We start from the raw sequence: 115,343 nt of genomic DNA on the forward strand, positions 1-115,343 counted from the left end.
CCGTTGAGAATTTCATCGGCATCCAAAATCCCGTCGTTGTCATCATCAAGATCTACACTATCAGCAAGGCCATCGCCATCAGTATCTACACAAATCATAGTGGTATTATCAATGACAGCACTATAACCCGTACCATTATATCCAGCACCAACAACCAAACCATCAGCGTCTACTGAAGGCGTCCCGTTGCCATAGACTCCATCATCAAAACCATCGGTCCCAACACTGTTATAATACTCATCAGCATCTGAACAGCCATCACCGTCGGAATCTAAATCCAGGTAGTCTGGAACGGTGTCAAGATCTGTATCTGTGGCTGTACAGGTTTGAAGTACAGAATTTCTTATCCATACCCGATGAATGGTACTTCGGCTTGGGTTGTTAGGGAAATCATCAACCTCCCAGCGCGACCCTCTTCCTCTAATACCCCAATGGTAATTCCCTGTTCTATAAAAGGGAAATTCAGTTAGTGCAAGGTCCCCCCTGTTAATGTCACCGTTATTGGTAGCCAAAGGAATATTAGCAGTATGACCCGTAAGAGCCGTGAAGTTGGCCGCTATAGTTGAAGATAGATTTCCTGTACCCGTTGCTGCATAAGACAAGCCCTGATCTGTTTTAAAATGTATAATTCTGCTATGACCACTGGTCTCGGCATAAAACCGCAACTCATCTGCACCCGTTAAATTTGCGGTTCTGGCATTGCCGGCATGACCCCATTTGGTTAGGTGTAAAGACTCATCATTACCCAGAACGGCACTGCTGGTTATGGGTAAATTTGCATTAGCAGGTATAACATTTAAATCAGGATTTGTACCCCCCTCATGAACATATTGTAAGATGAGCACCCAACCCCCTCCTTCTGAAGCGTCGATATCGGCCTGGAAAAGGCCACTCCCTAAATTGAAGTAATACCTCCCTGTCGGAAAATTATTTGCTAATGCTAAATCTGTAATGGGTTTATTTTCAGTTCCATTGACGCAGGCGCCTTCATCGGCATCAGAAATACCATCATTGTCGGCATCTAAGTCCTCACTATCCAAAACACCATCCCCGTCGGTATCTGTATCACAAATAATTTCATAATCTCCCAGGAGTTCTGTACAGGCTGTATTATTGGCATTTCTCATGGAAACGCTGTATGTACCCGGAGCCAAGCCGGTAAAATTGGGGCTGGTCTGCCAGGTGCCGCTATTTAGCCTGTACTCGAAATCATCGGCTCCGCTAGGATTTGTCACGTTAATCTCCCCTGTGTTTGTACTGCACAAAGGACGGACAACCTCAACAGCAGCAAACACACTGCAGGGCTCTTGGGTTACTTCCAGTCGTGGACGATTGCCTGCAGTTGCAGCATCATCAGAGTATATACTGAACCATGAATTTTGTGTAACCTGTGGAACCAAAATAAGCCCATAATTTGGATGAGTTCCATCTAACCATTCCTGTGCTAAAGTTGTAATGTCTATATTAAAAACTGTCCCCGCACCATTCGCATCGTTTCCTGTTGCAGAGCCATAGACAGTACCGGCATAATCTCCTCCAGGAGTTGTCCAGGCTTCGTTTCCTGTGGAGTTCCAGGTTAAGCCACCTACATTGTCAAAACAGCCAGACCCTTCAGTCCAGGCTTTGGTAACCCTATAAACATTGAAAGGTATATCTCCATTAGCTCCCTCATTCCCTTGAACCAATCTTAAATTAGCAGAAGTGATATTATAGTAGGTATCAAGAGAGCTTAAATCAAACTCGATAAAAGTGTTTTCTTGAAAAGTATCCCACGCATCAATATAGGTAAGATTACACCCTCCTTGATTATTATTTACTCCATCTTCATAATTGGATGTAACTTTTGTGGAAGTAATATTGGTTTGAGCATAAGCACCAAAACTATGCTGCAAAAGGAACAGCACTAGCAGAAATTCCAGCCTTTTTTTAATAAATTCTACGCGCATACCGAAATATCAAATCATAAATTATGATTAATATTTAAAATTAAGAATAGAAAAAATAAAGTGATTCGAATAATTGCTGTAGATTATTTTAGATTGCTAAAAAACAGAGGTTTACATAAAAAAAAACGCTCAAAAACCTGTTTTTTAACTTTTCAAGCTTTAAACGCTAAGCCTCAGAAAGAGAATACATTAGAATAAATCCTTATTTTACTGAGGGTGCTAAATAAGAAATAATTCAGAAGCTTAAGGCTTGACGACTTCACCGCCTTTCATGACAAAAATGACCTGGGTGAGGGTTGAAATATCCTGGATTGGATTTTTTTCAACAGCGATAATATCGGCAATTTTACCTGCTTCAATCGATCCGTATACGTCCTCTACCTTAAGCAATTGGGCGGGAACCACTGTTGCAGACTGTATCGCTTCCATAGGAGGCATACCCACTTCTACCATATACCCAAACTCTTTAGCGTTGTTTCCATGCTTAAACACGCCGGCATCGGTTCCAAACAAAATATTGACTCCTTTTTTATAGGCTTTTGCAAAGGTGTTTTGAATTTTAGGGCCAATCGCCTTGGCTTTAGGAACTACCAGTGCCGGATAATAGCCTTCGATTTCAGCTAACTCGGCAACGCTCTTCCCCGCCGTGATCGTAGGCACAAGGTAGGCATCGTGTTTTATCATCAGTTCCATGGTCTCGTCAGACATCAGTGTTCCATGTTCAATGGTCCTTATTCCTGCTTTGACGGCTCGCTGCATGCCTTCATCACCGTGCGCATGCGCAGCGGTGAGCATACCATAATCATTTGCTGTTTCTACAATAGCCCGTATTTCGTCCTCGAAAAACTGTGGATTTTGACCGCTCTTAGCGACACTCAACACGCCTCCGGTGGCGGTAATTTTAATCACATCCGAACCATTTTTGTATCGCTGTCTTACCGCTTCTCTGGCTTCGGCTGTTCCATTGATCACTCCTTCGGCAGGGCCAGGCGTACCCATCAAATCGGCCTTATATCCATTGGTAGGATCGGCATGACCTCCCGTTGTTGCGATAGATTTACCTGCAGAATAAATCCGCGGCCCCATCACTAAACCTTTATCAATCGCATCCCTTAAACTGGTGTTGACTCCGGTTCCTCCCAGATCTCTCACCGAGGTAAACCCCGCCAGCAAGGTAGTCTTGGCGTGAACTTGCGCTTCGTAAGCCACATCAGCCTCATTGAGTGTGAAGGGTTTGATGTAATTGTCTTTAGAGGTTTCAGATTCCAGATGCACATGCATATCGAACAGGCCCGGAAGAACTGTTGCATTTCTGAGATCTATTAATACTGCGTATTCCGGTAGGTCTGTAAAACCGTCTTTAACCTCAACAATACGATCGTTTTCTACAATGATGGTTTTTTTGGAGACCACCTCTCCTTTTTTAACATCCACCAAATTTCCACAGTAAATAAAGGTTTGCTGGGCTGAAAGCGTTAGTGTCCATACTAACAGGACAAGGGATAGTAATGATTTCATAGGGTTTTATATTTTGATTAAAAATAGGAAATTTTATGAATGAAAGGACTTGAGAAGCAGATATAAAAATTGACATGCTTTCTCTTGATTATTTATAAAACACATCCTGCAAAATCTGTTGAAGCAGAATCTTTTCAAAAAAAAGAGGTTACCTGATGTAACCTCTTTTTTATTTATTGAAAAAACTTTATTCTGCCTAGGCAAAATCTTTGATGGTTTTGACGTGGTCTAGAGCTGCCTGCAAACTGCTGCGGTGTTTTTCAAGTACTGTTCTGGTAGAGGCAGGAAGATCCACTTCTTTTAAAATTTCATTATAATCTTCAAGAGCCTTCTTTTCACCTCTGATGGCTTCTTTCAGCACCGCTTCATCACTATTGCTCGAAAAAGTAGATTTAAGGTTCATCCAGACGCGATGCGCATCGCCTTTGATACTTGTCCCCTTATCCGGCTTTTCACCAAAAGATCTGATTTCTTCTTTAATCTCATGTCCGAAATCGTATCTGTCGGTAGCGCGTTCCTTAAAGAAATTTTTAAGGTCGCTGTTTTTTACGTTGTCTTTGGCAGCTATGTAACCAGCCTCAGCATCGTAATTTTTCTCTAATAGTTCGTTGAGTTTATTGGACACTTTTTCTGTATACTTCATCATTTATATTTTAATTAGTTTATCCATAATATAAAACTGAAATGCCTTATTTCTTCAAGGATTAACAACTTTTAACCCTGGGATTAATAGTATTTTAGCGGATGTTAAAACGCTGTACGTTCAAATTATAGAGGCATGAAGGCTCTGACAAAGTAGTTTTTTAAAGATTTTAGGACCTTCAGCCTGTATCTGATATAAAAATGCCAGGGTAATCTTTTTTCTAACTCATCAGTCTGTTTTAAATATGAAAATCAAATTTTATTTCACACCAACCTGCCTGTGCGTAACTTCTCAGACAGGCTTATCAAAAAAATAGACTAAGCCAGGCAAATTTTTGATAATCATTTGTATAAAGATGTGTTTACTTCGGAAAAAGCTTAGCGGTCTTAGCGTGAAAAAACAGATGCAAAAGGCTGATGATAACTCATTTGTATCCAGTAGCTGACTATTGTTTGATACTGAATACATACACTTGTTTTAATACATTTAAAAAAAAACCTCAATTCATGTATTGAACGCTGATGGTTGAATTCTTATCCAATTTGAATTTACATTTAGAAAAATTTGGACGACCTAAGGAGGTCATGTTGGAAGCCCCCACAGGCTCTTGAGGAAATCCGAAAAAATTGGTATCCATCTCGGTATTTCCATTTAAATCCTGAAAGACTGAAACAGCATACTCCCCTTGATCCAAATTCTCAAAAGTGAATTCGGCCTGGGAACCAAAGTCTTTAATTTGTGCTGTTCTCACTGCTTTTTCTTCATCACTGGGATATCCGTCCGCTTTGTCATGCAGAGACATATAGATGATTCCTTTACTTTTCTCAATATCTTCAATAACGACCTTAAGATTGAATTTTTGAGCCGATCCTGAAAAACTTGTCATTAGCGCTATCATACTAATTAAAACTATTCGCATGCTTATTTTTTATAATTGAAGATAAGCAATTCGAGCCTAAACTAAGATGATAAAACATAAAATTTCACGAGCTTCTTAAATAATCCTTACCGAATGATTTTATGGATGACTGAGAATCCAATACTTAAGGCTTATCTCAGCCTGAACTTCATTTAAGATTAGACAAATCATGTCGGATTACGGTATGGTATAAAAACTTTAAGCGATAACTTTTTAATTTAGAGCCAACCAATTAACCTATTCCCTATGAAAATTCTATTCTTAATTCTTCTCGTCTACTTCTCAAAACTTACCACACATTTATCAGCGCCCACTTAGCTAAGATCTGCGCCTTTAAAAAAGTTTCAAATAAATTATATCGATTAAACTATAGATTTAAAAACGTTTAAGTTTCTTATTTACAGTCCGCTATTGAAAACATACAGACTCATATAAGCGATAGACACTCTTACTATGTCTATAGTGTATCGGAGCACAAAGCCTCAAAATAATAAAAATTCAAAGCTCAATTCATACATGAATATTCTAGAAAAGATTATCAGGGTATTGATTTATGCCTTTTTGGTATTATCTATATACTTAATTATACACAACTTATTTGTTTACGGAGTACCTGCCGACTAATAAGCTATCGCTTCAAGCATATGAATAACAGTCTACTACTTCCTCTCAAACTAAACACTTAACCTCATGAAGATTTAATAAAACCAAAAGACAAGCTGCTATGAAAAAAATCAAATTATTAATCCTGTTGTCAATTCTGACTCACGGAACACTTTATTCACAATGGGAAACAAAGTATCATGTTAACGATTTTGGAGATCAAACCTGCAAAACTTATGAGACTTTTGTAGTCACCGGCACATTTACAAATTCAGCAAATACAAATCGGGATGCTGCTTTTGCGTTTATCAAAGATGGAAAAAGCTTAATTATAAAAGTTTATGAATACGGTTCTAATTTAGCTACATCCTTAGACCATAGCTTTGAAGAGGTCAAAATAAAACTCCCCGGAGGCAAAATTCTAAAGCTTGACAGTGTCCCATTTACTAAACAGGGCAGCTTATGCTTTAAAGATCAAAATTTCACTGAGGCCATATCGGCCTTGTCAAATTCAGGCCCATATACGATAGTGTTTGACAGAACCACCGACTATTCAACTAGCAGTTATAAGGTAAAGTTTGATTTATAAAAACAGTCTCAGCAGGTTTTTAAATATCCACTTAACCTGCTTCGGAATCGAACAGGATATGACTATCGTCCATAAACAGAGCTGACTTCATTATACAGACCCTAAGGCTAAGAACGAGTGTAAGCCAGGAAGCCAAGGTTTGAAACCATTTCTATTTGCTCCCTTTCAACTCCGATAGTTATCGGGAGAGCGAACTTTCTCTATATTTATGAAGTAATTTTATGCGCATTTCAGGATAGGTTCTCAAGTTCTGAATATATATACTTTAGTTTGATCTTTTTAATATGTTTTTCTAAAGCTGGGCCTTGACTTTTGGTTTCACATTTAAGGTTTAAGTACAATTCCCGGTCTTTCGCTTTAGAAGTGAATTTAGGAGAGTTCTTTACCTAAGCTTCCCACTCCTGTGTTTATCTTTTTGAAGGTGCATTTTTTAAAATGTAACACTTAGCTTTCCTCTGATATAAAATGGAATGCCTGGTGTAAAATGTATTTCTTCGGAAGAAATCGATTCATTGGATAAACGACTTTCAGTTGCGAACTGGGTTTCATTCCATTCGGTATTTAGCAGATTCTCTACAATGATTCCAAAAGACCAATTCTTCCGATTGTAATTAATATTCAAATCGGTAACAAAATAGCCCTCTGCCACAATAGAGTTGTCTTCATTAGCAGGCCTGTCACTGACAAAGCGATAAGTGAGCCCGCCGGAATAATTTCCTAAGCCATTGACGATAATCCCTCCAGAGGAAGTAAGGTCGGGTGCCAATGGAATAAAGTCTTGCCCGTCGGGTTGCTCCAGGCTTCTGGCATAGGTATAGTTGATATCGCTATATAAATATAACCAATCCCATGCCTGGTAGCGCGCCCCCAACTCTAAACCGAGTCGGTTGGTTTTCCCGCTTGGTTCAACGATTCCTGCATCCCCAACATACACGAATTCCTGCTCCAGAAACAAACTCCAGAGGCTTGCATTTAGGGCTAACTTATCTGTCGGTTTTATAATAGTCCCTAAGTCCACTCCATAAGCTGCAGGAAGTATGGACTTTCCCTTATTGGCGACTACAACTCTGGCATCATTAGAGTGAAATCCGATTCCCGATTTAAGAAAAAGCTTCCAGTTTCCATTTACCGAGTAGATTGTATTCAACTTCGGACTAAATGCAAATTTTGATTCACTTTGATTATCATAGGTTTCGCTTAGCTTGTTTAAATAATCGAATTTAAAATAATCCAGTCTGAGTGCCGGATTGAGGGTCCATTTCCCCTTTTTAAGTTGGGTGTTTAAAAAAGCATAGGCATTTACCTCGTCTACATCCCCTAATGAAATTTGATCTAGGGTCGTTTTTCGGTTTAATGTACTTGACAACTCTACATCGTCTACATCATCATAGCGAAACCCGATCCCGGAAGCATAGTCGAACTCGATGTCGTTTCCTAGATCAATATTCTTTTTTTCAAAAACACTTTCAGCACCAACTAGGACACGATTTTCCTTTTGTCGTATTTGGTCACCATTTACAGGATCTTCCAGAAAAAAAGTGAAGTTGGAATAGAGTTCAAAATTATATTGAGAGATAAAAGCCTTTGATTTTACTACACTATTGTCATCCATCCTTTTTTTGTGATTGAAAAGAAGGTTGGATCTGCTTGTTTTACCCCCTTCTGTATCGTCAATTGCTCCAAACCTTCCAATTAAACCCCGGTCAATGGCACGCTGCGGCACCTGCCCCGAGGCATCCCATTTGCTTTGGAAATGTGAGGTGGTAACTGTTAATTCCTGATTCCCCCTTAAATTGTAATGATACCTTCCCATCATATTTATACGGTTGAAATTTTGAGGAGAGTCAAATGGACCATCAGATAGAGAAAATTCGGAGGCTACATAAGCAGTATTAGTATCGGATTCCAGGAGCTTAAACATACCTACAAATCTTTTGGTATTGAACTGCCCTGCCTCCACGGAGATCAGATTTTTATTTAGGCTTTTTTTTAGTTGAAGGTCAATATAACCTGCAGTATTGAAATTTCCTTTATCCGAATAATAGGGGCCTTTCCCAAAATCGAGGTTTTTAATGGTTTCAGGGATAACAAAATGCAAATCTGCATAACCTTGTCCATGGGCGTGTGAAACCATATTTACAGGCATTCCCTCTACGCTTATAGCCACATCGGTTCCATGATCTACATCAAAACCACGCAGGAAGATCTGTTCTGCTTTTCCACCACCCGCATGCTGCCCAATGATCAAACCCGGCACCTTCCGGAGTATTTCCTGTGATGATTTCACGGGATTGATTTGTGTATCAACAGCTACCAATTGGCTGAGCGCATTTACTTCAGATACTAAAATTATTTGTTCCAGAGATATACTCAACTCTTGCATCTCTGTTACTATTTTTTTGTTCAAATTATCAGGAGTGATTATTAAAAGTTTGGTTTTATATCCCAGGCTTGAAAAATAGATGGAGTCTTCTGCTGATGTTTTAGGCAAAGAAAAGGAACCCGTGGCATCAGTTCGACAATATTTTCCCGTTACCTTATTAAAAACAGCTACATATTCCAAAGGCTCATCACTTGAATTGGTTACTGTGCCTTCCAGACTCTGGGCAAGAATAGCCGTTGTAAAAAGCATTAAAAATGCTGTAAAATAATAGTTCATAGTTAAAGATTTCATGGGTTAGCATTCCCCCTTTTTAAGAGAAGCTGATATATTTATTTTTGAGATTTGAACATATCCATGGATATCCAAGTTGGATGTAAGCTTAGAAAAATTTTAAAACTGACATAGGTGAGTCAAATCCATCTTGAATTCATCGGCTGCATACGTCAGCCTAAATAAAATGATATGTCTTAGGTGAAATTGCTCTGGGGAGGTGGGATTGTAATATCAGGCTCATGGCCTTTTGTGAAGAAAAAGTAATCACGCATTTTTTTGTCGTTGTAGACTAAGGCCCATGGCGAAAAATGGATAGTATGATAGAGAATATGTTTATCTATTTTATTTTCAAAAATTTGTTTTTCCTTACCATCTTTTGAAGAATCATAATTAAAAATCAAATTGAAGAGTGAAATTACACCGTGTGTGTGATCATCGATTTCTTCCTTGTGATGATCCTCGGCCTCTGCTAAAGGATTCAAAACTAAAAAATCATGATCCTCTGAATGATGGATTTTCTTTTCATTAGATTTTTCAGCATGGTGATCTTCAATAACAAATTGATGTGATAGTTTATGAAGAAGACTGTTGAATTCTGAACATAACGGAGAAAACAGGTATAATAGAGACATTACAACCAACAGGTTGCGAATAAAAAATGATGGTTTATAATGTGCTGTCCTCAAGTATTAGTTTGAATTAAATAAAATTTAGTACTTTAGAATATCTACGTAATAAAAGTCCAAGAGGTTTTGGAATGCTGAAAATGATAGTGATGTGTATGTGTTTTTCCGCTCAATAGTATTTATAATACGTTATATAGCTTGAGGGTATAGAGGACAGTTTTCGGAAGTTCTTTTGTCTTGCTTTGATTCAATTTTATGAGATGCTGATGAATTACATCTTAGACTTAGCTATTTCTTAATTTGTCTGAGGAAGTAATTAAATAGAATTGGGGAAAACCAAAGAGCCTCTCCTATCAATTGTATAGCTTCATTATAGAACGATTCTAACCTGTTTTATAAACAGGAGCACCAATATTGGACGCAAATGAAAGTTTTTAAAAGACAGTTTAGGGACGTTTAAAATGTAGAATTTTTCCTGTATGGACTCACTACACTATTTGCATAAACACAAGATTTAGTCTTGATCCCTTTATTCTCCCCCCTCAACCCCGATAGTTATCGTTAGAGCGAACTTTGGACCCTCTGATTAGTCCCGTAGTTACGGAATAACCAACTGAGCCAGTTTCCCCTTAGGTGCAAAATCCGGGTCTTTAAGCTTAATCCGTAAGCCTCTGCTTTTTTTGCCTCTTGATGGATTTTTCAACTGCTTCTGCTTCAGCTTGGGATGAACCCCTTTCAAAGACCGCAGTCAATACCCAAGGCCTGTATTTGGATGTGAACTTATTAAAAGGTGAAGAATTATGTTTGTTCAAACGCTTCCAGGGATCTTGAGATGACCCGCTGTAGTACTTGTCAAAACGTTTTTAATAAAGGATGTAGACGTAAAACATAATCAAAACAAAAAAGCCCGATACTTTCGTATCAGGCTTTGTTTGCTCCCCTTCAAAGACTCGAACTTTGGACCCTCTGATTAACAGTCAGATGCTCTAACCAACTGAGCTAAAGGGGAATTTATAGGTTGTAAAGAACTCTCGTGTTTTGCGGTTGCAAATATAAACCAATATTTAGTTTCACAAAATATTTTCTTGAAAAAATATTAATTTTTAATCGCCCGTCAGCCAGCGGTAAACATCATTCCCATTAGCAAACAGCACCAAGGCTATAAGTATAAAGAAACCAATCATTTGGGCATATTCCATCACTTTTTCGTTAGGCTTACGACCGGAAATCATCTCGTAAAGCAGGAACATCACATGCCCTCCGTCCAGGGCCGGAATAGGTAGAATATTCATAAAAGCAAGAATGATAGAAATAAAGGCGGTTGTTGTCCAGAAGGCTTTCCAGTCCCAGGCCTCAGGAAACAAACCTCCTATAGCGCCAAAGCCCCCAACCTGCGAGGCTCCTTTTTTGGTAAACACGTATTTGAACTGAGCCGCGTAATCGTGGAGCGTCCAGTAGGCAAAATCAAATCCTGCCCCTATGCTCTCTCCGAAACTGTAGTCTCTGGTCAAAATATCATCAGCCGAAATAGCTGAAGTGAACACGCCAATATTACCCTCTTCATTTGTTGTGATATCTACCTTGCCAAAACCTTCTCCGTTGAGCTCTTTATCAAGACCCGGGTTAGCTTCTGCCGTAGAATCATAAGTTAAAGAGATGGTCTCTCCCTGGCTAGCCTCTACCTTCTGTCTGAATTCGTGCCAGTAGTTCACCTTTTCACCATTGACCGAGGTGATTAAATCTCCTTGTTTTAATCCGGCTTTGGCGGCCGGGGAATCTGCCAGCACGCTGTCGATTATCGGTTGTTTCACCGGGGAAAAGGGCTGCAGAATTCCCGACTGAAACAATTGCTGACCGATATCTTCGGGCAGGGAAATCGTTTCTTTAGTTCCGGTAGGATGCTGTACTTCTACGGTATTGACATTTCTCAGTAAAAGGTATTTATTGATATCGATCTGGCTTTGTAAAGGTTCACCATCAACACTCAAAATTTTATCGCCGTCCATAAAACCATAATCCTTCATCACCTCAGCGGTCTCTAGACCGTCATCAAATACCTCTGGAGATAAATAATTCTCCCCATATACAAAAAGCACCATCATGTAAATCAGGAAACCAAGCACAACATTCACGGTCACCCCACCAAGCATAATGATAAGCCTCTGCCAGGCCGGTTTGCTTCTAAACTCCCAGGGCTCAGGAGGTTTGGACATCTGTTCCCGGTCCATACTCTCATCGATCATGCCCGAAATTTTGACATAGCCCCCAAGGGGCAACCAGCCAATACCGTAGACAGTATCTCCTATTTTCTTTTTGAAAAGTGAAAACTTAACATCAAAAAACAAGTAGAATTTTTCAACCCGGGTATTGAAAAGTTTGGCCGGTATGAAGTGACCAAGCTCGTGTAACACAATAAGTATAGACAAACTCAAAAGGAGCTGAAGAGCTTTTATAAAAAATGGATCCATTAATCTGTAATTTTCAATCGCAAAAGTAATCTTTTATCGGTGCATAAAAAATTTTTCATGAGCAACTGCCCAGACTTAACAAATAATTGTAACCCATGACACAACACCGCATCTGCATTCGGCTTATTTTTGCAGTATAACAATTCAAAATGCTCAGGTTTTTCGCTAAATATAAATTTTTCTTCGTCGTGATGCTCATCCTCTCGGCCATCATCATCACGCTTATCTACAGGCAGTTAAAACCCACGCCCCAGCTCCCCGTTTATCAACCCAGCATGGTTACAGCTGAACTCGTGGATACCACCGTTCAATACATTAGAAAATACCACAAAGTGGATGATTTTAAGCTGGTGAATCAGAATGGCGACACGATTACCCAAAAGGATTACGAGGATAAAATCTACGTGGCCGATTTCTTTTTTACCACCTGTCAGAGCATTTGCATAGACATGGCCAAAAGCATGCAGACCCTGCAAACCGAATTTAAAAATGACGAGGAGGTGAAGTTGCTGTCCCACTCGGTCACACCAAACATAGACGACGTTCCTCAGCTCAAATCCTATGCTTTGGAAAAAGGAGTCATCGACAGCAAATGGAACCTGGTCACGGGCGACAAACAGCAGATTTATAACCTGGCTCGTAAAGAGTACCTGGCTTCCAAATCTGAAGGTGACGGCGGTCCTTATGATCTCATCCATACCGAAAATTTTGTGCTGGTAGACAAGGAAAAACGCATCCGGGGCTTCTACGATGGTACCAATCCCCAGGAAATCGAAGACCTGATCAGGGATATTGACATCCTAAAGCTTGAGTACCTCCCGGAAGAATAATATTTTTCTATTTTGACCTGCCTATCCTAGATAAACAGGCAGGAATTGCCACTAAAAAATTAGTGGGTTGACGGCTTTGAGCTTTTAGGGCTTAGCATTAACTAAAAGTGAACACCTGTTGTCGAGAAAGATTCACTCCTAAACTGGAGATCTCTGACAGGACGTAAAAAAAATAAAAGTTCACACCTAAACTAGATATCGTAAGGCTTAAAGCTAATGTATGTAAATCTCCCAGCGTTCCTTGGAAGGCTGGATAAGAATAACTCTTAAAAGCACCTCATTTTTATTTAAAAGTAAAACTGTTCATTTTGGGGTATTTCAAATTACCCCTCCCCTCGGGGGAGGTTAGGAGTGGAAATAAAACAGCCTTTTAATCACCGCTTCCAAATCGATGAGCATGATACTAAACACGCCCAGGATAAGAATAAATTTGAGGAGGTTGTGCAGGAGGAGGTAGTGGATTTTTTGCCTGGAACTCCAGAGTTGAAACAGAAATATAAGGAGTAAAACAACACAGAGGAGAAAGTAATAATCCATATAGCCTGAGTCGAAATAAAGCACTAAAATAAGAGCTGGAATGATGGTGGAAATGACCAGAACTGAGATGAGTCGCTTGGTGAATTTGACGCTGTACTTAACAGGTATCGTTGAATAATCTAAAGTAAAATCGCCTTTGAGGTTTTCGAGATCTTTGACGAGCTCCCGTATAAGAATGATGAAGAATAAGAAAATGGCATGCACAAAAATAACCGCTTCAAAATTTCTGTAATAGACGAAAATGATGAAAAAAGGCAAGATGGCCACCAGGCCGGCCGTAAGGGTTCCCAGAAAAGGATAGCGCTTCAACTTATGAGAATACAGCCACAGCACAAAAATGTAAAAGGAAAAGAATAAGACGGCTTTAAAACTCACATAACTGGCAATGATGACGCTCAAGAAATTGAGCGTAAAATAGACACCCAGTTTGGTCTTTTGACTGACGTAATTATCCAGCAAAGTTTTTTGAGGCCTGTTGATCAGGTCTTTTTCAGAATCGTAGAAGTTATTGATAAGGTAGCCCGAAGCAATGGCCAGTGCTGTAGAAAGGATAATTAAAAAAAGATTGGGATCCAAAACCACTTGCCGCACGGGCAAAGGATGAGCCATAATAAAAATAGAAGCTAAATATTGCGCAATTACAATGACCAAAATATTGTAACCGCGTATCACGGAGAACAAACTCAAAAATTTGAGCCAAAGGCGTTTGTTCTCTCGGGACATGACTTAGTTTTTTTTTTAAAACGTGTAAACCACTTCCAATTTATGATCTTTCAAAGCTGCTTTGGCCTTTTCAAAATCCTGGGTAAAGCCTAAGATATAGCCTCCACCTCCAGAGCCACAAAGTTTGAGATAGTAATCGTTGGTTTCAATTCCTTTTCTCCACAGTTCGTGAAACTGCTTGGGAATCATAGGCTTAAAATTATCCAGAACCACGTTGGATAAATGCTTGATATTTCCAAAAAGCGTTTTGAAATCTCCTTCCAAAAAGTTCTCTACGCAGGCATCTGTATGTTTTACAAACTTGTCTTTGATGATATTCCTGAAGCCTTCCTGCTTCATATTATCCATAAAAATCTGAACCATCGGTGCTGTTTCACCTACTATGCCACTGTCCAGTAAAAAGACAGCTCCGTTACCGTTTTGAATTTGAGAAGGCAGGCCAGCCGGCTCTATATTATTTTTGGAATTGATAAGAATTGGTAAGCTTAAATAACTATTCAGTGGATCTAAACCGGAAGATTTACCGTGAAAGAAAGACTCCATTTTAGAAAAAATGGTTTTTAGCTTGAGAAGTTTATCCTTGGACAGATTCTCTAAAACCGTAATTCTATCGAAAGCATACTTATCGTAAATCGCCGCGACCAGGGCACCGCTACTTCCTACACCATAGCCTTGCGGAATACTGCTGTCGAAATACATGCCCTTGTCAAGATCTGCATTCAGAGAGTCCAGATCGAAACGCACCGGAGTACGCTTTTCTGTGTTGAGTTTGCCTAAATAAGAAGAAAATCGCTTTAATTCTGAATTGGATTTGACAGCCTTTTCATCGGGTTGTTCATCCACTTTCAAAGCTCCGTTGTAGAAATTGTAAGGAATAGATAAACCTTTGGAATCTTTGATGATACCGTATTCTCCAAACAATAAAATCTTTGAATAAAAAAGAGGTCCTTTCATAAGCCTTAATTTAGGATAAAATTAATCAACTATGCAAATATTACTGATTATTAGGAGATAAACCATCACTTTTAAGAAAAGATATCAGTCCACACATAAAACTTTGACGAAAATAAAGCATTTTGTTTGATTTTTATACGAGAATTTAAAACAAAAAATTAAAATTGAATCTGGTCATGAATCGCTTTTTTCCCCTGACAAAACTGAAGCAGATGTTCCTCGATAAAGACCCTCACTTTGGTTTCTGAAGCCTGTGGATATAAAATATGCACATTGGCTCCGGCATCCAGCGTAAAGCCGACCGGCACCTTTTCAGAGGCTCTGAACTTCCACAGCTTATGGATAACCTCCAACGTCTGGGGCTGCATCAGGATAAAGTAAGGCGAACTGGTCATCATCATGGCATGCAGGGACAAAGCTTCGGACTCCACTAGGGCAAAAAACGCTTCATAGTTTCCTGAAGCCAGGATGGGTTTCAGTTTGGTGATATTTTTATCAGCCTGCTGAAAGCGCTGTTCGGCAAAGGGGTGACCATGCATCAAATTATGGCCCACACTACTGCTCACTTGCTTTTGACCTTCATCAATCAGCAAAATAGAATCTCTGAAATTTCTGAAATTGTGATGAACCTCATCGGGATAATCGATGCCATAAAAGCCTGAACTGCCCTGGATGTCCTTATGTTTTCCCCAGACCACAAGCTTACCTCCGGTACTTCTGCAGGCGCTACCCGACCCCAGTCTTGCTAAAAAAGAGGCTTTCTGAGCTTGTAATTCAGCGGTCATAGCTGGCTTAACGGAAGCCTCCATAGCTACAAAGCACTTGGCCAGCGCGGCCATTCCGCTGGCAGATGAAGCTATACCGCTGCTGTGCGGAAAAGTATTCCGGGTATGGATTTCAAACTGAAAAGACTTCAAAAATGGAGTGTAAACTTCAATTCGCCTTAGAAAGGTTTCGATTTTAGATTTAAAAGAAGGCTTGGGTTCCTTGTCTAAGAACACTTCAAAATGAAACTGATCCACAGCTTCGATACGTTTTTTTAAAATGACCTCGGTGTACGTCTTGCACTGCTCTAAGGTGAAACTAATGGAGGTATTTTTGGGCAGCTGTTCCCCGTATTTTCCCCAGTATTTCACCAGGGCAATATTGCTTGGCGCTTCAGATGTATAGGTATTGAGGTCTGGTAAAAGCTGTGGCGTTTGGTATGTAAAATCGTTTGGATTCATTGTGCTCTTGATTTTCAACAAATATAAGGAAAGCCAAATGTTCTGCTATGGATTGTAGATATTGAAAAATATTAATAATTTGCTAGACAGAAAGAAGCTTATGAAACACGCTACCGTTTTAAAAATAATTATAGCCATAGTGATTTGCCTGGGATTTGGATTCGTGGGGTCTATGGCTACTCAAACCAGCGTTGACACCTGGTATACCACCCTGGAAAAACCGAGTTTCAATCCTCCCAGCTGGGTCTTCGGACCTGTCTGGACGCTGCTTTACATCCTGATGGGTGTGGCGGCTGGGATTGTATGGAGCAGGGGGTTTCATCATGTTTGGGTGAAAACCGCCCTGTATCACTTCGGGTTTCAACTGGTCTTTAATGCGTCCTGGTCTGTTGCTTTTTTCGGATATCAGTCGCCTTTGGCCGGACTTTTTATGATCTGCGCGCTTATCATTTTAGTCCTGATCACTTACAAATGGTTTAAAATTGTCAATAATCTGGCCGCTTACTTACTGATTCCTTATATCCTCTGGATCCTTTTTGCTGCGGTGCTCAACTTTGAAATCTGGAGGCTTAATTGAATTTTATATAGTTCCTAAAGCATAGAGCTGTTCCAGGTTTGGGGATTGACTACCCCCTGCTGGCTCCAGAGTGATTCCGAAACCTTCCGATTCTGGAATATTTTGCAATCTAAACAACTGCTCTTCAGGCGAATTGGCTTCCTCCAAAACCCCAATACTGTTTGGCGTTAACGGCTCGAAGGTGAGTGACCAGGCCTGGTAAACCATGCCTTCCGGCGCCTCCGGCAATCGGCTGATGTCTAATATCAATTCATTGGATTCATCGTCATAAAAAGCAGCAACAGCAGAATTGGGAGCGTTGATTTGATTTCCCGGAAGTATCAGCTTTCGCGTTCCAGGTCTGGACATTTTTTCCAGCAAGTCTTCCAGATTTTGCATTTTCTGACTTTTAACAAGCATTTCGGTTTCCTGCACTTCCTTTTGTGTTGAAACCATCTGGAGTTCTTCCTGCAGATCCTGATTCAGTTTCAACAGCCATAAAATCCCTCCCAGGAGTAAAATAGCTGCAGCCCAGCCAAAGTAAGAATAGTTGGACGTGATGATTTTAACTTTAGGTTTTGTCTGAGCTACCTTCTGATTTATGTTCTGAAGCACTTCTCTTTTGACTGACGGATTTACGCCCGCAGAAGTCGCTTTAGAAAGCTTCAGAAGTGAAGATTCTATGGCGCTGACTTCTGCCTGAAGCTCAGGGTCCTTGGCAACATCTTTGGCCACCTGGGCCTGATCCTTGTCTGAGAGCGTCCCGTACACATAAAGTTCGAGCACTCCGGATTCTATATAGTCTTTAGTCGTCATATTATTCTAATGTTTCTCTTAATGAATTCAAGCAGGTTCTGTTTCTGGATTTTACCGTTCCCAAAGGAATTTTTAAAGTTTCTGAGGCTTCTTTTTGTGTATATCCCTTAAAAAACAACAAATCGATTAATTTCGTACACATGGGTTTTAGTTGATCTACAAACTTTCTAATGCCATACCCATCACTTATGCTGTCCAGATCTTTATCATCTTTTATAAAAAATGAAAAATCATCAAAATCTGAATTTTTACGCTTGTTCTTATACGCTTTAGACCTCACTTTATCGATGGCTGCATTCCTAGAAATATTCAATAGCCAGGTGAAAAAACGGCCTTTATCGCTGGAATACGATTCAGATTTGTCCCAGACTTTTATAAACACATCCTGAAGCACTTCTTCGGACATTTCGATATCATTGACTATGGTATTGATAATTCCGAGAATGTTTTCAGAATACATATCATAAATCTGAGAAAAAGCAACTTCGTTTTTTTGCTTTAACTGTAAAATAAGTTCATCTGGCTGCATTGATAAATTTTTCCCTAAATCTACTTATTTTAATTCATTTCACAAATCTCACTTTAAAAAAAGGGAATTGCGATGTAAAATAAATCACAATTCCCAATCTATCAACAAAAACAAACTAAACCCATCTCGATAAAAATCTTATGCACAGTTATTTACGTAATTGTTTAGGATAGGGTTTATTTTTTTCTGAAATAAAATTCAGCATCAAACGACTAGTCCCAAAACAAACTATAAATGTATTTTCGCAGCCTATGACCAGGATAAGAGTAATTATACCCGCAATTAACGAAGAAGGCTCTATTGCCAGGGTTATCCGTGATATACCTTCATTTGTTTCTGAAGTTATTGTCGTGGACAATCAATCGACAGACCACACCGCCCAGGAAGCACAAAAAGCTGGAGCAACTTTGCTTTACGAACCTAAAATGGGCTACGGATATGCCTGTTTAAAGGGGCTTGCCTACCTCAGGGAATTGAAGGAACCCACGGAGATTGTCGTTTTTCTGGACGGGGATTACAGTGATTATCCCGAAGAAATGGACAAAATTGTAGCGCCCATTATTAAGGATGACATGGACTTAGTCATTGGAGCCAGGGTAAAATCTAAACGGGAACCAGGATCTATGACGGTTCCTCAGATTTTTGGAAATTGGCTGGCTACCACCTTGATGCGCTTATTTTTTAATTCTAAGTTTACAGATCTTGGACCATTTAGAGCCATTAAATATAAAAAGCTTTTAGCTTTGAACATGGAAGACAAAACCTATGGCTGGACCGTTGAAATGCAATTGAAAGCCCTAAGGCAAAAGTTGACCTATACAGAAGTTGATATAAAGTATAGAAACAGAATTGGAGAATCTAAAGTTTCAGGCACTGTCAAAGGGTCTGTCATGGCCGGAGTGAAAATATTGGGCTGGATTTTTAAATATACATTTAAATGATTTTTGAATACATCATCGTCGGGCTTTATACGCTAGCCCTTTTTCTGATTTTGGTGTACAGTTTGCTGCAATTACAGCTTGTACTTCATTACCAAAAAGCAAAAAAGAAATCGCCTCAAGTCCTGAAGGAACCCGCCGAATGGCCTAAAGTCACCGTTCAGCTTCCCTTATACAACGAACAGTATGTGGTGAAACGCCTGCTGAACAAAATCGCTCAGCTGGATTATCCAGCTTCGAAACTGGAAATTCAGGTTTTAGACGATTCTACAGATGCCTCTAGAGCCCATACAGAACAACTGACTCAGGCATTGATCCAGCAAGGGGTTAATGCCAAATACATGCATAGAACCAACCGGGAAAACTTCAAAGCCGGAGCGCTCAAAGAGGGCTTGAAAACTGCAGAAGGCGAGTTTATCGCTGTTTTTGATGCTGACTTTTTACCTCGGCGAGACTGGTTAAAGAAAACGATTCCCCACTTCAGCAAGCCTGACATCGGCGTGGTACAAACCCGCTGGGGACATGTCAATAGAAATTATAGCCTTCTTACCAAAATACAGGCTTTTGCCTTAGATTTTCACTTTTTGATTGAACAGGTGGGCCGCTCATTCGGTGGTCATTTCATCAATTTCAACGGGACCGCTGGTGTCTGGAGAAAAACCTGTATTAAAGATGCCGGAAATTGGCAGGGAGACACCCTGACGGAAGATCTGGACCTGAGTTATCGGGCCCAGCTCAAAGGCTGGAAATTCACCTACCTCAAAGAGGTGGTTACACCCGCAGAACTTCCTGTGGTTCTGAGTGCGGCAAGATCCCAGCAATTTCGCTGGAATAAAGGGGCAGCAGAAAATTTCAGAAAAAATTTTAGAACCGTTTACAAGAGCAAAGCCATAACTGCAACTTCTAAGCTTCATAGCTTTTTTCATCTGTTAAATTCAAGTATGTTTCTGCTGATTTTGTTAGTTGCTGTATTGAGTATTCCCATACTTTACATCAAATTTCAACAGGAATCCTGGGATTTAATTTTTTACATACTGGCGGCGATGGGTGTAAGCACCCTGCTTTTCATCTATGGCTACTGGATAAGTTACCGAGAAATTCATGGTGGTGGTTTTGTTTCCTTTTTAAAATTCACCGGATTATTTCTCGCTTTTTTCTCCATTGCCATGGGCTTATCGGTCCATAATAGCTGGGCCATTTTGGAAGGACATTTCAATAAAAAATCAGCCTTTATTCGGACTCCAAAATTTGATATTTCTTCAAGTACAGATACCTGGAAAGGGAAGACTTACATAAACAAAAAACTTTCGGTTCTCAATAGCATTGAAATTCTATTATTTGGTTACTTTATATATGGCCTTTACAGCGCTTATCTTACTCAGGATTTTGGACTGGTCATCTTCCATGCGATGCTTGTATTTGGTTTCGGATTTATCTCCTTTAAAACTTTATTTTCTAAAGCCTGATGAACCTTAAAGCCTGGCATTTTTGGATGAAATCAGCAAGTATACTCCTGCTGTGTTTTATTTATTACGTCATAGGTTATGAACTGGAGCGTTCTCAATTCTGGCTGCTTTTTTCATTGTACTCTGCGGCCTTTGGACTTTCCATTTACCTTTATAGAAGCGGAATTCGCCTGAAGTTTTTAATAGGCCTGAGCTTCTTATTCAAGCTTATCTTCTTGGTTTCCATTCCAGAATTATCCCAGGATTTTTATCGGTTTATCTGGGACGGCATGCTCAACAGCCTGGGCTTAAACCCGTATCTGCATTTACCTAGTGAAATCGTAAAGAGCGATGCTGTGAATGCTGAATCTTTATCGCCTATGCTTTATGAAAACATGGGAAGCCTCAGTGCAAACAATTATTCCACCTACCCCCCGATAGCGCAATTGATTTACAGCTTGACTTATGATCTGGCAGGTGCAAATCTGCTTTTAAACGTCATGTATCTAAGGCTTTTTCACCTGCTTGCAGAACTGGGACTGGTGTATTTCAGCCTAAAGATTTTGAAAAAAATCAACCTCCCTCAAAAGCAAATCCTCTTTTTTATTATGAATCCCCTGGTAATTTTAGAGTTGAGCTTTAGCCTTCATTTTGAAGGGGTTATGCTTTTGTTTCTCGCTCTGAGTTTATACTACCTGTACGCTTGCAAAATCTACATCTCTGCTTTGGGATTTGCAGCAGCTGTAGCTTCCAAACTGCTGCCACTGATGTTCTTGCCCCTCCTGTTTCCCTATCTCAACAAGAGATTGAAACTTTTAAACAGACCTCAACTCTTAACCTATCTTAAGTTTACAGGGGTTTCCCTTTTGAGTTTAATCTTAGCTTACAGCTTTCTCTGGGACTCAGACCTGCTTTTCAAAAACTCCAGAACCCTGGCACTTTACTTTACTTCTTTTGAATTTAATGCTAGTTTTTATTACCTCTTACGATGGATCGGTTTTCAGTGGAGTGGCTATAATATGATAGGACTGTTTGGTAAAATCTTACCTGTAATCACGCTGGCGCTCATTCTCTTTCTTAGTCTGAGACATAAAAAAATCAATTTTAAAACCCTTGTATACTCGATGCTTTTTATAGCCACAGCTTATTATTTACTGTCTACCACAGTGCACCCCTGGTATATCACCTTACCCTTGTTTTTGAGTATGTTTACCCCATTTAAATATATGCTGTTGTGGAGTTGGCTTGTGTTTCTAAGCTATTCAGCTTATAAAATTGAAGGCGTTGAGGAGAACCATTGGCTGATAGGTTTGCAATATGCAGCAGTGGTTGCACTCATGCTATATGAAGGACTTAAAAACAGAAGCTTATTTAGTAGAATTAGATTTCTTGCTTAAAATAAAGTAAACACCAAGGCATATGCCTAAGACCAGGACAAGCCATAATTGATCGTTTATAGGGACGTCTTCAACATTTGGGTCACCTCCGGGAGGTCCGGGTACTTGAGCTAAAACCGAAGCAACATTTAAAATAAGTATTAAAAAAAGAAAAATAGTTTTTTTCACTGCCATAAAAGACTCTCAATCGAGTTTAACTTGTTTGTAAAATTAAGGATTAAAAGGGATTAGTCTTTATTTCTATACATAATTGTACAAACTAAATCGGTACAAAAATATGAAAAAAAATTAATTTCAATTAAATCAATGGTATTTAAGTATTTAGACCTTGTTTTTCAATACTTAAAGTGCAGTTCTTAAGACATAAGATTCTTGAAATTTACCTTAAAATCGGTTCAAACTTTAAAAGCCAAATCCTGATTCTCTTTTTTTTAGAACACCTTATCATGATTAAAAGGCTAATCTACTTAAAAACAATTACCTAATCGTGTATGTTTATCATACCCCCTTTCACTTGATTTTTTATAAAAATAGCAATAATTATATTTTAATAGCAATATTTATGATTTTTTTGCGTGTAATTATTGCAGATAAGCCCAGAGTTTACTAAAAACTCATTATAAACCAGGTTAACTCAAGTCTTCATCTCAAAAGGCCTGAGCTCATTTGGTTGACTATACCAGGCATGTTTATGCCTAATTTCCTTTTATACTGTACCATAAGGCAGGCAGCAATTTTCGGGCATCACCGGTATCCTTTGGCACTTCCGTAATTTTTAACCGGTTATTTCTCTCCTCCAGATGATATGAAAACGCAAATTTTTTGGCATCCGGATCCAGACTGATCAATCCAAAACGAAGATCGTTTAAATAGAGTTCTCCTTGTTGTTGTGAAATGGTATACCAGCCGTTAGTGATATCTATCAGTCTCTTTAGGTTAGTGTATGTCCTTAAATGATCGATTTTGTCATGCTGTTTGGGGTAAATTCTAAAATCGATAGGTTGGGTATCCAAAATAGAATATTCACCGATGAGAAAAGCATCCTCTGTTTTTACATTGGCAGACCACAAGATAGTGTTGAAAGGCGAGGGTTTGGTTTCTATTTCAGAATAAGCAATGCCTTGCTGCTGCAAGGCCTCTTCAAATTTTTTGAAAGTAACGCCTTTCATGACCAATGCGAACACGAGGTAACTCGAGCTCAAAATTAGTCCCAGCCTGTTCAGTTTTTGGCGATTTACAGAAGTTCTTGAATATCTTGAGGCTGTAATAAGACAAACCAAAAAAGGCAGCGTATATAGGGGGTCAATGACAAAAACAGACTTGAAGGCAATTCTCAAATCCAAAGGCCATAGCAACTGAGTCCCCCAGGTAGTAAAGCAATCCAAAAGGGGGTGCGTGAATAAGCTCCAGAACATTAACCTGGACCAGTCTTTCCAGGTAGCCTGCTGATGAATTCTGGAAATAAGAAAACCAAAAAGGGGGGCAGCCAAAAGGGAAAAGACCAGGGAATGTGTAAATCCTCTATGAATCTCTAAAGCTGTCACTGTACTGTAAAAATTCCCTACAATCACGTCTAAATCCGGAATTGTCCCTGCTACAGCACCATAAATCATGGCTTTATTACCCGCTTTTCGTCCCAAGACGACTTCACCTACTGCCGCACCCAGAACAATCTGCGATAGAGAATCCATTAGGCAATTACAAATTGAATCGTTTCCTTATGCAGCTGTTTTAATAAAACCGTTTTGTCTTTTTCAATGCGTTTAATCGCTTCATCGTCATAATGTCTGATGGTAAACAAAGACACTCCTTTTTGATGATCGACTTTGAATTTTGCCTTTAGAATTTCGATGAGTTTATCGACATTCTTGAATTTATTATCCACACATACGGAAAAACTAATCGCCGAATTCTGAATTAAATCCACTTTGATCTGATGTTTGTGAAAAAGGGCAAAAACTTCACTGATATTTTCCTCTACAAAGAATGAAAAGTCTAAAGTGGATAAGGATAAAAACACCAGGTCTTTTTTAACGATATAACAGGGTAAAAGCGGATTCAGGAGTTTCCCCTTCCCTACTTTCGTGCCCTGGTCTTTCGGATTGTAAAAGGACTTGACAAACAAAGGAATCTCTTTTTGCTGTAAAGGCTGCAAAGTTTTGGGGTGAATCACAGAAGCCCCATAGAAAGCCAGTTCGATAGCTTCTTCGTAGGAGATTTGTTCCAAGAGGCTGGTGTTTTCAAAGACGTTTGGATCCCCATTGAGTACCCCCGGCACATCTTTCCAGATGGTTACATTTTCTGCATTGAGGCAATAGGCGAAAATGCCCGCCGTATAATCGGAGCCTTCACGACCCAGGGTCGTTGTGAAATTATTGGAATCTGAACCGATAAAGCCCTGCGTAATACTCAGTTCCTCTTCATTGATATGATTCACTATTTTTTGTTGCGTGTTTTCCCAGTTCACCTCAGCATCTCTGTAAGTGCTGTCGGTATCCACCAGGTTTCTGCAGTCATGCCACACATTTTCAATACTCACAGACTTGAGGTAATAACTTACGATACTCGTACTGATGAGTTCCCCAAAACCAACCACCTGATCGTAGACAAAATCGTAGTTTGGAGATTTGTTTCTATCGAAAAAGATAGATAGCTCATCAAAGAAATAATTGGTTTTGGTATATGCCGGGTGGGCTGTACTATCGAACAATTCGCTTAAAATAGCATAGTGATCCTGCTTTAAAGCTGAAATAGCTCCGGAAAGTTCTTTGCTTTTATCAAAATAAAGCGAGATGATATGCTCTAGCTTATTGGTGGTTTTTCCCATGGCAGAAATGACAACTACCTTTTGTTTTGGGTTAGTCGTTTCAAGAACCTTGGCAACGTTTCTGACTCCTTTAGCATCTTTTACAGAGGCTCCTCCAAATTTATATACCTGCATCTTTACTTATGAATTGAAATGATTGATCTGATCTTCACCCAGTTGTACGGTTCGCCATTCTTTAAACACAGTGGCTCCGTATTTTTCGTAAAAATCTATGGCATTGGTATTCCAGTCTAAAACGACCCACTCTACCCGTTTTATCTTTCGCGTTTTGGCATACATAATGACAGATTCGAACAGGGCTTTACCCAAAGATTTACCTCGCATAGACTTGGTAACGATAAGGTCTTCCAGGTGAACCGTTTCTCCTTTCCAGGTAGAAAATCTGGAGTAAAACAAAGCCATTCCCTTAACTTTTGAATCGACTTCGGCTACAAAACACTTATAGATAGCTTCTTCTCCAAACCCATAGGTATACAAATCTTCCAAAGTCACCTGAACAGCATCGGGCTCGTTTTCGTAAACAGCCAGCTCCTGGATGAGCTCCAGCATCTCTTCCAGGTCTTCGGGAACAGCAAATCTGATTTTAAAATCCATGACACCAAAATTTGCAGTAAAAATAGTCAAGTAGAATTAAATTCGCGGAATTTGGCAACCACATTATGAAATTTTCTATTTTTGCGATAACTACAACGTTTTCGCTATGAAAGAACACAATCAAACTCTTGGTGAGTTTATTATTGAAAATCAAAAATCCTTTAAATATACTTCAGGCGAACTCTCCAGGCTGATCAACTCCATCCGCCTGGCTGCAAAGGTGGTCAATCACGAAGTCAACAAAGCGGGACTGGTGGATATCGTTGGAGATTATGGCGGAAAAAACATTCAGGGGGAAGACCAGAAAAAACTGGATGTCTATGCCAACGAAACCTTTATACGAACCCTCATCAACAGAGAAATTGTGTGCGGAATAGCTTCCGAAGAAAATGATAACTTTATCACGATCCAGGGAAACAATAAAGATCACAAAAACAAGTATGTGGTCTTGATGGATCCTCTGGATGGAAGCTCCAATATTGACGTGAATGTTTCTGTAGGAACCATTTTTTCGATTTACAGACGCGTCACTCCCGTAGGGAAACCTGTAGAAATGGAAGATTTTCTTCAGCCCGGGAATCAGCAGGTCGCTGCCGGATATATCATCTACGGGACTTCTACCATGCTGGTTTACACCACAGGCCATGGCGTTAACGGCTTCACGCTTAACCCGGCCATAGGCACTTACTATTTATCGCATCCGGACATGAGCTTTCCGGAGGATGGAAAGATCTATTCCATCAACGAGGGGAACTACATTCATTTTCCGCAGGGCGTGAAAGATTACATCAAATATTGTCAGGCCCAGCGTGACAAAGACCCATATACATCGCGCTATATCGGCTCTTTGGTTTCAGACTTTCATAGAAACATGATTAAAGGCGGGATTTACATGTACCCAAAAAGTTCAAGTGCCGAAAATGGGAAACTCAGATTGCTTTACGAATGCAATCCGCTTGCCTTTATCGCAGAGCAGGCCAATGGCAAAGCCTCGGACGGGTTTCAGAGGATTTTGGACATTCAACCCACCGAACTTCACGAGCGTGTTCCATTTTTCTGTGGTAGTAAACGCATGGTAGAAAAAGCGGAATCCTTCATGAAAGCAGCTCATCCTGAAAAGAAAAACCAATCTGACTTTAGTTATGATCAGACTCTATAAAGAGTTGATAGAACTCAAACGAAAATTTGTTTTCAAACAACAGCTTAGACTTTTCTAAAATCGTCTTAGCCTTGTGTTCAGAAAAGCCAAGACCAACGGCGTATTTTTTGATCAAAAACTCTTCGGCCTTGTCCATCTCGTTATCCACGTAAACGATCCGCAATAAATCAAATAAATATTCTAAGCGCTGCGTTTTTAAATTGATCGCATGCACAGGGAATGAGGCTGGATTTTCCAGGATTCTGTCGTAAGCTTCTTCAGAAACATCAAATTTTCTGGAAAAGCGCTTTAGTAGTTTTTCTTCATCAGGTTTTATGTCACCGTCAATAGCCGCCAGATTCACAAGATTGGCAAAGTGATTTAGCCTGGTGGAATTCCTTATATTTTCGAAAAAATCTTCTCTTGACATTTTATTGGGTTTTAATTGGTAAATATAATTTAATTTCGCCTGGAATTTCTATTGAAAATCATTTTTGTAATTTGCAATTATGAAGAAAAAAATAATTGGTCGGCTGGACAAGGCTGATTTTCCCGAATTGAATTTAAAAGATATTTCTATCAAGATAGACACAGGTGCCTATACCTCTTCCATTCATTGTGAAAACATTGAAGAAAAAGCGGACGGCCTGCATTGTACGTTTTTAGATAAGGAGCATCCGGAGTATAATCATAAGCCTTTTGTTTTCAAAGATTATAATAAAATACGAGTAAAAAGCAGCAATGGTATTGCCCAAAGCCGCTATGAAATAAAATCAACAATCAAAATCTTTGAAAAAGTTTATAAAATTTCACTTTCTTTGAGCAATAGAAAAGAAATGAAGCACCCTGTATTAGTGGGTCGTAAATTCTTAAATAAAAAATTTATAGTAGACCCTGATTTAAAAAATTTATCGCATAACATCCAGCATCATGAACATTAAAATCTTATCTAGAAATCCAAATCTCTATTCAACTAAACGTCTTGTTGAAGCTGCAAAGAAAAGAAAGCACGACGTCCAGGTCATAGACCCGCTGAAGTGCGATTTGGTCATAGAAAAGCGAAATCCCAATATTTATTACAAAGGCGAGTACATCCTCGATACAGACGCCATTATTCCAAGAATCGGGGCCTCGGTAACCTTTTACGGGACGGCTGTAGTGAGACAGTTTGAAATGATGGGGGCTTTCAGCACCATAGATTCTGAAGCTCTGGTAAGGAGTCGAGATAAATTGAGAAGTCTTCAGGTGCTTTCCAGAGCAAAAATCGGCTTACCAAAAACCGTGTTTACCAATTATTCCCGAGATGTGAATGGAGTGATCCAGCAGGTTGGAGGAACCCCGCTTGTGATCAAGCTATTGGAAGGAACTCAGGGACTCGGCGTCGTTTTGGCAGAAACCAAAAACGCTGCTAAATCCGTAATTGAAGCCTTTAACGGTTTGCAGGCCAGAGTTATCGTTCAGGAATTCATCAAAGAAGCCAAAGGAGCAGACATTCGCGTATTTGTAGTGGATGGTCATGTGGTAGGCGCCATGAAAAGACAGGGAAAGGAAGGAGAGTTTCGTTCCAACCTGCACCAGGGCGGATCGGCAGAAGTGATTGAACTCACCGATGAAGAAGAAATTGCAGCAATTAAAGCAGCCAAGGCCATGCGTCTGGGTGTAGCGGGAGTCGATCTTCTTCAGAGTGCCAGAGGACCTTTAATTCTTGAAGTGAATTCTTCGCCTGGCTTAGAAGGTATCGAAAAAGCAACCGGAAAAGACATTGCAAGAACAATCATACAGTATATTGAAAAGAATGTGTAATGCCTCACATCGATTCTAAAAATGTCCTGCACATCCTGGAAAGAAAAGTTTTTCCAGGAGAAAAAGCCAGGATAAACTTTAATACAGCTAAGCTTTACACAACCACTGTTGTCGAAGTCCCTATCATCATAGAACGCGCTAAAAAGCCCGGACCCGTGCTTTTGATAACCGCGGGCATACATGGAGATGAAATCAACGGGGTAGAAGCGGTCAGGCAGTTTATTTCAAAAGGCATCAACAAACCCAGCAGAGGAACGGTGATATGTGTACCTGTTCTCAATGTTTTTGGCTTTCTGAATATGACCCGGGAATTTCCTGATGGCAGGGATCTGAACCGCATGTTTCCCGGATCCAAAAAAGGCGCTTTGGCCAGCCGGTTCGCCTACCAGTTCGCTTCTGAAATACTTCCCGTTGCCGATTATTGTTTCGATTTTCATACCGGAGGCGCAAGTCGATTCAATGCCGCGCAAATCCGAATAGACAAAACGGATGAACGGGGTGAAGAACTGGCAAGAATTTTTAATGCTCCCTTCACGGTTTACTCGTCAACCATAAAAAACTCCTACAGAATGACCTGTGTGAAACAGGGTAAAACCGTACTCTTGTTTGAAGGGGGGAAATCCAAAGACAACAATAAAGAAATTTCAAAACACGGTGTAGACGGACTCAAGCGCATCATGAAGCATTTTGATATGCTGAAATCCAATTTCGATATTGAAAATCCACCGGAAGACACAAAATTCATTTCATCCACCTACTGGATGCGGGCAAAATACAGCGGTCTCCTGCACATCAAAATACCCATTGGTAAATTTGTAGAGAAAGGGGAATTTATAGCTACTATCACAGATCCATACGGCAGTTTTAGACATAAGGTAAAGGCCACCAATAACGGCTATGTCATCAATGCCAACCAATCCCCGATTGTTTACCAGGGCGATGCCATTTTTCATGTCTCTAAGGAAAATTCTCATGACCAAGAATGAACTCAGAAAAAAATACAAGGCCTTAAGGGAGGATTTATCCACTTTGGAAATAGAAGAACTCAGCCTTAAAATCGCCAACCAAAGCCTGGAGCTGGAGGTTTGGGAATTTGAGTTTTATCATATTTTCCTGAGCATCACCAAACATAAGGAAGTCAATACAGAATATATTTTACAAATCATTTTTGGTAAAGATGGAAATGCCGTTGTCCCGAAAGTAAAAGATTCGGAACTCAAACATTTTTTACTAACAGACAGCACCCGGTTAAAACCCAGTACATGGGGGATTCCTGAGCCTGAAAAGGGCATTGAGATAGATGCTAAACAACTGGACGTCGTACTTATGCCCCTGCTCGCTTATGACAGGATCGGAAACAGAATAGGCTATGGGAAAGGATTCTATGATAAATTTCTTTCTGAGTGCCGTCCTGACACTTTAAAAGTTGGCTTGTCTTTTTTTGAACCCGAAGAACGACCTATTGAGGTTTCGAAACACGACATCCGGTTAGATTATTGCATCACTCCTACGCGCGTTCACAGATTCAACTAGTCTCTCAGTCTTTACATCCACACTGACCTGAGCCACAGGACGAGCTCCCGCTTCTGGATTTGAAAAAAAATTTTTTTATCAAATAGCCTGAAGCGATTAGAAAAATAAAAAGGACTAATAGTTCTTGTAACATCATCTTATTTTAAAATTTGAAACGAAATTAGCGCCACCACATAAGCAAATCCGGACATGCCAAATAATTGAATTAAAGGCCACTTCCAGGTGCCGGTTTCCTTTCTCACAATGGCTAAAGTACTCATGCACTGCATCGCAAAGGCATAAAATAACAACAGACTCACACCACTGGCAAAGGTGAACAGCGGACCTCCCAAAATAGGATTGACCTCACCAGCCATTCTGCTTTTTATGGTTTGCTCATCATCACTCCCTACACTGTAGATGGTGGCCAGGGTTCCTACAAACACCTCTCGCGCAGCAAAAGAAGTCAGGATGGCAATCCCTATTTTCCAGTCGTAGCCCAGGGGTGTAAAAGCCGGCTCAATGGCTCGGCCAGCATAACCTATAAAGGAATGCTTGAGTTTATAAGAAGAGATTTTCGCTTCGAGTTCGTCTTCGGTCATTGTTGATAAATCTACAGAAGATTTCACCACCTCTTCAGCATTGCGGAATTCTTCTGTAGGTCCGTAACTGGCAAGAACCCAAAGTATAATCGAAATCGCTAAAATAATCTTACCGGCACCAAAGACAAAAGATTTTGTTTTTTCGATAACGGTATACACGACATTTTTGAAAATCGGTAATTTGTAATCTGGCATTTCGACCACGAAATATGTTTTAAAATCAACTTCCAGCAGCTTACTGGCCAACCACCCGAAAGCAACCGCCGTGCCAAAACCCAGCAGATACAACAACATCAGGGTGATGCCCTGGTAGTTGAAAAGTCCCAGCCAGCGCTCGTCCGGAATGACCAGACTTATAATGATCAAATACACAGGAAGCCTGGCTGAGCAGGTGGTAAAAGGAACCACCAAAATAGTGACCAGGCGTTCTTTCCAGCTTTCAATATTCCGGGCAGCCATAACAGCCGGTATGGCACAGGCCGTACCAGAAACCAGAGGCACAACGCTTTTACCACTCATGCCAAATTTTCGCATAATTCTGTCCATAAGGAAAACGACCCGGCTCATATACCCGGTTTCTTCCAGAATAGAAATGAACAGAAACAAAAATGCAATCTGAGGAACAAAAATCACGATTCCACCTACACCAGGAATAATACCTTCTGAAATCAAATCGGAAAGCATTCCCGGAGGAAAGTATTGTTTTACAAACTCACTTAAATACAGGAAACTCTCATCGATAAAATCCATGGGGTAGGTCGACCAGTCGTAAATGGTCTGAAAAATCAAAAAGAGAATCGCCAGAAAAATGACATAGCCCCAGACCTTATGAATCAAAAGCCTGTCTATTTTAGCCCTGAGTCCGGTCGCCAAGGCCAGGTCTTTGGTCAGGGTTTCCTTTAAGGTTGCATTGATAAATTGATAGCGCTTGATGGTTTCCTTTTGCTGCAGGCGCTTTATTTCTGAATCCGATTTGGGTTTAAATTCACTGGTCGCAGGTATTCTGTTTCTGTTGGTTTTACCAAAATTGACATCCTGGGTAATCACTAACCAAAGCTTATACAGGTCCTGATTAGGATAGGCTTTTTGAAGAGACTCAAAATAAGCCTTGTCGATGACTGAAGCTTCCAAACAGGGCTCCAGTGAAATTTTTTGATAATCTATAATAGACTGTTTTAACTCGTCAAAGCCTTTATTTTTTCGGGCACTTATCAGATTCACTTTGGTATGCAGGCGTTCCTCCAGTAAGTCAATATCGAGTTGGATTCCTTTTCTATCCATCCGATCGGCCATATTGATGGCTAAAATGGTAGGCAAACCCAAATCTTTAATTTGCGTAAATAATAAAAGGTTTCGTTTTAAATTTTCGATATCGCTCACAACCACAACCACGTCCGGATAGTCTTTGTCTTTTTTGTTCAGAAGCAATTCGATAACCACATTCTCATCGATAGAAGTCGCATTAAGACTATAAGTGCCTGGCAAATCTAAAATATGGGCCTTAAGATTTCTCGAAAGCTTAATAATGGCCTCTTTTTTCTCAACCGTGATTCCGGGATAATTCCCCACCTGCTGATTTAGTCCGGTGAGGTTATTGAAAACGGAGGTTTTACCGGTATTGGGGTTGCCTATTAAAGCGACATTTATTTGTTTACTCATCGTCAATAAGTTCTACCTGGATGAGTCTTGCCGTTTCCATTCTGATGGACAGAAAGGTTTCGTTTATGTTAAGATAAAGCGGGTCTTTAAAGGGTGCTATTTGAATTAATTCCACCTGATTTCCTGGCAAACAGCCCATTTCTAAAAGCTTCAGAGGTATCTCCCGAGAATTCATCTCCCCGATGATAGCCTTCTGCCCTTTCTTTAAATTAGCAATAGTCGTCATCTATTTAGATTAATTTTAAACAAAAGTAAGAAGCTTTCACGAAAAAGGAGAGGATTTAAGTGTAAATAAACGCATAAGGATGCTCTAACAAAAATGAACCCGTATTTTCACAAAGTTATTGTAAAGCCTTTAGGAAAAAATTACCTTTGCTAACTTATTAAACGTATTGAAAATGCTAACAAAAAAAGTTGTTGAGCTTCTAGAAGCCGATCATATACTACAGGACTATAAAGTAAACGGATGGGTGAGAGCCTTTCGAAGCAATCGTTTCATCGCTTTAAACGATGGATCCTGCTTAGATAACCTGCAATGTGTTGTAGATTTTGAAAACACCGATGAGGCTATCCTAAAAAGTATTTCAACAGGTGCGGCCATCTCCGTGGTAGGGACTTTAAAAGAAAGTGAAGGGAAAGGACAGCGGGTAGAGCTTGAAGTCAAGTCTATTGAAATTTTGGGACCTGCGGATCCGGAAGACGTAAAAAAAACCATACTTCAGCCCAAAAAACACTCGCTGGAGAAACTGCGGGAGCAGGCGCATTTACGAGTAAGAACCAACACCTTTGGGGCTGTGATGCGCGTCCGGTCTAAACTCGCTTTTGCTGTACACCAGTATTTTAATGAGCACGGATTTTATTATATCAATACCCCTATCATAACCGGCAGTGATGCGGAAGGTGCCGGCGAGATGTTTAAGGTCACCAATCTGGACCTCAAAAACGTTCCTAAAACAGAGTCTGGTGAGATCGATTATTCCAAAGATTTCTTCGGTAAGGAAACCAACCTTACGGTCAGCGGTCAGCTGGAAGCAGAAACCTATGCGCTTGGCCTGGGAAAGGTGTATACCTTTGGACCTACCTTCAGAGCCGAAAACTCTAACACTTCCAGGCACCTGGCAGAATTTTGGATGATAGAACCCGAGATGGCCTTTTGCGATCTGGAAGGCAATATAGACCTGGCTGAAGACTTCATTCAGTACGTCTTAAAATATATCACTGAGCATTGCAAGGCAGACCTGGAATTTTTGGAAAACAGACTTTTACAGGATGAAAAGTCAAAGCCGGAAAAAGACAGAGCCCCAATGCCCCTTAGAGAAAAAATTGATTTTGTTCTCAAAAACAACTTCAAAAGAGTATCCTACACAGAGGCCATTGAAATCCTTAAAAATTGCAAACCCAACAAGAAAAAGAAATTCAACTACATCATTGAAGACTGGGGAGCTGACCTGCAGAGCGAGCATGAACGCTATTTGGTTGAAAAGCATTTTGGCTGCCCGGTGGTTTTATATGATTATCCGGCGGACATCAAGGCCTTTTACATGCGTTTGAATGACGATGGCAAGACCGTAAGAGCGATGGATGTCCTTTTCCCTGGCATTGGAGAAATCGTGGGGGGATCGCAAAGAGAGGAACGCTACGATGTGCTGCTTTCCAAAATGAAAGAAATAGGCGTTGATGAAAAAGAATTGTGGTGGTATTTAGAAACGAGGAAGCTTGGAACCTGCAAGCATTCAGGATTTGGTCTTGGTTTTGAGCGTCTGGTGCTTTTCGCTACAGGAATGTCCAACATTAGAGACGTGATTCCTTATCCCAGAACTCCTCAAAATGCAGAATTCTAAATCTAAACTCTGCATTGAATCCCATAAAGTAACTGATCTTGAAGAAAAGATAAGACTTCAGGAGTACGGCGTAGGTATTTTTGAATCGATTTCAACCAAAAGCGCTTTAAAAAAGTCTATCAAAAAAGGACTTATCACCAGAGATGGGGAATTTGCCCGGACTTCTGACTGGATTGAAACGGGTCAGGTTTTAAAACTTTTTGCTGAAGAGCTTCAAGAGGAAAAAAAGATCTTCAGGTTAAAACTCGAAGTGCTTTATGAAGATGAGAGTTTGGCGGTAATCCACAAACCTGGAGGCTATCCAACCAACGGCAACTATTTTAAAACCATAGAAAACGCCTTGCCGTTTAACTTAAAGAGGACTTCAGAAAAAGATGAACTCCCCTATCCGCAACCTGTTCACAGGCTGGATAATCCTACTTCTGGCGTGCTTCTTATTTCTAAAACGGTCTCAGCCAAAACCTTTCTTTCCGTCTTATTCGAGCGACATGGCATTCAGAAAAGCTATGTCGCTATAGTTGGTGGACACATGAAACCCAGGGAAGGCGAAATAAGATCAGACCTGGACGGAAAAAACAGCCTGACCAGGTATCAGGTGGAAAAGACATTTAGAAAGAACGGTGAAGACTATAGTTTAGTCCACTTAAATCCCAGCACGGGCCGCACACACCAACTCAGGATTCATCTTTCCTCCCTGGGTCATCCCATCCTTGGAGATAAAATTTACGGTCCTGAAAATCAAAAAGGAAGGCTGTTGCTTCATGCAAGTTCGCTGAGGTTTCAGCATCCTAAAACTCAGAAAAGCCTGACTATTGAAACTGAGTTACCCCATAAATTCGTTAAATTTATAAATGAAATGAAGTAAAATTTTAGATTTGAGTTATATTACATAAGTCATCTGAAATAGAAATTCGCCTAAACAATTGAATCCGTATTATGCTTAAACAAAAGCTCAATTTAAAGTTATCCCAGAAGCTATCTCCTCAACAAATTCAGTTGATGAAGTTGATACAGCTTCCTACCTTGGCTTTTGAGCAAAGAGTAAAGCAGGAGTATGAAGAAAATCCTGCTTTGGATGCGGGGAAAGAAAAAGATGAATACGAGGATGAATTCAAAAATGAGACCGATGATGATCACGATATCATCGAAACCGACTTTGATGTGGATGATTATCTAAGTGACGATGAAGTTCCAAGCTATAAATTAAAAGCCAACAACTATAGCGCAGATGATGAAGATAAGCAGGTGCCATATGCATCCGGTACTTCGTTTTCTCAGTACTTAAAAACACAGTTACAAACCTTTACCTTCAAAGGAGATCAGGAAGACATTGCCTTTTTTCTGGTAGGCAGCGTGGATGACAGCGGTTACATACGCCGGTCTCTTATCGACATTGTTGATGATTTAGCATTCACACAAAACATTTATACCGATGAGGCATCGGTTGAAAAGGCCTTAAAAATAGTTCAGTCTTTGGATCCTGCAGGGGTAGGCGCCAGAGATTTGAGAGAATGTTTGCTGATTCAGCTCCAGAGGAAAGACAAGACTGAAAGTGTGAGTCTGGCCTACAGGCTTATAGATGAAGCCTTCGATAAATTCAGTAAAAAACATTACGATAAACTTCTGCAGAAGTTCAGCATTTCTGAAGAGAAGTTAAAAAAAGCCATTGAAGAGATAGAACATCTCAATCCAAAACCCGGAGCCTCTTATTCCGGAAACAGCAAATCCGTAGAACACGTGATTCCCGATTTCGCCATTCACATAAAAAACGGTGAACTGGAGCTTACCTTAAACGGAAGGAATGCTCCTGAAATGCATATTTCACGCGATTATTCCAATATGCTGAAAGGCTATAAAGCGGCTAAAACCAAAACCAAAGCACAGAAAGAAGCCGTATTCTTCATCAAACAGAAGTTAGACTCTGCTAAATGGTTCATCGATGCGATAAAACAGAGGCAGGAAACCCTCTATTCCACGATGTATTCCATTATGATGCATCAGGAGGAATATTTCTTAACCGGTGATGAGCGCACGCTTAAGCCCATGATTCTAAAAGATATTGCTGAGAAAATTGATATGGATATCAGCACCATATCCAGGGTGGCCAACAGCAAATATGTGGAAACTCCTTACGGGACGTTTTTGATTAAAAGTTTCTTTTCTGAATCTATGAAAAACGAAGAAGGTGAAGAAGTATCGACCAGGGAAATCAAAAAGATCCTGGAAATGACTCTGGAATCTGAAGATAAAAAGAAACCCTATACCGATGCCAAGTTAGCCTCCATTTTGAAAGACAAAGGATACCCAATCGCAAGGAGAACTATCGCCAAATACAGGGAGCAGCTGGATGTCCCTGTGGCCAGATTGCGAAAAGAGATATGAAGTTCATATCGAAATTTTCAAAACTTTTATCTGTAGCAGGTCATCCGCTATGGATGCCGGTTTTAGGATGCTTATTTTATTTTTATGCCATCCCCAACTATATAGATCAGGAAATCATTACAGCCAAGCTGCTGGCCGTTTGTATTCTCACCATATTCTTACCTATTGTCTTTCTATTTATGGCGAAGAATCTGAACCTCATCGGTGATTATGAGCTTTCAGATGTAAAAGAAAGGCGTTTTTTCCTGATGTTTTTCATCCTTCTGGTTCTTATTCTACTCAACACCGTATTGGATGTTTATAATTACAGAACCTTGTTTTACTTTTTTTCAGGGATTTTATTTTCAGGAATAATAGCCTTGTTGTTCAGCATGTTCCGCATCAAAATAAGCCTGCACGCCCTTGGCATAAGTGGTCTTGTGAGCTTTGTAATAGGTCTTAGCCTTTCTTTTCAGGTTCCGATGATACTCACTACCAGCCTGCTGCTTGTTTTTCTGGGCCTGGTCAGTTCTTCGCGTTTGTATGACAAAGCGCACACTTTAGCAGAAATCAGTTTAGGTATTTTGGCAGGAATTGTTCCGCAGGTTTACTTTTTCAGCTACTGGGTTTGATCACAGAAAAAAGAAAGTAAGTCCGGCCTTGATGGGTCTAATGCCGACCTCCTCATTGCTTGAATCAATTTCCCCGTCAAAAACAGAATTTAAACTCAGATCTACAAAAAAATTGACGGCACCATAACCAAAGGTTAATTTGGCATTGCTTCGAAATTCGTTGATAGCGTTGATGGATCTGTAACTAAAGCTTTCATCAGGTCCATTGAATACGGATTTGGAACTAAGTACATAACCAAACCTGACTCCCAGATATACCCTCCAGAAGGACAGCTTGTCAAAATCTGATGAACGCCATCTAAATTCGAAAGGAATTTCAATCAGATTCGTGGTAAACCGGTTAGTATCGTAAGCTCTGTCGGAGTCTATAGGAGTAAAAAGGTCATTTCCGTCTTCTCCTTCCCGTATAAGCAGGTTTTGCCCATAGGTGTTAAGATTAAAACCCAAGCCAAGCCCAAAGGACAGATTCCGCCGCTTATTTATTGGCATATCACGAATGAATCCAAAAATAAGCCCCCCGGAGAAACCAGACTGTTCGACGTTTTCAGGAAGATCACTTAGAAAATTAAAACTAAAGCCCACATAAAACTGGTCTTCTCTATACAGAGAATCGGTTGCATTTTCTCTTAACCAGGAAAGCTTTTCTTGAGCTACAGAAGAGCAAAAGAACCCTAAAAACACGCACAGACTAATTATTTTCATCGCTGACTTAAAGTGGTTAAGTTAACTAGGATTAGGCAAATAAAAAAGGCACCCCCTAAAAGGAATGCCTTTGTACTAATAGTTGACTACAAACTATTGCAGGTTAAGCGTAGCATCACCCACTTTAGTTGTATAATTGATTTTAAGTGCCTCAGCTTTACGCAATTCCTGCTTGATATCTGACACCAGTCCCATATTGGTGGCTTTATCCACCTTAAGGGCAGTCGTCAGTTTATCTCTCAATTCATCACGTTTAGACAGACGTTCTTCTTTTATAAATTGCTGAATATCACTAATTTTAGCATACTTATCATTCAATTGTATCCTGGCTTCAGTTCCATAAGTTGCCTGATATCTTGGCGAAGGTTTCCCTGCGTAGATATACATGATTAGATTTTTCTTATCTAACTTTTCAACCTGATCTGCGAAAGGTAAAATGTTTTGAACCTTAAGAGAAGAATCTCTCATCACAGTAACAACCATAAAAAAGAACAAGAGCATAAAAACAATATCCGGTAAGGATGCAGTGGAAACTGCAGGTGTACCACCATCGCCTTTCTTTTTAAATTTTGACATAAATGTTCGGTTTTTATCGTTTAGGTTCTGCTTCAGATAGTTTTTGAGGAAACATCTCCTGGATTTTCTTGATTCTTTCCTTGAGCTCTTCTTTATCATCCTGATAATTAGGATCATTGAAAGCAGCTTCCATTTCGGTAAAATCAGCTCCATAGAGTCTGTTAGCCTCTCTGTTTCTTAACTCGTTATATGCAGCCACAAGTTCATTTTGAACTGCAATGTAAGTTCCGTACTCTGTTCTTCTGTCATTCTGCAAAGAAATAACAGCCTTCACCGGATTATCTGAAGATTCTGGATCGCCAGGTCCCTGGCAATAGGTACATGCCTCATCCCCAGTACCTCCGCCGTTATCTAAAAAGGTGACAGCAGCATCTCTTAAATCTTCAAACTCCATCAGTTCATCTTCTACAAACAAGTCCCCTCCGGCACTGACAAGAACAATAAAAATATTTTTCTCTTTAAGTGGTGGTGGATCCTGTTCTTCAGGGTCTATAGGAGGTAATTTCCTGGTGATTCCACTATCTGTTTCAATGGTCGTTGTGACCAAGAAAAAGATAAGCAGAAGGAAGGCAATATCCGCCATGGATCCTGCATTTACCTCTGGTGCTGGTCTTTTTGCCATAATTATCTAGTTAATATTTTTTTCACGCTGGATAATAGCATAGCTAACACTGCTAAAGCAGACAGAATATAAAATGCTGTTAAGCCTGTGCTTACCCATCTGGATCCACTTGCAGATAATACATCACCGTCTCTTAAAGCGGTTTCTGTTCCACTGGAAACCAGATAAGAAACAACAATGATTAAAACAAAGCTACCTACAGACAGGAGTGTTTTCTTGACATCCCCTGTAAACAAAGCTTTAATCGAAAAGAATAAAACCACAAGGACTGTTATTCCTAATATAATGTATGAAACCCACATAAAAGGAGCTACTACACTCGACTGCAATGCCGCGTTGGCTTCTATCGCATCATCTCCGGCATTGAGGATTCTCACGAAGAGAATGGCTCCTACGATACCAAAAATGATTTTTATAATGTTTATTACTTTGCTCATACTGATTATTTGTTTTTGTGTGCAACCAAGATATCGATAAGCGTAATCGAAGCATCTTCCATATCATTTACAATACTGTCAATTTTAGCAATGATGTAGTTGTAAAACACCTGAAGGATAATAGCAACAATCAAACCGAATACAGTTGTTAATAAGGCTACTTTAATACCTCCTGCTACCAAAGATGGCTGCATATCCCCAGCGGCTTCAATTTTATCGAAGGCCTGGATCATACCGATTACAGTACCCATGAAACCAAGCATAGGAGCAACGGCGATAAATAAAGATACCCAAGACACATTCTTCTCAAGTTGTCCCATTTGCACACCTCCATAAGCTACTACAGCTTTTTCTGAAGCTTCAACACCTTCATCCATTCTATCAAGTCCCTGATAGTAGATAGAGGCTACCGGACCACTTGTATTTCTACAAACTTCCTTAGCAGCTTCTACACCACCACTCTTCATAGCATCCTCAACATTTTGAGCAAGTTTCTTGGAGTTGGTCGTTGCAAGGTTTAAGTATATAATTCTTTCGAAAGCAATAGCTAAACCAAGGATCAAACATAAAAGTACAATCCCCATAAATCCAGGACCACCTTCAATAAAACGCTTTTTTAATTCCTGGTGAAAGCCCTGGCTTTCTTCAGCATCAGCTGCTTCAGTATCGGCAGCTGCAGCATCGTCTTGTACAAAAGTTACAGCTGCTTCAGTAAAAATATCAGAAGAATTGGCTGCATTTAAAGTTGTGTTACCAACAGCCATGATGGCTAAAATGGCTAAAATTGAAAATAATCTTTTCATTGTTGTCTGTCTTAGAATTAATAATTAGTGTTTAATGATTTTTAGTTTGTTTTTGTAAAGCAGAGAGGAAGGGATTCGAACCCTCGGTCCCGATACAATCGGAACATACGCTTTCCAGGCGTACACCTTCGACCACTCGGTCACCTCTCTATATATTAATGAACGATAACTAATACTTAGCAAATAAATAAAAAAAAATACTTTTATAAGAAGAAAAGCAAGTTAATTTTTAATTCATTTCACCTCGTAACGATGTTTCAAATATAGTTTTAAAAACTTTTGGTCCTAAATTTTTTGTCAAAAGATACATCATTTTTCCCACAGCAGCCTCCGAAGTGATGTCTCCTCCGCTTATGACCCCCAGCTTTTTCAAACGCTCACTTGTCGCGTATTTACCCATAAGCACCGCACCTCCAACACATTGCGTCACATTCACTACATGAATGCCCCGGTCTATGAGTTGTTTCAGAAGCTCTAGAAACCAATCGTCTGTTTTAGCATTTCCACTGCCAAAAGTTTCTAAAATAACGCCTTCGAGGTGAGGCGTATTAAAAATATGCTCCAGCGTATTATAATTAATCCCGGGAAATAATTTTAAAATCAGGATGTTATCGTTTAAGGATTTATGCACAACCATCTTCTTCCGCATGTTTGGCTTCATGAGTTTGTCATAACTCACCTTTAGATTAACTCCCGATTCGGCGATAGGCGGAAAATTTGAAGAGGCAAAAGCCTCAAAATGCTCTGCATTCACTTTGGTGGTTCTATTGGCCCTGTAGAGTTTGTACTCAAAATAAAGTCCCACTTCTTTAATCACGGTTTTGCCGTTTTCTTTTAAGCCGGCCAACTGAATACTCGTGATCAGATTTTCCTTGGCATCGGTTCTCAAATCTCCAATAGGCAGCTGGGAACCTGTAAAAATAATGGGCTTCTTCAGGTTTTCAAACATGAAAGAAATCACAGAGGCTGTATAAGACATGGTATCGCTCCCGTGCAGGACCACAAATCCATCGTAATCTTCAAAATGATCTTCTATCAAATTAGCTAGTTTCACATAATCTGAGGTATCCATATCTGATGAATCGACCGGTTCTTCAAAACTCACGGTACTGATGTCATGCTCCAGAAGCTTTAATTCCGGGATATTGGACAACAGCTCATCAAAATTGAATGCGGTAAGCGAACCCGTTTCAGGATTTTTGATCATCCCGATGGTTCCGCCTGTATATACTAATAGGATTCTGGACATAAAATTAGCTGTATTAAATTCCAAAGACGTCTTTAGAATTCTGAGTGGTTTGCCGCGCTATTTCTTCTAAACTCACAGCGTATAATTCCGAAAGCTTTTCTGCTACTTTCAAAATATATAGACTTTCGTTTCTCTTTCCGCGATAGGGCTTTGGAGCAAGATAAGGGGAATCGGTTTCTAAAACAATATGTTTCAAATCGATTTCACTGATAAACTGATCTATTTTTCCATTTTTAAACGTGACAACTCCTCCAATTCCGAGTTTCATATTATAACTGATCGCCTGTTCGGCCTGAGCTTTGGTTCCTGTAAAACAATGAAAAATACCGTATAAGTCGTCTCCCTTTTCTTCTTCCAACACCTCGAAAATCTCATCGAAGGCTTCCCGGCAGTGAATTACAATCGGTAATTTATAGGTTTTGGCCAACTGAATTTGACGCTTAAAAGCTTTACGCTGGGCTTCAAAAAAACTTTTATCCCAGTACAAATCGATACCGATTTCTCCTACAGCATAAAATGTTCGCCTGGCCAGTTCTTCTTCTACATGCTTTAGCTCCTGCTCTACGGTTTCTGAAACGGAGGTGGGATGCAATCCCATCATCAAATACATGTGCTTCGGAAACTGGTTTTCCAGGTCGTACATAGCCTGAGTGGTTTCTGAATCTATGGCGGGTATGAAAAAACGCTTAATGTTATTATCTATGGCCCTTTGGACCACTCCCGTTCTATCTTCGTTAAAAGCTTCAGAATATAAGTGAGTATGTGTATCTGTTAGTATCATAGTGGCAAATTTATTTAAAACGAAACTTTATATTTGCCGAAAATCCGATAAATGTCATCCTTAAAATCCTTTCTGAAAGAAAAAAAATACAAAGCCTTAAAAATGAATAGCACAGAGACTAATCATTACGAGTGCAAAGTGACTATAAATGGTGTGGAGGGCAGTTTTATCATAGATACCGGTGCCTCGAGTTCCTGCATCGATTTTACGTATGCAGATCACTTCAACTTGTTTTCTGAAGACAGCAACATCAAAGCCGCTGGAGCAGGCGCCACCAATATGCTCACCCGAGCGTCTACCAACAATAAAGTGACTATCGGCAAATGGACCAAAAAGAAGGTGGATTTGATTTTATTCGACTTGTCTCACGTCAACAAAGCGCTGAGCGATCACGATGCTGAGCTGGTGCACGGCATCATCGGGGCCGATATTCTTAAAAAAGGCAAGGCCGTGATTGACTATAAAACCGATTATTTGTATTTGAAGTAGGTAGAGGTTAATTCCTTTATACAAGGTTTCTTTTTTAGCTAAATTTGAAAAAAGAGAACAAAAGAATAGAAGTCAGAACAGCCATGACTATAAGAATTCTTTTCAGTTGTTTTTTCTTTTCCAACTTCATTTTATTTCGGATATCCGCTTTTATTTCTTTTAGCTCAGATTCTGATAATGTCGTTGAATTAAATTCAGTTTTGGATCCTGAGGTTCTAAACTTTGATTGCCTGTCTGATCTCGCCTGCCGTTTTTGATTGCGCTCTGCTTTCCTAGCTAAGGTCGCTTTAAAATGAGATAAACTTCCGTGAGCCATAATTTTATATTTAATTTAAATGCATACCTAATAAAACTGAATCCTTTTCATTTAAATAATCTTCTGAAAAAAAGACCAATCCTTTTAAAAATACTTTGATTTCTTACGATAACAACCTCTCCCTCTCCCATCAATGCACTACCAAGTTCCATAGTGATACTAAGTTGCTTATTCTGTCCATAAAAACGATAATCTTGAGCTTCAAAACCAACATAAGAAAAACTTAAATAATTTTCATTTTTCAGTTTTTGAGTTGATATAGTAAGTGAAAATTTACCATCAAAATCAGTTTGAGTTCCAACATGGGTATCTTTAAGTATAACATTTACTCCCGGCAGTACAAGCCCTTCTGTATCGTACACAGTACCCTTAATGATAATAGAGTCTACATCCTTCTCAGGCAAAACACTGTGCCACTTCTTCAAAACTGTTATCTCAGTTTTTGGAATGATAGTTTTTGCCTGGATAGGTTCAGAAAATCCTAAAATCGAACCAATACCTACTATAAATGCTAATTTGGGAAATAAAGACGCCTTAAAACTTGTATCTGAGTAGTTTCCTTTGAGCTGATCAGGGGTGAATCGACCACAAACGTTTTGTTCTCTTCCTACAAACTCCAGTATTGTGTGTCTAGAACTCGAAGTAAAGTCTTTGACATCTTTTTGACATCGCTCACAAAACTTGCCATTTTCATGCGTATCCATTTTATTCCAGTTTTGATGACAGGGCTTTGGAATTTCTATTCGTGTTTGCATTATTAGAAGTTCTTGGGATACACAAGCTTAAAAATACACTTTTATTTTCAACAGTTACTCTTTAGGAATGGGCGATTTAAATAACTGTTTTTATTTCTAAAGGATAAAGCTTAGACCTCAGCTTTAGAACTCATCCTGCCAAGCTGGAGCTTGAAAGTTAACTCAAACCTCTAGGCAATGTATCAAAACCCACTAAAGACAACGAGAGCAAATTCAACATAAAAAAAACCCTGAAGCTTTGAAACTTCAGGGTTATAAATTCAATAGAAAGCCTGACTGACTAAAGCTCCAAAGCTTTTTCTACATCACCATTCATCAGGAGTTCTTTTGGATCTTCCAGGGCTTCTTTTACAGCGACCAAAAACCCTACGGATTCTTTACCATCGATAATTCTATGGTCATAAGACAGCGCCACATACATGATCGGACGGATCTCTACTTTACCGTCGATAGCCACAGGGCGTTCCACAATGTTGTGCATCCCCAGGATACCACTTTGTGGTGGGTTGATGATGGGTGTGGATAGCATAGAGCCGAAGACCCCTCCATTGGAAATGGTGAAGGTTCCTCCTGTCATTTCATCCACAGTGATTTTTCCGTCTCTGGCACGCGTGGCCAGACGTTTTACTTCCTGCTCAACGCCTCTGAAACCAAGATTCTCTGCATTTCTCATCACCGGCACCATCAAGCCTTTCGGTCCGGATACGGCGATACTAATGTCTTTATAATCGTAAGTGATCATTTCTTTTCCATCCACCATAGAGTTTACAGCCGGGAATTTATCCAAAGCGCGAACCACAGCCAAGGTGAAGAAGGACATAAATCCAAGACTTACCCCATGGGTTTCTTTGAATTTTTCCTTGTACTGAGATCTCAAATCGAAGATAGGCTGCATGTTGACTTCATTGAAGGTCGTCAGCATAGCCGTTTCATTCTTGGCACTCACCAGACGCTCTGCTACTTTTCTTCGCAACATAGACATCTTGCTTCTGGACTCGCTGCGTTTGCCCGGACCAGGCGACCCCATGGAAGGTTTTGCCTCTGCATTCACGGCATCTTCTTTTGTAATTCTGCCATCTCTGCCTGTGCCTTTGACGTCTTTAGGATCGATTCCTTTTTCATCCAGGGTTTTCTTGGCTGCCGGAGACGGGCTACCCGAAGCGTAAGATTGATCAGCATCTGAAGATGACTTTTTATCTTTCTCCTCTTTTTCTTTTGAAGACGACTTATCGTCTTTGTCTTTGGAGGATTTGTCCTGATCTTTTGAAGAAGATTTGTCTTCTTTTTCTTTTTTATCCTCCGATTTTTTATCTTCTGAAGATTCCTTAGACTTGGATTCCTCTTTTTTATCGTCACCGTCTGATGGCTTTTCAGCATCGGTATCAATTAAGCAGACGACTTCTCCAACCTGGACCACATCGCCTTCTTCAGCTTTAAGCGTAATAATACCCGAAGCTTCGGCTGGCAATTCCAAAGTTGCTTTGTCGCTATCCACTTCAGCGACCGCCTGATCTTTTTCTACGTAGTCACCGTCTTTTACTAACCATTCTGCGATTTCAACTTCGCTAATTGACTCTCCCGGTGAAGGGACTTTCATTTCTAAAGCCATAATATTATGTGTTTCGTGTCTTAATTTTTACTTTTATAATCTTTTATATTATTGTTTTTTGACGGATCGAATACATAGTCGATCACGCCTTCATGTCTTTTCTTGAATCTAGCCTGACTACCTGCTGCGGGAGAACCATAAAAACGTCTGCTGCACACTCTAAAGTCTTTGGCTTTATCATATTGTAACAGCAAGTGGGAGTAAGCACCCATATTTCTAGGTTCCTCCTGAGCCCAAACGATATCCTCAGCATTTTTATACTTCTTGATAATCTTATTCAACGCGTCTTCCGGCAATGGAAATAACTGCTCGAGTCTAACCAGGGCCATATCGTTTCTCTCTTCTTCTTCTCGCCTTTTTTTCAAGTCGTAGTAGAATTTTCCGGAACAGAACACCAGGGTTTTAATGTCTTTCACTTTTGCATTGGGATCGTCGATGACGGTCTGGAAGCTTCCCTCGGCAAGGTCTTCTTTTGGGGAGACCACCTCAGCATGTCTTAACAGGCTCTTTGGTGTAAAGACGATTAAGGGCTTTCTATAGTTGGTTTTGAGTTGTCTTCTCAGCAAGTGAAAGTAATTCGCAGGCGTTGTACAGTTGGCTACAAACATATTGTCCTTGGCACATAACTGAAGATATCTTTCCATTCTGGCTGAAGAATGTTCAGAGCCCTGGCCTTCATAACCATGCGGAAGCAATAAAATAAGACCATTCTGGGTTTTCCATTTATCCTCTGCTGAAGAAATGTACTGGTCTATCATGATTTGCGCACCGTTGCTAAAGTCTCCGAATTGCGCTTCCCAGATTGTGAGTGTATTTGGATTGGCCATGGCATAACCATAGTCAAAGCCTACGACTGCATATTCTGAAAGCAGTGAATTGTAAATATAAAAATGACCCTGATCTTTATTCAGATTATTATGAGGCACATACTCTTCCTCATTATTTTCAGTTTTAATCACCGCATGCCTGTGAGAGAAAGTCCCTCGCTCTACATCTTGTCCGGTGATACGTACATTATGCCCTTCATCCAGAAGCGTAGCATAGGCCAAAAGTTCACCCAACGGCCAATCCAGCTGATTCTTTTCAAAGAATTTTTCATGTTGAGACTTCATGAGTTTGTTCACTTTTTTCATGAATTTCTTATCCTCAGGCAGAGTCGTTAGAGATTCTGCTAGTTTAGATAATTTATCCAGGTCAAAAGTGGTATCGACGGGTTCGAGCATTTTTTCCTTGTCTGCATACTCAAATCCTTCCCATTCTTCCTGAAGGATTTTGGTCACTACAGACTTTTCTTCTTTTTTGGAAACTTCGTACTCTTCGTTGAGTTTGGTTTTTATCTTTTCTTCTAGTTCATCCAGATAATCTTCATTGATAATGCCTTCCTCTATCAATCGGTTTGCATAAATATCTCTTGGATTTTTATGTTCTGAAATGGCTTTATAGAGCTGAGGCTGTGTAAATCTTGGTTCATCCCCTTCGTTATGTCCATATTTACGGTAACCCAGCAAATCGATAAACACATCCTTGCCAAACTCCATTCTGTACTGCAAGGCAAATTTCATAGCATGAACAACCGCCTCGGCATCATCTGCATTCACATGAAGCACAGGAGATAATGTCACCTTGGCCACATCTGTACAGTAGGTAGAGGAGCGGCCATCAGTATAGTTGGTGGTAAAGCCAATCTGGTTGTTAACAACAATATGAATAGTTCCCATGGTTTTATAACCGTCAAGCTGTGCCATTTGCACAATTTCATAGGCAATACCCTGACCTGCAATAGCAGCATCTCCATGGACGACAATAGGAAGGACATTCTGCTCTTCGCCAAGATGATGATCATCCTGTTTGGCTCTTGCAATTCCCTGAACAACGGCGCTTACGGTTTCCAGATGAGAAGGGTTTGGTGCCAGATTCAGGTTTATTTCCTTTCCTGAATCCGTTTTACGACTGGATGTCCAGCCTAAATGGTACTTCACATCACCATCAAATCCTTCTATATCGTAATCCTTACCTTCAAATTCGTTAAAGATGTCTTTAGCACTTTTTCCGAATATGTTCACTAAGGTATTGAGACGTCCTCGGTGAGCCATACCCATGACAAACTCTTTTACCCCTACGTCTGCTGCTCCTTCAATAAGTGCATCCAAAGCAGGAATCAGGGATTCGTTTCCTTCCAGAGAAAAGCGTTTTTGCCCAACATAACTTTTATGCAGGAAACTTTCAAAAGTGACCGCTTCATTGAGTCGGCGTAAAATATTTTTTTTCTGATCTTCAGAGAAATCGGTTTTGTTTCGGTTTTTGTAAATATGGTCCTGAATCCACTTCACCTCCTCCGGCTTGCGGATATAAGCATATTCTACACCGATGGAGTCACAAAACACATTTTCCAGGAAATCGATAATTTCCTGAAGCGTAGCTTTTCCAATACCGATTATTTCACCGGCTTCAAACTCTCGATCCAAATCTGATTTTGATAATCCAAAGTTTTCGATATGCAGCTTTGGTGAATATTTCCTGCGTTCTCTTACGGGATTCGTTTTGGTAAATAAATGACCCCGGTGTCTGTAGCCATCAATAAGATTGACCACCTGAAATTCTTTCTGGACATTTTCTCTCACCTGAACCTTTTCGGTTTCTTTGGTCTCACTGTCTTTTAAGGTCACTGTTTTGGAGCCATCCAAAGACTCTCCTTCAAAACCAGATTCCAGACCAAAATCAAAACCTTGAAAAAAGGCTCGCATACTTGGTTCTATGGCATCTGGATTTTGTAAATATTGGTTATAGAGATCTGCTAACTGCGATGGGTGCATCGCATTCAAAAAAGAATATTTGTCCATATTAAGCTTACATCTTGTAATGTGTAAGACAAAATTACGATTTCTAGCTAAATCTAGTCACTTTTCACTTAATTTTATAGCCAAATAGATAGACTTGCCTATAAATCATAGTGCTAAAAATCTGTATGCCGCATTATTAAGATTGAAGAGGTATCCGTTTAATTATTAAACAAATGGCTTATCCCAATTTGGCAACTGACCTCAATTTCCTCATAAACCAAGGTCAATAAAATAGCCTTTCTAGGTCAATGTAAATCAAGTAGAATCCGTATAACCTCATAAAAAAGTTCTGTGTATTCTTAAGTTTTTACAGTTGAAGTGGATTTAAATGAAATGGTAAAGACACAGCGAATGATTGCTGTGTCTTTTGTCCTGACTTATTTGTTTGATTTACATCCTCCCTTGACTTCAATGGTTTCATAGTTATCAAAAAGGGAAAGATCCAGTTTGCTTATAGCTTCCTGATAAGCCTTCCAGTCTTCAGCAAAGAATTTATTCAAAGCTTAAATAGCAGGCCTTAAAGCTTCTTCGGCCTGCTTTTTCAAACGTTCCTGGGTATCTCCTGGTTTATCGAAACTAGCTGCTGTATAATTATACGCATTACCTATTCTATCGCCAATATCCGGAACCGGTGTTCTTATGATGCCCTGCTTATCGCTAAAGTCTTCGCCTACCAGGGGCTCAAGCAATACCTCTAAAGAATCTTTAATCGCTTTGCTCGCTTTAATTTGGTCTTTAAAGGCCTTTTTATCTTTTTCCTCCATCCACTGAATATAGTGATCCGCTGTTTCTTTGGCTTTTAAAATGCTTTGGCTGGCTTCATAAGCGGTCGCCTGCAACTTTTCTGTAGATTTCAAGAAGTTGTATCGTGCGTTTAGGTCTGCTACACTCACCTCCAAGCCGGGTCAAATTTCAGTTCGCTGCGCTTCAAATTTCGAGTCTTACTGAATATATTTGAAAGACAGACCATAACAATTTTCAAAAAAAGGAGATAGATTCCTGTAATGATTTATTTTAGCAAAAAAAAAATTGATGTTAGACCTCGACGCTTATAAAACCTATTTTCTGTCTTATATGAAGGCTCAGCTGCCTCAAAGAGAACCCAGAAACCTATACGAACCCATAGAATATATTTTACAGCTCGGCGGTAAACGCCTGAGACCTGTCCTGGTTTTGATGAGTGCCGATATCTTTGGAGGTGGTCGTGAAAAAGCGTTGGATGCTGCTTTAGCTATAGAAATTTTTCACAATTTTTCTTTAGTCCATGATGATATTATGGACGATGCTCCCCTGCGAAGAGGTAAGCAAACCGTCCACGAAAAATGGGATATCAACACCGGAATTTTATCGGGAGATGCCATGCTCATCAATGCCTATCAGCTTTTTGAAAATTATCCTGCAGAGCATTTCAAACCCCTGGTCAAGCTCTTTTCCAAAACCTCCATTGAGGTTTGCGAAGGCCAGCAATACGATGTTGATTTTGAAGAACGCGACGACGTCACCATCGCGGAATATCTGAAAATGATTGAATTCAAAACCGCTGTACTGGTGGGGGCAGCCTTAAAAATGGGAGCCATTGTGAGCGATGCTTCTGAAGAGGTTCAGGATACCATTTATGAGTTTGGAAGATTGCTGGGGATCGCCTTTCAGATTCAGGACGATTTTCTGGATACCTTCGGAGACCAGGCTGTGTTTGGAAAACAAATCGGTGGTGATATCATTGAAAACAAAAAAACTTACCTGTACCTTAAAGCGCTTGAGCTTGCAGATTCCAGCAGTGCAGACCAGCTCAGGCATTTGTATACCATCTCCCCTGAAGAGCCGTTAAGCAAAATTGAAACTGCCAGACAGATTTTCGAAGATTCCGGTGCCAGGGCAGCGACCACCGAAAAAATAAAAGCCTATACCGAAGACGCCTTCAAACACCTGGACCACATGCCCGTGTCTGAAAAAGGAAAAACATTCCTTAAGGCCTTTGGGACTAACCTTATGAATCGCGATATGTAAATGAGCATTCCTCAACACCTTTCCACGATTACCGCCCAACCGGAAAAGCATGCTCAAATCTGGGAGCAGTTGATTTTGCAGCTGAATAAAGATTTGGCTCTTGTCGGTCTTACCGAAATTGAATTGCACACCAATATCACTCCGGAAGAATTGTGGAAAGGTTTAAACCCTATTTTTTCTGAACTTATGCATCAGAAAACCTCGAGCTTTATTCATCTGCTTTACAGAATCGACATTCATGAACATGAAATTCAGCGTCTGATGGCTCATGAGGATTTCCTGGACCGCCTGATTCACCGGGTGGTTGAACGCAGTTATCAAAAAGTGTACTGGCGGTCGGTTTATAAATAAAAAGCTGTCAGCATTACCTCTGTGTTCTACGTGTCTTCGTGGTGAATAGAACCACAGAATCACAAAGTTCACAGAGGACAGACCGTCATGAGCTTTACAAATAAAACTCGGCCTTAAAAACCGTTTTGGCCTGACCTAAGATATAGACGCTTTCGTTTTTCATTTCCAACTGCAGCTGACCTTTACGCTCCGAAATCTGCTCTGACTTTAAAGAGGTTTTGTCTAAAACCTCAGCCCAGTAAACCCCAAGCGCACAATGCGCAGAACCTGTTACAGGATCTTCCAAAATATTAAGATTAGGTACAAAACATCTACACACGATATCTCTTTCTTCTGAGGTTGATTTTGCTGTAAAAATGCTTTGTCCCAGACCTAAACTTTGAAGCAGTCTGGCATCTGGCTTGAAATTGGCCAGTTCCTCTTCAGATTCCAAAACCAGCATGGTCCAGTCGTTGGTGACTTCAAAAGCCTTATTCACCTGAAGATGTAAAGCCTTAGTGTAATTGGTAATCGCTATTTTATCCAAGCTATATTCCGGAAACTTCATCCGATAGCCCTCAGCGGTAAAGCTGATTTCTAACTGATCTTTGGGCGCCTGAAAGACTATAGCTTCCTGTTTTGAAACCTGACCCAGTTCATACAGAATGTGAGCAGCCGATAAGGTGGCGTGTCCGCAAAGCGGCACTTCAGCTTTAGGGGTAAAAAACCGAATCGCAAAGTGATTTGCTTTGGGCAAAACAAAAGCCACCTCCGACACATTCATTTCCTTCACGATATTCAGCATCAGCTCTTCTTCCAGGAACTCATTATCCAGTAACATCACTCCTGCCGGGTTGCCTTTGAAAAGCTCATCTGTAAAGGCATCCACTTGGTATATAACAGCCATAATTTCTTTTTGATGTAAAACTAATGATTTGTAAAAATATAAATGGTTCCCGACTGAGCCTGTCTTGATGAACAAAAAGGCTCGAACTTAAAACACGAGATTTATTTAAAAAACCAAAACTTTAACAACTATCATTATAGTTAAACTATTATTTTAGTTTAAATTGGTCACATAAATTAAAGACCATGAGACAATTAACACGAGCCGAAGAAGAAGTGATGCAGCTGTTATGGCAAAAGGGAAAATCGCGGGTTGCAGAAATCATAGACGATATGCCTGAGCCCAAACCTGCCTACAACACCACCTCCACTATCGTCAGAATTCTTGAAGACAAAGGCTTTGTAGGTCATGAAAAGGCAGGCAGAGGCTTTAAGTATTTTGCACTGATCGATAAGGACACTTACCAAAAAGCCACGATGAAGAAGATGGTCAACTCGTATTTTGAAGGCTCCTTCAAAAACATGGTTTCCTTTTTTGTAAAGGAGAAAAACATGAGTGCCAAAGATTTGGAAAGCATTTTAAAAGAACTCGATAAAACTCAGGACTAATGTGGTGGTATATTCTAGATGTTATTCTTTTCCAGACCTGCTTTCTAGTGCTGTATCTGCTCTTTAAAAACGAGACCTTTTACGCGCAGAACAGAGCCTACCTGCTTGTGACTGCGTTGCTTTCGTTTATCATTCCCCTGCTCGATCTCAGTTTTCTGGCACTCAATTTTGGAACGGAAGAAAGTAGCAATCCTGCGGTTGCTCAGCTTCAATCTTATTTCATGATGAGTGAAGAAGTGAACTTAAACGCTTCAGTTGCAATTCCTGAAGCCCAGACGCCGATATGGAGTCTGGATGCTGTGCTAAAGCTTATTTATCTTACAGGCATCAGTTTTTTCGCTATTAAATTCAGTATAGGTTACTGGAAATTAAAACAACTAACGACAAAAGCGCGTTTTGAATGTTATATACATAAGGTACAGTGCTATAAACTGGAAGCTTCTGAAAATGCGTTCACCTTTTGGAAATCCATATTTGTGGGCGACAAAATCCCGGAAACTCAGCGCGCAAAAGTGGTGGCCCACGAACTGGAACATGCCCGCTCCAATCATGCGCTGGACTTATTTTTTACTGAATTTCTGCGCATGCTGTTTTGGCTGAGTCCCGCTCACCATTGGCTAAAGCGCGAACTGGTCCTGGTACATGAACTCCAGGCCGATGCGGTTGCTTCCAAAGATTTAAATAAAAGAGATTACGCCCAAAGCCTGCTCAACCAGGCTTTCGGTACGAAGAATTTGGAATTTTCACATTCATTTTTTAAGCACTCCCAATTAAAACAACGCCTTATGATGTTGCAAAAGAAAAACTCAAGACCACAAAACTTTTTAAAATATCTGCTGATTTTGCCACTGCTAGGTCTGATGCTGACCTACACGGCCTGTAAGGACGAAACACAGGAAGAACTCCAGAAACTCAACCAAGAAACTGAAGGAACAGCCAGTAAAACAGGCGATGTTCCCTTTGCTGTGATCGAAAGTGTACCCGTCTTTCCGGGCTGTGAGGGTTTAGCTACGAACAAAGAGCGTAAAGAATGCATGAGTAAAAAGATCAGCCAGTTTGTAAATGAAAATTTTGATACCGGTCTGGCAAAAACACTGGAACTTACAGGTGTTAACCGGGTCTATGTCCAATTTAAAATTGATAAGACAGGTAAGATCGTTGATGTAAGAGCAAGGGCGCCACACCCGGATCTTCAGGCCGAAGGCGAACGTGTTATTAGCAAACTCCCCGAAATGCAACCTGGCAAGCAAAAAGGTGAAAAGGTGGGCGTGCTTTATTCCTTACCTATAACTTTTCAGATGTATGGAGACAGCCCTGAAGAGAATGAAAATCAGGTTCCGATGACCAAGATTACAAAAATTGAAAAGACAAAGGCTAAACTAAGCGATGTTCCCTTTGCTGTGATCGAAAGTGTGCCCGTCTTCCCGGGTTGCGGAGGTCTAGGCAGCAATGATGAACGCAAAGAATGCATGAGCATAAAGGTGAGCCAGTTTGTAAACGAAAACTTTGATACCGGTCTGGCAAAAACACTGGGGCTCACAGGTGTTAACCGAGTCTATGTGCAATTTAAAATTGATAAGACAGGCAAGATCGTTGATGTAAGAGCAAGAGCTCCGCATCCAGATCTTCAAACAGAAGGCGAACGCGTTATAAAAGAGTTACCAGAGATGAAGCCCGGCGAACATGAGGGCGAAAAGGTGGGTGTACTTTATGCCATACCCTTAACATTTAATGTTCCAAATGAATAAAACTATGGTCAAATTCATCTTGTTCATTGTGCACCTGGTTTTGGGTGCACAATTCATTTATGCTCAGGACCTCGACAGCTTATATGCTGTGGGTGAGTATTCTAGCATCTTAACCCATTTTGATAAATATCCACCCCTAAGTTTTGGGGATAAGATTTTAAAAGCCAAAAGCCTTCAGGCCAAAACATTTGATGAAGACGCCATCGCCAGTTATCATCTGTCGCTGGCAGATCGGGAGGATGAACCCCGGCATCAGTTTGCCTATGCCAGGCTACTAAAAAAAAATGCTTATTTTACAAAAGCGGATAGTTTACTCACTTTACTGCATTCCAGGTATCCTGAGAATGCGGAATTCGCCTATCAGCTGGGGCTTTGCAAAGCAGAGATCACAAAAAACTCAGCCGATATCTTTTATAAAAAAGCTCTAGACATCGACCCTACCCATCAGCAGGCTGCCTATGCACTTGCCGAGTTTTATTTTAAGATCAAAAGTTATGAGTTTGCTGAACAAGCGAGTTTAACCGCTTTAAGTTTTAATCCGAATAACAAAAAAATCATCGGCTTACTGGGTCAGATTTATTATAGGCAAAGGAAATCAAAACAGGCTTTAGAGCAGTTTGAGAAGCTTCAAAAGCTAACAAGTTTGCCGAAATTCGTGATAGAAAAAATGGCGATTGCCTATGCCAATACAAATCAGCTAAAGAAATCCATTGCAATGTATAAACGCCTGGTGAATATGGAACCCAAAAACTCCATGTACCATCATCAACTTGCAAGGGTTTTTGCCTTGCAGGAAAATTATGCTGGCGCAGAGAAACATGCTGAACTAGCCATCCGGTTGAAAGACACCAGCCTGGACGAAGAGCGTTTTACAAAAGCTTTGGCCCTAAAAAACCAGGACAAACTCGAAGAGGCCATGAAATTATTTGAACTTGTGATTGAGAAATCTCCTGAGTTCGAGAGGGCTTATGTAGAATTGGCGCTTACAGCAGACAGGTTTTATGAAGGCCTGGACAGGAAACTGCACTACTACGAAATTTATGAAGCTCAGTTTGCTGATATTGAGAACACCTCCTTTAAGAACTTGATGTACAGACGACTTACCGACTTAAGAAGAGAAAAACACTTCTCTTCCGGCAAATAAAGAAATAAACTTTTCCAAAGTTAAATTAAAGTGAAACTTTGGAAACTTTTATTGTATTAAAAGTTTCCGTACTTAATTTTGTCGCTTGAAATGAGAGAGGATATTCTACATAAGGCGGGCGATTTATTTTTGGAATTCGGTTTCAAAAGCGTCACTATGGACCACCTGGCCCGGGAGCTTGGCGTGTCCAAAAAAACCATTTACGAATATTTCACCAATAAGTCAAACCTGGTTGAGCAGGTTGCCTACTTCATCCGCGACCGCATTCATGCCGAAATTGATTTGGTTCAGTTGAAAAATCTTGATCCCATCGAAGAGATGATAGAGATCAAGCGCGTCGTGATGAAACGCCTTAAAAACGAAAAAACCTCTCCACAGTTTCAGTTTCAGAGATACTATCCTAAGATTTACGCTAAAATGCGAGAGTCTCAAGTTTGTAAAATGGAAGACTGCATTGGCAAAAATATTGAACGGGGCGTTGACGAAGGTTATTACAGGAAAGACATTCATAAGGTGTTTACCTGTAGAATTTATATTGCCGGCATGCTCAATTTGAAAGATGAAGAACTCTTCAAAGACAGCCACCTTAGCCCTAAAGAACTTTACGAAGAATTTTTAAAATACCATCTGCGCAGCATTGTAGATGCCAAAGGGCTACAACGCCTTATCGAACTCGAAAAACATTTGCTAGAATGAGAACATTGATTTTAGGTTTACTTCTATGTACCTTTTTAGGGCTATCTGCACAACAGGCAGAACCACCCAAAAGCTATGAATTTACGCTTCAGCAAGCGATAGATTTTGCCATTGACAGCAGTTATGCGACCATCAATGCCAGACGCGATGTCGCTATTGCGCTTAAGCAAAAATGGGAAACCACAGCTGACGGTCTCCCGCAAATTGATGGTGCGGTAAATTATGAATATAATGCCATCATAAGACAAACTCCACTTCCCGGTGAGATCGTTGGTGGCGAACCGGGGACCTTCGTGCCCGTTCAGTTCTCTCCAAGGCAAAACATGAATGCTTCCGTCACCTTGAATCAGTTGATTTTTGATGGATCGTACATCGTTGCTTTGCAGGCCGCTAAAACCTTTCTGCAGTATTCAGATAATGCAGAGACGCGCACAAAACTGGAGGTCAGGAAAGACGTGGTGAGTGCTTACGGCAATGTGCTGCTCACTCAAAATTCCATAAACATCATTGAAAACAACCTGAAAACTGCTAAAGAGAATCTGTACGAAACGCGTAAGATTTATGAAAATGGCTTAGCTGAAGAAGAGGATGTAGAGCAGTTACAAATCACTTATCAGCAGTTACAAAGTCAGTTGAACAATGCTCAGCGTATGAGCGCTATTTCTAAGGAAAGTCTGAACATGGTTCTGGGCTTACCCGTTTCAACTGAAGTGATTTTGTTGGAAGATTTGGAGAATTTAGCCAATAGAGAAGTTCTGGAAGCTGAGGTCTTAGCCGATGAGCTTCAAATAGAGAATACCATTCAATTTAAAATCGCCGACAATCTGGTAAAACAACGGGAACTGGAAATGAAGCTTGAAAAAAGCAAAGCCTTGCCCAGTCTTTCCGCTTTCGCTAACTACGGACAAACCAGTTTTGGTGATGATTTTGAATTCTTTTCTTCCCGAGCAGAATGGTTTGAATTTTCAACCATCGGTGTAAGTCTGAATGTTCCTATTTTCAGTTCGCTTCAGCGGAGTGCCAGAACACAAAAGGCAAAAATTGAAATGAAGAAGGCGGAAACTCAGAAAACCCAGGCGATCAACCAGATCAAGCTTCAGCTAAATTCGGCTAAGAGCAATTTTGAATTTGCTGTCGATAACTACGAGTTATCCAAGAAAAATTTAGCCCTAGCCGAGCGCATAGAATATAAAAACCAGATCAAATTTAAAGAAGGTGTGTCTTCCAGTTTTGAGCTAAGACAGGCGCAGCAACAGCTTTACGCTGCACAAAACGAACTACTACAATCCATGCTGGATATCATTAATTCTAAAGCAGAAATCGAAAAAATCATCAATACTCCGTTTACAAATTTTGAAAAATAGACTCATGAAATATCTGAATTATCTACCCATTTTTTCCCTGTTCTTTTTGATGTCTTGTGGCCCCCAGGAAAAATCAGTTGAAGAAGTCCTTGAAAATGGAACGCAGGCTGAAATCGAGCAAAAGCGAAAAGCATTGAACACAACTCTGCTTGAACTGAAAAATAAGATCAAAACATTAGATGACAAATTATCTGAATTTGAAAAGGATTACGCTTATGCTTTGGTAGAGGCGAGGGAATTACAGCCCAGAACGTTTAAGCATTATATCAAAATACTAGGAGAAGCGACAACTGATGAAAATATTTTGATTTACCCGGAATTCTCCGGAAATCTTCAGGACATTTACATCAGCGAAGGCCAGGAAGTCAAAAAAGGGCAAAAATTAGCTAAAATTGACGATGGCGGGGTTTCCAATCAATTAGCAGAGTTGAAAGCTCGTCGAGATTTGGCTAAAACCCGCTTTGAAAGACAAAAACGCCTTTGGGACCAGAATATAGGTTCTGAAATTCAGTTTTTAGAAGCTGAAACCGCTTATGAGCAACTCAATAATTCTGTAAAACAGGTAGAAAGCCAGCTTAAAAAATCAGTTATTTATGCTCCTTTCAATGGGAAAATTGATGAGATCATCACCGATCAGGGGCAGGTGGTTTCTCCAGGGCAAACGCCTATTTTCAGAATTTTGAATTTAGGTAAAATGTATATCAGTGCAAATGTGCCTGAAAATTATGTGGGGAGTATAGAGGTAGGGAGTGAAGCTATGGTTTCTTTTGGAGCTATCAACAAAACCTTTAAGAGTGAAGTGGTGCAAGTCTCCAGTAATATTTCACAAAACAACAGAAACTTCAGAGTAAAGGTAGCTATTCCAGACAGCATCGAATTCGTAAAGCCCAACCTCATTGCCACTATAGAAATAAACAATTACAAAACAAGCGGAGCTATCGTTATTCCTGAGGATATTCTCAGAGAAAACGCCCAGGGACAAGCCTTTACATTCGCACTCGCTATGGAAAATGATAGTCTGGGTGTTGCCCAGTTCAGAGAATTGAAACTCGGCAAACGCTATGAGGGTGAGATTGAAGTCCTGGAGGGCTTGAAGGCTTCAGACATCATCGTTACTGAAGGCGCAAGAACGATTAAGAAAGGAGAAAAAGTCAAAGTTTTAAACTTTCAAAAGAACTAATTAATGGCAAAGAAAAACACCTATAAAGAATTTGGCATCTCCTCCTGGGCAATAGACAATAAAATGACGGTTTATGTCATTATTGCTATCATTTTATTTGGAGGTATCATGGCTTATTACAATATGCCGAGAGAAGACTTCCCCGAAGTTGTAGAAACCAAAATATACATAAGTTCTGTACAGCCAGGGACTTCAGTTGAAGATATAGAGAAGTTCATCACAGAACCCCTGGAAGAAGAGTTTAAGGATGTAAAAGGGGTAAGAGAAATCACCTCCTCGACCATGCAGGACTATTCCATGGTCATTGTGGAGTTTGAAGAGGATGTAGAGGTCCAGACTGCAAAGCAACTTATCAAAGACAAGGTAGACCAGGTCAAATCTGAAACCACCTGGCCTACCTTAGATAATGGTGCCAAGGTAGAACCCAATGTCTTTGACCTTAATCTTTCGGAAGAGATTCCTATTTTAAATATCAGTTTTACAGGGAATTTCAACAAACAGCAATTAAAGGATTACGCCGAGCATCTTCAGGATAAAATTGAACTTCTACCTCAGATTAAAGAAGCCAGAATACGAGGGATAGACGATAAGGAAGTAGAAGTGGCTGTGGACATTTACAAAATGTCTGCTATGCAGGTTAGCTTCAATGATGTTATAACCGCCATCCGAAATGAAAATAAAAATATTTCTGGCGGTAGTATTATATCCCAGGGTATTGAAAAAACAATACGGGTTTTGGGGGAAATAGAATCTCCCGATGAACTCAACAACATCGTCATCAAAAATGACGGTGGTGAAGTCTATCTAAAAGATGTGGCTGATATAAATTTCCATACCAAAGATCCATCAACCTTTGCCAGAAATTACGGGGAACCTGTTGTGATGCTCGACATCAAAAAAAGGTCCGGCAAAAATATGATTGAGGCCATAGAAGAAATCAAAACTATTGTGGATAAGGAGAGGGCGTCCTATTATCCAGATAATTTGAACATCAGCCTATCCAACGATCAATCCATCAAAACCGAAAATCAGGTCAATGACCTGGTGAATAATATCATCTTTGGTGTTCTGCTTGTTATCATTGTATTGATGTTCTTCCTGGGTCTTAGAAATGCCCTTTTTGTGGGCGTAGCCATACCCATGTCAATGCTTTTATCGCTTATTATTTTATCAAGCTTAGGTTTTACATTGAATACAATGGTACTCTTTGGACTGGTGATGGGACTTGGTATGCTGGTAGACAATGGCATTGTAGTGGTAGAAAACGTCTATTCTCTCATGGACCAGGGCATGAGCAGAACGGCTGCAGCAAAGCAAGGCATCGGAGAAATCGCCTGGCCTATTATTGCTTCAACAGCAACCACTTTAGCGGCTTTCTTTCCTCTGGGACTATGGCCGGGAACCATTGGCAAATTCATGATTTATTTTCCCATCACCCTCTCTGTAGTGCTCGGCTCTTCTCTTTTTGTTGCTTTGGTGATCAACGCCATGCTGACTTCAGAATTTATGAAAGTAAAAGAAAATAAACTGAAAGATAAACAGGTGATTCGCTGGAGTTTGATTTTGCTGATTATTGGTATTTCTTCCTTAATTGCCGGTTTTGCCTTGGATATTGGGGTGTTAAGAGGTGTGGGGAACCTGGCTATTTTAGCTTCGATTTTGCTTTGGGTTTATAAGCTATTTCTGCTTAAAGCCATTTATTTTTTTCAATTCAGATCGCTTAAAAGATTAGAAAATTTCTATGAAAAATCATTAAAATATGCCCTTCGCAAACGAAATGCTTATCTGTTTTTTTTCGGAACCCTGGGAATTTTGATTCTATCCTTTGCTTTGGTGGCTGTCGTTCAGCCTAAAGTGTTATTCTTTCCTGAAAATCAGCCCAATCAAATCATGGCTTATATCGAATATCCTGAAGGCACTAATATTCATAAAACCAATGCCCTAACCAAAAAAGTGGAAGAGCGTGTTTTTGAAGTTATCAAAAAATATGAAGATGAAGACGGTTACAACTTCATGGTGGAATCTGCTATTTCCCAGGTGGGAAAAGGTGCTGGAAACCCTATGAACAGTATCGGCCAGGTTAATGATATGCCCAATCGAGGTAAGGTCACCTTGTCTATGCGTGAATTCAAACTGAGAAGGGGTGTGAAAAGCAGCAAGGTTTTGGGGGAAGTTCGTGATGCCGTTAAAGGATTTCCCGGGGTTTCCATTATTGCAGAAAAAGACCAGGCTGGACCTCCTTCAGGCTACCCTATCAATATTGAACTCAAAGGAGAGGACTATAATCTTATGCTGGCAGAAGCTAAGCGTATGTCCGAATTCATTAATGAAACGGGCATAGAAGGAATTGAAGAACTGAAAATTGATGTCAATAAATCAAAGCCGGAACTGGACGTGGTGGTCGATAAATTAAAGGCAGGAAAACTAGGAATCTCTTCTGCCCAGGTGGGACAGGTGATCAGAAGATCTGTATTTGGAGAAGAGGCTTCAACCTATAAAGCCAATGAAGAAGATTATCAAATCAATGTCAGATTTAATGAAGAATTGAGGTACGATGAGAATGCGATTTTCAACCAGCCTGTCACCTTTAGGAATACTAAAGGGCAAATTATACAGGTACCTATTTCTGCTTTAGTAAAAACTCAACCCGCTTCAACCTTTTCTGCCATCAAGAGAAAAGACCTGAAGCGTGTCATTACCATTTATTCCAACGTGCTTGGGGGTTACAATGGTAACGAAATCGTAAGTCAGCTGGAACAGGAACTAAAGTATTTCGATTTGGAAGAAAGTATCGGTTATAAATTTACGGGTGAACAGGAAAAACAGGATGAGAATTTAAACTTTTTAATCAAAGCGCTTTTGCTAGCTATTGGTGGAATTCTGCTAATCCTTGTGGCGCAGTTCAATTCCATTTCGAAGCCTATCATCATCTTAATGGCCGTAGTCTTAAGTCTGGGTGGCGTGTTTTTTGGCCTGAGCATTTTTCAAATGGATTTTGTCATCATTATGACGATGATGGGTATTATTTCACTGGCAGGAATTGTCGTCAATAACGCTATTGTGCTGGTCGATTATACTCAGATTTTAATCGATCGCCGAAAGGAAAAACTGGATATGGAAGATGATGAAATGCTGACCAGGCAGCAGTATTTTGAGGAAATCGTTGCCGGAGGAAAGTCTCGTCTTCGTCCGGTTTTGCTTACGGCAATCACCACCGTATTGGGATTGATTCCGCTGGCAGTCGGTTTAAATGTTGATTTTTTCGGACTCTTTATAAATTATGCGCCCGATATTTATATCGGTGGAGACAATGTTATTTTCTGGGGACCCCTGGCCTGGACTGTTATCTTTGGGTTAATTTTCGCGACCTTCTTAACCCTGATCGTCGTTCCGGTTATGTTCTATTTGGTGACTCGCGCTAAATTAAAATTCAAAAAACAACCCGAAACCACCAGTGTCTCGTCCTAAAAGATTTGGTAAATGTCTTATTTTGAATTAATTTTAAATAAAATCAATCACAGATGACCAAATTTGGTGAACTTATTGATGAGCAAAAACCGATATTGCTCAACTTCTTTGCAGACTGGAGTGAGGATTGTGAAAATATTCACGATCAGCTTAAAGATGTCAGTGCTGCTGTAGGAGATAAAGCCAAGCTTATAAAAATTGATGCTGAAAAGAATGCTCAGTTGGTTGAAGCTTTAAAGGTTAAAAAACTCCCGACTTATATGCTTTACAAAGGAGGTGAAATGGTATGGAGACAAAGCGGAAAGCTCGAAGCTAACGATCTTATCATCCTCCTCGAAGACAATTCCTGAAGCGAACTAAAGAAACTTCAAAATAATCTGTTTTAGCTTTGTCAAAATCAAAAATGGACTTATATTTGCAACCGCAAAACGCGCAAGTTCTTAAAAACATTGGAGAGGTGGCAGAGTGGTAATGCAGCAGATTGCTAATCTGTCGACGGTTAAACGTCGCCAGGGTTCGAGTCCCTGTCTCTCCGCTGATACATTAGATGAAGCGAGACCCATCTAGATCTATATAAAACTAATTACACCACTCGGGGTGTAGCGTAGCCCGGTCATCGCGCCTGCTTTGGGAGCAGGAGGTCGCAGGTTCGAATCCTGCCACCCCGACCAAGAAAAGCCAGTAATCTTTTGATTACTGGCTTTTTTAGTTATGAAATTTTGAAAGTGATAACTTTCATAAATAGAATAGCTAAAAAAGGTATAAGCACCGATAGGTGCTGGCTTTTCCTGAGCAACACCCCCTACTCAGGATCACCGACCAAAGGGAGGTAATTCTGCTTCTAAAAGCTACTTAACTCCAATCATCAACTCAAAAGTAATTTCAACATATACATGGAGAGCGAAGATTCCTCCGAAGTCTCGGAGCTGTCAATCTTTTTATTTCTTTGTCCTAAGCGGGATGTATCATGTTACTCTTCAGGTACATTTCATTTTAAAAAACACAAAACACTGATTATCATAAACTTATAATTTGTGGCACAACCTTTGGTCTTAGGTCTTCATAACCTTAAAACCAATGTCATGAAACGATTATTTATTTTACTCGTAGGATTTGTTTTTTTCGCCACATCTGTTTGGGCAAATCATTCAGGTTATGAAACTAACTCGAGATCCAATAATAGAAACTTCAATCAAAATCAGCCCTTTATTTTTATGGAAAATGGAATTGAATTTTCTGTTTTTGCTGATGGTCAGTTTGATTTTTTTATCCCCGGTTACGGCCCAAATGTATCTGTTGGATTTGACATCGCGAATGTAAATTTTAGTTTCAATTCTGGTTATAATTATAATCCTTACATTCAGTATGACGATTATGGGGCTATTATACAGATACAAAATACGCCTGTCTTCTACGACTATTACGGGCGTATACATCAAATAGGAAATATACTAATCGACTACAATACCTACGGCTTGGTAAGTAGAATTGGAGGTTTACAACTGTTTTACAGAAACCATAGGTTTTGGAGACAAAGCGGATTTATAAATCATTCGAACAGGAGGTATGTCAGAAGACCCTGGCACAGGTATTATGCCATGCCTGTTGCTCAGTTCAGTTTGGTAAGCTTTCAGCCCTACAGACAGTTCTACAGCCCTGTAAGACATATTTACTACAGACCTTACGCCAACAACCATAGAGATTTTAATTTGAATAGAAGACATTCAAATGCAACCTACAGATCTCAAAATACGAGATCGCAAAGATATGCGCAGGCACCGAGAAACAGCAGGGAAGAAAATATCAGGTCTAATGTTGAAAGGCATCACAGGGTCATTCAGGAAACCAGAAATTCCAGGAGGCCTCAAGTAAACCGCTCTACCGAAAGACATTCCAGATCAGTTTCAAAGGACTTGGACAGAACCCGGAGAGAGGAAACGCTAAGGACAAATAGAACAGCTCGGGTAGCAGATCCTGTAAGCAGGAGGAATCAGGTTTCCAGCCAGAGGAATAGAAATACAAATCAAAGAAGTGTATCTCAGAACTCCAGAAGAACGGAACAGCCTGGAATCAGGAACAGAAATGAGGTTTCCGGAAGGACCACGACTAGAAACCCTCAGGTAGATAGAAGAGAAACTAAAAGAAAGTCTGTCCAGACCAAAGCCTCGCCAATCTACAGAAACGCCTCTAAAGCACAAAGAAGTCCTAGATCTAAAGGCAATGCCCGAGGACAGAGGTCGAGAAATCAATAAAACTAAATCTAAAACTCAGTGATTTACCCCTTTTTGGAACATTCCAAAAAGGGGTTTTTTGTTTTAGATAAGCTTCTTATTTTAAGCTCAAATGCATCCCAGAGTGGTTACCATGTCTAAACCTATGCAATAAAAAAACCACCTGCCTGAGGCAGATGGTTTTCGTTTTAATGAAGGCGTCTAAATGTTAGGCGTCGGGATTGAGAATTTTTTCAATTCTTTCCACACCATCTTGAAGATGATACCTGGTCATTGTATCTCTTGTTCTGTTTATCGCTCTTCTCATATCGCTTTGCAGATTATTCAATTCTGCTCTTACAAGCGGTCTTATATCACTTGTTTCGACATCGATATTACTTCTGCTGATATATCTTCTGTATTGAGCAGGTATATTAGACTGCTTTTCTGTCATCAAATGTTCCATTCTGGAAAGATATACGCGTTGAAGATTTCTTCGGATTCTGCTTATTTCTGCACCAGTTCTCAATTCACTAAAAAGACCCGTTCTAAGCTCTTCCATCATTTCCACAATGGTATAAGCGTCTTCGTTTAGTTCTTCGTTTTCCATCATTCTGGCAAAACGACCAAAGTCTAGTACATTATTTAAAGCTCTTTCCTGGTAAGATTTGATTTTCTCCAAATACCCGTCAAATTGAATTTTGTTGAAAATATCCTGGTCTATCAACCACTCTGGTGTTTGGAAAAGTTCTTCCTGAAGAAACTCCATGGCTCTTACCTGCTTATCTCGGGGAACATGCGTGTAAACAGCTCCTTCCTGATTATAGGTTTTATAGATTTCGTAAACTCCACCTATGTTGGCGGCAACATGACCCATGTATCGGTTGTACTGTCCGTAAACCTGGTCATACAAGTCTTCGAGATCTTCATAGTTTTTGCCATCTTCAGCGGTCCACTCAATCAGATTTGGAACAATTCTCTTCAGGTTAGCGATACCGTAGGTACTGGCTTCCATGGAGTCATCTCCAAGATCTTCGGTTTGAGAACTTGGATCGATCACACCTCCAGACTGCTGCTGACCAAATCTGTAAACAGGATCACCTGCTTTTTCCAGAATCCATTCATCCAAAATTTGTTTTTCTTCTTCAGGGGTTTTATCTAAAATTGGTCTATAACCCCAGGCGATAGAGTATTTATCGTAGGGACCAACATTGGGCATCAGCGACACATCGCCATCTCCAGGCTGTGCGATATAATTAAATCGCGCGTAATCCATGATAGATGGAGCTGTTCCATTCTTTTTGGTGAATTCCGGATCTCTAAGATCTTCTACATCGTAAGCAACACTGCTTCCCATATTATGCGGCAAACCAAGTGTATGTCCAACTTCGTGAGAAGAAACGAAACGGATTAAACGACCCATGACCTCATCTTTAAATTCCACACCTCTTGCTTCAGGATTGATAGCAGCAGTTTGTACAAAATACCAGTTGCGCAATAAGGTCATGACATTATGATACCAGTTGATATCTGATTCTAAAATTTCACCGGAACGCGGGTCACTCACGTGAGGTCCGTTGGCGTTTGGAATGGGAGAAGCCAGGTATCTTACCACTGAATATCTAATATCTTCCGGACTCCAGTCTGGATCTTCTTCTTGAGTAGGAGGATCCATGGCTAAAATAGCATTTTTGAAGCCTGCTGCTTCAAAAGCTACCTGCCAGTCTTCGATACCCTGCTTGATGTATTTTCTCCATTTTTTAGGAGTAGCTCTATCGATATAATAAATGATGGGCTCTTTTGGCTCTACCAATTCCCCTCTTTTAAATTTCTCAATATCTTCATCTTTAACTTCAAGACGGTAACGGTCTAAATACGTTACTGTTTCCGACTTTTGATTATCAAGTCCATAATCCAGTTGTCTGCTTGTAAACCAGCCTACACGCTGATCAAAATAACGTCTTTTCATTGGCACTTTAGGTAAAAGCACCATAGAATTACTGAACTTCAGAGATACAGAACCCGTACTGGAATTTGAAGGAGGATCTCCCGCATTATAGGTTTTTACGTGTCTTATTTCAATGTTCTCGGGATAACTTCTTATGGTATCTATATAAGAACGGCTGTCATCCAGACGTGAGATTTTATAAGGCTTTTTTCTTCTGCTCTGAAGACCAATCGCCTCTACATCTTTTTGAAATAAATCTGTAACGTTTATAACGGTATTGTTGTGAATAGAGTCTTTTTTATAGGCTTTGACATCAAACGAATATAAAATCGGCTCAAAATTAGAGTTGACTACGGCCTGATTTATAGGCAAAGAATCTGCAGCTGCAATGTCATAGGACACTACTCTAAGATAAACTTTATCGCCTTTTTTCTGCCAGCGTAAAACCTGTTCGTTTTGCTTGCCTCCGCCAAAACCAATGCCCTGAGCTGTCTGAGCAATACGAGTTACCATCAGCATTTCTCTGTTGAAAAGAGAATCTGGAATCTCAAAGAAATAATCCTCATCAACTTTATGAACTTTGAATAAGCCCTCGTCTGATTTGGCTTTGCTGGTTATAATTTTGCCATAAGGTTTTATTCCGTTTTTGGATTCCTTTTTAGGGGCCTGGGCAGTCGATTTATCATCTTTTTTCCCTTGAAGAATGGAACATGATGACATCGAAACTACCATCCCTGCTACGAACGTGAAGTAAAGTAACTTTTTGATCATAATGAATTATCGTTTTAAAACAATTGAAATTATCCAATTGCGATTTAAACTAAGACAGAAAAAGGGGGCAATGGTTTAATTTAAGACCTAAAAAAAAGCTCTATGTCCATAGAGCTTTTAAAATTCTTTTACCGCTTTCGGCTTAATGAGGCAATTTATGTCTAAGAAGACCATAGACAAAAGTTCCTAAAAGCGCCCCAAAAATAACTATCAAAATGGAGGCATAGCCGGCTCCCATTAGCACATACATGGGACCGGGACATGCCCCGGCAAGTGCCCAGCCTAAACCAAATAAAATTCCACCAAATAGATAGCGAGATATACCCTTTTCCTTGGGTTTCAATTTCATGTCCTGACCACCCAGGGCTTTAATATTATTTCGCTTGATCACCTGGATTCCAATAACACCAAGAAAAAGAGCCGAACCTATAATGCCATACATGTGAAAAGAACCAAACTCAAACATTTCAAAAATTCTGAACCAGGAGGCTGCTTCCGACTTGTACATGACGATTCCAAAAAAAATTCCTATAACTAAGTAAACTAAGGTTTTCATATTTTAAAAGATTAAAGGGTATATAAAATTAATCATGATCAGACCTCCAATAAAAAACCCGATAACCGCGATTAAAGAAGGTAACTGAAGATTGCTCAATCCCGATATGGCATGTCCCGAGGTACACCCCCCGGCATATCTGGCCCCAAATCCGACAAAAAAACCACCAACAAGCAAAATGGCTAGTATTTTAGGGTCGCTTAAACTTTCTGTTCCGAAGATTTCAGTTGGCATATAAGCCTCCCCTGCACTGGTAATGCCATAGCTCTCAAGTTGTTTTGAAACCTCCGGATTTATTTCCACCGTATTCCCTGAAAAGTAATTCGCTGATAAAAACCCGCCGATAACCGCTCCTAAAACAACGATCAGATTCCAGCGTTCTTTCTTCCAGTCGAATTTAAAGAAGTCTGAAGCCCTACCTGCGCCTCCCATAGAACAGGCGGTTCTTAAATTGGAAGACATCCCAAATTGTTTTCCTGCAAAGAGCAAAGCAAACATAACCAAGGCAATAAGAGGGCCTGAAACATACCAGGGCCAGGGCTTTATAATCCATTCCATAATTTAAAATTTTATGCAAATTAAACCTTTATGCCATGATTTGAATGTAACAATAGTTACTAATTACCTGACAAGGTTAAAATTGAATTAAGGAGACTTTCAAAGCCTTTAAAAAGGCTACTTTTATTCAAAATTTACACCATGAAACTCACTTATATCGTACTTGCCGTTTTTTTTATAGGTTCAATAACCACATTAAATGCTCAACAGGAGTATTTTGAATATGGATTTAAAGGAGGCGTCAATATAGCTCAAATGACCGGGGACGTCCCCGCCAGTTATGAGTCCAGAACCTCTATGAAAATTGGTGCGTTCGGGATTTATAAAATCCTGCCAAAATTAGGTATTCAGGCAGAATTGCTTTATTCTGAACAGGGTTTTTCAAACGAACCTGTTCCTGAAACCATCGCCATAGAAAAAATCGAAGAACTCTTAAGGATGCAGTACGTCAACCTGCCCGTTCTAGCCAGTTACAACCTTGTAGAAAACCTGTGGCTGGAAGGGGGTATGCAAGTTGGTTATTTGGTGAAAGCTGTTGAAGACAGAGAAGAAGTGAGATTGATTAACCAAGGTGAAGTGACTAGTGAAACGACGTCCACAGCAAAAACGGACAACTATGAGCGAATAGATTTTGGACTTGCCGGAGGTTTACGCTATAAACTCAGCCAGAATTTTATGGTGCAGGCAAGATTTCACCAAAGCCTGAATGACGTTGACAAAAGCAGTGAGGGAGATCAATACCACAGGGTTTATAGCTTTTCGATAGGCTATGTATTTTAGATAACCGGCTTTAAACCAAAGTTAGCTTTCTCAAGTGTTAGCTTTTTTTTATCACCCTTGCAAATTTCAGTACCGCAATTTTTCATAAATTTGTAATATGAAAAAGATTTCAGCATTACTTATTTTCACATTAGTATCAAACGTTTTGTGGTCACAGGTTTTTATAGCTGAAAACCCAAACATGAGGGTAACTCTAAAAAATGATGTTGATCTTTCTGTTGCTGGAGATATCACCAACAACGACAGCATTTACGGAACAGGATTTCTTGAGCTCATACAAGCTCAATCCCAATTTGTTTCAGGAAACGGAATTATAGAAAAATTTAGGGTTAATAAAACCGGTGGACAAGCCGAAATAACCGGGGGTCATCAGGACGTGTTCAGGTTATTCGAAATTCACGGTGGAACTTTTATTCCAAACGCACGTCTGACTCTAAAAAGCGTGGACTCTCTTACCGCTCAAATCGGTCAAAATACCGGAGGAAGTATCACCGGTGATTTTGTTATAGAACGCTTCATCCCGAGATCCAACAGGGCTTTTCGCTATATGTCTTCTCCTGTTTCCACATCAGGGACTGTAAAAGCCAATTTGCAGGAAGGCGTTAATAATACGGGTTACAGCTTTCCTGAAGATAACAAAAATCCCAACCCAGGTTACGGAACACACATTACCGGATCATCAGCAGGCAATAATGGCTTTGATGCTACGCAAACCGGAAATCCTGGTATGTATTTCTGGAATGCAACCTCTCAATCCTATACCATCATCCCGAATACGGATAATACCCAATTAAGCAAAGGACAAAGTTTTCCTCTTTTTATCCGTGGAAGTCGGGCAACCAATCTCAATCAATCTAATTTAAAGGTCGGTCCAGAAACAACACTAAGACTGACGGGCAATCCAAGCATTTTAAATTTCTCCAAAAGCATTTCTTTGGAAATAGACAATAGCTATTTGTTATTAGGCAACCCCTATCACGGGGCTATAGATGCCAATTCTTTTTTCGCTGATCAATCGAACTTGAGTCCCAATTTTATATATGTTTACGACCCTACACTCAATGAATTTGGTGGTAATGTGACAGTAGAATTACCGGAAGGGATTAATGCTCAGGGCTCCGATGCCAATCAATTTATACAGGCCTGGCAATCGGTCTTTGTGAAAGCCTCGAACACTGGAACGACTACATTAGATTTAACTTTTTCCGAAACCCATAAGACTATTTCTGAATCTCAGCTTGTAATTTTCAAAACGAATACAGGATCCAGAATTAATCTCAGATTATTAGCCGACAATAATCAAATCGATGGGGTGAGCATAAAGTTTATTCACGGAGCAAATTCAGAAATAGATGATAGAGATGCTGATAAACTCCCAAACACGGGTGAATCCCTTTCCATATACTCCAATAATACAAACTTAAGTATTGAGGAAAGAGATTATCCGCAATCCATAGATACAACGCTTATACGATTAGTAAATAAAAACAGAAATCAGTATCAGTTTAAGATTGATGGCACAAATTTTTCTGAAATCAACGCCATTTTTAAAGATTTTTACCTGGATGAAGAATATCCTCTGGAAGACAATAAAGAGCTCGTGGTTGACTATCAGGTTGCAGAGGGAGAACCTGATATGAGGTTTGGATTTATTTATAATTCTGAAAGTTTATCGTCTGAAGAATTTGCAAGCAGAACCTTTAAAGTTTATCCCAATCCCGCTCAGGATGTTTTAAACATTGAGACTGTAAGCACCTCTTCTCAGAAACTGGAATTTGAAATTTACTCGCTTTTAGGACAAAAAGTTGCTCGAGGTAGTTTTGAAGATAAACTCTCTAATTATGATATCTCTTCGCTTTCGACAGGGGTGTATTTAATTGTCATTTCTGATGATAATAATCTGAAAGAAACCCTGAAGCTTATTAAAACTTAGGCCTGCTTCTCTTTTAAATCATCGAGATAATCTTCAATTGCCGCGTAAATTTTAGCCAACTGGGCTTCGGTAATTACATAAGGCGGCAGGATATAAATGGTTTTCCCCAGCGGTCTTAAAAAGATGCCCTTACTCATAAAGTACTGAAACATCTTATCTCTTGCATTCCCATAGCGCTCCATCTCTATATCCACATCCATAGCCAAAATCACCCCGATTTGTCTTACTTCCCGGATGCGTGTGTGCTTTCGCATTTTGTCTGCAAACAACTGATTGAGACTCATGATGTTTTTAATGGCTCCCTGTATTTCCGGGGATTGCAGCAGCTCCAAACCGGCAATGGCAGCTGCACAAGCCAGTGGATTTCCCGTGTAGGTATGACCGTGAAACAGGCCTTTGGAAACCTCATCGGCATAAAAGGCTTTATAAATCTTTTTGGTACAGCTTGTGATGCCCATGCCAACCATTCCAGCGGATAGCGCTTTACTAAGACACATGACATCGGGCTTTTCAGCTAAATAATCAGAAGCGAAATGTTTTCCCGTTTTTCCGAAACCCGTCATCACCTCATCAGCAATGCAAATCACCTGATTGGCCTTGCAAATCTTCAAGATGTCATTAAGCCCATTGAGATCATAAGTTTGCATGGCTGCAGCGCCCTGCACCAAGGGCTCATAAATAAATCCTGCGACAGCATTTTCCCTCAAAATCGCTTTCAGCTGAGCAACAACTTCCGCATTGTTGAGTCCGTTGGGTTTTGGAAGCCTTTTCACTTCTATAAAATGATCTTCGAAAGCCCCGTTGTAAACCGACAAACCCGAAACAGACATCGCCCCAAAGGTGTCGCCGTGAAATCCATCCTCCAAGGCTAGCATTACTTTTCTATCATTTTTGAGATTGTGATGATACTGCAAGGCCATCTTGATACCGATTTCAGTTGCTGTGGAACCATTGTCATTAAAAAAAAGTTTGTCTTGATTCTTAGGCAGAATTTCCATCAGCTTTTCAGACAACTCCACAGCAGGCTCATGTGTGAATCCGCTAAATACGACCTGATCCAGGGTTTCCATCTGGGTTTTCACCTTTTTGATAATGTGCGGATGACAATGCCCATACATACTCGTATACCAGGAGGCGATTGCATCGATGTAGGTTTTTCCAGATTCGTCTTTCAATAAAGCGCCCTTAGCCGATTTGATAGCCAAAAGCTCAGGATTCAGTTTGTGCTGGGTAAGCGGATGCCAGATATGCTTCTGGTCTCGCCTGGAAATAGAAGGGGTGGTGAAAGGTAAAGAAATATGTTTGCCAAAAAGTTTCATGTGCTCGTATTTATAACAAAGGTAAACTTCTTAAAGTTAATCATTTTTTCTTCTGAACCTGCCCGTCCAAGACGCCCGGGCGGTATTAATATCGCTGACCTAAAGCTTTTCTAGATTTAGTTTAAGCTTCTGTGCGTATTTTGAAACCACATCTTTGGAAAATTCCGTCTCCTCCTCAATTCTTCCCACGCAGGTTAAATTGGTTTTTTCTAAAATGATGCGTTCTGTGGTGGGATGCTCATCGCCGCTAAAAATGATTCCGATGTTGGAAAAGCCTCTGCTTTTTAATGCTTCAATAGACAGAAGTGTGTGATTAATGCTGCCCAAATAATGCCTGGAGACCAAAATGATTTTATCGGTTTTCTCTATCAAATCGATGATGCAGTCTTGGGAGTTAAGTGGTACCAGCAAACCTCCAGCTCCTTCAATGACCAGGGTGTTCTCAGTTTCCGGTCTTTGGATGTCTTTGAGCTGAATCTCTACCTGATCAATTTCGGCAGCAGCATGTGGACTCATAGGGGTTTGCAAGGCATAGGCATTGTCAAAGAACTTTGACTTTGAATTGCTTAGCATGGCTTTGACCTTATGTGTATCGGAATAATCCAAATCGCCTGCCTGGACGGGTTTAAAATAGTCCGCTTCCAGAGCTTCTGTAACGATAGCCGAAACCATTGTTTTTCCAACTTCGGTTCCGATTCCTGTAATAAAGTAAGTCTTATTCATTTTCTTATTGAATTAAATATTTAGCTAAAGCTAGAAGAGCAGTTTCAATTTCATTTCTTGTATTGAAACTATGAAGGCAAAATCGGAGTCTTTCTTTTCCCTGAGGAACTGTTGGTGACAAAATAGCCCTGACATCGAATCCTTCTTCCTGGAGCTGGCTTGAAATCAACTTAACCTCTTCGTTTCCCCCAATCACACAAGACTGAATCGCCGACTGACTTTCAATGAAAAAATCTATCAATCGATGGGCTTTGATTTGTTTCTGAAAAAAGGCAATATTCATTCTCAGGCTTTCGAACTCAGCTGAACTGGACTCCAAATACAAATGCGCCGCCCAGTTTCTGGCTGTGGTCTCCACGCCCGGGGCTGTGGTATAAATAAAGCTTTTGGCAAAGTTGATTAGATACTGTTTTAGTGGTTCTGTACCTAAAACTGCAGCGCCATGAGATCCGAAGGATTTGCCAAAGGTGATGATTCTGGCAAATACTACTGCATCAAAAGGAGAATCTCCTGTTTTGGATATCGCCCCTATGGAATGGGCTTCGTCTAAGATGAAATAGGCACCAAATTCCACGCAGAGCTTAGCGATACCATCCACATCTGCACAATCGCCATCCATAGAAAAAACATGTTCAGTGATGACATAGATCGTTTCAAACTGGTCTTGAAACTTGACCAGTTTTTCTTTTAAATCGTTTAAATCGTTATGCTGAAACTTATAGGCTTTGGCTTTGCTCAAGCCTATGCCATCGCGTATGGAAGCATGACTCAGCTCATCGTATAAAATCAAATCCTGGCGTTGCGCGATAGCAGACAGCAGTCCAAGATTGGCATCGTAACCGGAATTAAATACCGTGGCTGCTTCAGCGTTGTAAAAGTGCTGCAGATAAGACTCAAAGTCTTCAAGCATAGCGTAATTCCCGGTGAGAAGTCTGGAGCCAGTTGCACCATGAAGCTGACCTGGATAAGTTTTAAGTTTATCCAGGGCAAATTCAGAAATAAGTTTATGACGGGAAAAGCCTAAATAATCGTTGGAAGAGAAATCCACGCGTTTGGAGTCAGGTTTTTTAAGAGATCTTAAAGTCCCCTCCTCGCAGCGTTGAATCAGTTTTTGCGCAAGAGCCTTTGGAAAATCAACTTTCGGATTTTGACTCAGTTTCTTCTTCATTATTCTTCCTTTTGTTCAATCCTTTTAGCTCATGAGTCGATTTGTTGTACTTGCCTTTCAGATCATCGATATAAGAATTCTCCCAGAGTTTGTTTCCGATAAAATAGGAGGTTCTTCCAATAAGGTGCGCGGATACGGGGGCCGTGATAAAAATAAAAATGATAACGGCTATAACCCGTGTGGTTACTGATAAATCCAGAAAAAATAAAGCTGAAGCGGTAAGCAAAAGTCCAACGCCCAGGGTTGCAGCCTTCGTATTTACAGAGATTCTCAGGTATTGATCCGGCATTCTAAGTGTTCCTATAGCTGCCAGTAAGACAAACAGGGCTCCCAGTCCAGAGGTGATGTAAATTAAGATATCATTCATTTTTATTTCGTTTTTCGAGATAATAAGCAAAGGCCACCGAGCCTAAGAAGGCGATAAGCGCCAGAACAAGTGAGATGTCTAAAAATGTGGGGGTATCGCTCAGGATGCTATAAATGGCTATGATACCAATACCTATGGTGATTAGTAAATCTAAAGCAACCACTCGGTCTATGATGCTGGGCCCTTTAAAAAATCTCACAAACACCAGTAGCGATGAAACCGACAGGATAGGCAATATGATATAATATAAAAAGTCGTGTATGTTCATCTCAATATTTCTAGTAATCGTTTTTCAAAACCTTGTTTAATATCTTCTATGAATTCTTTTTTATCGACCACGTACATGGCGTGAACGTATAAAACACTTCGGTCTGTAGATACATCCAGAGCCAGAGTTCCCGGGGTAAGGGTGATCAGATTTGCCAAAAGCGTTATTTCGAGGTCAGTTTTGGCATCGAGTGGGAGACCTACAATACCGGGTTTCATATTCAAATTGGGTGTAATCACTTCGTAAGCCACCTGGATATTTGCCTTGGTCAGTTCCCAGATGAAAAACAGAAAAAAACTTATAATCTTGGGAACGATTTTAAAGTATTTTTTAGTGTTCTTTTCTTCAAATCCGCTCAGAATCCAAAGAATGATAAAGCTGAGCAAAAATCCAAAAAAGAAATTATTAAAGTTGTACTCCCCGGTAAGGAACACCCAGATAAGCATCAATAATATGTTAGAAAGAAATTTAGTTTTCATCTGGATTTATCGTTTTAAGACGGCATCGATATATAATTCCTTGTTCATGAGTTCTGTTGCAATTCTTTCAGACAACTGCTGAATATGCTCGGCACCGAAACCTATGTATAAAGTTACAAAAGTTAGAAACGCTATAGGAAATATGAAGGTCAACTTTTGACCAAATCTCAGTTGATTGAAATAAATAAACTTTTCCGGAAAGTTGATTTCGGGCTGGTTTTTCCAAAAGACTTCAGACCAAAGTTTTGCAATGACGATAAGGGTGATTAAGCTACCAAAAATCAAAGCTCCAAAAAACCAATATTCCTGAGCATTAAAACTAGCTAAAATAAGTGAGATTTTAGGCCAATACCCCGAAAGTGGTGGAATTCCAATTAATGAGAATAAAGGAATCGCGATAAGCAAACTCAGCTTGGGATAGTGTTCATATAAGCCCCCCAGTTTCTTCATGTTGGTCGTCCCTTTTATTCTGTAAATCAATCCACTGATTAAGAATAAATTTGTTTTGATAATGATGTCGTGTATGAGATAAAAAATCACACCTGCCATAGCTACTTCTGTAAACAAAGCTAGACCCCCTATCATAAACCCGATATGGCAAATGATAAAATACATAAAGACCTTCTTGATATTGTTCTGAATAATAGCTCCTAATCCGCCGCTGAATATGGTCATAATTGCCAGAGTTAGCAGCAAAATCGTCAGGAAAGAATCCCCTCCATAAATCAATGTAAATATCCGAATTAAGGCGTAAACACCAACTTTGGTAAGCAGACCTGCAAAAATAGCAGACACCGCTGAAGGTGGCGTATGATAGGAAGCCGGCAACCAAAAATACAGAGGAAATATAGCCGATTTGATCCCGAAACCCACCAGGAATAGAACGGCGCTTATTTCTACAAGTGTAGTGTCTTTCACCTCGGCGATTTTAAGCGAAATATCTGCCATGTTTAGGGTACCTACAAGTCCGTATAAAACCCCTAAGGCTGTAAGGAAAATCATGGAAGCAAAGAAGTTTAAAGCAAAATATTTGACTGCACCTTCCAGCTGACTCTTCTCTCCTCCTATGCTTATCAAAACAAACGAACTGATAATGATAATCTCAAACCACACATACAGGTTAAAAATATCACCAGTTAAAAAAGCACCATTAAGTCCCAAAAGCAGAAAATGGAATACACTGAAGTAACCAAACTTCAACCTTGCTTTGATGACAGAAATCGTTGAAAAGATAGACACAGCAAAGCCTGTAATGGCAGTGAGCAAAACCAAAGTGACTGCCAGCATGTCTCCGACAAAAACGATTCCGAAGGGGGCGGGCCAGTCTCCAGATTCCACTACCTGAGTACCGCTACTGTAAACATAAGTGAATACCCATATCGCAACGCCTAAAGCCATTGCATTTCCGACTACACTGACGATTTTTTGGAAATTCAGTTTGTTCCAGAAAAACATCAGGAGGATGCTTAAAAACAAATGGACTATTAAGGGCAGTATGATGATATCGTTTGTCATGAATCTTCGTCTGTGGTATTAAGTTGATCTAAGTCGTCTGTTTTTAAAACTTTGTAAGTACGCTTTACAAGTATAATTGCAAAGGATTGCAAACCAAAACTAATAACTATAGCCGTGAGTATTAATGCCTGAGGAATGGGGTCTGCATACACGCCTTCAAGAACTTTTTCTGCAGAATCTATAATAGGCGGCTCACCTTTGGTGATCCTGCCAAGGAGGAAAATCAATAAATTAACACCGTTTCCCAGTAAGATGATCCCCAGAATGAGCTTTACCATACTTCTTCGCAAAATCATATAGATGCCTGAAGCATAAAGAACACCGGTTATAACTGCTAATATTATTTCCATTTATAGAGATTCAGAAATTGTAAATATGATGGTTAAGGACGATCCTATAACGACCAGATAAACGCCTATATCGAAAAATAAAGGAGAACCAATTGCCCCGATAACGGGTATCGGATTTTCTGCCCAGATTCCCGTCATCATTGGTAAATCTGCAAATACCAAAGGAGATATTCCACTCAAAAACGCTACCGATAATCCAACAGGCATTAAAAATCCAGGATGAAATTTTAAAATCTTTTTGGCTTTATCCAGTCCATTAGAGAAAGCATCCAGCACAAAAGCAATAGCAGCTACAAGACCACCCACAAAGCCTCCACCAGGTAAATAGTGACCTCTTAACAGGATAAATACTGAAAACAGTAATAATACTGGCAGGAGGTAACTCGACGCAGATTTTAAAATTATCGTTCTCATTTTATTTTTTATCTTTTGTTTTTAATCTTAGTTTTAATAATCCAAAGACGCCTAAGGCAGCGACGATCAATACCGAAATCTCTATCATGGTATCAATCCCTCTAAAATCGACCAAAATAACATTTACCACATTTTTTCCATGAGCGAGTTTATAGGCATTTTCAGCATAGAACTCAGTGATTTCGGTATTTTTAGGCTCCTTTAATACTCTCAGAATAAGCAATGTAATCAGAACTCCAAAACTGGCGGACAGCACGCCGTGTTTGATTCTTAGCCACCTATCCGAAAGGTTGAGATATCTGGGCAACTTGTAAAGGACCAGCACAAACAAAATAACCGTCAGGGTGTCTACCGAAAACTGAGTCATTGCTAAATCGGGGGCACTGTAAAATAAAAACAGCAGGCTAAAGGATAATCCAACCACTCCAAGAGCAGCGACAGCAGCTAAACGTGACTTTGTAAAAACCGTGTAAAGGACTCCAGCCAATAACATCAATAAAATGGAAATCTCGTAAATGGTTAATTCTGCCAAAGTTGAAAAATCGGATTCAAGGGAGAAATCCGAAAAAATAAGGTAACCCAGAAGTAAAATTAAAAAAGCAACAATGGTAGAAATGTAATGTCTTAAGTAACCCGTCTGAAAGAAATTTGTCCAATACGAAGAAAAGACTGCGAAACCTTCAGATAACTTCAGAAACAAAATCTTAGGACTGATGAAATTAAATTTTGCAATGCTGTTTTCCAAAGCGTGGCTGGGCGTCAGTTTTAAATATAAGATGGTTCCCAGTACCAGCGTGATGGCGCTCAACCCTAAAACCGTATTGAAACCGTGCCATAGTTTTAGGTGGAAGTCTTCAAATGCGATGGCCTGAGTCATGGCGATGGGTTTAGCAAAAGCAGATTCAATAAGACCTGGGAAAATACCAAAAACCAGCCCGGCCAGGGTCATAATTAACGGGGGAACCCACATCAACGGACTTGGAAGATGTATGTTTTCAAATTTTTTAGGAAGTGGACCCATAAAGGGTTTCACCCCTGCTACAAAACCGGCATAAAACAAGAACACATTTGTTGAAATGGCGAGGATGGTGAGCAATACAGCATTGTTGGTAAAGTGTAAGGTCGACTCGTAAATCAAATCTTTACCTACAAAACCTAAAGTTGGAGGAACGCCTCCGCTGATAAGTGCCGCTATAAATCCTGCGATAGCAACCGGCAGTAAAACCTTACGTAAGCCCGCTAGCTGTGTGACGTCCCGGGTTCCTGTTTCGTGATCGATAATCCCTGTAATCAAAAACAAGGAAGCCTTATAAAGCGCATGAACTACGATAAACACTGCTGCTGCAATAAGTGCAGCCTGCGTGCCTATCCCTATTAAAAAAACAAGTATCCCTAAGGCCGAAATGGTGGAATACGCTAGAATTCCTTTCAAGTCTGTTCTAAAAATAATATGAATCGCGGAATACAGCATGGTTATTCCACCAACCACAATCAGGATGGTATGCCAAATGTCGCCTCCATTTAAAACAGGAGTCATTCTGAACAACAAATAGACGCCAGCTTTTACCATGGTTGCAGAGTGTAAATAGGTAGAAACCGGTGTCGGGGCTTTCATGGCTCCCGGCAACCAAAAATGAAAGGGAAACTGAGCGGATTTGGTAAAGGCTGCTCCAAAAATTAAGAGCAAAATGAGTATATAATGCGAGCTGTCTGTAATACTATCTCTCATGGACAGCATTTCTGAAATGCGGTAAGTGCCAGCGACATCTCCCAGTAAAACAGCACCCCCCAGAAGTAATAAACCTCCAATTCCGGTAATTCCCAAAGCCACAAGCGCCGATTTTCTCGAGTCTGCTTTGTCGTTATTGAAGCCGATTAAATAGAAGGAAGAGATGCTGGTCAGTTCCCAGAAAATAAACAGGGACATCAAATTGTCCGACAGGACCAAACCCAGCATGGACGCCATAAATAAACTTAAATACCCATAAAATCGATCCAAATATTTATGACCTTTCAGGTAAGCAGAGGTATATAAAAACACCAGAGAACCAATTCCGGTGATCATTAGTGCAAAAAGAAGCGCCAGACCATCTAAGGTAAAACTCAAATTGACTCCAAAGCTCGGTATCCATTCGTAACTTTCATAAACCACCTCCCCGTTTGAAATTTCAGGTAAGAAACTTAGAAAATAAACAAATAGACTAATTGGAATTATAGAGGAAAGTACAGCAAGCTTACCTTTAAAGTAAGATCCGGCGAACACCAGAAATAATGAGAATAAAAAACCTAAAAGTACTGCTGCTAGCATGCTTAAATTTATTTTTGCAAATATATCTATATTTCACAAAGAGAGCTGCGCTCTTTGTTTGCTTTGGTGTTTTAATGAAAAAGACGCCGGGGTATTTGAAATAAAAATGCTGTTGAAAATTCAACAGCATTTTCAGTAATATTGACTAGTAATTAATTCAAGGTTGATTCTACTGAAATCTCAGTATCCAGTAGTTTAGAAACCGGACATTGCTTTTTAGCTTTATTGACTAATTCATCAAATTTCTCCTGATCGATTTTATCGATTTTAGCTTCCAGTGTGATATGGGATTTGGTAATATTTCCCTCTTTCAGAGTGATTTCTCCTTTGGCTTCCAGGCTTCCTATTTCAAAATCCTCTTCGGTTAAAAAAGCGGATAATTGCATAGCAAAGCAGCCTGCATGGGCTGCTGCGATTAATTCTTCAGGATTGGTACCTTTCCCTTCTTCAAAACGAGATTTGAACGAGTACTGGGTGTTATCTAAAACTCCACTCTGCGAACTTAGCGTTCCATTTCCTTCCTTTATACTTCCTTTCCAAATTGCTGTAGCCTGTCTTTTCATTGTCTTTATTTTTGATAAAAATAATTATTATAAGTTCTACAGCTTAAGTTTTTAATAAAAATTAACCTAAAGCACATGCTTTACTCCGACTCAAATTTCTCGATAAGTGCTTTGGCTTTTTCCTCATCGCTTTCATCGACCATGAGCTGATAATCGCCAAATACCCCGCCATAAGAGGAATCCACCTTATCCACTTCGTAACATCTAATGCCTTCAGATTCCAATAGGTTTTTAACTCCCATCATTTCAACTTTAGACTTGGTGTAATATACTTTCTTATCCATATGCTTTGGGTTTTAATCTTCTTCCTGCATTCCATTCCAGCCTCGCGCTTTTATTGGAATTTTGGTATTCATTCTTGAAATGAGATGAATGCCTTCACTTTGTTCTGTCATATGACCAATAACGGTCAGGTTTGGATTGGCTTTTATTTTATCAAAATCAGACTGATCGACAGTAAACAAAAGTTCATAATCTTCTCCGCCGTTGAGCACTACCGTTGTTGAGTCCAGTTCGAATTCTTCACAGGTGGAAATAGACATGGGGTCTAAAGGTAATTTATCTTCAAACACATTAGCCCCAACTTTAGAATGCTTGCATAAATGCATCACTTCTGAAGACAAACCATCACTTATATCGATCATAGAAGTTGGTTTTACTTCCAAAGCCATCAATAATTCCACAATATCTTTTCTGGCTTCCGGCTTCAACTGGCGTTCTACAATGTAGGTATATTTTTCAAGATCGGGTTGTGCATTAGGATTTACTTTAAAGACTTCATTCTCTCGTTGTAAGACTTTTAAACCCAGGAAAGCGCCTCCTAAATCCCCTGAAACCACCAGTAAATCATTTGGTTTTGCTCCGCTTCTGTAAGTTATATCTTCCGCCTTAGCCTGACCAATGGCAGTAATGCTGATGGTTAAACCCTTTATGGCAGAGGTGGTATCTCCGCCTACCACATCTATATTATAAAGTTCTGCAGCAGTAGTAATACCACTGTAAAGTTCCTCCAGGGCTTCTACGGTAAACCTGTTGGAACAGGCTATGGAGACCGTGATTTGTTCAGCCTGAGCATTCATGGCATACACATCAGACAGGTTGACCATCACCGCTTTATAACCCAGGTGTTTCAGGGGCATATACGCCAGATCAAAATGGACGCCTTCCACCAAAAGATCGGTGGTGACCACGCTGTGTTTATCATGATTGAGTACAGCAGCATCATCTCCTATGCTTTTTACAGTAGAAGTATGTTTCACCTTAAAAAACTGAGTCAGGTGGTCTATTAAACCAAATTCCCCTAATTCTGATAGTTTGGTTTTGCTGTCTTTTGTATTTTGAAACATGTCATTTTTGTTTTGAAAGGCAAAGTTACTTAAAAGGATTTGTAAAGTCCTAAACCATATCCTAATACTAGTCTTTTCTAAGCAGCATAAATTCTTAACAAAGAAATCTTTAAAACTCAGAAGCTCATCAGGCATTCCTTCTTAGAACGTACAGAAAAAGCATAATCCGAGAAATCACTAATGTGTTTTACATTAAAAAGTGCTTCCCAAAAGCATTACATGAGCAAATCTTTTCTTTATATTTGATTTAAATTTTGATATTGAAAAAACTTTACCTTAATACCTTAGCGCTTGTCTGGAGCTTCATGGCATTTTCTCAAACGCCATGTGAAAACGGTTTTGCCGGAATCTATCCTTGTCAGGATTACGACCTCATGTCACAGATTAGCCCAGAGGCGCTTTCTGCCAGTGAAGGGAATGATTCCTGGGGCTGGACAGATCCACAGGATGAAAAAGAATACGCCTTGATGGGTCTGGACAACGGCACTGCCTTTATAGACATCTCCGATCCAACCGCCCCGGTATATCTCGGAAAACTCCCTACCCATACTTTGTCCAGCCCCTGGAGGGATATAAAAGTATATCAAAATTATGCATTTATAGTCTCTGAAGCTTCAGGTCATGGCATGCAGGTTTTTGACCTCACCAGACTTCGAGTAGTCGCCAATGCACCGGTGATTTTTAACAGTGATGCCCATTATGATGGATTTGGAAATGCGCATAATATCGTCATTAATGAAAGTAAGGCGTATGCCTATGTCGTGGGGACTTCAACCTACAGTGGCGGTCCGCATATCGTAGATCTCAGTGACCCTCTCAATCCCGTTTTAGCGGGAGGATATGCGGGGAGTTTTTATACGCACGACGCTCAGGTGGTCACCTATTCTGGCCCGGACACTGACTATACCGGGAGAGAAATTTTTATCGGATGTAATGAAGAGGAGGCTGTCGTTGTAGATGTGACCAATCCAGGCAATCCCGTTTTGATTTCCACAATAACCTACAGCAGTACAGGGTACCCACACCAGGGTTGGTTAACCGAAAATCAAAGGTATTTTTTCCTGGGAGATGAGCTGGATGAACTCAATTTCGGCTTGAATACCAGAACGCTCATTTTTGATTTACAGGATCTGGACAACCCCGTTCAGCACCAGGAATACCTGGGACCAACTGCGGCGATAGATCACAATGGCTACCTTCATAATGACCTGTTCTATTTATCCAATTATACGGCCGGAATTAAGATTCTGGACGCGACAAATGTGGCTACCCAATCCATTTCAGAAGTTGGCTTTTTTGATACCTATCCTGAAAATAACAACACCAATTTCAACGGTTCCTGGAACAACTATCCGTTTTTTGAAAGCGGAAACATCGTCGTCAGTGATATCGAACGCGGGTTTTTCTTGATTAGAAAATCAGGCACTTTGAGCGCTTCTGGTTTTACCCAGGAAGATTTTTCCATTTTTCCTAACCCGGCAAGCTCTTACGTTCAGATTAAGAACGCCTCTCAACCCATACAAAGCGTAGAATTGTTCACCTTATTAGGACAACAAGTCTATTCCAAAAAATTCAAAGGCATGCGTGACCTTACAATTAACGTTGAATCTTTTAAAGCGGGTTTATACATGCTTAGAATCAATAATTCCTTCACCAGGAAACTGATCATCAACTAGCATATTAAAGGCCGTTATTCTTCTGCCTTAGACAGGTTTATAGCCGTTTCAATTAAGGCCAGATGCGAATAAGCCTGTGGAAAATTCCCCAGTAAGCGTTTGGTTTCAAAATCGATATCTTCACTCAGCAGCCCCAGGTGATTGGAGTAACCTATCAGCCTTTCAAATTGTTGTTTTGCGTCTTTAACTTCACCAATTTTAATCAAGCTATTGATGTACCAAAACGTGCAGATGGTAAAGGATGAACTGGGCAGTCCAAAATCATCTTCGTTTTTATACCTGTAGAGAAGACCGTCGTTGGTAAGATCCCTCCCAATCGCTTTTACCGTACTCACAAACTTAGGGTCTTTAGCCTCTATAAAATCGTAGGACTCCATCAATAAGACCGAGGCATCCAGGTCTTTAGAACCATAGGATTGTGTAAAGGCCTGAACATCTTCGTTCCAGGCATTTTCCAAAATATCAGTTTTGATGGCTTGTCTTAAGATTTTCCAGCGTTCTAGTTTAGAGGTTTTCTCAAACAGTTCCGAAATTTTTATAGCCCTGTCAATCGCCACCCAGCACAAGACTTTGGAGAAGGTAAAGTGACGATCTTCGGTCCTGAATTCCCAAATCCCCTTGTCTGCTTCCTGCCAGTGCTTGCCAACCACCCAGGCAATGCCTTTGGTAATCGTCCATAATTCTTCTTTGTTATCGGTATCCGATTTAAACTTCACCAGTTCCTGATAAATCACATCTACCAGGATCCCGTAAATATCGTTTTGTTTTTGAGCGTAAGCAGCATTACCTATTCTCACGGGTTTAGAATCCATATAACCGGAAAGGTGCGACAAATGTTTCTCGGTAAGCTCCTTCTCTTTATTGATGCCATACATGATCTGCAGCTTCTCATTTTTATCGGGAATCAGATCAATGATGAATTGAAGATAGCGCTTGGTCATTCTCTTATGGCCCAGTTGTGAAACCACTCTCACGACCATAGACGCATCGCGGATCCAGCAGAATCTATAATCCCAGTTCCTCACCTCACCAATCGTTTCCGGCAGCGAAGTGGTTGCTGCAGCCAGAATGGCCCCGGTCTTTTCATAGCTCAGCAATTTCAAGGTCATCGCACTCCTCAAAATCATAGCATTATAACTCCGAAACTTAGGGGTGTTTTCGGTCCAGTTAAGCCAGTAAGCCAGCGTCTTTTTATAATCCAGGTTCACAGAGTCCATGCTCGGCAAATCAATTTTTTCGTTATACGACATCAGAAAAAATGTATCCTCTGTGAGTTCAATTTCTTCAGAATTTACCACGGCTTCTTTTGAAAGCGAAGTATATAAAAACAAGGTGTCGAATTTATCGGCTTCGGTGAGCGCAACGATAAAGTCATCTTTTATGTAAATTTCGGTATTCCCTAAGGCATATTCAAGTTTGGGAGTATAGTCAATACGTAGCTTTGGAGTTCCTTTAGTCACTTTCAGATACCTGATGACTTCGGGAGGAGCATGATAAGATTTGTCTTCTTTGCGGTATCGGGGGAGAAAATCATGAACTTCAAAACTCGCATTTTCAGACCTGAATTCTGTTTTCAGAATACAGGTATTTTCTACATAAGTCTGAGTAATCGTATAAGCCCCATCCACCTTAAAAGCGAATTGACCCCCTTTTTTATCGTCGAGTAGTTTAGCAAATACAGAGGCGGAATCAAACTCCGGCAAACAGCACCAGTCCAGGGAGCCCGAGTCCGAAATTAACGCCGCAGTTCTACAATTACCTATGATACCATAATTCAGATTATTCATCAATTTCAAGTATTTGGAAGATTTAAATCATATTTTTGATTGAATAAAGGTAAATAATCTGAGTAAAACAAAGCTTTCTTATGAATAAAACAATAATTGTTTCCAACAGATTACCGCTTCAAGTGCGTATTGAAAATGATCAGATAGAAGTAACGCCGAGTGTGGGAGGGCTTGCGACAGGGCTGAAGTCTGTTCACACCGAAGGCAACGGCCTTTGGGTAGGCTGGTGTGGGATTACCGAGGAAGAATTAACCCCTGAGCTGGAAACCAAAATCTCGGAAGCGGTTACCAAAGCGCAATGCGTTTCGGTAAATCTTACTCAAAGGGATTTGGATCATTACTATTATGGATTTAGCAACCGTACGCTCTGGCCTTTATTTCATTATTTCATAGAATACACAGAATACAATCCGGAATCCTGGGACGTTTATAAAAGCGTGAACCAAAAGTTTGCCGACAAGGTCCTGGAACATGTGGAGGAAGGCGATAACATCTGGATTCAGGATTATCAGTTACTGCTGGTTCCCGCCATGGTAAAAGCTAAAAGACCAGATATTTCCATAGGCTTTTTCAATCACATTCCTTTTCCTTCTTATGAGATTTTCAGAACCTTTCCTAAGCGTAAAGAATTGCTGGAAGGCATGCTTGGTGCAGATCTCATCGGTTTCCATACCTATGACTATGAAAGGCATTTTTTAAGTTCGGTCAAACGAATTTTGAGCATGGATGTCAGCTTTAATAAAATCACCTACCAGAATCGGATTATAAAAGTGGACTCTTTCCCCATGGGGATCGATTATGAGAAGTTTGAAAGCGCCGCCCTGGACCACGATAAAATGGCTGAAAGTGAAAAATCTGAAATTCAAAAACGCCTGGATCAGCATTTACAGAATGAAGAAGGTATAAAAATGATACTTTCTATCGACCGGATGGATTATACCAAAGGCATCCCCAACCGGATTAAAGCCTTTGAATATTTCCTGAGAAAATACCCGCAGTTTCAAGAGAAAATTCGACTGATCATGCTTGCGGTTCCCTCCCGATCTCAGGTGCCTCAGTACCAGAGGCTGAAACAGGAAACCGACGAACTCGTAGGCAGAATCAATGGCGAATATTCCACCGTAAGCTGGACGCCCATCTGGTATTTTTACAGAGCTTTACCCTTCGAAAATTTAATTGACCTCTACACCTCTTCCGATGTGGCACTGATCACGCCTGTAAGGGATGGAATGAATCTGGTAGCCAAAGAATATGTAGCCACGAGAACTCGACAAGACGGGGTCCTGGTCTTAAGTGAAATGGCAGGCGCTTCCATAGAAATGAACGAAGCTCTACTCATCAATCCCTTCAATTTCGAGGAAATTGCAGACAGTATCAAGCAGGCTTTAGAAATGCCCAAAGCCGAACAAAAACAAAGAATGCAGGCCTTGCAAAATCGGGTGTCCCGATATAGTGTAAAAAAATGGGCCAGTGAATTCATGAATTCCCTCAACCAGGTCCACAAGGTTTACAATGTCATTGAAGCTGAAAAACTTGACGAAAAGGTCAAAGCCCTTTTTAGTGAAAAACTCAGATCCGATGATAAAAAAATAATGTTTCTAGACTACGACGGGACCTTGGTCAATTTCACAAATAATCCTCAGGATGCAAAGCCAGACAAAGAACTGTTCTCTATTTTAGAAAAGCTTCATGCTATCGCGGACCTTAAACTGGTCCTCATCAGCGGTCGGGATAAGAAAACCCTCAACAACTGGTTTGGACATACCCCCTATACCCTGGTCTCGGATCATGGAGTTTCCGTGAGAATAGCGCAAGGAGACTGGAAAACCACCGAGCATTTAAAAACCGAGTGGATGGAAGATATTCTTCCGGTTTTGGAAACCTTTGTCGACAGAACACCGGGAACTTTGGTGGAAAAGAAGAAATATTCTCTGGCCTGGCATTATAGGAATACCGATGTAGAATTAGCAGAAAAAAGGCTGGTAGAAATTAAAACGGTACTGACGAGTTTTATTTCCAACACAGACCTTACCTTGCTCGAAGGCAATAAAGTCATCGAGATCAAAAGCAGCAAAGTGAACAAAGGGAGAGCCTGTTCCAGCCTGCTCAATCAATTCCCCTCAGAGCATGTGTTTGCCTTTGGCGATGACTGGACCGATGAATTTATGTTTGAAGAACTGCCGGAACGCTCTGAAACCGTAAAAATAGGGGTTCAGAAAACCAAAGCAAGGTATTACGTAAAGACAGTTGAGGAAGCAAGAGCCTTTTTAAAAGCAATAGCTGAATAGAAATTTAATGAGCAGACAAATCAAATTGATCTGGGACTTCCGAGGTCCCAACGCAGAGAAAACAGCAGAACATCATGAAATTCACCTCCGGGATTTCCTGAAGATGAATGCCATGACAGATCAGCTTACCGGCATTGAGCAAGTGAATGACTACCATCATTTTGCGTTTCTCGTCGTGGAGGAAGTGCAGATGAAAGACCTAAGAGACCGCTTAAAACCGCATCGCGGACAGGTGTATTCAGGCTGAGGCCAGATCAAACAAATTACCCCGATGCGTATGCACCGGGGTAGCTGTGGGCTTAGGCTTATCGACTAAGTTTGGTTAATCAAAGTACCTGCTCCTAGGTTTTATTTTTCTGCTGCTTTACATACTTCAAGGCAGCGTCCAGCACCTCGTCTTTACCATTTTGCAAACCTTCTAAAGTGAGTTTTACTTCAACATCAGAAGAAAATGCTCACCTAGAAGCTTATCACAGTATTTTTTTTTTAAAAAAAGAAGTGTTCAATCAATTAGAATACAGAACCTTTGGAGATATCGAAAAAACTTAAAAGAATATGTCCAATTTTATAACCAGGAAATTGAGCAGGATAACTACGGTGGAAAAATGGAATGATGTAACGCATGTCATTCTAAATCATAAAAAAACAGCGTAAATTAATCCATAATAGAAGAGTTATAATCTATATTAGTCGAATAGAAAATAAGAAATAATTTGGTCAGTTGCATTTATAACTTGAACATAGAGGGTCAAAAGGCAAAAAAATAAAATGCGATAGTGATACCCCAAATTTTGTGAGATATAGATATTAAAGGCTAGAAACCTTAGCCTATGCCTGTATTGAAAATGATGGCAAGTGCAAAGTAAAATCCTAATCAAAGGATCTGGGTTTTATATTTTTAATTAATAAGGAAAGAAACACCAAAGAAAAAACAGTGTATAAAATTGAAAAGTAAACTTAAAAGTTAACATCGATAAACACTGTTACAACTTATATCAAGATGTTTTAAATAAATCCTCTTAAAACACCAAAAAGATAAAGCAAATAAATAATGAATAAGCTAAAAACTAAATATAGCTTTTATAATATATGACCATTTAAATTCTATTCTTTTTATCCATAAATGGTAAGCTTTATTTAAAACCGTTGTAAACGGCTAAATACTCCAAATAACCCCCACAAGTTCAGGTATAGTGAGCTTTAAATAAAAAAATAGACAAATAGTGTCAATGATTTTAGTAACCTAATAATTATTAGCTCCTTTGTCTTAAACAATGAAATATTGAGTAATCAAAATAAACTTTATCGCTTATTAAGATTAATAGCACTCCTTAAACAGGAGCCCCCAAAGTCTATTAACTACATAGCAGAATTTTTGGAGTGCTCTTCAAGAACGGTTTATAGATATCTGGAATTGTTGGAAAGTGTCGGTTTCATTATTAAAGTAAATAGATTCAAGAAATATAGCATTCAGGACACTCAATTACTTTCTAATTCTCATTTAAATAAAGAGGAATTTGATTTTCTAAAAAAATTGTTACAAACCTCGGGTAGATTCAATAAGATTTCAAAATCTATTTTACACAAACTTAGCCTGAATACAGATAAACAATTAATCAATAATGATATTTATGATGCTAATCATTCTATCACTATTAACCAGATTAATGAAGCTATTGAAAATAACAAGCAGATTGTTATTAAGGAATACGAGACCATCAATTCGCAAAATAATTCTTACACGCTTATAGAACCTATTAAACTAACTGAAAATTATAGATTGCTTTGTGCATTTGAAATTGGAAATCAAAAAAACACGTTTTTCAATCTTAAAAAGATTGGAAATATCATTATTACTGAACAAGAGCAGAAGTACAAATCCCTTCATGAATGTTCTACACCAGATGCATTTGGAGTTGTTAAAAAGTCTGAGAGCTTTGAAGTCAATTTACAGCTTAATTTAAAAGCAAAGTCACTCTTGGTTCAGGAATATCCTTTAACAAAGCCTTTACTGAAAAATATTGATGGAAATAATTTTTTATTTTCTACCACGGTTTACAGTCTTAAACCCTTAAAACAGTTTTATAACAATCTAAAAAATGATATAAAAATACTGGAAAACACTAGTCATGAATTTGATTAGTTCCTCTAGTGATAAACGCTTTATTTGTTGCTTCATCCTGGGTCCTGGGTTTTCGTTCAGGGCCTTTTTTTTGATTAAACCCCAATTATGCATTAGAAAACTTTCTAATGCATAAACGAATAAGAAAACTCTACCATTTCGATGTTTTTGCAAAACACCAAAATGATGATTTTCTAACTCGGGGTTAAACCCGACTAATAACCTGAGTTCGATTATTCTCACTTTGTCAATACGGTTATGGATAGTGAGGTATAAAGTTTTTTTGACCTAATATCGAAACATTTCGGATTAAAAAAGTGTAGTACATTGGAGTTCAAAACAGGATGCTCTGATTCAGTTCAATAAAAACACCCATTTACAAGGAAGTGAATTTATAAGTGATTTGTACTTTTTAAATGAGGACCTTGTAGCATTTGCTTTTTCTTATGGTATAATTCTATGTTTTGACTAAAAATTATAATTGAATCCTACGCCCAGGCTCTCTCGTATTTGAAAGCCCTGTACGGCATTGTCATCATAAATGGCCTGAAAGGTGAAGTTGGCCGAAATGTACTTATTCACATCCATATTTAAATTTAGGGTATAGTCGATATCAACGTTTTGAGGATCTTCCAGATAGTTGGAATACAAGCCTAAAATATTATCAGCAGAAATGTTTTCCATCAGCTTGAACTTCACAAAGGCATTGACAGAAGCCCCAAATTCTGTACGTATAGTTTTCCCCTGGTCCAGACCGAAAAAGTCGCCATCGGCGTAATCTGGTCCGGATGTGAATTTGCTGTTGGCTGTAATGATACGGCCTGTAACAGGAGAAATATTGACCCGTATATTCTCACTTTTTTTCCACAAGGCACCCAAACCTAGCTGCGTAAAGGCCGGAGACATAAACTGGGTCCTCAGCGTTCGGGTTTCATTGCCGCTGGCATCTTCCCCAAAGGTATAGCCGTTATCAAACTGAGTTCTGAAATTTACAAAGGCGGAGGTATACCAGTTCGACCCGTTGATCTGACGACCAAGGGTAGAATTGATTTCCAGACGGTCGCTGGTTTTTCGATTGAATTCCTGGTCTTTGGTTTTACTGATGCCGTAATCTCCAAGAAACTTGGTGTCCCAGGTGTATTTTCCTTTGTTGTAACTGATGTCATAATTGACCACGGCATTAACCGAGTAGTTGCTGGTTCCACCTCCTTGCCAATCGCTATTGAAAGCAGCTTGGTTGATTAAAAACTGGAAGGTTCCTTCAGTGCTCCAGATTGTATCCTTTTTGGTCAACTTGTTGTCATCAGACTGAGCTGAAGCAAAAAAAGTAGCCAGGAAAAACAAGAAGGAACATAAAAAATAGTGAGGTCTCATTTTTATAGTTTTTAAAAACAAATCTATGAAACCAAAAGATAACTATTTAAAAGTTTGGTTTTTTGTAACTTTTATCAATTATTTCTTAGGTCTCTTATAAAGCGGTACTGCAGAACAGGCTTCTCCGTACATAATGGATTTTGCCAGGGGCTGAAGCTTTTGTAGCGCCAGTAAATACGCGTTTTCCGGAACGGGTTTGTTGGAGCAACCTTTAATGATGACCGGCTTATCCTGATATTCTGTAAAATCTACATCCTGCAGTGCTTCCTGGTAAAGTAAAGAATTCAGAAATTCCAGGTCGCCAAACGCCACTTTTTTGGAAAACCCCTGTAAATAAGAGGTAATCAATAAGTAAGCCCAGCCCGGAACGATGGCATCGCTTGAGCAGTGTAAAGCCACGTAGGCGTCCTGATACTGAGACCAGTCATGATTTTTTAAAGTTTCCCTAAAGTCTTTTTCCTTCAAAATAATCCCTTCAAATAGCCAGTCTTTGATGTCGATGAACTTCCTCTCCCCGTCTGGATAATACTCTTCCAGATTAAAGGTTTTAAGAGAGCTCAGGGCTACTTTGTTTACGATTTCAACCATAAATTACAGCATTCCCAGTTCCAGCTTCGCTTCTTCACTCATCAAGTCCTGTGACCAGGCAGGATCAAAAGTCAGTTCCACCTCACATTCGTTCACCCAGTCCAAAGAGGCGGCCTTTTCTTTGACCTCCTGGGGTAAAGATTCTGCTACCGGACAGTTCGGGGAGGTTAAGGTCATCAGGATTTTAACGTCATTATCTTCGTTGACGAAGACGTCGTAAATCAGACCTAATTCGTAAATATCGACGGGGATTTCCGGATCGTATATGGTTTTTAAAACTCTTACGATGTCTTCTCCCAATTCTTCTGTATTTCTTTCTTCAGCCATGTTTTTAAGCTTTATTGTTTTGTTGGCTATTGTAGGCAATAGCGTACATTTTCATTTGTTTGATCATGCTCACCAGGCCGTTTGCTCTGGTGGGCGATAAGTGTTCTTTAAGTCCGATGGCATCTATAAAACCAGTGTCGGCACTAATGATGTCTTCAGGCTTCTGACCTGAAAAAACTCTGATGAGAATAGCAATGATACCTTTGGTAATAATGGCATCACTATCGGCTGTAAATTCCACATTATCCTTTTCCATTTCTGCATACACCCAGACTCTACTCTGGCAACCTTTGATGATGTTTTCTTCGGTTTTATGTTTTTCATCGATAAGCGGTAAAGATTTACCCAGTTCTATCATGTACTCATAGCGCTGCATCCAGTCTTCAAACATGCTGAATTCTTCTATGATCTCGTCTTGTCTCTCTTGAATACTACTCACTTTCGTTTTTCTTTTTAGCCTTGATTACAATTTCTCCGTTCTTATCTTTTAGATGAATGGCTTCTTTTGAATTTTCAAAAGAAGTCACTGAAGCCATTGTTTTAAAAAATAAATTTTCAAGTTTCATGGCATCATCACAGTACATTTTGGTTGCTCTGGCAAAACCTAAATCAAAATTTCCATCCTTCAGTTTATAGGTGTAGGTGTATTGATTGCAACCCGCAAATCCTGAGACTGTTGAGTTTTCAGGATTAACACTTAAGCTTAGTTCAGATTCTGAAACCTGCCTGTCTCCCATCTGAGTTATTTTATAGTCCTGAGCCAGCAATTGATCTGAAGTCATTTTTTGAGCTTTGCAGGAACCGAGCATCATCCCTATGGAAAGCACCATGATTCCTAGCTTTGTATGGAACATGGGTCTCATAACAGCATGGATTTAGCTTTCTTCAGAGCAGTGATAAAGGCGTCGATTTCTGCCTTGGTGTTGTAAAATGAAAAGGACGCCCGAACGGTGCCCGGAATCTTATAAAATTCCATGATGGGCTGGGCACAATGATGTCCTGTTCTCACGGCAATTCCCATTTTATCCAAGAGCGTTCCTATATCATAAGGATGAAGGCCTGCAATATTAAAGGACAGCACTGCTGTTTTTTTATCTGGTGAAGTCCCGTAAATTTCGACCTCTTCTATCTGTTGAATTTCTGAAGTGGCATAGTTCAGCAATTCCATTTCATAGGCTGCTATGGCATCAAACCCGATGTTATTCATATAATCTAAAGCCGCTCCAAAGGCTATTCCTCCTGAAATATTTGGGGTTCCAGCTTCAAACTTATGGGGTAAACCGGCGTAGGTTGTTTTTTCAAAAGTCACTTCTGAAATCATTTCACCTCCACCCTGATAGGGTGGCAACATATTCAGCAGCTCTTCTTTTCCGTAGAGCATACCCACTCCGGTAGGTCCGCAAATCTTATGCGCCGACACGGTGTAATAATCGACATCCAGAGCCTGAACGTCTGCTTTAAGATGGGGTGCAGCCTGCGCACCATCGATTAAAACTTTGGCATCCACTCCATGAGCCAGGTTGATAATCTGCTCAATCGGATTGATGGTTCCTAAAGCATTTGAGACATGGTTGACAAAAACCAGCTTCGTGTTTTCATTCAGAAGCTCTTTATAAGCCTCCATGTCCAGCTCACCTGTATGCAGCATCGGTATCACTTTTAACTGAGAGCCCGTTTTTTGACAAAGCATTTGCCAAGGCACAATATTGGAATGGTGTTCCATCGCCGAAACCAGGATTTCATCTTCAGGTTTCAAAACAGAAGCGTATCCATTTGCAACCAGATTGATGCTGTGTGTGGTTCCTGAGGTTAAAATGATTTCATGGGCAAATTCAGCATTGAAATGTTTTCTCACAGTCTCTCGTGCCGCTTCGTAAGCATCGGTGGCGATTTGAGACAGAGAATGTACACCTCGGTGAATATTGGCATTTTTATTTTCGTAATAATCCACAATACAGTCGATGACCTGCCTTGGTGTTTGCGAAGTCGCTGCATTGTCGAAATACACCAGAGGCTTGCCGTTGATTTCTCTTTTGAGTATCGGAAAATCCTCGCGTATTTTGCTTATATCTAAAATTTGTTCAGAAGTATTCGTCATGTATCGTTCGTTTATCTTACTTCTAAGCAAGTTGACTGAATTGAAATCTACAGGTTGAATCCAAGTTCAACGCCAAGTTTCAATGCAATTTGTTTAGTGATTCTTTTTTTGATTTCTGGTATTTTGACACTGCTCAAGACTTTGTTGGCAAAGGCAAACATCAGCAAAGCTCTGGCTTCCTTTTTGGGGATTCCACGCGATCTTAGATAATACAAAGCCTCGTTATCCAGCTGACCTATGGTGCAGCCATGGCTACATTTCACATCATCAGCAAAAATTTCCAGCTGTGGTTTTGAGTTACAGGTCGCCGTATCATCAATTAAAATATTATTGTTGCTCTGGAAGGCATTTGTTTTTTGAGCAAGTCTGTCCACAAGCACACTTCCATTGAAGACCCCAACAGATTTTTCGGAAAAAATGCCCTTATAATCCTGATGGCTTTCACAATTGGGAAAGGTATGATGCACCAGCGTATTGTGATCCACATGCTGCTTGTCTTCTAAAATAGTTACCCCTTTTAATACTGAATCACAGTTTTCTCCGTGCTGATAAAACTTCAGGTTATTTCTGGTAATTTTCCCACCCAGTGAGAAGGTATGCATTGAGCATCTACTGTCTCTTTCCTGTTTAATAAAGGTATTATCGATTAAGGAGGAGGTGATTCTGTCATTCTGAATTTTATAATAGTCTACATCAGCATTTTTGCCTACATAAACTTCGGTCACTGAATTGGTGAGCACAGGATGATCTGTTAAACTCTGATGTCTTTCTATTATCTGGACATGAGCACCTTCTTCTGCGATGATTAAATTCCTTGGCTGAACCATCAAAGCAGCTTCATTGCTGGTGAAGAAATTCATGATTTGAATAGGCTTTTCAGCGACCACGTTCTTTGGTATTCTGATGTAAGCCCCTTCCTTGGCAAAAGCCGTATTCAAAGAAGACATGCTGTCTTCAGGGACAATTTTATTAAAATACTTGTCGATAATAGGCTTATACTTTTCTTTATCTAAAGCAGAAGACATCAAACATGCATCCAGTTTATCATGCGTGGTTCTGGACAGATGTGAAGAATAAATACCGTCCACAAATACAATCGTGTAGGTATCGATGTCGTGAATCAGATATTTCTTGATGTCTTTATAATCAATGGCATCCTCCTTTTTAGGAAATATGCTGTAATCCTCTTTCAAAATGGAATTCAGCGAGGTATATTTCCAGGCCTCCTCTTTTTTGGTAGGAAAGCCTGTTTGTTCAAAGAACTTTATAGCCTTGTTTCGTACCTCGTGAATATCGTTCTCCAAATCGACCTGCTCTTCAAAAGCAAGATAGGAAGACATTAGTTTATCTTTAAGTTCCATAGTTTTCAATCGTTTTGGGTGCTTATGAAGTCATTTCTGCGCGTTCCTCTTTCAGCCAGTCGTATCCTTTTTCTTCGAGTTCTTTGGCTAATTCTTTACCACCGGTTTTAACTATTTTACCGTCCATCAGGACATGAACCACATCTGGAATTACATAATCCAATAATCGCTGGTAATGGGTAATGACAAGGGTCGCATTGTCTTTCGTCTTCAACCTGTTCACCCCGTCGGCAACGATGCGCAAAGCATCGATATCCAGTCCGGAATCGGTTTCATCCAGGATGGCCAGTTTTGGTTCGAGCATAGCCATTTGGAAAATTTCATTCCGTTTCTTTTCCCCACCGGAAAAGCCTTCGTTCAGTGATCTTGAAAGAAATTTTCTATCCATCTCCAGCAAGGCTGATTTCTCTCTGATTTTCTTCAGCATTTCATTGGCCGGCATGTCCTTTTGACCTTGGGCTTTTCTAACCTGATTGATAGAGGTTTTGATAAAATTGGTCACAGATACACCGGGAATTTCTACTGGATACTGAAAGGATAAGAAAATGCCTTTGTGAGCTCTTTCTTCCGGAGACAATTCCGAAATATTTGCTTTTTCAAACAGAATGTCACCTTTGGTCACTTCAAAATCTTCGTTGCCTGCAATCACAGAAGCAAGTGTGCTTTTCCCGGACCCGTTTGGTCCCATGATAGCATGGACTTCACCGGGGTTAATTTCAAGGTTGATCCCTTTTAGTATTTTTTCACCTTCTACGCTGGCGTGTAAATTTTTTATCTTTAACATAACTTATTCTTATTTATTTAGTCTCAGGCTATCATCAAAGGATAGCGGCTTAACTTTAATTATTGATTGAATATCGATGACTTGTGGCCAAGCCTCTTGATCTGGATTATCTTTAATATCGGCTTTCAAGGTCACCTCGAAAGAAGTATAGGGTTCTGAATTCAGCTCAGCAGCCTGAGCGATAAGCTCTTTGGCTTTTGCATTCATCACAACGCCATAGATCGCATCTTTTTGATTAAAAACGGCAACAGAATCGGTGTAAATAAATTCACCTGAAATGGTATTGCCTTCTGAATTTGATTCCAGTGCCATGCTTTTTTCTTCGGCATCGGTGGTTTTAGAATCCGGTTTACAGGATCCCAAAAACACAACAGGTATTACCAAAAGAAAAAAAAGCTTTTTCATCATAAATTTATCCGACTGATCCTTCTAAAGAAATTTCGAGCAATTTCTGTGCTTCTACTGCAAATTCCATCGGCAACTTATTCAGAACTTCTTTACTGAATCCGTTGACGATTAAGGCAATGGCTTTTTCAGTATCGATTCCCCGTTGGTTGCAATAGAAAATCTGGTCTTCTCCAATTTTACTGGTTGTCGCCTCGTGCTCTACCTGAGCGGTTTTATTCTTGGCTTCGATATACGGGAAGGTATGAGCTCCACACTTGTTTCCCATCAGTAAAGAATCACACTGAGAAAAGTTTCTTGCATTCTCCGCGCGTTTATTGATTTGCACCAGGCCTCTGTAGCTATTCTGAGATTTCCCTGCCGAGATTCCTTTAGAAATGATGGTACTCTTGGTGTTTTTACCAATATGAATCATCTTGGTTCCTGTATCGGCCTGCTGGAAATTGTTGGTCACTGCAATAGAATAAAACTCCCCTGTGGAATTATCGCCTTTTAAGATGCAGCTTGGATATTTCCAGGTTACTGCAGAACCGGTCTCTACCTGAGTCCAGCTTATTTTGGCATTCTTTTCGCAGATTCCACGTTTGGTGACGAAGTTGTAAACACCGCCTTTCCCTTCCTTATTTCCGGGATACCAGTTTTGAACCGTAGAGTATTTGATCTCCGCATTATCCATAGCGACAAGTTCTACAACCGCGGCATGCAATTGATTTTCGTCACGGGAAGGCGCTGTACATCCTTCGAGATAACTTACGTAACTCGAATCTTCGGCTATGACCAGCGTTCTTTCAAACTGTCCGGTTCCTGCCTGATTGATTCTGAAATAAGTCGACAATTCCATTGGACATCTTACCCCTTTCGGGATGTAACAGAAGGACCCGTCACTAAATACTGCGGAATTTAAGGCCGCAAAGTAATTGTCTGACGTAGGAACTACGCTCCCAATGTATTTTTTGACAAGCTCAGGGTGTTCCTTGATCGCTTCTGAAATAGAGCAGAAAATAATTCCTTTTTCTGCAAGTGTTTTTTTGAAGGTAGTGGTTACTGAAACTGAATCCATCACCACATCCATCGCCACACCCGCTAATTTCTTTTGTTCATCGATAGAAATACCGAGTTTTTTAAAGGTTTCCAGCATTTCCGGATCGACCTCATCCAGGCTGTCATACTTAGGTTTTTTGCTGGGTGCAGAATAATACGAAATCGCTTGGTAATTCGGTTTTTCATAACCGATATTGGCCCAGTTTGGCTCTTTCATGGTCAGCCAGTGCCTGTAAGCATCCAGCCTCCACTGCGTCATCCAGTCCGGCTCGCCTTTCTTTTTAGAAATGCCAATCACCACATCTTCATTCAGTCCAGGAGGAAACGTATCTGCTTCCATCTCTGTATAGAAACCGTATTCGTATTCTTTATTCTGAAGTTCTTTCTCTAGTTCTTGCTCTGTATAAGCCATAATCTTTTCTTTAATCCCTTTTTGAGGGTTTAATTTCCCGATCCTTTCGATCGAAATTCTAAACTACTTTTTTTCCTGCCTCACAGGCAGTTGATTACAGCGAAAAACTTTCGCCACAACCACATGTTCTCTGCGCATTAGGATTGTTAAACACAAATCCCTTTCCGTTCAATCCTCCGGAATATTCCAGAGTCGTTCCTATTAAATATAAAAAACTGCTTTTATTGATAACGATTCTTACGTCATTATCTTCAAAAACTTTGTCCTGATCCAGTTGAGTTTGATCGAAATTCAATTCGTAAGACAAACCCGAACATCCACCGCTTTTTACACCAACTCTCACGAAGTGATCCTTAGTGTTAAAGCCATCTTCAGCCATCAAATTAACGATTTTTCGTTTGGCGGTTTCACTTACTTTAATCATATTATATGAATTAATTCTAAATTAGAAACAAATATAGGATTAATGAATTATTTAGACATATCACTTAACATAATTATTTACAATAATTAGGATAAGCATATCTTATTCTCCTTAGGAATTTCCTAGGTTTAAAGCCAAAAAAAAACCAGCCGAAGCTGGTTTAATTTTAATTGCTGAAGTATTAGTCCTGTGCCAGAAGTGCCTGAGCGTTTTCGATAGATGCATTGATGAAATCTCTCATCTCTTCTGCAGATTTATACTGGGTATTCAAATTTTCTAATTTGGCTTTTACGCTATCCTTATCTGTAGTCGCTAAGCCTTGATTGATTTCCGTTCTGGAAAAGGAATAACTGAAATTCTTCATCCAAGACATCATAAGCTCGTGAGATTTCTCCAAATCAGCAATGGCTTCATCATATAATGCAATTTCTTCTGTATTGGTTTCAGCCTCTGCCACTTTATCTTTTTCACTCTCCAGCCTGGAAATCATGCTGTTGATTGTACTCAGTTTGGGCATAACTTCATCGTGAATTTTGATGGTTTCTTTCATCTGAGCTTCAAAGGCTTTAGCATCTTCGGACTTCTCCTCCTGGCAGGAAGACAAGCTCACTAAAACGGCTATACTTAAAATTTTGAAAAATGTTTTCATCGTTGTCAATTTAGGGTTTAAATAATTTCAAACTGTTTGCCTGGCAAGGGTCTTACACATCCTGATAATTCAAGACTAATCAGGATAGAGGCCAGCTTATACGTGGGCAAACCACAGGCCAAAGATAAGGTATCAATTTCAGCTTTGCCAATTTCCTTAAGTTTTTCAAAAACCAGTTTATGTTCTCCTGTAAGATCAGCGAATAGTTGAGTCTGCTTGTTCTCGGTTTGAGCTGCAATATCCCAGTTGAGAAAGTAAACAAGGTCTGCAGCGCTGGTAATCATCTGAGCCTTTTGCTGCTTGATAAGCATATTACAGCCTTTGCTGAATTTATCCTGTGGTCGTCCGGGAATCGCGAAAACTTCCCTGTCGTAAGAATGCGCAATATCTGCAGTGACCAGCGACCCCCCTTTTTCAGCGCTTTCAATCACTATAGTTGCTTCACTAAGCCCTGCCACTATCCTGTTCCTGCTCAGAAAGTTTTTTCTGTCGAAGGTATCGTGACTGCAAAAATCGGTAAAAAATCCACCGTTATTTTCTATGGCAGCGGCATACTTTTGATGTGCTTTAGGGTAAAACTGATTTAAGCCATGCGCCAGACAGGCCACGGTTTGCAAATTGTGATCTAAAGCCGCTTTATGCACCACAATATCGGTCCCGTAGGCAAAACCTGAAACAATCACCGGTTTTAACGGCGCTAAATCACTGATGAGTTTTTCGCAAAAGGAGATGCCATGACTGGTAATCTGACGCGTCCCTACGATGCTTAGTATCGGTTTGTTTTTTAAATTGATGTTTCCTCTGGAAAAAAGTAAAATCGGACTATCTATACACTGCTTTAGTCGGGAAGGATAACTTTCATCCTTGTAATAATGAACATCGATCTTATTTTTGGTAATGTAGTCCAGTTCATCTTCAGCTTCCCTAAGGTAGGTGGAATCCTTCAGGCTTTGCAAACGTTTTTTACCTATACCATCGATCTCAGATAATTGCTTAGTGCTGGCCTGAAACAAATCTGTGGCAGTCCCAAAGTGTTGTAATAACTTCTTGGCATTGACATGTCCAATGCCGGAAAGATTTTGCAACATCAACAGATTAAGCAGTTCACGTTCTTGCATCTTAAGCTACATTAAGACCCTTTTTTATCTTCGTTATCCTCACCTTCAGACTCTTTATCGCCTTCTGCATTTTCACCAGAATCTTTTTCTTTTTGATCCTGTTCCCTTTCCCCCTTTATTTCTTCACTCGCTTCATCTTCCTTTATGGATTGATCTTCCACTACCTTTTGGGAAGGTTCCTTATCTAGCGACTTACCAAGGTAAACCAATTTAGAATCAGGCTCGACATTGAGTTCTTTGGCGTTGTTTGGTAAAATCTCAAGTTGTCCCTCAGGAGTCTTTATGAAGAGCGGAATAATCTCAGGTTCAACTTTGGTGATTTCGATTAAGCCTTCAAAATGTTCGTGAGAATTGAGGGTTATTTCATGAATCTCAGGATATTTCCTGGTCAGGTTTACAAGTTTGATGTAATCATCGGTTTGAGAGAATAAACCGTCTTCCGGGTTGTTTTCCGGATCTTCCATTTCTTCAGAAGAGATCACCCGGTAAGTGCCGTGTTCACCAAACTGCTTGGAAAAATTCTCTATGGCTTTTTTGTTGACCGCAGTATTCCCGGTTAAGGCCATCAGGTAACCGACATCACTCAATTCTACATTGTCTATCAAATCATCGGAATAAATATTGGCATTGATAGCTTCCAGTCCCATCTCTTTAGCCTTATCAATATTGCTTTTGTTGTTGTCCACAATCACCACATGCCTTTCATTATCCTTAAGATATTTGGCGATAATTCTTGAAAAAGAAGAGGATCCAACGATTAAGATACCCTGAGATTCTTTCAAAAACACACCCACCAGCTTGGCAAACGGTCGGGCTGTTGTCGCATTTAAAAGAACGGTACCCAATACGATGATAAATACCAGGGGTGTGATTAATTCGGCACTGGGAATACCTTGCTCTACGAGCTTAAGCCCAAATAGAGAAGCCACCCCGGCAGCCACAATACCTCTTGGCCCTACCCAGCTGATGAAAAGTTTTTCATTGGTTGCTAAGGTAGAGTTATAACTGCTTAAGAAAACACCCAGTGGTCTTACCAGAAATACAACCACAGCAAAAAGGATGAGGGTCTCCCAGTTTATCACCAGAAGCAGATTTTCTAAGTTAATATTAGCCGCCAGCAAAATAAAAAGTATGGAGATCAGTAACACACTCAGTGATTCTTTGAAATAGAGCAGGTCTTTCAGATTTGGGAGGTTGGTGTTTCCCATGATGATCCCCATGATAACCACAGCAAGCAGCCCGCTTTCATGAGCAAAATGATCTGCTAAAACAAACACGCCTAAAACCGCAGCAAGCGTAACCACATTCAATAAATAATGTGGGATCACCTTAGATTTTATGGCTAAAGCCAAAGCTTTGGCAAATGTAAAACCGAAGGTAAATCCAAAAAGTACAATTTTACCGAATTCAACCAAGACCGTAGAAGTCACTGCTTCGCCACCTCCGGCTGAAATAAATTCGAACACCAGTACGGCTACCAAAGCGCCTATGGGATCGATCAAAATCCCTTCCCATTTCAGAATCGTAGACACGTCCTTTTTAAGAGGTATATTCCTTAAAATCGGGGTAATCACGGTTGGACCGGTCACAATGATGAGTCCTGAAAACAAGAGTGAAATTTGCCAGCTCAGTCCAAGAATCCAGTGCGCAGCCATCCCCGCTCCAATAAAGGTGACCACTACCGCCACTGTAATCAGTTTGACGATCACTGGTCCCACGTGGAGAATTTCACCACGTCGTAAAGTAAGTCCGCCTTCAAAAAGAATAATACCAATGGCGAGGGAAACAAAGTAAAACAAACTCTCTCCGGGAAACAATCCGGATTCACCATTCCATATTGGCTCTATCAGTTTGGAGCCATCTTCCGTATATAAGGTAGCTAAAGGGCCTACCAGGAGCCCGATAAGAATAAGGGGGAGAATCGCAGGAATCTTGAATCGCCATGCAAACCACTGAGCCAAAATCCCTAATATGATAATTCCTGCTAGTTCAATCATAAATGTTAAGTTTGAGTCGTTAAAAATAGCATAATCTAAAAGACACAGATTCCAAAGTTAAGACTCTTTTAGTATTTTGCTCTAAAATATACATTTATGACTTTATATCCCATTGAAACCGGCCATTTTAAACTGGATGGCGGCGCTATGTTTGGTGTGGTTCCCAAATCACTCTGGCAACGCACCAACCCGGCAGATGCCAATAATATGATAGACATTTCTGCCACAAGCCTTCTGATAGAAAATGGTAAACAACTCATCCTTATCGACACGGGTCTGGGAAATAAGCAAAGCGAAAAATTCTTTAGTCATTACCACCGCTGGGGGGATCATTCCATAGACAGTTCTTTAAAAAAACACGGATTTCACCGGGACGATATATCAGATGTCTTTTTAACGCATTTGCATTTCGACCATTGCGGAGGAACCATCCAGTGGAATAAAGACAAAACAGGCTATGAACCTGCGTTTAAAAATGCAAAGATATGGACAAACCAGGAGCACTGGGACTGGGCGATTCATCCCAACGCCAGGGAGAAAGCCTCCTTTCTGAAGGAAAACTTACATCCCATGCAGGAGTCTGGCCATTTAAATTTTTTGGAACGCTCCGAAAACCGACATTTTTATAAGGATCTGGGGTTTGAAGTCCTTTTTGTGGACGGGCATACCGACAAACAAATGATTCCGATAATTGACTACCAGGATAAAAAACTGGTCTTTGCCGCAGACCTGCTTCCCACAGCCGGACATGTCCCCCTGCCCTTTGTAATGGGTTATGACACCCGGCCTCTACTGACACTAGAAGAAAAGAAGGCCTTTCTGGAAGAAGCGGTCAACAATAGCTATTATCTATTTCTGGAACACGATGCTCATAACCAAATCATCAATTTGAAAGAGACTGAAAAAGGAGCCAGACTTGATTCCAAATTTAACTTCAACGAACTTTTCAACACTTAAATTAAACAACAACATGAACAATAAATTCTTAAAAATTGCAGGCTTAAGCCTTGTCGCTTCTGCCTTCTTAGTGGGCTGTGCCAGCGGACCCAGGTTTACTTCCCAGCCTATTCCCAGTTTACAAAATGTAAACGAAAAGAGTATAGAACTCACAGAAGAGGAACTTCAGTATTGGGGAAGTCAGGATCTGCTTACCGACACCATTCCCGGAATGAGTGTGAACAGAGCTTATGAAGAACTCCTCAAGGATTATGAAGGCAAAACGGTGATTGTAGCTGTTTTGGACAGTGGAATCGACATCGAACACGAAGACCTGGAAGGGAGGATTTGGACCAATATCGATGAAATCCCGGACAATGGCATAGACGATGACAAGAACGGGTTTGTAGATGATATCCACGGCTGGAATTTTCTGGGGGATGTGGTTGAAGAAAATCTGGAGTTCACCAGAATTGTAAGGGATTTCAAGGATAAATTTGAAGGAAAGCAGGAAAGTGAAATCGCAGATGAAAATCTGGAAGATTTTAAGCTTTACCGGGAGGCCAAGGCTGAATATGACAAGGAATTAAACCAGACGCAAACCAATTTGAACAGGTATGTGATGATGAATAATCAATTGCAGGAGGCTGAGGAAAGTTTAAAAACCGAAATCGGCACCGAGCTGCTTACCATAGAAAATGTAACCGCCTTTGAACCCCAGGATGACATAGGGGTGAACCAAAAAATGCTTTTGCTCAATGTGATGAATAATATTGGGGAAGACCTTCAGGACATCGAGGATCAGCTAGCTGAAGCTATGCAGTATTTCGGTAATAAAATGAAATACCATCTCAACCTGGATCTTTATGCCAGGACCAGAATACTGGAAGATGATGCCGATGATTTTTCAACAAAAATTTATGGAAATAATGACGTCAGTGGACCCAATGAAGATAAAGAAGATGCAAAGCACGGGACACATGTGGCAGGAATTATAGCAGCCAACAGAACCAATGACAAAGGCATCAAAGGAGTTGCAGAAAATGTGCTGATCATGCCGATAAGAGCGGTTCCGGACGGAGACGAGTACGATAAAGATATCGCTTTAGGTATCCGCTATGCAGTAGATAATGGCGCAAGTATCATCAATACCTCTTTTGGAAAATACTTCTCAACACATCCAAAATGGGTCATGGAGGCTATCCAATATGCTGAAAAAAATGATGTATTGATCGTCAACGCAGCAGGTAATGAAGGTATCAATCTGGATGAAAAACGCGTCTATCCAAACGATGAAATGCCTGAAAACTCAGCCAATTTTGTCAATAATTTTGTCAATGTAGGATCCATCACCTCTGAATATGGCAAAAACCTGGTATCCGGATTTTCAAACTACGGAAAAAGCAGTGTCGATGTTTTTGCACCAGGCTCTTCCATATATGCCACCACGCCTTTAAATACCTATGAATTTTTACAGGGTACCTCTATGGCATCGCCTAATGTTGCAGGTGTGGCGGCCATGATAAGATCACTTTATCCCAAGCTAAGTGCAGCTCAGGTAAAACAAATTCTGATGGATTCAGGTCTAAGCACAGATCAGGAGGTTATTCTAGGGGGCGATCCTCAGGTAACCAAGCCATTTGATGAAATTTCAGTTTCAGGAAAAATGGTAAATATGTATAATGCTATTATATTAGCTTCTAAAACCAAATAAAAATGCTCAAACACAGCTTAACATTTATTTTATTAATTTCAATATCAACACTTTTCAGTCAAAACAACACGAATTACTGGCAGCAATACGCCAATTACGACATGGATATTGACTTTGATGATACCAATTACCAGTATGAAGGAGATCAAAAACTCGTGTACTCGAACAATTCTCCAGATACCCTAACACGGGTTTTTTACCACATGTATTTCAACGCCTTTCAACCGGGCAGTGAAATGGACGTGAGATCCAGAACCATACAGGATCCAGATTCCAGGGTTGGAGATCGCATTTCTAAACTCAGCGAAAGTGAGATTGGCTTCATGAGAGCTACTTCCCTCACCCAGGATGGGGTCGCCTTAGATTATGAACTCGCGGGTACCGTTCTGGAAGTAGAACTCCATAAACCGATTTTACCCGGAGGTTCCTCAACCTTCACTATGAAATTTGAAGGCCAGGTCCCAAAACAAATCCGAAGATCGGGTAGAAATAATGCCGAAGGTGTAGAATTATCGATGACCCAATGGTATCCTAAAATGGCTGAATACGATTTTGAAGGCTGGCATGCAGATCCTTATATCGGCAGAGAATTTCACGGGGTATGGGCAGACTTTGATGTGAAAATAACCATCGACAAAGATTTCATTCTGGGAGGTTCCGGTTATGTTCAAAATCCAAATGAAGTGGGTTACGGTTATGAAGCTGAAGGCGTAGATGTAAAACGAAAAGGAAAGAAACTGACCTGGCACTTTATAGCCCCAGATGTTCACGATTTCGCCTGGGCTGCAGATAAAGATTACATCCATGATACTGTTACCGGAAATGACGGAACAACACTTCATTTCCTGTATAAAGACAATACCGATATTAAAGAAAACTGGAAAAACTTACAGTCTAAAACCGTTGAACTTTTAGACTATTTCAACGAGCATATCGGTCCATATCCCTACGATCAATACTCTGTAATTCAAGGCGGTGATGGCGGTATGGAATATGCCATGTGTACGTTAATTACAGGCGAAAGAAAGTTCGGAAGCCTTGTTGGCGTTACTGCTCACGAAATGGCACATGCCTGGTTTCAGCATATTTTAGCGACAGATGAAGCTCAGCATGAGTGGATGGATGAAGGCTTTACGTCTTATATTTCCGGCCTGGCCATGAATGAAGTCATGGATCAAAACAGAGAAAATCCTACAGCGGGAAACTACAGAGGCTATGTGAGCTTAGCCAATTCCGGGTATGAACAACCACAGACTACTCATGCCGATCGCTACGCATACAACCGCGCTTACGGCACGTCCGCCTATTCTAAAGGGGCTGTGTTTTTAGGTCAGCTTGGCTATTTAATCGGTAAGGGAAATTTACAGGAGGTCCTGAACAGATATTTTGACGAGTGGAAGTTTAAACATCCTACTCCCAATGATTTTATTCGCGTAGCTGAAAAGGAAACCGGTGCAGAATTGAGCTGGTACCTCAACGACTGGACCAGAACGACCAACACTGTGGATTATGCCATAACAGATGTGAACACCGCTCAGGGAACCACAAACATCACTCTGGAAAGAATTGGTCTTATGCCAATGCCTTTGGAAGTAAAAGTAGATTACAAAGGCGGAACTTCTGAAACCTTTTACATTCCTTTGAGAATCATGCGATGGGAAAAACCGACTGCAGGAACTGTAGTAGAGGACTGGGCATGGGCTTATCCAACCTATAATTTGGAAGTCCCAAGTACCCGCTACGGCATTGAAAAAATTGAAATCGATCCGTCCGGCTTTATGGCTGACGTCAATCGTGAAAACAATGTTTTAATCCTGGAAGAATAAGCACTTTCGGCTTAGTAAAAGCAATGAAACGGATGCTGAAAGTCAACTTTCAGCATCCGTTTTTTATTAGCTGCATTTTAAAATCTTAGTATAAGACAGAAAGCTAACTGCCTTGACCAGGAAGGAAAAGCAGCAGAAATAAACAACTCATCGAAGAGAGCGTTTTACGGCTTGTGAAGAGATGTAAGACGCCAGAAACCCTAATCCGGTGATGGTGACAAACACAATCAAAATATTGATGAATTCAAGCTTAACCGGATAAGCCAGACTCGGTGTAATCATAATCCATTCAAAATAAAGCTGAGATAAGACCAAAAGGACGCCAAGCACAAGACCTACTAGTCCCCCGGCTATGCTCATCAGTCCACCCTGAAAGAAAAAGATACGCTGGATTTCGGCTTTGGTCAGTCCTAAATTCAATAGGGTTTTGGAGTTTTGTCGCTTTTCCAATACCGCCATGATGATTGAACCGATCACATTGAATAAAGCTATAATGATAACCAGGGTAAAAATTAAATACACCGCCAGATTCTCAGTATTCAGCATCTTATACAAACTATCGTTCAGCTGGATTCTGTCTTTGATGATGATAGTGGAATTGAATAGGGCATTCAAGTCTTTTCTTACTGAATTTAAGTCTGCTGAAGGTGATACGTTCACTTCCAGAGCGGAAACCTCATTTTCGCTGAGCTGAAGCAAACTTCGGGCAAAGCTGATATCTGTAAACGCATATTTTTTGTCCAGCTCTTCATTGATGGAATAAATCCCCACCACCGTGGCATTGGCCGTTCTAAACGCATCTCTCACATTTAAAACCTGCCCTTTCCCCGGCTTTGGCACATACAGATTTAGCAAATCGGAATAATCGCGGACGCCGGCAGAAAGTTTTCGGGAGAGGTCATTCCCTAAAACGACCTGATACCGGTCTTCTTCCAGCCACTGCCCTAAAAAAACAGCGTTTTTGATTTCAGAAATAGCCGGATAGGAGGTATCCACCCCTTTGATAAAGGCTGGCGTATTTTTGGATTTGAAACTCAGCAACACCCGCTCTTCAACGACTTCAGAATACATAGCGATATCCGCGTGATTTTGAAGCTGAGCTTTCTGAAGCGAATCCACCTTAAAAAATTTTCCGGTCTCCGGAAGTACTTTGAGATCGGGATCGAATTTATTGGTAAAGGAAAGACTGAACTCCTTAAGTCCAGCAAAGGCCGATAAGACGACAAAAAGGGATAGCGCTCCGGCAATGACTCCTACAGAGGCTATCCAGGTGATAATATTGATAGCCGTATTGGAACTTTTGGAGAAGAAATAACGCCTGGCGATGTAAAAAGATACGTTCAATTTTTCTTGCGCTTGTCTATCAAATCCGGATTTTTTATAGGATCGTTTTTACCTTTAAATGCCTCTTCTAAATCGTTGATATATTCGATAGAATCATCATTGAAAAACGTCAGCTCCGGCATACGTCTGAGTTGATTTTTGGTCCGTTGGGCAACTTCGTGCTTGATTTTAGATTTTCTACCGCGTATCTCTTCTACAATCTGTTCAGATTTTTCGGAGGGGAAAATACTCAGATGGGCTTTCGCCTGAAGTAAATCTGGTGTGACCTTAACTTTGGTCACCGATATAATTAAATTTTGAGTCCCTGCTGCTTTAAGCTCCAGTTGAATAACTTCGGCTAAATCTTTTTGAAGGATCCCGGCGATTTTTTTTTGTCTATTTGATTCCATACTGCAAAGTTAGAATAAATATATAAATGCTAGTTTTGTGGTAAAACTTTGTGATACGATCTTATGATTAAAAAAATTGAACACATCGGCATAGCGGTTAATAACCTGGAAGAGGCTACAAAGACCTATGAAGCTTTGCTGAATGTCTCTCCTTACAAAACCGAGACCGTGGAGCGCGAAGGGGTGAAAACCGTGTTTTTTGAATGCGGTGAAAGCAAAATCGAACTCCTGGGCGCCACGCGTGAAGACAGCCCTGTGGGAAAATACCTGAGCAAACAGAAAGAAGGCATCCACCACATTGCTTTTTATGTAGATGATCTTCAGGCAGAAATGCGAAGACTGCAAAAGCAAGGCTTTCAGCTGCTTAGCGAAGAACCCAAAGCCGGGGCCGACGGCAAGTCCATCGTGTTTCTTCATCCCAAAAGCAATCACGGGGTACTGGTCGAGTTATGTGAAGACCAAACTCAATTTTAATTCAAGAATTATTTTGGCTGATAATAAACTTATACTTATTTTTGCCCTCCTTAACAATCAGCACTGGTCCCATAGCTCAGCTGGTTAGAGCACCTGACTCATAATCAGGTGGCCCTTGGTTCGAGTCCAAGTGGGACCACCAGTAAAATCAAAGCCTTACAGAAATGTAGGGCTTTTTTATTAATTTTTATTCAAAATCTTTTTTAACCCAACTATTCTTCATCCAGGAGCTTCAGGTTTTCGAGCATCGTGGGCAATAATTCACTTACGGTAGGATGAATATGAACCGCATCCCGAATAACCGTATAAGGCTGTTTCGCATACATTTGATCCAGGATGGTATGGATGTATTCATCGGCTCCGGTTCCTAAAAACGTCGCTCCTAAAATTTTTTCTGAATCTTCTTCAATATAAATTTTCAGCATGCCCTGCGTTTCTCCCAGCTCTTTGGCCCGGGCGATTTTACTCATGGGTCTGGAGGCCACTTTGGCTTTGATACCTGCTTTTTCAATATCCTGTGAATTCATTCCTACTCTGGCCAAAGGCGGATCTATAAAGGCTGCATAACAGGTGAACCGGTCTGAAAGGTTCCGTTCTTGATCACCAAACAGATGTGAATTGACAATTTGAAAATCGTTGTAAGCTGTATGTGTAAACGCCCCTTTACCGTTACAATCCCCAAGCGCCCAAATGTTGGAAGCTGTGGTTTTCAAGGCATCATTTACTTCTATAAAATCACGATCATCTAAACTCACGTCTGTATGTTCCAGACCCAAATCTGTGGTATTGGGTAACCTTCCTGTGGCAAGTAAAATATGCGAGCCCTGAAGTTTGGTTTTCTGCTTTTTGCCATCAATGGTCACTTCTACGTTTTCACCGTTTTGTTCAGCAGTGATGCATTCAGAATTCAGGAGCACGTCTATGCCTTCCTTTTCGAAAATCTTTTGTATTGCTTTTCCAAACTCAGGATCTTCATTTTTAAGCAGCTGATCGCCTCTGTCCAGGATGGTGACTTTACTGCCAAAACGAGAAAACATTTGTCCAAACTCCAGTCCGATGTAGCCCCCGCCAACGATGATCAAATGTTCCGGAATGCTTTCCAGCTCCAGAATACTTTCATTGGTAAGAAAATCTACATGTTCAAAGCCTTCAGGTATTCTGGGTCTTGCACCAACATTGATGTAAAACCTATCCGCTTCATAGGTTTCTCCATTTACTTCAACAGATGTATTGCTTAAGAATTTCGCTTTCCCGCGTATCAAATCAATATGTTCCGTATTGGAAAACATAGATTCCAACCCACTTCTGGAATCGGAAACGATTTTATCTTTCCGTTCTTTAATAGCTTTCAGGTTAACCTGGACATCTCCTTTAATTTCGATACCAAGCTCAAAACTGTTTTTGGCGATGAAGGCTCGCCTTGCACTGGCAACATAGGCTTTGGTAGGTGTACAACCCACATTAACACAGGTGCCGCCGAGATGACTTTTTTCTATTACGGCAATTCGGGAGCCGTTTTTCGCCAAACTGGCAGCCAGAGAAGGTCCTGCCTGTCCTGTACCTATAATGATAGCATCATAGTTCATAATCGATACATTAATAGTTATAATCTTTGCCCTTATCAGGTTCAAGTTCAACACCCAGACTCAAAACCATCCGGTTCACAAAATTGAAATAGGACACCACCAAAGCGGCATCCAAAATAGCTTGGTCGCTAAATTTTTCTTCTTTCAATTCTGTTATTGTATTCGTGTAGTCTTGGGTTTCATTTTTAGTCAGTTGTTCAGAAAAAACGCAGAGCGCCCTGTCTTTAGAAGTCATTTCAAGCTCTGAATAATTCTGTTTAAGACGCTCAACCTTCTTTTCATCTTTCCAGTACTGCTGAAGTGCGCTGGCGTGATGCGCTATGCAATACTTGCAGTTATTCGTTCTTGAAGTCACGACTGCCATCATTTCTCTTTGAGCTCTCGAAAGTTCGGATTTGGAATACATGATTTCCATGTATAAATCCATATGTTTCACAATGCTTTCGGGTCTTAAGCTTTGCATTTTATGAACTTCAGCGATCTTTCCGCGCTTTTGTATTAACTCATCATATATACCCCTGAGTCTGCCTTCGGCTTCTTCAGGAGAAATAGTTTTGATACTTGGCATTTCTGTTTAAATTTCGAGATAAAGATACTTAATTAGAATTTAAAATTCTTCCGCATACAGATTTCTCTCAGACAGCAATCCCCACAAACTTTAAAGCTCTTAATACTTTACTGTTTACTGTTGCAATTAAAAAGGGAGGCATGAAGAATCCCAGGTCGTGAATTCAAAAGATCTGTATTACACCGGCTCTAGACAGTATCTTATACCCGACTAAAGTCTCATGACCATGTAAAACTATCTGCTTTTCGTTTACAAACGGCCTGGATATTTTTCCTGAAAAGAGGATGCATCTGACTTTTCTCATGACAGAGGACTGGTACTTAAAAGCGACTCCTTGAAAATACCATAAAATAATATTTATTTTTCATTCAAATAGACGTATATTTACTAATATTGCTATTTTAAAGGGCTCAATAAAAATGGCCTCAATTTCATTACATATGATCAACCGAATTCACACGCATTTTTAACCTTAAAACATCAATCCAGTATTCCCCTCCTTTCCTATATCAAAGGGCTTTACGACTAACGATTCATTTTAGATGCTCACTTATATAAGTAAAAAGCGGTATGCTCCGTAGCTCTTGATTAGAAAATTTATGAAATCAAAATTAGTTATAGTATGTATGTTTCTAGGCCTGTTCCTAGGTTATGCTCAGGTTGGCATTGGAACCACCACTCCGGATCCCACGTCATTACTAGAAATCAAATCGGATACGGCTGGAATATTGATTCCCAGAATGACCTTAGTCCAAAGAGACGCTATCTCAGACCCTGCGCCTGCAAATGGGTTGCAAATTTACAACACGACCAACAATACCTTAGATATATACAGCAATAGTAGCTGGAAGTCGTTTGCCTATTCTCCAGATTCCAACCTGGTCTACGTTTATTCTCTTTCAGATTTACCTGCTCCTGAAAGTGGCGGGATTACTTTAGATGAAACTAAAATGTACGTTTTTTCTGGCTCAGTTGTGATTAGCCCCAATTATATAAATATAAATGGTGCAGGCCTACGAGGAACCGATCCACAGAAAGACCAAATAATTTCAGATGTTGCTAATGGTGCTGTCCTAAGGAGTTCTAATAAAAGTATATATATTAAGGAATTGGCTGTTGTACCAGCTAGTTCCAGTACTACAGCCTATGATTTTTCTGATACAACAGGAACTTTCTTCTGTAATATCTTTTCAGGAAGCTCGGTAGTTGACGCTATGGGACCTTCTTCAGGAGTTGGAACTATTTCAGGATTTTCTGCGATTACAATTCTTCAAAACTATTGGAATACCACCAATGGCATCAAAATAGGTGGAACTGTGGGAAAATTCACCTCTGGTTATAATTTTATTGTGGGGATTTCAAATGGAGCCGGAATAGAACTTCTAGGCGACATGACCGCCAACGATATAGATATAGCCAATAATTATTTTATTTATACTGGCAATATTGGCTTAAAAGTAAATTCTACTGAAAGTCTAGACAGAGGGCGGTTAACCACCAATATGTTTAGGGGGGTAGGAACGCCTTTAGATGGAATAACCTCAGCCGAAATAGGCTGGAATATGTCACAAAACACAGATATTCCAGACACAAAAGCAATTGCTTTGAGCTATTTTAATGAAGGTAATTCAAACGTAGCAACAGATTTTACAGGTACAACAATATCAGGTTTTGTAAAAGTTGCTGGAACCACTACTTCTGCATATGCACAAAAATTTACAGCTAGTAACAACAACAGAATAACTTATGACGGAAGAAGACCTATAGTTGCTAAAATCAGTACAACTATAAATGCAGAATCAGGTACGACTGATTCTAGCTATACAATCGCTGTTTTTAAAAATGGGGATATGGTATCAGATCAACCCGTAAATACGTTGAATAGCATAGCAAACAAAGGTAAATTTCAACTCTCCCTATCTACTGAGCTAGATTTAGTAACTACTGATTACATTGAAGTTTATATCCGAAGAAATTCGGGGGATGACACATTGTTAGTGACCGCATTTCAGTTCAATGTCTCCGATTAAAAGTATATTAAATTCGAGTTTAAACTAAAATTTCTCTACTTGCTTTACATATACTATTTAAAACCTATTCTTCTACAACAGCTCCAACTTCAAGAAGTCACTTTTGTGTTTTCGTATATACCTGGCTATTTCTTTTCTACTTACTAATTAATTGCCAGTCCAGGCTGATTCAAGGCCTGCGGTTTTTACCTATACTATAGTTTATGCAATGATAAATAATTTCAAATCACTTTGAATAATGAAATAGACCTTTCAACTGGTGATTATATTGAAGTTTATATTCTTAATAATTCAGAGACTGATGCATCTATCACGGCAACTGAATTGAAATTTAGTGTGACCACTAGTTATACATAACATATCCTAATTTCTCCCCTGTTTTGATGGCTCCCCTTTAGAGTACCTTTACATGTTTAACATTGCTTTATAATTGGAAAGTATCTAAAATGTTTTTTTATTAAATTGTCTCAATAAAATTAAAATTCATGAAATCAAAACTGGCTTTGCTACCTATTTTACTAGGCTTTACACTTAGCTATGCGCAAATTGGAATCGGAACCACCAACCCGGATCCTACCTCCATGTTAGAAATTAAATCGGATACGGCAGGGATATTGATTCCCAGAATGACTTTAGCACAGAGAGATGCTATCGTAACTCCTGCAGAAGGCCTGCAGATATTTAATACCACAAACAAATCCCTGGATTTGTTTGCAGACGGTTCCTGGAACCCTTACTCATTTCCTGTAAATTCCAACCTTGTTTATGTTTATTCTCTTTCAGATTTACCGGCCCCTGTAAGTGGCGGGATTACTTTAGATGAAACTAAAATGTATGTCTTTTCCGGTTCTGTAGATATTGGCTCCAACTACATCAATATGAATGGAGCAGGACTGAGAGGTACCGATCCACAGAAAGATGAAGTGGTATCCAGCGTAAATGGTGCAATCCTAAGAAGTACTGATAAAAGTGTTTACATCAAAGAATTGACCGTTGCCCCAAATAGTGCTTCAACTCAGGCTTATGACTTTAGTGATACTACAGGATTTAATTTTTGTAATATTTTTTCTGGATCTTCAGTAAGGGAAAAGGTAACCTCTTTGGGGGTAGGCCAAGTTTCAGGATTTAGTGCGGTTACCATTATTCAAAATTTCTGGAATGTCACAGATGGCCTGAAAGTCACGGGAGATATGGGAAAATTTACAAGTGCCTATAATTTTATAGTTGGCATTACAAGTGGATCTGGGATAGAGTTTGAATCCGGAGCCGTTATTGATGATATAGATTTATCAAATAATTACCTTATCTATTCAGGACAAACCGGTATAAATATAGTTAGCGGTTCCTCTATAGATAGAGGGCGAGCAACTGCTAATGTATTCAGAGGTGTAGGAACCCCTTTAGCGGGTATAGATGAAAGTGAACAAGGCTGGTGGTTTTCACAAAATACTAACATACCCGATACAAGGCCCGTTGGTTTTATTTATTTCAATAATAATACTACATCAACCACCTTCACTAATACTACTGATTTTGTAAAAATTAAAGGAGCTACCACTGTTAAAACTGCTCAAAAGTTTTCATCCAATGCTGATAATCAAATGACTTATATTGGCAGGAGACCTATAACGGGATTAATTGATATTGTCATTAATGCTATTAGTCCATCAAATGGTGCTGGCTATGTCATCTCACTCGCTAAAAATGGAACAGTATTGAACGATATAACCTCTACAATAACCGCCTTATCTAATAACCGGGGATTTCAAATGGTTTTAAAACAAGAAACAGATTTAGTAACAGGTGATTATCTTGAAGTTTTTATCCGATCAACTGGATCTACTGATCCTTTAGATGTAATTGGATTGCAGTTTAATGTTTCAGATTAACTAAAAAGATTATTACCGCTTTTTTAATAACATATTCAGTATTCAAAAAAAGACTGCCTGCTTCGGCAGTCTTTTTTTGAATTTAATTTTTGGATGCTTAGTTATTCAAAGGATAGGCTTTAAATATATCGATGATGGCTTCCTGCACTGCTTCAGTTTCAGTTTTATCCATGATAGGTTCAGACGTAATTCCTTTCCAAACCGATTGCTTGGTTTCTCTGTCGATTAAGTCTATGACCACCGTACCATCTTTATAAGAGTAAGTATACGTCGTGTAGCCAATGACTCCGCCCGGGTAATACCAGTCATACCATCCTCTGTAATAAAAAGGCTGATAAAAAGGGCTTACTGGTGTTCCGGGTACGGCACCTACGTAAGGATAATTCGCATAAACCGGCTCCTGCTCTCTTTCAGTTTCAAGGTTGGTTGTAATGCTAATGAGCACCAAAAGATCCGGATTATCCCTGTCCAGAGTATATCCCGCAGCTTTCAAGGGATGCCGTTTAGACCTTTTCGAGACTGAAGCATTGCGGTTTCATTTAAAAATTATGCTCATGTTCACAGCTAGCACACCGAAGGATTAGGATAGCGATGCCTTATATAAATTTGTTGCGGGAGAGGATTACACCCTGGTACCAGATAGGAGTATATGGTAAGCACGCCCACCTCAGGCGTAAACTACAGCACCGAGCTTGCCTCCTGAACCCGGGCCAGGTCAGTTTAAAAGGAAAAACCTGGCTGCTTCAAGGGTGTAGTTAAGACATGAAACTGACAGCAACCCCCAGGAAACTAGCCTTAAAATAAAAAGCATGAAAAAAGGATTCACTTCAAAAGACGAGAATGTATTTTAGACTCACAGGTATTTGCAGAAAAATGCCGCCAACCTATTTCATAGGGTATTCTGAGATTTAAATTCTGCGAAAACCATTTTCAGCCCGCATTCCAGTAGAGGCTGAAGTTGAATTTAAATAAAACTTAATAATCCGTCACAGAACTCCAGTTCTCCCCGCTTTTGATCCGGTAGAGCTGCATTTCAGAAATACCAAATTGTTTGGCAATCATCTTCATCCGTGTACGGCGATTGGGATCGTTTATTTTGCG

108 protein-coding genes, 5 tRNA genes and 1 pseudogene (1 of these 114 running past the window's edge) are annotated in these 115,343 nt (G+C 40.1%); 42 read left to right on the forward strand and 72 right to left on the reverse strand.

From position 1 onward, the window contains the following. The 4 genes from G3567_RS00005 to G3567_RS00020 all read right to left on the reverse strand — a co-directional run. A partial coding sequence (locus G3567_RS00005; RefSeq protein WP_164003131.1) for a DNRLRE domain-containing protein occupies positions 1-1,946 on the reverse strand: 1,946 nt, incomplete at its 3' end. A 243-nt stretch (positions 1,947-2,189) separates the two neighbouring features. After that, positions 2,190-3,464, reverse strand: coding sequence for a metal-dependent hydrolase family protein (locus G3567_RS00010; protein WP_164003132.1), 1,275 nt, complete (start codon positions 3,462-3,464; stop codon positions 2,190-2,192). Between the two features lie 196 nt (positions 3,465-3,660). Further along, positions 3,661-4,107, reverse strand: a complete 447-nt coding sequence (locus G3567_RS00015; RefSeq protein ID WP_164003757.1) for a ferritin-like domain-containing protein — start codon at positions 4,105-4,107, stop codon at positions 3,661-3,663. A 499-nt stretch (positions 4,108-4,606) separates the two neighbouring features. Beyond that, positions 4,607-5,026 carry a DUF2141 domain-containing protein gene (locus G3567_RS00020; RefSeq protein WP_164003133.1) on the reverse strand — a complete coding sequence of 140 codons (420 nt, stop codon included), beginning with the start codon at positions 5,024-5,026 and terminating at the stop codon, positions 4,607-4,609. Between the two features lie 724 nt (positions 5,027-5,750). On the opposite strand from G3567_RS00020, the gene G3567_RS00025 reads away from it, so the two are divergent. Continuing rightward, the gene (locus tag G3567_RS00025) at positions 5,751-6,218 is read left to right on the forward strand and encodes a hypothetical protein (RefSeq protein WP_164003134.1); all 468 of its coding nucleotides are present in this window, start codon (positions 5,751-5,753) and stop codon (positions 6,216-6,218) included. A 430-nt stretch (positions 6,219-6,648) separates the two neighbouring features. Here the strand turns inward: G3567_RS00025 and G3567_RS00030 are convergent, their stop codons facing one another. The 5 genes and pseudogenes from G3567_RS00030 to rseP all read right to left on the reverse strand — a co-directional run bounded on the left by G3567_RS00030 (position 6,649) and on the right by rseP (position 11,968). Then, positions 6,649-8,877, reverse strand: a complete 2,229-nt coding sequence (locus G3567_RS00030) for a TonB-dependent receptor (RefSeq protein ID WP_164003135.1) — start codon at positions 8,875-8,877, stop codon at positions 6,649-6,651. A 191-nt stretch (positions 8,878-9,068) separates the two neighbouring features. Continuing rightward, positions 9,069-9,560, reverse strand: coding sequence for a hypothetical protein (locus G3567_RS00035; protein WP_164003136.1), 492 nt, complete (start codon positions 9,558-9,560; stop codon positions 9,069-9,071). Positions 9,561-10,156: 596 nt separating this feature from the next. Beyond that, positions 10,157-10,339 (reverse strand): annotated as a pseudogene (locus G3567_RS13590) (GIY-YIG nuclease family protein); the annotation flags it as partial. Positions 10,340-10,435: 96 nt separating this feature from the next. Next, positions 10,436-10,509: transfer RNA gene (locus tag G3567_RS00045), tRNA-Asn, on the reverse strand. Positions 10,510-10,603: 94 nt separating this feature from the next. After that, positions 10,604-11,968 (reverse strand): RIP metalloprotease RseP, encoded by a 1,365-nt coding sequence (rseP, locus tag G3567_RS00050; RefSeq protein WP_164003137.1) that lies wholly within the window; start codon positions 11,966-11,968, stop codon positions 10,604-10,606. 149 nt (positions 11,969-12,117) lie between these two features. Between rseP and G3567_RS00055 the strand changes: the two genes are divergently transcribed. Further along, complete coding sequence (locus G3567_RS00055) at positions 12,118-12,798, forward strand: SCO family protein (RefSeq protein WP_164003138.1); 681 nt, start codon at positions 12,118-12,120, stop codon at positions 12,796-12,798. A gap of 345 nt (positions 12,799-13,143) precedes the next feature. Here G3567_RS00055 and G3567_RS00060 read toward each other — a convergent pair whose 3' ends face one another. The 3 genes from G3567_RS00060 to G3567_RS00070 form a co-directional block, all read right to left on the reverse strand. Beyond that, entirely contained in the window at positions 13,144-14,058 is a 915-nt protein-coding gene (locus G3567_RS00060) for a geranylgeranylglycerol-phosphate geranylgeranyltransferase (RefSeq protein WP_164003139.1), read from the reverse strand. A gap of 15 nt (positions 14,059-14,073) precedes the next feature. Continuing rightward, entirely contained in the window at positions 14,074-15,012 is a 939-nt protein-coding gene (locus G3567_RS00065; RefSeq protein WP_164003140.1) for a mevalonate kinase family protein, read from the reverse strand. A gap of 158 nt (positions 15,013-15,170) precedes the next feature. Then, entirely contained in the window at positions 15,171-16,238 is a 1,068-nt protein-coding gene (locus G3567_RS00070; RefSeq protein WP_164003141.1) for a diphosphomevalonate/mevalonate 3,5-bisphosphate decarboxylase family protein, read from the reverse strand. A 100-nt stretch (positions 16,239-16,338) separates the two neighbouring features. Between G3567_RS00070 and G3567_RS00075 the strand changes: the two genes are divergently transcribed. Beyond that, entirely contained in the window at positions 16,339-16,815 is a 477-nt protein-coding gene (locus G3567_RS00075; protein ID WP_164003142.1) for a TspO/MBR family protein, read from the forward strand. A 3-nt stretch (positions 16,816-16,818) separates the two neighbouring features. Here G3567_RS00075 and G3567_RS00080 read toward each other — a convergent pair whose 3' ends face one another. Together G3567_RS00080 and G3567_RS00085 are read right to left on the reverse strand one after the other, a co-directional pair. After that, positions 16,819-17,610: an anti-sigma factor gene (locus G3567_RS00080; RefSeq protein WP_164003143.1), complete on the reverse strand. Its 792-nt coding sequence runs from the start codon at positions 17,608-17,610 to the stop codon at positions 16,819-16,821. A gap of 1 nt (position 17,611) precedes the next feature. After that, positions 17,612-18,139 carry an RNA polymerase sigma factor gene (locus G3567_RS00085; RefSeq protein WP_164003144.1) on the reverse strand — a complete coding sequence of 176 codons (528 nt, stop codon included), beginning with the start codon at positions 18,137-18,139 and terminating at the stop codon, positions 17,612-17,614. A gap of 251 nt (positions 18,140-18,390) precedes the next feature. Here G3567_RS00085 and G3567_RS00090 point away from each other — a divergent pair, with 251 nt between their 5' ends. The 3 genes from G3567_RS00090 to G3567_RS00100 are packed head-to-tail and all read left to right on the forward strand — an operon-like array spanning position 18,391 to position 21,919. Beyond that, positions 18,391-19,080 carry a glycosyltransferase family 2 protein gene (locus tag G3567_RS00090; RefSeq protein ID WP_164003145.1) on the forward strand — a complete coding sequence of 230 codons (690 nt, stop codon included), beginning with the start codon at positions 18,391-18,393 and terminating at the stop codon, positions 19,078-19,080. Continuing rightward, positions 19,077-20,543 carry a cellulose synthase family protein gene (locus G3567_RS00095; protein ID WP_164003146.1) on the forward strand — a complete coding sequence of 489 codons (1,467 nt, stop codon included), beginning with the start codon at positions 19,077-19,079 and terminating at the stop codon, positions 20,541-20,543. Before G3567_RS00090 ends, G3567_RS00095 begins: the two co-directional genes overlap by 4 nt. Before the next feature lie 26 nt (positions 20,544-20,569). Next, the gene (locus G3567_RS00100) at positions 20,570-21,919 is read left to right on the forward strand and encodes a glycosyltransferase ArnT-like protein (RefSeq protein ID WP_235923408.1); all 1,350 of its coding nucleotides are present in this window, start codon (positions 20,570-20,572) and stop codon (positions 21,917-21,919) included. Between the two features lie 695 nt (positions 21,920-22,614). Here G3567_RS00100 and G3567_RS00105 read toward each other — a convergent pair. Genes G3567_RS00105 through G3567_RS00115 form a run of 3 tightly spaced genes read right to left on the reverse strand, consistent with a single transcriptional unit; the run spans position 22,615 to position 25,340 of the window. Next, positions 22,615-23,610, reverse strand: a complete 996-nt coding sequence (locus G3567_RS00105) for a metal-dependent hydrolase (protein ID WP_164003148.1) — start codon at positions 23,608-23,610, stop codon at positions 22,615-22,617. Continuing rightward, a complete protein-coding gene (locus G3567_RS00110; RefSeq protein ID WP_164003149.1) occupies positions 23,610-24,860 on the reverse strand; it encodes an aspartate kinase in 1,251 nt (416 codons plus the stop codon). The genes G3567_RS00105 and G3567_RS00110 overlap by 1 nt, the downstream gene beginning before the upstream one ends. A gap of 6 nt (positions 24,861-24,866) precedes the next feature. Beyond that, positions 24,867-25,340: a GNAT family N-acetyltransferase gene (locus G3567_RS00115; RefSeq protein WP_164003150.1), complete on the reverse strand. Its 474-nt coding sequence runs from the start codon at positions 25,338-25,340 to the stop codon at positions 24,867-24,869. 106 nt (positions 25,341-25,446) lie between these two features. Here G3567_RS00115 and fbp point away from each other — a divergent pair, with 106 nt between their 5' ends. Continuing rightward, positions 25,447-26,499, forward strand: coding sequence for a class 1 fructose-bisphosphatase (gene fbp / locus G3567_RS00120; RefSeq protein ID WP_164003151.1), 1,053 nt, complete (start codon positions 25,447-25,449; stop codon positions 26,497-26,499). Here the strand turns inward: fbp and G3567_RS00125 are convergent. After that, positions 26,477-26,908, reverse strand: a complete 432-nt coding sequence (locus G3567_RS00125; protein WP_164003152.1) for a tellurite resistance TerB family protein — start codon at positions 26,906-26,908, stop codon at positions 26,477-26,479. The two genes, fbp and G3567_RS00125, sit on opposite strands and share 23 nt — an antisense overlap. Positions 26,909-26,987: 79 nt before the next feature. On the opposite strand from G3567_RS00125, the gene G3567_RS00130 reads away from it, so the two are divergent. The 4 genes from G3567_RS00130 to G3567_RS00145 are packed head-to-tail and all read left to right on the forward strand — an operon-like array spanning position 26,988 to position 29,814. After that, a complete protein-coding gene (locus G3567_RS00130) occupies positions 26,988-27,419 on the forward strand; it encodes an ATP-dependent zinc protease family protein (RefSeq protein WP_164003153.1) in 432 nt (143 codons plus the stop codon). Continuing rightward, positions 27,409-28,281 carry a 30S ribosomal protein S6--L-glutamate ligase gene (gene rimK, locus G3567_RS00135; RefSeq protein ID WP_093368414.1) on the forward strand — a complete coding sequence of 291 codons (873 nt, stop codon included), beginning with the start codon at positions 27,409-27,411 and terminating at the stop codon, positions 28,279-28,281. Before G3567_RS00130 ends, rimK begins: the two co-directional genes overlap by 11 nt. Continuing rightward, on the forward strand, positions 28,281-29,267 hold the full coding sequence (locus tag G3567_RS00140; RefSeq protein WP_164003154.1) for a succinylglutamate desuccinylase/aspartoacylase family protein: 987 nt from the start codon (positions 28,281-28,283) through the stop codon (positions 29,265-29,267). The genes rimK and G3567_RS00140 overlap by 1 nt, the downstream gene beginning before the upstream one ends. Continuing rightward, positions 29,254-29,814 carry a 5-formyltetrahydrofolate cyclo-ligase gene (locus G3567_RS00145; protein ID WP_164003155.1) on the forward strand — a complete coding sequence of 187 codons (561 nt, stop codon included), beginning with the start codon at positions 29,254-29,256 and terminating at the stop codon, positions 29,812-29,814. Before G3567_RS00140 ends, G3567_RS00145 begins: the two co-directional genes overlap by 14 nt. Positions 29,815-29,951: 137 nt before the next feature. Here G3567_RS00145 and feoB read toward each other — a convergent pair whose 3' ends face one another. Together feoB and G3567_RS00160 are read right to left on the reverse strand one after the other, a co-directional pair. After that, on the reverse strand, positions 29,952-32,054 hold the full coding sequence (gene feoB, locus G3567_RS00155; RefSeq protein WP_164003157.1) for a ferrous iron transport protein B: 2,103 nt from the start codon (positions 32,052-32,054) through the stop codon (positions 29,952-29,954). Then, positions 32,047-32,280, reverse strand: coding sequence for a FeoA family protein (locus G3567_RS00160; RefSeq protein WP_164003158.1), 234 nt, complete (start codon positions 32,278-32,280; stop codon positions 32,047-32,049). The genes feoB and G3567_RS00160 overlap by 8 nt, the downstream gene beginning before the upstream one ends. A 172-nt stretch (positions 32,281-32,452) precedes the next feature. Between G3567_RS00160 and asnS the strand changes: the two genes are divergently transcribed. The 4 genes from asnS to G3567_RS00180 all read left to right on the forward strand — a co-directional run bounded on the left by asnS (position 32,453) and on the right by G3567_RS00180 (position 36,888). Further along, entirely contained in the window at positions 32,453-33,895 is a 1,443-nt protein-coding gene (asnS, locus tag G3567_RS00165; RefSeq protein ID WP_164003159.1) for an asparagine--tRNA ligase, read from the forward strand. Further along, entirely contained in the window at positions 33,882-34,760 is an 879-nt protein-coding gene (locus G3567_RS00170) for an RluA family pseudouridine synthase (protein WP_164003160.1), read from the forward strand. The genes asnS and G3567_RS00170 overlap by 14 nt, the downstream gene beginning before the upstream one ends. A 71-nt stretch (positions 34,761-34,831) precedes the next feature. Beyond that, entirely contained in the window at positions 34,832-36,277 is a 1,446-nt protein-coding gene (gene rpoN, locus G3567_RS00175) for an RNA polymerase factor sigma-54 (protein WP_164003161.1), read from the forward strand. After that, positions 36,274-36,888, forward strand: a complete 615-nt coding sequence (locus tag G3567_RS00180; RefSeq protein ID WP_164003162.1) for a hypothetical protein — start codon at positions 36,274-36,276, stop codon at positions 36,886-36,888. The genes rpoN and G3567_RS00180 overlap by 4 nt, the downstream gene beginning before the upstream one ends. Here G3567_RS00180 and G3567_RS00185 read toward each other — a convergent pair whose 3' ends face one another. From G3567_RS00185 to G3567_RS00220, 8 genes are all read right to left on the reverse strand, one after another. After that, complete coding sequence (locus G3567_RS00185) at positions 36,889-37,590, reverse strand: porin family protein (protein ID WP_164003163.1); 702 nt, start codon at positions 37,588-37,590, stop codon at positions 36,889-36,891. Positions 37,591-37,683: 93 nt separating this feature from the next. Next, positions 37,684-38,166, reverse strand: a complete 483-nt coding sequence (locus tag G3567_RS00190; protein ID WP_164003164.1) for an ExbD/TolR family protein — start codon at positions 38,164-38,166, stop codon at positions 37,684-37,686. 13 nt (positions 38,167-38,179) lie between these two features. Further along, on the reverse strand, positions 38,180-38,788 hold the full coding sequence (locus G3567_RS00195; protein ID WP_164003165.1) for an ExbD/TolR family protein: 609 nt from the start codon (positions 38,786-38,788) through the stop codon (positions 38,180-38,182). A gap of 2 nt (positions 38,789-38,790) precedes the next feature. Beyond that, positions 38,791-39,225 carry a hypothetical protein gene (locus G3567_RS00200; RefSeq protein ID WP_164003166.1) on the reverse strand — a complete coding sequence of 145 codons (435 nt, stop codon included), beginning with the start codon at positions 39,223-39,225 and terminating at the stop codon, positions 38,791-38,793. A gap of 5 nt (positions 39,226-39,230) precedes the next feature. Continuing rightward, a complete protein-coding gene (locus tag G3567_RS00205; RefSeq protein ID WP_164003167.1) occupies positions 39,231-40,028 on the reverse strand; it encodes a MotA/TolQ/ExbB proton channel family protein in 798 nt (265 codons plus the stop codon). Positions 40,029-40,088: 60 nt separating this feature from the next. Further along, a tRNA-Ser gene (locus G3567_RS00210) sits at positions 40,089-40,178 on the reverse strand. Between the two features lie 79 nt (positions 40,179-40,257). Next, on the reverse strand, positions 40,258-41,277 hold the full coding sequence (locus G3567_RS00215; RefSeq protein ID WP_164003168.1) for an asparaginase: 1,020 nt from the start codon (positions 41,275-41,277) through the stop codon (positions 40,258-40,260). 13 nt (positions 41,278-41,290) lie between these two features. Next, a complete protein-coding gene (locus tag G3567_RS00220; RefSeq protein WP_164003169.1) occupies positions 41,291-42,058 on the reverse strand; it encodes a TatD family hydrolase in 768 nt (255 codons plus the stop codon). Between the two features lie 51 nt (positions 42,059-42,109). On the opposite strand from G3567_RS00220, the gene G3567_RS00225 reads away from it, so the two are divergent. Next, positions 42,110-42,547: a retropepsin-like aspartic protease gene (locus tag G3567_RS00225; RefSeq protein ID WP_164003170.1), complete on the forward strand. Its 438-nt coding sequence runs from the start codon at positions 42,110-42,112 to the stop codon at positions 42,545-42,547. 34 nt (positions 42,548-42,581) lie between these two features. Here G3567_RS00225 and G3567_RS00230 read toward each other — a convergent pair whose 3' ends face one another. The 6 genes from G3567_RS00230 to G3567_RS00250 form a co-directional block, all read right to left on the reverse strand. Next, positions 42,582-42,863, reverse strand: coding sequence for a hypothetical protein (locus G3567_RS00230; RefSeq protein WP_164003171.1), 282 nt, complete (start codon positions 42,861-42,863; stop codon positions 42,582-42,584). A 47-nt stretch (positions 42,864-42,910) separates the two neighbouring features. After that, a complete protein-coding gene (locus tag G3567_RS00235; RefSeq protein WP_164003172.1) occupies positions 42,911-43,567 on the reverse strand; it encodes a carboxypeptidase-like regulatory domain-containing protein in 657 nt (218 codons plus the stop codon). 331 nt (positions 43,568-43,898) lie between these two features. Then, a complete protein-coding gene (gene odhB / locus G3567_RS00240; protein ID WP_164003173.1) occupies positions 43,899-45,227 on the reverse strand; it encodes a 2-oxoglutarate dehydrogenase complex dihydrolipoyllysine-residue succinyltransferase in 1,329 nt (442 codons plus the stop codon). 20 nt (positions 45,228-45,247) lie between these two features. Continuing rightward, positions 45,248-48,067 carry a 2-oxoglutarate dehydrogenase E1 component gene (locus tag G3567_RS00245; protein WP_164003174.1) on the reverse strand — a complete coding sequence of 940 codons (2,820 nt, stop codon included), beginning with the start codon at positions 48,065-48,067 and terminating at the stop codon, positions 45,248-45,250. Positions 48,068-48,444: 377 nt separating this feature from the next. Further along, positions 48,445-48,567: a hypothetical protein gene (locus G3567_RS13510; protein ID WP_262887099.1), complete on the reverse strand. Its 123-nt coding sequence runs from the start codon at positions 48,565-48,567 to the stop codon at positions 48,445-48,447. A 3-nt stretch (positions 48,568-48,570) separates the two neighbouring features. Then, positions 48,571-48,924 (reverse strand): hypothetical protein, encoded by a 354-nt coding sequence (locus G3567_RS00250; RefSeq protein WP_164003175.1) that lies wholly within the window; start codon positions 48,922-48,924, stop codon positions 48,571-48,573. 175 nt (positions 48,925-49,099) lie between these two features. On the opposite strand from G3567_RS00250, the gene G3567_RS00255 reads away from it, so the two are divergent. Together G3567_RS00255 and G3567_RS00260 are read left to right on the forward strand one after the other, a co-directional pair. After that, positions 49,100-50,074 carry a polyprenyl synthetase family protein gene (locus G3567_RS00255; RefSeq protein ID WP_164003176.1) on the forward strand — a complete coding sequence of 325 codons (975 nt, stop codon included), beginning with the start codon at positions 49,100-49,102 and terminating at the stop codon, positions 50,072-50,074. Then, on the forward strand, positions 50,075-50,425 hold the full coding sequence (locus G3567_RS00260; protein WP_164003177.1) for a hypothetical protein: 351 nt from the start codon (positions 50,075-50,077) through the stop codon (positions 50,423-50,425). 94 nt (positions 50,426-50,519) lie between these two features. On the opposite strand, the gene G3567_RS00265 is transcribed toward G3567_RS00260, so the two are convergent. Further along, positions 50,520-51,311 (reverse strand): PhzF family phenazine biosynthesis protein, encoded by a 792-nt coding sequence (locus G3567_RS00265; RefSeq protein ID WP_164003178.1) that lies wholly within the window; start codon positions 51,309-51,311, stop codon positions 50,520-50,522. A gap of 185 nt (positions 51,312-51,496) precedes the next feature. Here G3567_RS00265 and G3567_RS00270 point away from each other — a divergent pair, with 185 nt between their 5' ends. The 11 genes from G3567_RS00270 (at position 51,497) to G3567_RS00320 (ending at position 63,711) form a co-directional block, all read left to right on the forward strand. Continuing rightward, a complete protein-coding gene (locus G3567_RS00270) occupies positions 51,497-51,859 on the forward strand; it encodes a BlaI/MecI/CopY family transcriptional regulator (RefSeq protein ID WP_164003179.1) in 363 nt (120 codons plus the stop codon). Continuing rightward, positions 51,859-53,607: a M56 family metallopeptidase gene (locus tag G3567_RS00275; protein WP_235923409.1), complete on the forward strand. Its 1,749-nt coding sequence runs from the start codon at positions 51,859-51,861 to the stop codon at positions 53,605-53,607. The genes G3567_RS00270 and G3567_RS00275 overlap by 1 nt, the downstream gene beginning before the upstream one ends. A gap of 4 nt (positions 53,608-53,611) precedes the next feature. Further along, the gene (locus G3567_RS00280) at positions 53,612-54,751 is read left to right on the forward strand and encodes a tetratricopeptide repeat protein (protein WP_164003180.1); all 1,140 of its coding nucleotides are present in this window, start codon (positions 53,612-53,614) and stop codon (positions 54,749-54,751) included. 90 nt (positions 54,752-54,841) lie between these two features. Next, positions 54,842-55,447, forward strand: coding sequence for a TetR/AcrR family transcriptional regulator (locus tag G3567_RS00285; protein WP_164003181.1), 606 nt, complete (start codon positions 54,842-54,844; stop codon positions 55,445-55,447). Next, positions 55,444-56,811 carry a TolC family protein gene (locus G3567_RS00290; protein ID WP_164003182.1) on the forward strand — a complete coding sequence of 456 codons (1,368 nt, stop codon included), beginning with the start codon at positions 55,444-55,446 and terminating at the stop codon, positions 56,809-56,811. The genes G3567_RS00285 and G3567_RS00290 overlap by 4 nt, the downstream gene beginning before the upstream one ends. A gap of 4 nt (positions 56,812-56,815) precedes the next feature. Continuing rightward, positions 56,816-57,991 (forward strand): efflux RND transporter periplasmic adaptor subunit, encoded by a 1,176-nt coding sequence (locus tag G3567_RS00295; protein ID WP_164003183.1) that lies wholly within the window; start codon positions 56,816-56,818, stop codon positions 57,989-57,991. Between the two features lie 3 nt (positions 57,992-57,994). Next, the gene (locus G3567_RS00300) at positions 57,995-61,459 is read left to right on the forward strand and encodes an efflux RND transporter permease subunit (protein ID WP_164003184.1); all 3,465 of its coding nucleotides are present in this window, start codon (positions 57,995-57,997) and stop codon (positions 61,457-61,459) included. Between the two features lie 53 nt (positions 61,460-61,512). Then, positions 61,513-61,809 (forward strand): thioredoxin family protein, encoded by a 297-nt coding sequence (locus tag G3567_RS00305; RefSeq protein ID WP_164003185.1) that lies wholly within the window; start codon positions 61,513-61,515, stop codon positions 61,807-61,809. 101 nt (positions 61,810-61,910) lie between these two features. Next, positions 61,911-61,994: transfer RNA gene (locus G3567_RS00310), tRNA-Ser, on the forward strand. Between the two features lie 58 nt (positions 61,995-62,052). Continuing rightward, a tRNA-Pro gene (locus G3567_RS00315) sits at positions 62,053-62,130 on the forward strand. A 411-nt stretch (positions 62,131-62,541) separates the two neighbouring features. Next, positions 62,542-63,711: a hypothetical protein gene (locus G3567_RS00320; RefSeq protein ID WP_164003186.1), complete on the forward strand. Its 1,170-nt coding sequence runs from the start codon at positions 62,542-62,544 to the stop codon at positions 63,709-63,711. 187 nt (positions 63,712-63,898) lie between these two features. Here the strand turns inward: G3567_RS00320 and G3567_RS00325 are convergent, their stop codons facing one another. The 3 genes from G3567_RS00325 to G3567_RS00335 all read right to left on the reverse strand — a co-directional run bounded on the left by G3567_RS00325 (position 63,899) and on the right by G3567_RS00335 (position 67,502). After that, positions 63,899-66,388, reverse strand: coding sequence for a zinc-dependent metalloprotease (locus tag G3567_RS00325; protein WP_164003187.1), 2,490 nt, complete (start codon positions 66,386-66,388; stop codon positions 63,899-63,901). A 142-nt stretch (positions 66,389-66,530) separates the two neighbouring features. Further along, positions 66,531-66,944 (reverse strand): DUF6691 family protein, encoded by a 414-nt coding sequence (locus G3567_RS00330; protein WP_164003188.1) that lies wholly within the window; start codon positions 66,942-66,944, stop codon positions 66,531-66,533. Between the two features lie 3 nt (positions 66,945-66,947). After that, entirely contained in the window at positions 66,948-67,502 is a 555-nt protein-coding gene (locus G3567_RS00335) for a YeeE/YedE family protein (protein WP_164003189.1), read from the reverse strand. A 141-nt stretch (positions 67,503-67,643) separates the two neighbouring features. Between G3567_RS00335 and G3567_RS00340 the strand changes: the two genes are divergently transcribed. Both G3567_RS00340 and G3567_RS00345 read left to right on the forward strand, forming a co-directional pair. Next, positions 67,644-68,282: a porin family protein gene (locus tag G3567_RS00340; protein ID WP_164003190.1), complete on the forward strand. Its 639-nt coding sequence runs from the start codon at positions 67,644-67,646 to the stop codon at positions 68,280-68,282. A gap of 97 nt (positions 68,283-68,379) precedes the next feature. Beyond that, positions 68,380-70,215 carry a T9SS type A sorting domain-containing protein gene (locus tag G3567_RS00345; RefSeq protein WP_164003191.1) on the forward strand — a complete coding sequence of 612 codons (1,836 nt, stop codon included), beginning with the start codon at positions 68,380-68,382 and terminating at the stop codon, positions 70,213-70,215. Here the strand turns inward: G3567_RS00345 and bioA are convergent. From bioA to thiL, 13 genes are all read right to left on the reverse strand, one after another. Beyond that, entirely contained in the window at positions 70,212-71,534 is a 1,323-nt protein-coding gene (bioA, locus tag G3567_RS00350; protein ID WP_164003192.1) for an adenosylmethionine--8-amino-7-oxononanoate transaminase, read from the reverse strand. The genes G3567_RS00345 and bioA overlap by 4 nt on opposite strands. Positions 71,535-71,633: 99 nt before the next feature. Beyond that, positions 71,634-72,257, reverse strand: coding sequence for a dethiobiotin synthase (bioD, locus tag G3567_RS00355; RefSeq protein WP_164003193.1), 624 nt, complete (start codon positions 72,255-72,257; stop codon positions 71,634-71,636). 4 nt (positions 72,258-72,261) lie between these two features. Continuing rightward, complete coding sequence (locus tag G3567_RS00360; RefSeq protein ID WP_164003194.1) at positions 72,262-73,425, reverse strand: aminotransferase class I/II-fold pyridoxal phosphate-dependent enzyme; 1,164 nt, start codon at positions 73,423-73,425, stop codon at positions 72,262-72,264. After that, on the reverse strand, positions 73,391-73,792 hold the full coding sequence (gene mnhG / locus G3567_RS00365; RefSeq protein WP_164003195.1) for a monovalent cation/H(+) antiporter subunit G: 402 nt from the start codon (positions 73,790-73,792) through the stop codon (positions 73,391-73,393). Before mnhG ends, G3567_RS00360 begins: the two co-directional genes overlap by 35 nt. Beyond that, on the reverse strand, positions 73,785-74,060 hold the full coding sequence (locus G3567_RS00370) for a monovalent cation/H+ antiporter complex subunit F (protein WP_164003196.1): 276 nt from the start codon (positions 74,058-74,060) through the stop codon (positions 73,785-73,787). The genes mnhG and G3567_RS00370 overlap by 8 nt, the downstream gene beginning before the upstream one ends. Continuing rightward, the gene (locus tag G3567_RS00375) at positions 74,057-74,539 is read right to left on the reverse strand and encodes a Na+/H+ antiporter subunit E (protein ID WP_164003197.1); all 483 of its coding nucleotides are present in this window, start codon (positions 74,537-74,539) and stop codon (positions 74,057-74,059) included. The genes G3567_RS00370 and G3567_RS00375 overlap by 4 nt, the downstream gene beginning before the upstream one ends. A 6-nt stretch (positions 74,540-74,545) precedes the next feature. Then, positions 74,546-76,054 (reverse strand): proton-conducting transporter transmembrane domain-containing protein, encoded by a 1,509-nt coding sequence (locus G3567_RS00380; protein WP_164003198.1) that lies wholly within the window; start codon positions 76,052-76,054, stop codon positions 74,546-74,548. Continuing rightward, positions 76,051-76,404 (reverse strand): Na+/H+ antiporter subunit C, encoded by a 354-nt coding sequence (locus G3567_RS00385; RefSeq protein WP_093364319.1) that lies wholly within the window; start codon positions 76,402-76,404, stop codon positions 76,051-76,053. The genes G3567_RS00380 and G3567_RS00385 overlap by 4 nt, the downstream gene beginning before the upstream one ends. Then, complete coding sequence (locus G3567_RS00390) at positions 76,405-76,818, reverse strand: Na+/H+ antiporter subunit B (RefSeq protein ID WP_164003199.1); 414 nt, start codon at positions 76,816-76,818, stop codon at positions 76,405-76,407. It lies immediately after the preceding gene. Between the two features lies 1 nt (position 76,819). Next, the gene (locus tag G3567_RS00395) at positions 76,820-79,126 is read right to left on the reverse strand and encodes a putative monovalent cation/H+ antiporter subunit A (protein WP_164003200.1); all 2,307 of its coding nucleotides are present in this window, start codon (positions 79,124-79,126) and stop codon (positions 76,820-76,822) included. Between the two features lie 152 nt (positions 79,127-79,278). Further along, on the reverse strand, positions 79,279-79,689 hold the full coding sequence (locus tag G3567_RS00400; RefSeq protein WP_164003201.1) for an OsmC family protein: 411 nt from the start codon (positions 79,687-79,689) through the stop codon (positions 79,279-79,281). Between the two features lie 80 nt (positions 79,690-79,769). Then, positions 79,770-79,973, reverse strand: coding sequence for a putative signal transducing protein (locus tag G3567_RS00405; protein WP_164003202.1), 204 nt, complete (start codon positions 79,971-79,973; stop codon positions 79,770-79,772). 12 nt (positions 79,974-79,985) lie between these two features. Beyond that, positions 79,986-81,035 carry a thiamine-phosphate kinase gene (gene thiL / locus G3567_RS00410; protein WP_164003203.1) on the reverse strand — a complete coding sequence of 350 codons (1,050 nt, stop codon included), beginning with the start codon at positions 81,033-81,035 and terminating at the stop codon, positions 79,986-79,988. Between the two features lie 260 nt (positions 81,036-81,295). On the opposite strand from thiL, the gene G3567_RS00415 reads away from it, so the two are divergent. Then, positions 81,296-82,711 (forward strand): choice-of-anchor B family protein, encoded by a 1,416-nt coding sequence (locus tag G3567_RS00415; RefSeq protein WP_235923410.1) that lies wholly within the window; start codon positions 81,296-81,298, stop codon positions 82,709-82,711. A gap of 14 nt (positions 82,712-82,725) precedes the next feature. On the opposite strand, the gene G3567_RS00420 is transcribed toward G3567_RS00415, so the two are convergent. Next, a complete protein-coding gene (locus G3567_RS00420) occupies positions 82,726-84,498 on the reverse strand; it encodes a glycoside hydrolase family 15 protein (protein WP_164003204.1) in 1,773 nt (590 codons plus the stop codon). Between the two features lie 80 nt (positions 84,499-84,578). Between G3567_RS00420 and G3567_RS00425 the strand changes: the two genes are divergently transcribed. The 3 genes from G3567_RS00425 to G3567_RS00435 all read left to right on the forward strand — a co-directional run bounded on the left by G3567_RS00425 (position 84,579) and on the right by G3567_RS00435 (position 88,929). Then, positions 84,579-86,786: a bifunctional alpha,alpha-trehalose-phosphate synthase (UDP-forming)/trehalose-phosphatase gene (locus G3567_RS00425; protein WP_164003205.1), complete on the forward strand. Its 2,208-nt coding sequence runs from the start codon at positions 84,579-84,581 to the stop codon at positions 86,784-86,786. A 7-nt stretch (positions 86,787-86,793) separates the two neighbouring features. Further along, the gene (locus G3567_RS00430; RefSeq protein WP_164003206.1) at positions 86,794-87,033 is read left to right on the forward strand and encodes a hypothetical protein; all 240 of its coding nucleotides are present in this window, start codon (positions 86,794-86,796) and stop codon (positions 87,031-87,033) included. Between the two features lie 1,035 nt (positions 87,034-88,068). Then, the gene (locus G3567_RS00435; protein WP_164003207.1) at positions 88,069-88,929 is read left to right on the forward strand and encodes a helix-turn-helix transcriptional regulator; all 861 of its coding nucleotides are present in this window, start codon (positions 88,069-88,071) and stop codon (positions 88,927-88,929) included. A gap of 447 nt (positions 88,930-89,376) precedes the next feature. Here G3567_RS00435 and G3567_RS00440 read toward each other — a convergent pair whose 3' ends face one another. The 14 genes from G3567_RS00440 to G3567_RS00505 form a co-directional block, all read right to left on the reverse strand. Beyond that, positions 89,377-90,282, reverse strand: a complete 906-nt coding sequence (locus G3567_RS00440; protein WP_164003208.1) for a DUF3078 domain-containing protein — start codon at positions 90,280-90,282, stop codon at positions 89,377-89,379. Between the two features lie 78 nt (positions 90,283-90,360). Then, on the reverse strand, positions 90,361-90,870 hold the full coding sequence (locus tag G3567_RS00445; RefSeq protein WP_164003209.1) for a DUF2480 family protein: 510 nt from the start codon (positions 90,868-90,870) through the stop codon (positions 90,361-90,363). 3 nt (positions 90,871-90,873) lie between these two features. Beyond that, positions 90,874-91,197, reverse strand: coding sequence for a DUF59 domain-containing protein (locus G3567_RS00450; protein WP_093364295.1), 324 nt, complete (start codon positions 91,195-91,197; stop codon positions 90,874-90,876). A 4-nt stretch (positions 91,198-91,201) separates the two neighbouring features. Further along, positions 91,202-91,636: a SufE family protein gene (locus tag G3567_RS00455; RefSeq protein WP_164003210.1), complete on the reverse strand. Its 435-nt coding sequence runs from the start codon at positions 91,634-91,636 to the stop codon at positions 91,202-91,204. Continuing rightward, on the reverse strand, positions 91,629-92,060 hold the full coding sequence (locus G3567_RS00460) for an META domain-containing protein (RefSeq protein WP_164003211.1): 432 nt from the start codon (positions 92,058-92,060) through the stop codon (positions 91,629-91,631). Before G3567_RS00460 ends, G3567_RS00455 begins: the two co-directional genes overlap by 8 nt. Continuing rightward, entirely contained in the window at positions 92,057-93,295 is a 1,239-nt protein-coding gene (locus tag G3567_RS00465) for an aminotransferase class V-fold PLP-dependent enzyme (RefSeq protein WP_164003212.1), read from the reverse strand. Before G3567_RS00465 ends, G3567_RS00460 begins: the two co-directional genes overlap by 4 nt. Before the next feature lie 47 nt (positions 93,296-93,342). Further along, a complete protein-coding gene (gene sufD, locus G3567_RS00470; protein WP_164003213.1) occupies positions 93,343-94,656 on the reverse strand; it encodes a Fe-S cluster assembly protein SufD in 1,314 nt (437 codons plus the stop codon). A gap of 22 nt (positions 94,657-94,678) precedes the next feature. After that, entirely contained in the window at positions 94,679-95,440 is a 762-nt protein-coding gene (gene sufC, locus G3567_RS00475; RefSeq protein ID WP_164003214.1) for a Fe-S cluster assembly ATPase SufC, read from the reverse strand. A gap of 9 nt (positions 95,441-95,449) precedes the next feature. Next, the gene (locus G3567_RS00480) at positions 95,450-95,848 is read right to left on the reverse strand and encodes a hypothetical protein (protein WP_164003215.1); all 399 of its coding nucleotides are present in this window, start codon (positions 95,846-95,848) and stop codon (positions 95,450-95,452) included. Positions 95,849-95,852: 4 nt separating this feature from the next. Then, the gene (sufB, locus tag G3567_RS00485; RefSeq protein ID WP_164003216.1) at positions 95,853-97,298 is read right to left on the reverse strand and encodes a Fe-S cluster assembly protein SufB; all 1,446 of its coding nucleotides are present in this window, start codon (positions 97,296-97,298) and stop codon (positions 95,853-95,855) included. Between the two features lie 94 nt (positions 97,299-97,392). Further along, positions 97,393-97,722 (reverse strand): HesB/IscA family protein, encoded by a 330-nt coding sequence (locus G3567_RS00490; protein WP_164003217.1) that lies wholly within the window; start codon positions 97,720-97,722, stop codon positions 97,393-97,395. 181 nt (positions 97,723-97,903) lie between these two features. Further along, positions 97,904-98,371 (reverse strand): hypothetical protein, encoded by a 468-nt coding sequence (locus tag G3567_RS00495; RefSeq protein ID WP_164003218.1) that lies wholly within the window; start codon positions 98,369-98,371, stop codon positions 97,904-97,906. 17 nt (positions 98,372-98,388) lie between these two features. Further along, positions 98,389-99,489, reverse strand: a complete 1,101-nt coding sequence (gene dprA / locus G3567_RS00500; RefSeq protein WP_164003219.1) for a DNA-processing protein DprA — start codon at positions 99,487-99,489, stop codon at positions 98,389-98,391. An 11-nt stretch (positions 99,490-99,500) separates the two neighbouring features. Continuing rightward, complete coding sequence (locus G3567_RS00505; RefSeq protein WP_235923411.1) at positions 99,501-101,486, reverse strand: cation:proton antiporter; 1,986 nt, start codon at positions 101,484-101,486, stop codon at positions 99,501-99,503. 96 nt (positions 101,487-101,582) lie between these two features. Between G3567_RS00505 and G3567_RS00510 the strand changes: the two genes are divergently transcribed. The 3 genes from G3567_RS00510 to G3567_RS00520 are packed head-to-tail and all read left to right on the forward strand — an operon-like array spanning position 101,583 to position 105,962. Next, a complete protein-coding gene (locus G3567_RS00510; RefSeq protein ID WP_164003220.1) occupies positions 101,583-102,443 on the forward strand; it encodes an MBL fold metallo-hydrolase in 861 nt (286 codons plus the stop codon). Between the two features lie 13 nt (positions 102,444-102,456). Next, positions 102,457-104,136, forward strand: coding sequence for a S8 family peptidase (locus G3567_RS00515; protein WP_164003221.1), 1,680 nt, complete (start codon positions 102,457-102,459; stop codon positions 104,134-104,136). 2 nt (positions 104,137-104,138) lie between these two features. Further along, the gene (locus G3567_RS00520; protein WP_164003222.1) at positions 104,139-105,962 is read left to right on the forward strand and encodes a M1 family metallopeptidase; all 1,824 of its coding nucleotides are present in this window, start codon (positions 104,139-104,141) and stop codon (positions 105,960-105,962) included. A gap of 147 nt (positions 105,963-106,109) precedes the next feature. On the opposite strand, the gene G3567_RS00525 is transcribed toward G3567_RS00520, so the two are convergent. Both G3567_RS00525 and rbfA read right to left on the reverse strand, forming a co-directional pair. After that, positions 106,110-107,306 carry an ABC transporter permease gene (locus G3567_RS00525; protein ID WP_164003223.1) on the reverse strand — a complete coding sequence of 399 codons (1,197 nt, stop codon included), beginning with the start codon at positions 107,304-107,306 and terminating at the stop codon, positions 106,110-106,112. Beyond that, positions 107,303-107,695 carry a 30S ribosome-binding factor RbfA gene (gene rbfA, locus G3567_RS00530; protein ID WP_164003224.1) on the reverse strand — a complete coding sequence of 131 codons (393 nt, stop codon included), beginning with the start codon at positions 107,693-107,695 and terminating at the stop codon, positions 107,303-107,305. Before rbfA ends, G3567_RS00525 begins: the two co-directional genes overlap by 4 nt. Positions 107,696-107,758: 63 nt before the next feature. Between rbfA and mce the strand changes: the two genes are divergently transcribed. Continuing rightward, the gene (gene mce, locus G3567_RS00535; protein ID WP_164003225.1) at positions 107,759-108,169 is read left to right on the forward strand and encodes a methylmalonyl-CoA epimerase; all 411 of its coding nucleotides are present in this window, start codon (positions 107,759-107,761) and stop codon (positions 108,167-108,169) included. A 65-nt stretch (positions 108,170-108,234) separates the two neighbouring features. Continuing rightward, a tRNA-Ile gene (locus G3567_RS00540) sits at positions 108,235-108,311 on the forward strand. 70 nt (positions 108,312-108,381) lie between these two features. Here G3567_RS00540 and G3567_RS00545 read toward each other — a convergent pair. Further along, positions 108,382-109,755 (reverse strand): mercuric reductase, encoded by a 1,374-nt coding sequence (locus G3567_RS00545; protein WP_205521150.1) that lies wholly within the window; start codon positions 109,753-109,755, stop codon positions 108,382-108,384. A gap of 10 nt (positions 109,756-109,765) precedes the next feature. Next, entirely contained in the window at positions 109,766-110,323 is a 558-nt protein-coding gene (locus G3567_RS00550; protein ID WP_164003226.1) for a peroxidase-related enzyme, read from the reverse strand. A 599-nt stretch (positions 110,324-110,922) separates the two neighbouring features. Here G3567_RS00550 and G3567_RS00555 point away from each other — a divergent pair. Together G3567_RS00555 and G3567_RS00560 are read left to right on the forward strand one after the other, a co-directional pair. Then, the gene (locus G3567_RS00555; RefSeq protein ID WP_164003227.1) at positions 110,923-112,353 is read left to right on the forward strand and encodes a hypothetical protein; all 1,431 of its coding nucleotides are present in this window, start codon (positions 110,923-110,925) and stop codon (positions 112,351-112,353) included. A gap of 485 nt (positions 112,354-112,838) precedes the next feature. After that, positions 112,839-114,242: a hypothetical protein gene (locus tag G3567_RS00560; protein WP_164003228.1), complete on the forward strand. Its 1,404-nt coding sequence runs from the start codon at positions 112,839-112,841 to the stop codon at positions 114,240-114,242. Positions 114,243-114,339: 97 nt separating this feature from the next. Here the strand turns inward: G3567_RS00560 and G3567_RS00565 are convergent, their stop codons facing one another. Next, positions 114,340-114,735 carry a DUF4136 domain-containing protein gene (locus G3567_RS00565; protein ID WP_164003229.1) on the reverse strand — a complete coding sequence of 132 codons (396 nt, stop codon included), beginning with the start codon at positions 114,733-114,735 and terminating at the stop codon, positions 114,340-114,342. Between the two features lie 482 nt (positions 114,736-115,217). Next, positions 115,218-115,343 carry the final stretch of an HNH endonuclease gene (locus G3567_RS00570; protein ID WP_164003230.1) on the reverse strand. The gene runs 423 nt beyond the window's last position, so only the last 126 of its 549 coding nucleotides appear in the window; its start codon lies off the right edge, out of view; its stop codon occupies positions 115,218-115,220.

Source organism: Psychroflexus aurantiacus (genome assembly GCF_010820555.1).
GTDB classification, from domain to species: domain Bacteria; phylum Bacteroidota; class Bacteroidia; order Flavobacteriales; family Flavobacteriaceae; genus Psychroflexus; species Psychroflexus aurantiacus.

Bases quoted from the DNA above. Each gene is read 5' to 3' on its own strand.
- G3567_RS00010 (WP_164003132.1), bottom strand. From the start codon at position 3,464: ATGAAATCATTACTATCCCTTGTCCTGTTAGTATGGACACTAACGCTT.
- G3567_RS00015 (WP_164003757.1), bottom strand. From the start codon at position 4,107: ATGAAGTATACAGAAAAAGTGTCCAATAAACTCAACGAACTATTAGAG.
- G3567_RS00020 (WP_164003133.1), bottom strand. From the start codon at position 5,026: ATGCGAATAGTTTTAATTAGTATGATAGCGCTAATGACAAGTTTTTCA.
- G3567_RS00025 (WP_164003134.1), top strand. From the start codon at position 5,751: ATGAAAAAAATCAAATTATTAATCCTGTTGTCAATTCTGACTCACGGA.
- G3567_RS00030 (WP_164003135.1), bottom strand. From the start codon at position 8,877: ATGAACTATTATTTTACAGCATTTTTAATGCTTTTTACAACGGCTATT.
- rseP (WP_164003137.1), bottom strand. From the start codon at position 11,968: ATGGATCCATTTTTTATAAAAGCTCTTCAGCTCCTTTTGAGTTTGTCT.
- G3567_RS00055 (WP_164003138.1), top strand. From the start codon at position 12,118: ATGCTCAGGTTTTTCGCTAAATATAAATTTTTCTTCGTCGTGATGCTC.
- G3567_RS00060 (WP_164003139.1), bottom strand. From the start codon at position 14,058: ATGTCCCGAGAGAACAAACGCCTTTGGCTCAAATTTTTGAGTTTGTTC.
- G3567_RS00065 (WP_164003140.1), bottom strand. From the start codon at position 15,012: ATGAAAGGACCTCTTTTTTATTCAAAGATTTTATTGTTTGGAGAATAC.
- G3567_RS00070 (WP_164003141.1), bottom strand. From the start codon at position 16,238: ATGAATCCAAACGATTTTACATACCAAACGCCACAGCTTTTACCAGAC.
- G3567_RS00075 (WP_164003142.1), top strand. From the start codon at position 16,339: ATGAAACACGCTACCGTTTTAAAAATAATTATAGCCATAGTGATTTGC.
- G3567_RS00080 (WP_164003143.1), bottom strand. From the start codon at position 17,610: ATGACGACTAAAGACTATATAGAATCCGGAGTGCTCGAACTTTATGTG.
- G3567_RS00085 (WP_164003144.1), bottom strand. From the start codon at position 18,139: ATGCAGCCAGATGAACTTATTTTACAGTTAAAGCAAAAAAACGAAGTT.
- G3567_RS00090 (WP_164003145.1), top strand. From the start codon at position 18,391: ATGACCAGGATAAGAGTAATTATACCCGCAATTAACGAAGAAGGCTCT.
- G3567_RS00095 (WP_164003146.1), top strand. From the start codon at position 19,077: ATGATTTTTGAATACATCATCGTCGGGCTTTATACGCTAGCCCTTTTT.
- G3567_RS00100 (WP_235923408.1), top strand. From the start codon at position 20,570: ATGAAATCAGCAAGTATACTCCTGCTGTGTTTTATTTATTACGTCATA.
- G3567_RS00105 (WP_164003148.1), bottom strand. From the start codon at position 23,610: ATGGATTCTCTATCGCAGATTGTTCTGGGTGCGGCAGTAGGTGAAGTC.
- G3567_RS00110 (WP_164003149.1), bottom strand. From the start codon at position 24,860: ATGCAGGTATATAAATTTGGAGGAGCCTCTGTAAAAGATGCTAAAGGA.
- G3567_RS00115 (WP_164003150.1), bottom strand. From the start codon at position 25,340: ATGGATTTTAAAATCAGATTTGCTGTTCCCGAAGACCTGGAAGAGATG.
- fbp (WP_164003151.1), top strand. From the start codon at position 25,447: ATGAAAGAACACAATCAAACTCTTGGTGAGTTTATTATTGAAAATCAA.
- G3567_RS00125 (WP_164003152.1), bottom strand. From the start codon at position 26,908: ATGTCAAGAGAAGATTTTTTCGAAAATATAAGGAATTCCACCAGGCTA.
- G3567_RS00130 (WP_164003153.1), top strand. From the start codon at position 26,988: ATGAAGAAAAAAATAATTGGTCGGCTGGACAAGGCTGATTTTCCCGAA.
- rimK (WP_093368414.1), top strand. From the start codon at position 27,409: ATGAACATTAAAATCTTATCTAGAAATCCAAATCTCTATTCAACTAAA.
- G3567_RS00140 (WP_164003154.1), top strand. From the start codon at position 28,281: ATGCCTCACATCGATTCTAAAAATGTCCTGCACATCCTGGAAAGAAAA.
- G3567_RS00145 (WP_164003155.1), top strand. From the start codon at position 29,254: ATGACCAAGAATGAACTCAGAAAAAAATACAAGGCCTTAAGGGAGGAT.
- feoB (WP_164003157.1), bottom strand. From the start codon at position 32,054: ATGAGTAAACAAATAAATGTCGCTTTAATAGGCAACCCCAATACCGGT.
- G3567_RS00160 (WP_164003158.1), bottom strand. From the start codon at position 32,280: ATGACGACTATTGCTAATTTAAAGAAAGGGCAGAAGGCTATCATCGGG.
- asnS (WP_164003159.1), top strand. From the start codon at position 32,453: ATGCTAACAAAAAAAGTTGTTGAGCTTCTAGAAGCCGATCATATACTA.
- G3567_RS00170 (WP_164003160.1), top strand. From the start codon at position 33,882: ATGCAGAATTCTAAATCTAAACTCTGCATTGAATCCCATAAAGTAACT.
- rpoN (WP_164003161.1), top strand. From the start codon at position 34,832: ATGCTTAAACAAAAGCTCAATTTAAAGTTATCCCAGAAGCTATCTCCT.
- G3567_RS00180 (WP_164003162.1), top strand. From the start codon at position 36,274: ATGAAGTTCATATCGAAATTTTCAAAACTTTTATCTGTAGCAGGTCAT.
- G3567_RS00185 (WP_164003163.1), bottom strand. From the start codon at position 37,590: ATGAAAATAATTAGTCTGTGCGTGTTTTTAGGGTTCTTTTGCTCTTCT.
- G3567_RS00190 (WP_164003164.1), bottom strand. From the start codon at position 38,166: ATGTCAAAATTTAAAAAGAAAGGCGATGGTGGTACACCTGCAGTTTCC.
- G3567_RS00195 (WP_164003165.1), bottom strand. From the start codon at position 38,788: ATGGCAAAAAGACCAGCACCAGAGGTAAATGCAGGATCCATGGCGGAT.
- G3567_RS00200 (WP_164003166.1), bottom strand. From the start codon at position 39,225: ATGAGCAAAGTAATAAACATTATAAAAATCATTTTTGGTATCGTAGGA.
- G3567_RS00205 (WP_164003167.1), bottom strand. From the start codon at position 40,028: ATGAAAAGATTATTTTCAATTTTAGCCATTTTAGCCATCATGGCTGTT.
- G3567_RS00215 (WP_164003168.1), bottom strand. From the start codon at position 41,277: ATGTCCAGAATCCTATTAGTATATACAGGCGGAACCATCGGGATGATC.
- G3567_RS00220 (WP_164003169.1), bottom strand. From the start codon at position 42,058: ATGATACTAACAGATACACATACTCACTTATATTCTGAAGCTTTTAAC.
- G3567_RS00225 (WP_164003170.1), top strand. From the start codon at position 42,110: ATGTCATCCTTAAAATCCTTTCTGAAAGAAAAAAAATACAAAGCCTTA.
- G3567_RS00230 (WP_164003171.1), bottom strand. From the start codon at position 42,863: ATGGCTCACGGAAGTTTATCTCATTTTAAAGCGACCTTAGCTAGGAAA.
- G3567_RS00235 (WP_164003172.1), bottom strand. From the start codon at position 43,567: ATGGATACGCATGAAAATGGCAAGTTTTGTGAGCGATGTCAAAAAGAT.
- odhB (WP_164003173.1), bottom strand. From the start codon at position 45,227: ATGGCTTTAGAAATGAAAGTCCCTTCACCGGGAGAGTCAATTAGCGAA.
- G3567_RS00245 (WP_164003174.1), bottom strand. From the start codon at position 48,067: ATGGACAAATATTCTTTTTTGAATGCGATGCACCCATCGCAGTTAGCA.
- G3567_RS00255 (WP_164003176.1), top strand. From the start codon at position 49,100: ATGTTAGACCTCGACGCTTATAAAACCTATTTTCTGTCTTATATGAAG.
- G3567_RS00260 (WP_164003177.1), top strand. From the start codon at position 50,075: ATGAGCATTCCTCAACACCTTTCCACGATTACCGCCCAACCGGAAAAG.
- G3567_RS00265 (WP_164003178.1), bottom strand. From the start codon at position 51,311: ATGGCTGTTATATACCAAGTGGATGCCTTTACAGATGAGCTTTTCAAA.
- G3567_RS00270 (WP_164003179.1), top strand. From the start codon at position 51,497: ATGAGACAATTAACACGAGCCGAAGAAGAAGTGATGCAGCTGTTATGG.
- G3567_RS00275 (WP_235923409.1), top strand. From the start codon at position 51,859: ATGTGGTGGTATATTCTAGATGTTATTCTTTTCCAGACCTGCTTTCTA.
- G3567_RS00280 (WP_164003180.1), top strand. From the start codon at position 53,612: ATGGTCAAATTCATCTTGTTCATTGTGCACCTGGTTTTGGGTGCACAA.
- G3567_RS00285 (WP_164003181.1), top strand. From the start codon at position 54,842: ATGAGAGAGGATATTCTACATAAGGCGGGCGATTTATTTTTGGAATTC.
- G3567_RS00290 (WP_164003182.1), top strand. From the start codon at position 55,444: ATGAGAACATTGATTTTAGGTTTACTTCTATGTACCTTTTTAGGGCTA.
- G3567_RS00295 (WP_164003183.1), top strand. From the start codon at position 56,816: ATGAAATATCTGAATTATCTACCCATTTTTTCCCTGTTCTTTTTGATG.
- G3567_RS00300 (WP_164003184.1), top strand. From the start codon at position 57,995: ATGGCAAAGAAAAACACCTATAAAGAATTTGGCATCTCCTCCTGGGCA.
- G3567_RS00305 (WP_164003185.1), top strand. From the start codon at position 61,513: ATGACCAAATTTGGTGAACTTATTGATGAGCAAAAACCGATATTGCTC.
- G3567_RS00320 (WP_164003186.1), top strand. From the start codon at position 62,542: ATGAAACGATTATTTATTTTACTCGTAGGATTTGTTTTTTTCGCCACA.
- G3567_RS00325 (WP_164003187.1), bottom strand. From the start codon at position 66,388: ATGATCAAAAAGTTACTTTACTTCACGTTCGTAGCAGGGATGGTAGTT.
- G3567_RS00330 (WP_164003188.1), bottom strand. From the start codon at position 66,944: ATGAAAACCTTAGTTTACTTAGTTATAGGAATTTTTTTTGGAATCGTC.
- G3567_RS00335 (WP_164003189.1), bottom strand. From the start codon at position 67,502: ATGGAATGGATTATAAAGCCCTGGCCCTGGTATGTTTCAGGCCCTCTT.
- G3567_RS00340 (WP_164003190.1), top strand. From the start codon at position 67,644: ATGAAACTCACTTATATCGTACTTGCCGTTTTTTTTATAGGTTCAATA.
- G3567_RS00345 (WP_164003191.1), top strand. From the start codon at position 68,380: ATGAAAAAGATTTCAGCATTACTTATTTTCACATTAGTATCAAACGTT.
- bioA (WP_164003192.1), bottom strand. From the start codon at position 71,534: ATGAAACTTTTTGGCAAACATATTTCTTTACCTTTCACCACCCCTTCT.
- bioD (WP_164003193.1), bottom strand. From the start codon at position 72,257: ATGAATAAGACTTACTTTATTACAGGAATCGGAACCGAAGTTGGAAAA.
- G3567_RS00360 (WP_164003194.1), bottom strand. From the start codon at position 73,425: ATGAAGAAGAAACTGAGTCAAAATCCGAAAGTTGATTTTCCAAAGGCT.
- mnhG (WP_164003195.1), bottom strand. From the start codon at position 73,792: ATGAATGATATCTTAATTTACATCACCTCTGGACTGGGAGCCCTGTTT.
- G3567_RS00370 (WP_164003196.1), bottom strand. From the start codon at position 74,060: ATGAACATACACGACTTTTTATATTATATCATATTGCCTATCCTGTCG.
- G3567_RS00375 (WP_164003197.1), bottom strand. From the start codon at position 74,539: ATGAAAACTAAATTTCTTTCTAACATATTATTGATGCTTATCTGGGTG.
- G3567_RS00380 (WP_164003198.1), bottom strand. From the start codon at position 76,054: ATGACAAACGATATCATCATACTGCCCTTAATAGTCCATTTGTTTTTA.
- G3567_RS00385 (WP_093364319.1), bottom strand. From the start codon at position 76,404: ATGGAAATAATATTAGCAGTTATAACCGGTGTTCTTTATGCTTCAGGC.
- G3567_RS00390 (WP_164003199.1), bottom strand. From the start codon at position 76,818: ATGAGAACGATAATTTTAAAATCTGCGTCGAGTTACCTCCTGCCAGTA.
- G3567_RS00395 (WP_164003200.1), bottom strand. From the start codon at position 79,126: ATGCTAGCAGCAGTACTTTTAGGTTTTTTATTCTCATTATTTCTGGTG.
- G3567_RS00400 (WP_164003201.1), bottom strand. From the start codon at position 79,689: ATGAAAAGACAGGCTACAGCAATTTGGAAAGGAAGTATAAAGGAAGGA.
- G3567_RS00405 (WP_164003202.1), bottom strand. From the start codon at position 79,973: ATGGATAAGAAAGTATATTACACCAAGTCTAAAGTTGAAATGATGGGA.
- thiL (WP_164003203.1), bottom strand. From the start codon at position 81,035: ATGTTTCAAAATACAAAAGACAGCAAAACCAAACTATCAGAATTAGGG.
- G3567_RS00420 (WP_164003204.1), bottom strand. From the start codon at position 84,498: ATGAATAATCTGAATTATGGTATCATAGGTAATTGTAGAACTGCGGCG.
- G3567_RS00425 (WP_164003205.1), top strand. From the start codon at position 84,579: ATGAATAAAACAATAATTGTTTCCAACAGATTACCGCTTCAAGTGCGT.
- G3567_RS00430 (WP_164003206.1), top strand. From the start codon at position 86,794: ATGAGCAGACAAATCAAATTGATCTGGGACTTCCGAGGTCCCAACGCA.
- G3567_RS00440 (WP_164003208.1), bottom strand. From the start codon at position 90,282: ATGAGACCTCACTATTTTTTATGTTCCTTCTTGTTTTTCCTGGCTACT.
- G3567_RS00445 (WP_164003209.1), bottom strand. From the start codon at position 90,870: ATGGTTGAAATCGTAAACAAAGTAGCCCTGAGCTCTCTTAAAACCTTT.
- G3567_RS00450 (WP_093364295.1), bottom strand. From the start codon at position 91,197: ATGGCTGAAGAAAGAAATACAGAAGAATTGGGAGAAGACATCGTAAGA.
- G3567_RS00460 (WP_164003211.1), bottom strand. From the start codon at position 92,060: ATGAGACCCATGTTCCATACAAAGCTAGGAATCATGGTGCTTTCCATA.
- G3567_RS00465 (WP_164003212.1), bottom strand. From the start codon at position 93,295: ATGACGAATACTTCTGAACAAATTTTAGATATAAGCAAAATACGCGAG.
- sufD (WP_164003213.1), bottom strand. From the start codon at position 94,656: ATGGAACTTAAAGATAAACTAATGTCTTCCTATCTTGCTTTTGAAGAG.
- sufC (WP_164003214.1), bottom strand. From the start codon at position 95,440: ATGTTAAAGATAAAAAATTTACACGCCAGCGTAGAAGGTGAAAAAATA.
- G3567_RS00480 (WP_164003215.1), bottom strand. From the start codon at position 95,848: ATGATGAAAAAGCTTTTTTTTCTTTTGGTAATACCTGTTGTGTTTTTG.
- sufB (WP_164003216.1), bottom strand. From the start codon at position 97,298: ATGGCTTATACAGAGCAAGAACTAGAGAAAGAACTTCAGAATAAAGAA.
- G3567_RS00490 (WP_164003217.1), bottom strand. From the start codon at position 97,722: ATGATTAAAGTAAGTGAAACCGCCAAACGAAAAATCGTTAATTTGATG.
- G3567_RS00495 (WP_164003218.1), bottom strand. From the start codon at position 98,371: ATGAAAACATTTTTCAAAATTTTAAGTATAGCCGTTTTAGTGAGCTTG.
- dprA (WP_164003219.1), bottom strand. From the start codon at position 99,489: ATGCAAGAACGTGAACTGCTTAATCTGTTGATGTTGCAAAATCTTTCC.
- G3567_RS00505 (WP_235923411.1), bottom strand. From the start codon at position 101,486: ATGATTGAACTAGCAGGAATTATCATATTAGGGATTTTGGCTCAGTGG.
- G3567_RS00510 (WP_164003220.1), top strand. From the start codon at position 101,583: ATGACTTTATATCCCATTGAAACCGGCCATTTTAAACTGGATGGCGGC.
- G3567_RS00515 (WP_164003221.1), top strand. From the start codon at position 102,457: ATGAACAATAAATTCTTAAAAATTGCAGGCTTAAGCCTTGTCGCTTCT.
- G3567_RS00520 (WP_164003222.1), top strand. From the start codon at position 104,139: ATGCTCAAACACAGCTTAACATTTATTTTATTAATTTCAATATCAACA.
- rbfA (WP_164003224.1), bottom strand. From the start codon at position 107,695: ATGGAATCAAATAGACAAAAAAAAATCGCCGGGATCCTTCAAAAAGAT.
- mce (WP_164003225.1), top strand. From the start codon at position 107,759: ATGATTAAAAAAATTGAACACATCGGCATAGCGGTTAATAACCTGGAA.
- G3567_RS00545 (WP_205521150.1), bottom strand. From the start codon at position 109,755: ATGAACTATGATGCTATCATTATAGGTACAGGACAGGCAGGACCTTCT.
- G3567_RS00550 (WP_164003226.1), bottom strand. From the start codon at position 110,323: ATGCCAAGTATCAAAACTATTTCTCCTGAAGAAGCCGAAGGCAGACTC.
- G3567_RS00555 (WP_164003227.1), top strand. From the start codon at position 110,923: ATGAAATCAAAATTAGTTATAGTATGTATGTTTCTAGGCCTGTTCCTA.
- G3567_RS00560 (WP_164003228.1), top strand. From the start codon at position 112,839: ATGAAATCAAAACTGGCTTTGCTACCTATTTTACTAGGCTTTACACTT.